Consider the following 115,343-nt stretch of genomic DNA (forward strand, 5'->3'; position numbering starts at 1 on the left):
TGTTCAGCGAGGCCGCTATCTTACCGCGACCGTTTTTGTTGTCAAGTGCTTGTTTTCTAAGTCACTTTTCAACTTACCAAGACCGCATTCGTTCACTCAGTGAGGGTTGCGTTTCCGTCTCAGCGGCGGCGCATTCTACGCTGTTCGATCCGATTGTCAATCACCGTTTTAAACGTTGTTGCAATGGATCGTTGCGTGCCCGTTAAGAGCCATGCACCATTCAGTGGAGGCGGATTATAATTGCGGGATCGAAGATAGCAACAACGGCAAACACCTACCGCAGACAACAATGACTCACTCATGGATAATGGAAGCCACTTCGAAAGGGGGGGGGGGAAAAGCATGATTCAGACCTTTCCTTCCTTGGACAAAGCTTTTAGAAATGAACGACGGAAAACTCTGATGTCTTTGCGAAAAGCTTTCATTTGTTCACGACTGGCTGGTAGAGGAGGCATCAGACCATTAAGGATCACAGCAAACACCAGGGGCTTTCCATCGGGCTGGAATACATAGCCAGCCACACTGCTGACGCCACTCATATAACCGGTTTTGAACCACATTTCCTTACGATCACGAGCGCTCAGCCAGGGACTTTTTTCCCCCCATCGTGACCAACCAAACATCAGCACATCAACCAGGGTCGACGCACTGATAAAGTTGTATCGGGAAAGCCCGGAACCGTCTACCAACCTGCTGGTTCGAAAACCAACGCCTTTGCCTCCCAGAACTTCCCGCGCTGTTTCAATACCTGAGGCATAAGATCCCGGCTTGCCAGAGGTTTCGTAACCTACTGTTTTCAGAATGCTGTCAGAGTACAGGTTGTCAGAATTCTTTAACACCGGTTTGAGTAGCTGCGGTAAAAACTCGGATCTATGTTCTGCCAGAACAAAAGGCAAATCCATCCCGGGACGACCCACAATGACTCTGCCTTTTAATTCGACACCCTTTTTTTGCAGCCGATCTTTCACATACCGCTTAACCGTTCTCTCTACATTGTTCACAGAAAAAGCGAGGCGAACAGGCGATGATTTGGGGCTGATACAGCCCTGTAGACGGTACTCCTTATCCCTTGAGGGGCGAACTTCAAGACGGCAATTTTCTTCAGAATGGGTGCGTACCTGATTATCAATGGCCAGAAACCAGTCTGGCTGATCGTATTGGATGGACGTTCTGGAACCTTCTTTTTTGCCTGGTTTCAGCCAGCCGTAGAAACAGTTCCGGTCCAGAATCATGGCGGCTGCCGGTGCTGCAAAACAGATGTTCAGATCATCCCAGCTGACGCCACCAGCGCGGTCATAGCCTGTAAAGACAGCTCCATCCAGCCAGAGGTCTCCATGAATAGATTTGACCCCCCGCTTTTTCAGCTGGCCAACAAGCTCATCCAGATGTTTCCGTCTCAAAGAAGGATCACCACTGAACACAAGAGCTACGGGCCCATTAACAATACCTTTTCGGATAGGTCGGTCGCGGGTTACGAGCTGGGTAGTGTATTGAAATTTATCGCCCAGAACCTCATAAGCCAGTGTGGCCGTCACTACTTTCAGAACGCTGGCAGGCACCAGATTGTGATGAGCCCCCTGTTCAAAAACAACCCGGCCACTGGCAGGGTCTTTGACCTGAATGGAGTGAACACTACCCGGTGGTAACCCCCCTACCAGTTTCTGCAACTCTTTAACCAGCTGCGGTGAAGCCTGAGCACTGTGAAATGAAAAAATAAAAAAAACTGTTAGCAGGCATGACAGAAATCTCAACATGATGACCTCAATTTCCTGGCAACCTCAGAGGACCTTCGCAAAGATGCATACACAAACGATATAAAACTTACGTACTACATTTTGTTCTGAAGCAATCCCACACTTTTACTCAATGTCACTTCAACGATCGACACTGGACATCTCATCATTTAAGTTAACGCTATTACTCAGAAAATTAGAAGCAAGTTCTTGTAACAAATAACCGTTAAAAAAGCCGCTTTTATCCTCCAACCTCAATTGGCAACAGAATTCATGACAGTTAGATAAAAAAAGCATTATGCTATCCGTACGGGTTATCCAAAGAGACTGATGACCTGGCAGCCTACCGGCTAATGGTTTTTCCGGCAGGTTAAGAATCCATCAAAGCAGAGCGGCTTATGATTGATCCTATGGTGCTCTGCGACGTAGAAATGACCCAGAGAACTCATTAGTTAACGGCAGGCCTTAGTGAAAAAGCTTAAACTTTCAACCAGTCAACTCATTGCGAAACAGCCGGTCAAAGAACTTGGGTTCAAGTCCACCGACGATCTTGAGAAATATGCGGGTATCCTCGGCCAGGAAAGAGCAACCAGTGCCATTCAATTCGGCGTAGCCATGCACCGAACGGGCTACAACATCTATGTGATGGGAGAGTCCGGTACAGGCAGGATGTCCTATCTGAGAAAATATCTGGAATCTGAAGCCAAGCGCCAGACGCCACCTGACGACTGGGTTTATATCAATAACTTCGACAACCCTCGTGAACCAAAGATTTTGATGCTTCCGGCGGGAGCGGGCGAGCCTTTGCAGAAAGATTTTGATCAGTTTGTTGACAGTCTCATGCTGACCTTTCCGGCAGCGTTTGAAAACCCGACCTATCAACAAAAGAAAAGTGTTATCGAGCGCGATTTCAACCGAAGCTATGACCACGCCATTGATCAGATTGAACAGGAAGCCCTGAAACGGAACATTGCCTTGTTTCGCGAAGCGGGTTCCCTGAGCTTTACCCCTATGCATGAGGGTAAGGCGATGGACGAAACCGAATTTGCCCAGCTCCCGGATAAAAAACGGTCCAAATTCAATAAAGACATCAGTGAACTGGAGTCGATACTGAATGACTCGCTGGTTGAACTTCCTCAATGGAAACGGGAATCCAACGAGAAGCTACAGAAGCTAAATCAGGAAACCATTGATCAGGCCCTGGAGCCTCTGCTCAAGCCATTGAAAAAGGATTACAACAATGAGAAGTCGGTACTGGAATATCTGGAGGCGGTTAAGAATCACCTCCACCGCACCGTTATTGATATTCTTGCTGATGACCGCAATATGGAGTCCAAGGATGACTCAACCAAACGACAATCACTGGTTGAACTCTATGCACCTAACCTGCTGATTGGCCACTCTGCCAGCGGTGCTGCACCCGTCGTGTATGAGTCTCACCCCAACTACAAAAACCTGTTTGGTCGTATTGAATACGCCAGCGAGATGGGTGCCCTGGTGACCAATTACCGACAGATTTGCCCTGGTTCTCTGCATAAAGCCAATGGTGGCTACTTGTTGCTGGACGCAAACAAGTTGCTGGAAGAACCTTTTGTCTGGGAAGCGCTGAAGAGAGCCCTGAAACAGAAAGAGCTGACCATCGAATCTCCATACTCAGAAATGGGACTACTCAACACCATTACCCTGAATCCGGAGTCCATCCCTCTCAACGTCAAGATCATACTTGTCGGTTCCAGAGATATTTATTATCTGCTGCAACAGCTTGATCCGGATTTCCATGAAATTTTCAGAGTTCTGGTCGATTTTGATGACCGGATTAAACGAGACAGGGAATCGGTATACGCTTTTGCCCAACTGTTAAAAAACCGGGCAGATGATGAAAACTACCCGGCCCTGACGGCTGCGGCCGTTGCCCGTCTCGTTGAACACAGCTCGAGAATGGCTGAACACCAGGGTGAGATGTCTGCCAAAATCGGCGATCTGTTCGACCTGCTGGCAGAAGCAGACTTCATTCGTCGTATGAGCCGCAGCCGCAAGATCAACAACGAACATATTGACCGGGCCCTGACCGCCAAGTCTGAGCGCACCGGACGTGTCAGCCAGCAGATTCTCGACGAGATGATTGAAGGCAGTATCCTGATCGATACCGAAGGAGAAAAGATCGGTAAGATCAATGGGCTCACTGTCATGTCTATCGGGGATACCAGCTTTGGTTCTGCAGCCAGAATTACGGCAGCCGTCTACCCGGGATCCCAGGGGATTGTCGATATTGAACGGGAAGTCTCTCTGGGTCAGGCCATTCACTCAAAGGGGGTTATGATCCTGACTGGCTATCTGGGCAGCAAATACGCCCAGAAATTCCCTCTGGCTATCTCAGCCAGTCTGACCATGGAGCAATCCTACGGTTATATTGATGGTGACAGTGCCACCCTGGCTGAACTTTGCTGCCTGGTGTCCGCTCTGACCAATACGCCTATCAAACAGGGTTTTGCCGTCACCGGCTCCATGAACCAGCATGGGGAAGTTCAGGCAATTGGCGGTGTTAATGAAAAGATTGAGGGCTTCTTTGATCTTTGTAACGCCCGTGGCCTGACAGGTGAGCAGGGCGTCATTATCCCTGCCACCAACCTCCGAAACCTGATGCTCCACCAGAAAGTGGTCGATGCTGTAAAAGCAGGCAATTTCAGTGTTTATGCAGTCAACCATGCTGACGAAGCCATGGAGCTTCTGACCGGTTGCAAGCCTGGCACACTGAACAGTCGTGGTCAGTACACAAAAGACTCCATCAATTACAAAGTTCTGGAGCGCCTGAAAGAAATTTCTGAACTCTCCAAGGAAGGCAGCTGACACCAATCGCGCTTGACCGACTGTAGCCGGTCAAGCGCGTTGACGGGGTGTCTGTTTTTTTAACCGAGCTTACATCCCCGTCTTCAAAGTACGGGGTTTTACGCTTATTCGATAATCATCGTGCCTTATCTTCCAACTTGCGCATAATTTGAATGGATAGGTTTATTTACTGCGTCTAGGCTTCTCTTCTAAAATTTTTTTGGGAGTCCAGAACATGATAAGTCAGCAGCGTTTTTTGACCCGGTTCATCGCCCCGGTATTCCTGTTACAAACTCTGATTCAACAACTCGAAGCGTCGACTCAATCTTCAACGACCCCCTCTTCTCAGTCCCTTCCGACAGTATCTTGCGACTCTCTGCTTGACCCCAGGACGCATTCAAAGCATTCGACGGTGGTTCAGCAACGGCTAAGAATGGATTCAGAACTTGTTAACAAGCGACAGTGTATAATTCTCAGCACCAATCCTGCAGAAAATTTAAATGAGTTGATAGAACGGATACCTGAGAACACTGTTATACTGCTCTCCTCCGAAGTGGTCATGCCAACAACACCCTCTCCATCGGTTAGCTCTTTACATACAACAACGCCTGCGCCTGTTGTAACTCCGGGTGAGTACTTTGTTAACAGTGCAATACGTTTGAAAAACGGTCAGGACATTATTGGAGCAGCCGAAAATGGTTTTGAGATCATGATCAAAGATCGGCCAGGATATGAAGACAAATATGTGGTCAGGATCGGAACCACTGACAACTTCCAGGCTGATGAAACAAAAAACAGCAATATAAAACACGTTAATTTTCAGCCAGACCGAGAGAATAACCACCCCTCAATTGACTCCATTGTTTTTGCAGAGTGCTATAACCGGAAACTGATTTTAGAAGGGAACATTTTCCATCTTCCCATCCGTGCCGCAGTTGTCCTTGACTGCAGAAAATCTCTGGATGCGTCTGCCAATGGTGAGATCCGGGGTCCGGGCTTGCAGTTCTCTGTCAACCTGATCACAGGTGAAAAATACAACACGATTAACAACCACTATTTCCCACATTTAATTCCGGATCATGGGATATTTATTAATCTTCCCGAGATCAGGAACCAGTCAGAGCAATTAGTTGTCAAGTCGAACAGTTTCACTGGCAATATGGCAGAGGCAGGTGAGTTTAGAATAGCTCCTGGAAGCAGCATGGATATTATCAGCAACGAAGTCAACATTTCCAATGCCGGCTTCACTCGTCGCGACCCCGCTCGCAAAGGTGGTTTTGTTCTTACCGGAGATATCGAAGGTTCCGAAATAATCGAAGCGGGACTTCCACGTTTTTACATGATTGAAAATCATATCAGTGTAACATGGACAGCTATAACCATTTGGGGAGGGCTTGAACTGAACCTGATTTGTAACCACCTGCAAGCAGTCAATCCATGGTGGCAACCCCTGAAACCATTCAGCCTGAAAGCGGTTCACAAATCACTGGAAGATCTTAGCGAACAAAAACTGGCAGAACATAAAGTACGTGAACTGTGCGAAAGACCTCTGAGTTCCAGCATTCTCATGTCAACCCCCACACCTCATACAAACAACCCGATGGTGAATACCTGGACTGCTACCAACGGTTCCTCTGCCTGCAGAGGACTGTTCAACCTTGAAGGCGAGCTATTCTTTGACACCGAAATCTGCCAGCCAGTCGCCCCACCCTATGATTCCGGAGCAAGCTCAAACCCCGGTACAAAAATAGCCCAGGATAAAAGCGCACTCAATAGTTCATCTGCGAGAGCCACTGCTGTTATCTTTGCTTTCAATGCTACTGCTATCTTTGTTTTGGATGCTGTTATTATCGTTACTTTGGATTTTGCGGTCTGTCTGACCGGAATCTTGGCTCTGTAACCTGAATTCAATCGTCTCTGCGATTTCAGAGCAGGGGCGATGGAGTCTGGACTGCGTCAGTATAGAAAACAGCAAGCTACTTATACCTATTCTTTAGTGCACCACGCCCAAACCCGACAAGTGGCATTTCTCTATCCATGTGCGCTTTCGTCATAAAACCGTAATATATGTGGCTTACTCTGCGTTGATTAACACTGTTTTAGAGAGGCGTTGATTCGATACATTACCTCCGGAGTTTTTCAAGATAGTTGTCCCGAAAACTGAATTTTAGGCTGCCTTTTTCTCGTTAATTCTTGCTTCAGACAACCGCTCAGGATTCAGTGCAACCGCACCTACAGGCTCCCAGTTTCTGATAACTCCTGACCAGCGCGTTGGATTAGCTTCTCGCGCTTTGGTATACACCTGTTTCCGGTGATTCAGGATTTCCTGATCTCTTTTCTCATGCCGTTGCGCAGGTGTCACAAAGCGGATTGAGCTATGGCGGTGTTCATTGTTATAAAAGCGCTCAAACTTCAGCATCCACTGTCGACTGTGTTCTAACGTCAGAAAACCTTGAGATGGCCACTGAGGACAGTACTTCACCGTTTTAAAGATCGATTCTGCAAATGCGTTATCATTACTCACCCTTGGGCGACTATGAGAGGGAATAATGCCCAATTCCTCAAGCTTGGCCTTAAAGGTACTCGACGTCATTGGAGCCCCATTGTCTGAGTGCAGTACAAGCGGTGTTTTAGTGCATTTTTCAGCCACCATTGTCCGGTTAATCAGTTCACTGGCTAACTCACCAGACTCACGGCTATGAATCTCCCAACCAACAATCTTACGACTGTAAACGTCCAGTATCAGGTAGAGGTACCAGAACTGGCCGCGTACCCTGGAAGGTATGTAACTGATGTCCCAACACCAGACCTGGTTAGGGCCAGTAGCAACATAGGTTGTCGGCTTGTTGCTTTTCGATCGCTTTCTTGAACGACCGCGGTGGTGCAACTGACCATACTTTTTCAACACACGGTAAAAGCTAGATTCAGAAGCAACGTATACTCCCTTGTCTGCAAGGGCTGGCACGATCTGCGATGGTGGCAGGCTCGCATACTCATCTTCATTACTGATAGTCAGAATACGTTGCTCCTCTTCCTCAGTCAGTTTGTTAGAGGGTACCGGGCGCAAGGCATCCGGGCGTTTGTCCGTTAACACTGCACCATTGTCATCGCGCCAGCGATTCAGTGTTTTCAGGGATATTTCCAATTGTTCAGCAGCCTTCCAGCGAGAAGCGCCGTTTGCTATAGCCTCATCAAACCATGTCAGCAGTTGGCGGCGCTTATCGACAGGTGTCAGTTGTCCTCGCTGTCTATCCCGTAGAAGGCATCGAGCTTTTTTGATAGCACCAGCAGGGCTGCAGCTTCTGCCAACGCCTTGTCTTTACGGCGAAGCTCTTTTTCAAGGCTCTGATTGCGCTTACGCTCTTGTTTTAATTGCTTGCTTTCCTGGTCTGCACGCTGAGAAGCCTGAACAGCACCTGAAATACAAGCGTGCTTCCACTCCTTGACTTGTTGAGGATAAAGCCCTTTTTTACGGCAGTATTCACTTAACTCTGTTTCTGACAAAGCAGCGGTTTCGACGACCACGGCAAACTTGCTTTCAGCAGACCATTGTTCTGATTTTTGTTCGTTCCCTGGCACAGGTAATCCTTTGTCCCGTAGTTTTTTACGCCAATTATACAGGGTTTGTTCGCTGATACCTTCCTCTCTGGCAACATCCGGCACAGAGCGATTGTGTGGTGGTAACAGTTTTTTCAAAACAGCTGATTTACGTTCCTCTGAAAAACGAGGCATATTCAACGTCCATCGCCCACTGTCTAGCTTTTATTGGTTAATCAGTGAGCGGGACAACTATCCTGACACAGCGGGCCTCTCTCAAAGAATTGTCGCAAAACACCTTATATGCTTAAAAAGACATTGATTGCCCTGGCTGGTCTGACCGTTTCAGCGTCAGCAGCCTGGTCCTTTCTGCAGCCTGAGCCCACGGTTAGCCTGGCTGAAAATGATAAAAGACTGTTTGATCTACAGGTTCACTGGGTTCAAGGTAATGTCGTTGCACTGGTCAGACACGCTGAACGCTGTGATCGCTCTGACAACCTGTGTCTTGATGGGGAAACCGGTATCACCGTTCCCGGCAAGGCAGAGGCTATTGCCGTCGGGCAGAAATTTAATCACTTACCCGAGCAAACAACCATCGTCTACAACAGCCCTGTCAAACGAACCCACCAGACTGCTGACCTGATGTTTGGTGAGGAAGCGACCATTACTCAAAACTGGCTTCGTGAAGGCTGTAAAGAGAACCTTTATAGCGATATTTTCAAATACAAGGAAGAAGGCAAAAACCTGATTCTGGTGACCCATAGCACCTGTATCGACAAGTTAGGTGAAGCCCAGAACGATGATCTCGTGGTCATGGACATACACGACAAGTCTACATACAACGCAACCATCTTCCTTGCGGTCAATAAAGAAGAAAAAAATGCCCACACCCTGGGTTATCTTTTTGCCAATGAATGGGACGAGGCATTTAACGAAAGTTAAGGCATGAATTCTGCCGGACTTCAACAAGTCCGGCGCCATTCTATCGATATCTGGCCGCAGTGATAAACTCGCCAAAGGTCTCACACCAAACGACAACAGTATTGTATGAATTGATATTGATATTCGAGGGGACAGTTACAATAAATTTTTTCATAGCTTTTACCGTGTCAATCGCTCAATCAGAACAGCATGCTCAGGGAAGCTATTCAACAGCTGCTCAGCTGAAGGCATTTCAAAGTCCGCAAAGTCAAAGCCCGGAGCAACGGTACAACCAGAAAGAACGTACGAAGAAGGATCACTTACCTCTACCGCAAAAAAACAGCCTGCAGGTACCATAAACTGTGGAACTTCGCCATCCAGAATGGTGCGTCCGAGCCTTGCAGTGGAATAGCTTCCTTCCGGACCAATAATATGGATAATCAATGATGCACCGTCATAGAAATGCCAGACTTCATCTTGCTGAATTCGATGAAACGCGGAAAAATCCTTACCCTCCAACAAATAATAAATAGCCGTCGAAAAGTTTCGTTCTCCTGAAAACCGATCCGGCAGACTACCATGGGCTAATACTTCATCAGAGCGATAAGTTTCCCGAAAAAAGCCGCCTTCCGGATGAGGCTCAAGCGACAGCGCTTCAATCCAGCCGTTCGCATCCTTCAATGTATGCACCTCCCTTTGATGGAAAGCTTTATAGTGAGTCAACCAGAACAATTCGTAAAGTCAAAGCGCTTTCACTTTTCAGAGGCTGCGCCGCACGACTGCATGGATGCAGGAGCTAGAGCAACGCAGGAGCAGTTGCCGACGACTGCATGGATGCAGGAGCTAGAGCAACACAGGAGCAGTTGCCGCGTAGGGCAGTCTATTCCCGGTCAGCCTCCTGAAACACCAGGCAGAGGCTTAGTTAAAGACAGAATTTGAATTAATCAGGGAAAGTTTAACTGCGCTCACCCCCCTTGCTGCAAGCGCTATGTTTTCCAACAGCCTGCAAAAATAATAAAAAAGTGCTAGGTTTCAGGGGTAGTTTTCGAAGTCACTAAACCTGAATCACATGAAAAATCACAGAGCAACTTTAATATGTCGAATTATTTTTATTATTTCTGTTTTTTATTCATATAATGCCAATGCATCACTCAACAGTGCGGTCAATAGCTTAATCTCCCTTATTGACGAGATAAGATTAAAACAACATCAATTAAATCAGTCAGACACACCTATTTCTTCTGATTTAGAGTTAAATAACAATATTGCATTAATGAGGATATATCACGCATCATTACTTGCCAGACAGAAGCCAGGCACAGCGTCTTCAAAAGACATCTTTATAGAAGAAACAAAAAAACAAATTTTTCGCCCCCTCCCTGATGCTTATGCTCAATTTATCATGCAAGTTTTAACTGGGCTAATGTCGTCTGGTGAAGGGGGGAGTTACTTTACATTTCATGGGCATAAAGAAAAATATTGTATTCCGCAATCTGAACTTTTTTGTGAAATAGACAGGTTCAATGACGAAGAAATCTCCGAAAAAACGAAAGAACACTTATCAAAAATTTACGAATCATTAAAAAATGATCAGGTTTTTTTAACAACATGCACTAATTTTGATTTAGAAAGTGAGTATAAAACAACTATTGAATTAATAAGTACAGCATTACATTAACATTTAAAATTCAACAAAATATAAGTATCACCTCTAGGGCGGATTCAAGAGAGAAGAAAAAACCATCATGTTACTGAATAGGTTAATCTGATAAATGAGAGCCACTGATTTTGACAGTTGTTAATGAAATACAACTCAGCCACCAGCTGGCTCTCATATCATTTTTACGATCGAGCCGTCGTTACTTACAGTGGCCGAAAATAGTGCACATTGAGTATTCAGTAGTCAAGTTGGATGATTTAGGTGTTGTTGATTTATTTACCAGGTTAACTTCATCTTGATCAACTTCGTCTTCATTGTCTTCGGCCGGATCAATTTCGTACAACCAGATTTTTCCATCAACTCCGGCGACCGCCAATAATTCACCATCAGGACTGAAGCTGGCGCTATTGACAGTAGATTTTGGTTCATTAATAGAATGTGCCAGAGACCAACCCGATTTATTTTTCGAAAAAATCTTAATATTTTCAGAGGCTTTACGGTTAGTTCCACCGACTGCCAGCAAAGATCCGTCATTATTGAATGTCATACTGGTTACGTAATCAACGCCACTGTATACAGAACTCTGATTGAAAAAACTGTTGCCAAAGCAGGGTAAGTATTTATCCGACACCATAAAGGGATTGGCGCGCTTCTCTTGAACCAGCTGATCCAGATCTTCTTTTTTACAAGCTCTATCATCCAGAAACTTGATTTCACTACCACTGGATGAGAATGCCATCATAGAACCGTCTGGACTCGAAGCGAAACCTTGATGATAACGTCTACGTCTTTCCAACTTGGAAGATTTCACAACTTCACTGGAAGAAAATGAATCTTTTGAATGAAAAACCTTTATATCAAATAAGCTCTTGACCGCCAGTGTATTATTGTCGGAAATAAACCTTATATCAACTGGTCGAATATTATTAATTGTACCTAAGTGCAGAAAATCACTCTTTAAACTGAACACGTTAATATCTCTTTCGTCTCCAACTGCAAATAAAGTTCCGTCGGGACTGAAAGCAAAAGATGGATAGAGGTAGTTATTATCACCAAGTTCATGCACATGCTTGAGTATAAAACCCTTATGGACATCATAAAATCTGATAGCCTTATCGTTCGTCGATACCGCCAACAGCGAACCATCGGGGCTAAACACGGCTTTGACTTTACGTACAGTTTCATCAGATGGAAGACGAATAAACAAAGGAACTAATATATCCATCTGTAGTAGTTGTACATGGGCGGAATTGACACTATGATCATGTTTGCACGATACTCCAGCTGCCAGCAAGGAAGCGTCATGATTCCATGAAGTTGAGTGCACCTTACACTTGGAGCTTTGTTCCTCAAAGGGACTCCTGAGCTCAACGGGAGGAATCGCGTTCATTTCAAGGGCCAATTCAATATCCACTTTTTTTGGTGATTCCTGCGCTGGAGTGTCAGCATTAAGTCCGGTAATAGCGACGCAGGACAGTCCAGCCAGCACTGAACAGTTAATCATTTTTTTCCAATAAGCCTTCATAAATAAGTTTCTCCATTCAGTTTTGATACAAAAGTCCATTTAATTAGGATTGCTTAATTATTTGACCAAGAAACTACAGCTAAGTTCCTTCATTTTCCGAATAATTTTTGCAAGAAACACCATCCAGCCACCAGCTGGATGGTGTTTTCATTTTTCACGATCGAGCCGTTGTTAATGACAGCGCCCGAAAATAGTGCACATTGAGTATTCAGTAACTAAGTTGGATGGTTCAGGTGTTGTGGATTTATTGACCAGGTTAACTTCTTCTTGGTTAACTTCGTCCGAATTGTCTTCGACCGGATTAATTTCGTATAACCAGATTTTTCCCTCAACACCGGCTACCGCCATCAACTCACCGTCAGGACTGAAGCTGACGCTATTAACTGTTGATTTTGGATCTTTGATAGAATGTTCTATGGACCACCCATATCCCTGTTTCGATAAAACACTAACATATCCAGAGCCATCATTAATGTCGCTTCCACCTACGACCAAAAGAGACCCATCATTATTGAATGCCATACTGGTTGTGAAACTAGTATCCAGGTAGACAATATCCTGATTGAACATACTGTTGCCGGAACAGGGTGAATATTCTTCAGATATCATAGGAGTGAAAGACGTTTGATACGGATCTCCTGGTTGACAAGTTCTATTATCTATAAACCTGATTCCACCGAAAGCAGTTGGGGTTGCCAATAAATAACCATCTGGGCTCGAAGCGAAACCTCGATAAAACCTTCGTTTTTTCATTTTGGAAGTTTTCACAACTTCACTGGTTGCAAATTCATCGTTTGAATGAAAAGTTTTTATCTCAGAGAAAGTCTTGACAGCCAGTATGTTTTTATCGGAAGTAAACATCATTTCAACTGGCTCAATGTCATTAATCGTACCTGTGTGCAGAAAATCACCCTTCAAACTGTACACTTTTACATCATGACTGCCTGCAACCGCAAATAATGAACCGTCGGAGTTGAAAGAAAAAGGTGGATTCGGGCGAAAATTATCATCAAGCTCATGCACATGCTTGAGTATAAAACCTTTATGGGCATCATAAAATCTGATGACCTTCTCGTTCGTCGATACCGCCAACAATGAACCATCGGGGCTAAACACGGCATTGACTTTATCAAAATTTTCACCAGATGGAATACGAATATATAAACGAATCAATGTATCCTTCTGTAATAGTTGTACATGAGCGGTATTCGAAATATGCTGATGTTTGCACGATACTCCAGCTGCCAGCCAGGAAGCGTCATGATTCCATGAAGTTGAGTGCACCTTACACTTGGAGCTCTGACCATCATAGGGATTCACGAACTCAACGGGAGGATTCGCGTTCATTTCAAGAGCCAATTCAATATCCACTTTTTTTGGTGGTTCCTGCGCAGACGTGTCAGCATTAAGTCCGGTAATAGCGACGCAGGACAGTCCAGCCAGCACTGAACAGTTAATCATTTTTCTCCAATAAGCCTTCATAATAAGTTTCTCCATTTCGTTTTAATAAAAAAATCCATTTAATCAGGATTTCTAAATTATTTGACCAAGAAACCACAGGTAAGTTCCTTCATTTTCCGAATAATTTTTATTAGAAATTCAAGAATATTGACCATGTAATACGTTTTCTTAAGGTAGACATTAAGCCCCACCCACAGCACAAAGACCTAATCTTGTACGCCCTGAACAACCATCTCGTGCAGGGTGTTCACGTTTCGCATTATCTGCCCAGAAGTTGAGCAGCTTCCTTGTATGTGAGAGCAGAGACTTTCCTGCATTCATAAGGGATAAAATGACATTACCAAACAGTCGGGTTCCACTTTTCATCGCCTTATGCGTCGAGATTTCTTCAATGGCTCCACTTTCATAGAGGTTCGCCTGTGCAGCATGGGCAAGATACCTTTTCAACGTCACAACCACGAAGGACATCAGAATCAGGCTAAACACCAGTGTCGCTGATTTAGTGTTAAAACGATGCCACCCTGAATAGGACTTGATCTCTTTGAAGATAAGCTCTATTTGCCATCGTAGACGATAGGCCTGAAGTACTTCATTCAGGGTGAACTCAACCCGGTTAAGGTTGCTTACAACGAATACCCATTTCAGTTTCCTGTCATTCCAGCGGACAACCAAACGATATGGCCAGGCTTTGAATCCTGGCCATTCTACATCCAGGTCGAGGCATTGATCTTTAGGGAAGCCAGACAACACTTCCTTAAGTTTTTTCCCTTTGTAGCGATTCAGATTTTTGCCATCCTCCCGTACTGCGCTGAGTATCGTCGGGTTGATACTCTGAGGTGCCTTGCAGATAAAAGAACCTTCCCGATCATCAATGGCAGCAAAGCGTTCCAACTCAAAATAACCGGCATCGATCAGCATCAGGATATTAGCCATGGAGGTTGGCAGTGGTGGCAGACAGTCTCTTTCTGAACGGGTATCTTCAGTGAGCTGCACGCGCACCAGATTGTTGGTAAGAAGATCCATTGTCGTATGAAGTTCTACAGCAGCAGGACTGACCGTTGAGAACCTGCCGGGAAATGTTTCCTTTAGGGCATTGTAGACAGCCTGCGATGAGCCGTCATGAATCAGAATGTGCTCGAACTCTGAAAATGGACTGTCCTCATCAAACGCCATGACTTTGCGGGTAAAGACTTCCAGACACTGCACCCATAGCCAGAGGACAAGAGCAGGCATCGCGTCTTTTTTAGCTTGATTTGCCCAGGAACGATAGGAGACATTCAGCCCCGTCAACTCATTAAATTTACGGTGGAGATCGGCTTGAGTATCGCAGTTTCCATCACCAGCAAGGGCATCAATCAGTGAAAGGATAAAGTCCAAGGGGCGGATATCTCGCTGTCGTATAGTAAAACCAAGCTGTTCCGCCATACTGAGAAGTTCAGACCGGTCGAAACACGTCAGCAGTTTTTTTGAACTAGTCTACTATTTGCGATACTCATCTTGTTCAGCCTTGATACTTTTCGCGAAGCTTTATTTTGGCTGTTCAAGGTGAGTTCTGCCGCTGGAAATGAAGCTTTTTTGAGCTTAATGTCTACCCTAAGAATACGTTTTAACAGGAATTAAAAATCCAGAAGGATTACAACCGATTGCTTACAGTACTTACAGGCCATTTTGGCTCATGGTTTCGTGACAGGACAGTGATTGACGCATCCCTGCCAACAACGAATCAAGATGGAATCAGAAATCGGGATTCAGGGCCTGAAATCGCGAATTTGGAAAATTCTGTCAATGCTGCCTAGAATTTCAGGGTGTCTGAATACACTGAATACAGGAGTCTCTGATGCGCAAAAATCTAACGTTATTGAGCTTAAGACAGGGTAAATTTGCCATCGGAACCTGGCTACAAATGAACAGTTTTCATGCAGCCCGGTTGCTCGCTGCCCAAGGCTTCTTCCACTGGCTGCTGCTTGACTTGGAACACACTCCCTACGACTATCCCACCGCTGCCATTATCATGTCGACCATTTCTGATATCAGTGACGGGCGTATTACCCCTCTTGTCAGAGTACCGGTTGGCTCCATTGAACATATTAAAAGCGCTCTGGATTGTGGTGCACAGGGCATTATCGTGCCAATGATAAATACCGCTGATGACGTTAAACGAGCAGTCGCCTATGCCCGCTTTCCTCCTGATGGCGAAAGAGGTGGAGGTGGCTTGGCCCCACACCTGGGTTTTGGCGTCAATCGCCCACAATATCTGAGTGCAGCCAACCAGGAGATTCTTGTCGGAATCCAGATAGAAACGAAAGAATCCATAGATAACCTCGACGAAATATTAGATGTGCCTGGTGTAGACCTTTTTTTCATCGGTCCAAATGACTTACACATGTCCCTTGGATTACCCGCCAGGTTCTGGAGTGATGAGCCCACTTTTGTCAGTGCTACCGAGAAAGTCATCAAGGGTTGTAAGAAACGCAATATCCCGGTGGGAACGTTATGCCGTGAAGCATCCCAGGTCAAAGAACGGATGCAGGATGGGTTGACATTTCTGGGCATGGGCAGTGATGCCCATTTCATGTTAACGTTTGCCGGTCAACAATATGGCCAGCTAAATAACCTGGAAGAACCAGCGGAGACCTGGTGTAACAGTGTTAACCTTTGAGCCTGACCCCATGCTTACCTGTCGCACGCTACATGCTCCTGACAAACAGGATGTTGTCATAATCGGTGCTGGTCCCGTTGGACTATTGGCGGCAAAATTTTTGGGTGAGTTGGGTTTTTTTGTACATGTACTGGAAAAGCATATCAACACCGAAACGACTAACAATTGCAGAACCATCAATTTGTCAATTTCACCAAGAGGTCTCAAAGCACTGAGAGCAGCAGGGCTGGAAACGGAATTCAAAGATATTGCGTTACCGATGGACAGTCGAGCCACTCATCGGAAAGGCAGACCCATAAGTTTGACAAAATACGGAAAAAATTCCTGGTTCAACTATTCAGTAGAAAGAAGTCGATTGCATAAATTATTATTAAAATCAGCCAAAGAGACTCGCAATGTATCAATATGTTTAAATAGTGAGTGCATCAATATTGATAATTCACAAAAAAAGAATAAAGTGACTTATATTCAGGCTGGCAGGAAAAATACCCTTGAAGCTGATGCCGTCATCGGTGCAGATGGTGCAAAATCCATAACTCGTAGTTTGATGGCAAAAAGAAACTCTTTTAAATACCAATTTTCATTAATAGATTCTACTTATAAAGAAATCACCATCAAAGAAAAAAACAATTCCTGGGCCATTGATCCAGGCGCCATCCACATTTGGCCTCGCAAAGACTTCTTTATGATTGCGCTTCCCAATTTAAACCACTCTTTCAGAGCTAATTTATTTCTACCCTCAATGGGGAAAATCAGTTTTTCATCCCTCGATTCAGCCAAAAAGATTGAAGATTTTTTAAAAGCACAGTTTCCTGACATTTACCCATTCATCAAAGAATCCGGGAGCGAGTTATTGGAGAAACAGCAAGGGTATGTGTTTAAAGCAGAGTGTGACCGTTATGTTTTTAGAAATAACATTTTATTGATCGGTGATGCTGCACATGCCATCGTTCCTTTTATGGGCCAAGGAGTTAATCTTGGCTTTGAAGACTGCCAATTCTTATTTGATACTCTGAAAAAATACCGCAATAACCTCGATCATACATTTCAAAAGTTTAACGATGACCGACAGCCTGAAGGATTTGCTGCCAGTGTACTCTCGGAACGTAACTACCAAGAGCTGACTGACACAAGAACCTCCCCATTTAACCTGACCGTAAAAGCAGTCATACCAATTCTCAGAAGGCTGTTTCCATCACTGATCCCCCCGCCAGCCATTACCATGATTAATTTCTTCGATCTCTCATATAGCGAAGTGTTAAAAAAAATCAACCAACGTCGTTTCTTTTAGCGACTATTTCTGAGAAGCCCGTCCGCACGGTATGACTGCTAAAACAGGGGAAGATCACAAACTACTGTCTTAAAAAGAGTTCAGGACTTCATTCTCACAGGAATTCTTTTGCTTCCCCAGTCTCCGGGCAGCTCTTCAAAAACACCTGCCAGCTTTTCACCACAGCGATGGCAGCAACCCGACTTCAGGTTCCAGACCCCCATCTGATACCAATCTCGCTCAATCAACAATTGCCCGCAGTTATGACACCAGGTACTCCCCCCCTGACTGTCGTGTACATTGCCGGTATAGGCATAACGAATGCCTTTTTTGATTGCGATATTTCTTGCTCTGGTAAGGGTATCAGCGGGTGTGCGGGTGTGCTCCATCATTTTCCAGTCAGGATGAAATGCGGTGAAATGTACAGGCACATCAACCCCCAGATGTTCAACGATCCATTCACACATACTGTTAAGCTCATGATCAGAATCATTCTCCCCGGGAATCAGCAGAGTGGTTATTTCAAACCACACCTTTGTCTCATGCTTTAGATACCTCAGAGTTTCCAGCACGGGCTGCAAAGACCCGCCACAAATCATTTTATAGAAAGACTCAGTGAATGCTTTCAGGTCAATATTGGCCGCATCCATACATTGAAAGAAGGCTTCTCTGGGGGCTTCGCAGATATAACCGGCACTGACGGCGACAGAGCGAATGCCCTGCTCACGAGCGGCAAGCGCAACATCTCTGGCATACTCCAGAAAAATAACCGGGTCATTGTAGGTAAACGCCAGACTTCTGCAGCCCGTTGCCAACGCAGCCTGAGCCAGCTGCAAGGGCATGGCCTGATCAGCCAGAGTATCCATTTCCCTGGACTTGCTCATATCCCAGTTCTGGCAGAACTTGCAGGCAAGATTGCAACCTGCTGTGCCAAATGACAACACCGGAGTGCCAGGTAAAAAGTGGTTCAGTGGCTTCTTTTCTATGGGGTCGATGCAAAAACCGCTGGAGCGTCCGTAACTGGTCAACACAATCTGATCCTGATGCCGGGCTCTGACAAAGCAAAGGCCCTGCTGGCCTTCTCTTAACTTGCAGGCTCTGGGGCAAACATCACACTGAATTCGACCATCTTCGAGACTGTGCCAGTACTCAGTGGGAAAATAGTCAGGTGGAGATTGACGAATTCCATTCATCATCACAGTGCCTCGCTCGGTTCGCTGACTATAATTATAGGGCCGTTCATCCGGGGGGTAAGCTCAATGAATATTCGACAACCCGCTGTGTCTGGTGTTTTCTATCCCGACCAGCCAGAACTGCTGAAAACCGTTGTCAATAATCTGATGTCCGAAGCCACTGAGAGAGAACTGTCGCCTAAAGTCCTGATCGTACCTCATGCCGGATACGTCTACTCCGGAGCTGTTGCCGCATCCGGCTACAAACAGTTGAAGACCTACCGCAGCAAGATTAAAAGAGTGGTATTGCTGGGTCCTTCTCATCAGGTTGCGTTTGAAGGGATAGCCCTTCCGGACTGTGAAGCCTACTCAACCCCCATGGGAGATATTCCGCTGGATACCGATACAATCAAAAGTCTGAGTCGGTTCAATCAGGTACATACTCTGGATGCAGCTCATGCCAATGAGCACAGTCTGGAAGTCCAGTGCCCCTTTCTGCAGAGCACCCTGGACAATTTCAAGCTTATTCCCCTGGTTGTGGGTGATGCCTCACCCTTCGCCGTTGCCGAGGTTATAGACTTTCTCTGGGGCGGCGATGAAACCCTGATTGTCATCAGCTCAGACCTCAGTCACTATCTCAGCTACGAAGAAGCCAACCAGCGTGACAGTCTGACGACCAAAGCCATAGAACAAATGAGCGGATGCCTGACCGGAGGACAGGCCTGTGGCAGCTATCCTCTCAATGGTATGCTGAAAATAGCCCAGCGCAGGGGCATGGAAGTCGTGACTCTGGATGTCCGCAACTCCGGCGATACGGCCGGTGATAAAAAACGGGTCGTCGGATATGGAGCCTATGTTATCCAGTAAAAATTACTCGAGTCGATATTACCAGCTGTACACCTGTTTACTGCTCAAAAGACTGGCCATGGCATGAAAGGATCAACCCGGATGGATCTGAATCTCACAGAACTGGATAAAAAAAACCTGTTACGTCTGGCCAGACACACCATTGCTAAAATCTGTGTTGACGGTGAACCCCCCAAACTTGATTTAACTGAGTTTCCAACAACATTGCAGGCCCATCTTGCTTCATTTGTGACGCTTCAAAAGTTTGGCGAACTCAGAGGCTGTATCGGCACACTGATTCCTCAAAAACCCCTGATAGAAGACATCGCACACAATGCTTTCGCCAGTGCGTTCAGGGATCAGCGTTTCTTTCCTGTAACCGAAGATGAACTGGCCGATCTGCGTATTGAAATATCTATCCTGACGCCCATGACGGCTATGAAAATTGAGACTGAAGAAGATCTACTGGCGCAGTTACGCCCGGGAATTGATGGCCTGTTGATCCAGGGGGATCATCACAAGGCCACTTTCCTTCCCCAGGTATGGGAACAACTGACCGAACCTGATCAGTTTCTCCTTCACCTCAAACACAAAGCCGGACTTCAACCTCATGAGTGGCCCGCAGATATGAAGTGTTTTTCTTATCAATGTCTCAAATTCAAGGAAGATTAAATCAATAAAAAGAGGATCATAATCACCTGAGTAAAGCGAAAATATTGAGGCCATTCCTGCCTCTATCAAAAGAAAAATCACCGTCGCTCTTCAATAACCACCAGTGAATTTGCTTCCATCTCAACCCAGCCCCGGGTAAGCAAGGCTTCCCTGGAAAAAGGTGATTCCGAACCAGTATCCAAAAGGCGGGTCCAGTACTTATGGGGTTCGACCTGAGGCAAAGTCACTTTTCTGGACTGCGCTTCATTATTGATCAAAATGTAGAGGTTTTTTTCATCCTCAGAGTTGATCACTGAACTCAGCTTGATACAGAGACAACCCCCACCCAGTTCTCCCAGTTGTGCTTCCGTCAGCTTACTGCCATCCGGCGAATACCAGGCCGTAGCTTTACGACCACCGGCACCACCCAGCAGGAAGTGAGTCTTACGAAAGGATATCAGCTGCCGGACAAATGACTGTAAAACAGCACCATCATCTTCACTGTCCTGCCTCCAGCTCCAGTCCAGCCAGGATAAAGGTGAGTCCTGACAGTAGGCATTATTATTTCCCTGCTGGCTGTTACCGAACTCATCTCCGGCCATCAGCATTGGCGTTCCCCGGGAAAGCATGAGTGTTGCCAGCATGTTTTTTCGAGTTCTCAACCTTTTCGCTTTGATATGACGATCTTCCGTTTCTCCCTCGACGCCATAATTCCGCGAAAAGTTGTGCTGGTCGCCATCCCTGTTCTCCTCACCATTGGCATCATTATGGCGCTCCTCGAAGGAGCAGAGGTCGTTGAGGGTAAAGCCATCGTGGCTGCAAATGTAGTTAATACTGGCTAATGGACGACGTTTACCAAATACATCTTCAGAACCGGTTATCCGCCAGCCCATCTCTGCCAGCCTTCCCCCATCGCCACGCCAATAAGCTCGTGCACTGTCCCTGAAACGATCACTCCACTCCTGCCAGGCCTGTGGAAATCCGGACAGTCGATAACCTTCGGGGCCAATATCCCAGGGTTCTGCAATTAATTTAGTGCGGGAAATAACCGGGTCTTGATGTACAGCGCGGAAAAAGGCGCTGTCATAGCGGAACACTCGATGCTGTCTGGCAAGTGCAGGAGCCAGGTCAAAACGGAAACCATCAACCTGATATTCTTCTGCCCAAAGACGCAACGCATCCATGGTCAGCTTCAGGGTCTGGGGACTGTCAAAATTCAAAGTGTTGCCACAGCCCGTGTAGTTGACGGCAGACAGACGACCATTATGATTGTCCATCAGATAGTAATCACGTTCCGCCAGGCCACGCATACTCAAGCTGGGACCACCATGGCCTGATTCACAGGTGTGGTTGTAAACCACATCCATAATAACCTCGATACCCGCCCTGTGCAGCTCACGAATCATAGTTTTCATTTCAGTGACCGGGTCCCTGATCGCCAGCGAAGGTTCCGGAGCCATCATACAGAGAGGGTTATATCCCCAGTAATTCCTGAGCCCCATATTTTCAAGGCGTTCTTCACTAACCAGAGAGGTCACCGGAAGCAACTCAATGGCGGTGATTCCCAGCCTTTTGAAGTAGTCAATCACACTGGGATGGCATAGCCCCAGGTAAGTGCCTCTCAATGCTTCCGGTACGTCCGGATGCTGCTGTGTAAACCCTTTTACATGCAGTTCATAAACGATACTGTCGGCTCTGGAAATAGCGGGCTTCTTAACAGACTGCCAGTCGAAAGTCTGTTCTCTCACAACACTTCGTGGCATCAAGGCGGCACTGTCCAGCTCACTCTTGAGCCACTGTTCGGCACTGTTTGCCGATGAAAAACGCTTTATCCTGTAAGTATTGTCTTCAGAGGGAGCATGCCACTGGTAGTCAAATAACGCTTCTGACCACTGGACCTTTCCCCGCACTTCGCGGCTATAAGGGTCCATCAATAGTTTGTGACTGTTAAACCGGGGAGAAATAGAAGGCGACCAGGCTCCTTCGGCACGAAAGCCATAACGCTGACCGACCTCAATACCTTTTACCAAAAGATGCCACACCCCCTGATCAGAAGGCATCATTGCCAGCCTTTCTTCCTCATCATTCTGGCTGAACAGGCAAAGGTAGAGTTGACTGGCATCAGGGGCATAAACGGCAAAGTTAACACCTGTTGCTTCATGGTCGGCTGTTGGCAGGAAATCATCATTAACCCTTGTTGCCCCTTGCAGCTCGGGACACCCCGCAGAAACAGAAATATCTGTCATCACAATCGTTTTTTTCACTCACGGCTGTTGTCGTTAAAAGTTATGGTCCTGTGAAATGGGAAGAGCGCGAGAATCCGGAGCAAGAAACAGGGTCGACAAAGGAGGTAGTGTGACCAAAAGAGAGTGATCATAACCGTGGGTGTGAAAATGCTCGGTATAAAGTACCTTGCTGTTAGCAACGCCACTGCCACCAAAGCTCTGTGCATCGGAATTCAATATTTCTTTCCAGACACCCTCGATGGGTACTCCAATCCTGTAATCTTTCCTTACTTCCGGTGTCATATTGGCCACGACTATAACCGGAGAACCTGAAAAGCTTTTTCGAATAAATACAAATACACTCTGCTGCTGATCGTCAGCCACCACCCAGGCAAAACCATTCTGGTCATAATCGGACTTATACAGCACAGGATAAGACTTATACAGGTGATTTAATGTTTTAACCAGAAGACTGAGCCCCTGACTGTAATGGTTTTTATTGAGCAATGCCCAATCCAGCTGGCCATCATGATCCCACTCCCGGGTACTGCCGATCTCAGAACCCATAAACAGCAACTTCTTACCGGGATGCCCGAACATAAAGCCCAGACAGGCACGCAAGTTAGCGTACTTTTGCCACTCATCTCCCGGCATTTTTCCCAGCAGACTGCCCTTACCATGCACCACTTCATCATGAGACAGCGCCAGAATAAAATGTTCGCTGTAGTGGTAGGTCATGCTCTGCATCATTTCCCAATGATGATGGTATCGATAAATGGGGTCACGGGCCATATAGCCGAGGGTGTCGTGCATCCACCCCATATTCCATTTGTAGCCAAAGCCCAGCCCTCCGTCGTAGGTAGGCATGGAAACCTTGGGCCAACTGGTAGATTCTTCAGCAATCGATATCTGATCCGGGTAGTGCAGATAGAGTGTTTCGTTCAATTCCTTCAGGAACTGCACCGCTTCAATATGCTCGTTTCCACCCATGCAATTAGGCTCCCACTCCCCTTCGCTTCTGGAATAGTCGAGGTAGAGCATAGAAGCCACCGCATCCACCCGCACACCATCCAGATGAAAACGATCCAGCCAGTACATGGCATTGCTGATCAAAAAATCCTTTACCTCCGGTTTTCCATAGTCGTAGATATGAGATTGCCAATCGGGATGCCAACCTCTTTTGGGATCAGCATATTCATACAGGGCTGTTCCATCAAAATGACCCAGACCGTGGGGGTCAGAGGGAAAATGAGCAGGTACCCAGTCCAGAATGACACCAATACCAGACTGATGGCAGGCATCAATAAAGGCTTTAAAATCATCCGGATTGCCAAAGCGGCTGGTAGGGGCGAACAGTCCCACGGGTTGATAGCCCCAGGAGCCTGTAAATGGGTGTTCCATAAGGGGCATCAGTTCAATATGGGTAAACTCCATCTCGACAACGTAGGGAATTAACTGCTCTGCCAGCGCCTTGTAAGTGAGACTTTTACCCTGTTCCTGGCGCCAGGACCCCAGGTGTACTTCATAAATACTGACCGGCCTGTCCAGACAGGAGTGATGCTTCCAGTGACAGTCTTCCCACTCATAGTTCAGGTGATCGTAAACAATGGAAGCGTTGCCGGGTGGTTGCTCGGCATAATAGCCATAAGGATCGGCCTTGTGAGGCAGTAGATCCCCTTGCTGGCTGCGAATTTCATATTTGTAGAGATCACCCGCCTTCACATTCGGGAGAAAGAGACACCAGATCCCGTCGTCCGAGCTGGCCATGGGGTGAACTCTGCCGTCCCAGCCATTAAAACTGCCCACCAGACTGACGCTTCTCGCATGAGGTGCGTAGACCCTGAAGATCACCCCTTCTATGGAAACTTTCTCCTCAGGGTGCAACGAAACCAGATGCGCGCCCATATAACGATAGTTTCGATAAGGCTCACGGTGAACATGACTCAGGGTGTAAGACTGAAACTGGTAGGGGTCCATTAATGTATACGACTGATGATCTTTATTTGTGATCACCAGTTGATACAGAAAAACCGAACCGTATTCTGGCGGTACCAGCTCGAACAATCCCGGAGCAATCTGAACCATTTCACCTATGGTTTCGCCGGAAGTAAAGGCGATGACACTGACAGCACTGGCATCGGGCCTCCAGACCCTAAGCAACAGGCCGCCGCCTTCAGGACGCTCATGAAACCCCAGAATATTAAACGGCTCGGCACAGTGACAATTCAGCAGTTGATCGACCAGCGCTTCGACAGAATCAGGCATACAGGGAACGGCTTCTGTTTATTCAGTCTGAGGTATTATAGGAGCCCACTCAAAAATCGACAGGCTCCTGAAAAAAATGCTCTAAAGCAGCGAATCACTATAAGAAGTGGCTCATTCAGGAGTGACCCGCTGCTTTCAGCTCAGGCCATATTCCAGATGATCTTGCTGTAATCCTGAATAGACCGGTCGGATGAAAACTTGCCCATTGAGGCCGAGTTGATGATGGCCTTTCGCCACCAGAGTTCCGGCTTTTTCCAGGTTTCAACAATGCGATCATGGGCATCACTGTAGGCCTGATAATCCGCCAGTGTCAGGAAGTAGTCTCCCTTGTTCAGCAGGGCTTCAACCAGAGGCCGGAAGGCATCCGGCTCTTCGGGAGAAAGATCTCCGGAATCCAGCCAGTCAATGACACTGCGCAGCTCTTCACAACGGTTGTAGACATCCCGGGGGTTATAGCCACGGTGACGAAGCTCTGACACCTGTTCAACCGTCAGACCAAAAATAAAGATATTATCGTCGCCTACCTCTTCGGCAATCTCGACGTTGGCGCCATCAAGAGTACCCACAGTCAAGGCACCGTTGAGAGCAAACTTCATGTTGCCCGTACCGGACGCTTCAAATCCGGCCGTAGAGATCTGCTCGGAAACATCCGCAGCAGGGATAATTTTTTCCGCCAGACTGACTCGATAATTAGGCAGGAAAGCCACCTTCAGCTTATCTTTGATACGACGATCATTATTCACTCGTTCAGCCACCCGGTTGATGGCATGAACAATGGTTTTGGCCACTTTGTAGCCAGGCGCTGCCTTGGCACCAAAAATAAAGACCCGCCGGGGTACATCCAGATCCGGGTTATCCAGAAGTCGGCGATACAGCGCCATGATGTGAAGCAGGTTCATTTGCTGACGCTTGTATTCGTGGAGACGTTTGATCTGGACGTCAAAAATGGCATCAGGGCTTACATCAACATCACAGAGTTCCCTGATAACTGCTGCCAGATGCTTTTTATTGTCATGTTTGATAGCCGCAAAGCGTTTCTGGAATGCCGGATCATCGGCATGAGCCTTCAAAGCATCAAGTTTGTAAAGGTCTTTTCGCCAGTCGCTTCCAACAGTCTCGTCGATCAGGACTGCCAATGCCGGATTGCAATAGTCCAGCCAGCGCCTTGGAGTAACACCATTGGTCACATTGACAATTTTATCAGGCCACATTTTATGAAATTCGGGGAACAGTTTTTCCTGAACCAGTCTTGAGTGCAGGGCAGCCACTCCGTTGACTTTGTGGCTACCAACAACCGACAGGAATGCCATACGAACCATCTGATCATCCCCCGGACGATCCGGCTCTTCGATAATGGACAGGCGACGTTTCATAGCGTCATCGCCCGGCCAGACTGCCTCTACTTCAGAATGCAGAAAGTGGTAGTTAATCATATGAATGATCTGCATATGGCGGGGCAGTACTCTGATAATCAAACTCTGAGGCCACTTTTCCAGCGCTTCTGGCAACAAAGTGTGGTTGGTGTAGGTAAACACCTCACGAGTGATTTCCAGCGCCCTGTTGAATGCAAAACCTTCCTCATCCATGAGGAAGCGCATGAATTCAGCCACAGCGATGGCAGGATGGGTATCGTTCAGCTGAATGGCGACCTTGTCGGCAATAGGTTCGAGGCTTTCACTGTTTTCACGCTTGTAACGTTGGATCAGATCAGCCAGTGAACAGGCGACGAAGAAGTACTGCTGAATGAAGCGCAGCTCTTTTCCCGCAGGATGATTATCGTTGGGATAGAGCACCTGACTGATGTTTTCGGCGCTGATTTCCTGTGAACGGGAATCCTCATAGCGGCCAGCATCAAAGCTGTTCAGATCAAAACCCTGAGCGGCACGACTTTCCCAAAGACGCAGAGTGTTAACAGTCTCTGTGCCATAACCGGTGACAGGCACATCCCAGGGCATACCTAAAATTTCCTGAGTATCTTCCCAGATCGCTTTACCAGCATGTTCTCTCACGGTGCCATAGAGTTTGACGCGCTGCTTGCGCTTGGCTCTCTCAATACCCCATGGGAAACTCTCCTCACGCCAGGCGTCAGGCGTTTCCACCTGTTTGCCTCCGGCAAAGCTCTGACGAAAGAGACCAAATCGATAGTTAATGCCGTAACCCATGGCAGGCATATCAAGGGTGGTCATGGAATCCAGAAAGCAGGCAGCCAGTCTTCCCAGACCGCCATTGCCCAGTGACGGATCAGACTCATACTCAAGAATATCAACCAGAGATATTCCCAGGCTGGCCATGGCTTGTTCTGTCTGCCTGAAGATTCCCAGATTGTGAAGATTGTTACCCAAAAGGCGGCCAATCAGGAATTCCAGCGACAGGTAATAAATGCGCCGGGCTTTGCCTTCACGCTCTCTCTTGCGTGTTGCGCGGATACGTTGCAGACCCATCTCACGAACCACCAGGCTCAGGGCTTCCCAATACTCTGCGGGCCCGGACTCTTCAGACTCAACACCCAGTGATTGTTGAAGATGTTCGACCACCCGCCGGGCAATCTCTTCACTGCCCAAAACGGGCATTGCATCATTTTGCCCAGCCTTGTTTGCACTCATGTTTTTCCACCTGCACTATCAACCATGAAAAACTTTTGGCCATGAGAGGCATTCAATCGTTGCCTACAATCAGGGCTGTTTACTTAACCAAACGTGATGGCATGACCTGTGGATAATTATAATTCTGATTTCAGGTCATTTCGGTTTAGTTGTCATTAATTCCTGCTCAGTCGCACGATGAAAAGACATTACGCCCTGTGTACGATTTCAACATTTATACGACAAAAATTGTTTAATAATGATACCTTCATTTATTCGTTTAAACTCAGATGCCAAGCCAACCGATCCATAAACGAGGTGATTCTGTGCGATTTGGCATTGATGTGGGTGGCACCAAAACAGAGATTGTGGTGCTTTCCGATAGCGGGGAAATGATTCATCGGGAGCGACAAGCTACCCCAAATAATTACCCTGACTTTCTCGATAGCATTCAGGTATTAATCCGCGTCACTGAAAGACAGTATGGACCTGCCAGCCATATCGGTCTCTGCCTGCCGGGCGCTGTCAGTCCTGATACAGGTCGCATGAAAAATGCCAACACCCTCTACCTGATCGATCAGACTGTTGCGGAAGACCTTGAGCAGCGATTGGGTAGAGCCGTGAAGCTGGCCAACGATGCCGACTCCTTTGCCCTGTCAGAAGCAACCGATGGGGCGGCAGCGGGGGCCAGAAGCTGTTTTGGCGTCATTATCGGGACAGGCTGTGGTGGCGGACTGGTGTATAACGGCCAGCTTGTTCAGGGACCCAACGCCATTGCCGGAGAGTGGGGACACAATCCTCTGCCCTATTACCATAACCACACCGACGGTCCGGATCAGAACTGCTACTGCGGCCGCAAGAACTGTATTGAAACCTTTGTATCCGGCACAGGAATGGCCAAACGTTTCCGTGAAGCTCATGGCTTCAGCGCCCGTGAAATTCCTGATGCAAAATCAGTGATGGCAAGAGTTCAAAATGCTGATCAACCGGCTATTGAGCATTTCAATCATTATGTGGATGCATTGGCCCGTGCGCTTGCCGGTGTCATCAACATTTTTGATCCGGAGGTCATTGTCCTCGGTGGAGGTATGTCGAACATCAAGGCACTGTATACCGAACTTCCGGGAGCTGTCGCAAAGTATGTTTTCTCCGATCAGCTGAATAGCCGGATCGCACCCGCCAAGCACGGTGATTCATCCGGTGTCAGGGGCGCTGCCTGGCTTTAAATTAAATAGTTGACATCCTCAGACAGTGGGAACGGAACTTTATTACCAGTTAGTGACTCTAAGACTCAGGACTCACCTACAGGGAAGTGGGCAAATAATAACTTTTAAAGGGCTATAACCATGAATGTAACTCAGGGAGTGAGAAGCTGTTCGCACTTTAGCTATCAACATCAACCAGATTTTGACACCCAGTCAGAATCAGATTTTGAATCAGATTTTGAATCAGATTTTGAATCAGATTTTGATGAATCAGATTTTGACACCCAGTCAGCAACAGCCTCTGGCCAGTGGAAAGTCTGCGAGTCAACCAGCAGGCTGCTGCCCGGTCCTGCCAGGGAGTCTGAGCGACAAAAGCTACTGCTGGCCGCTGAGAGTGGACGCCTGGGGCTTCGGCGAATTGATATATTTAAAGAAGAAAAATACCTTTCTGGTAAGAAAGCACCAAGGCCCTGCACCCTCGCCCTGCCGGGGGCAATGATGCCCACCCAGCGCGTGTCAGAAAATCATGGCGAATGGATGGTAGGCATTGTTGATCCACAATGCCTGTATGTCTACAAACGTAACGCATGGACCAGCAGGCTGCTGGAGCCTGGCTTTACTCCGGAAGGACTGCAAGTAAAACTCCTGCCTGATCTACAATCTGCCCTTGATAGACGTCTTGAGCGTGGCGAACAAGTTATCTGGAGAGTTTATCCCCGTTTCACCTCGGGACATCTGCAAGCAGATGGAACGTTCAGTTTGCCAAAATTCAAACCGGGCCAATGTACCCGCTCAAAGGATTTCCCGGAACTGGTGCTCACCCACTACAGAAGAGAAGACATCAAATGCTTCTGTGTTTATAACGATGCACAGAAAAATATTTCCGATATCCTCCGGGACAAGCGCGAGTGTGAAGAGGAATTGGAGCTTGACCCCTTGCCTCTGGTTGTTTATTGCCACCGCACAGGTTCTGTTCAGGTCTATTTTGAAGATGAGCTGGATAATATGCTCCTGGCCGGGAATGAGCGCTCACTGAAAGATTTTGCGATCTTTCACAAGTTATTCCCAGACACTTTCAGAGCCCTGTTGAATCTGCTGCCAATGTCTTTGCGGGCAAAGACATTGGGTTCGAAATTAACCTTTACACCTGGTCTTAAGGACAAATTGGAACAGGCCATCGAATTACTGACTGATCCCTGTTCATACAGTTATGAGAAGCTTCTGGAACTAAAACAAAGTGGCTTACCCATTCACAAGCATTTTATTTATGGAGACGAGTATGTATCTTTGCTTGACCTGTTGCTGCTTACCGAAATGGGCAGAAACGGTGAGCCAGAGCATGAGCAAACCCGGGAACATGAAAAAGAAGCCTGTCGCTTACTGCAACTGCTTCTGCAAAGTGGAGCAAGGCTGGAGAGCGCCATCCCCTACATTAAAAGCATGAACGATTGCACATCTCAGGTAATACCAGCGAGTGCAATGAATTATATCGTGGCTGCCTTTGATCCATTTGCTTTTCTGACCCTGAAACATCTCGAGAGAATACCTTTAATCGGTTGCCCAGGGAACGTCGTTGAATTTAACCGGATCTGTCAGGGGCTCAGTCAAGAACAAATACAGCAACATATGATGAGGGTATTGGATGTGAGTCTTGATCCTCCATCCCTTGACTTAATCAAATCCCACTTGCTGGCCCTCTTTCATTACGGTGCTTGGCTGGACGAAATGACTCTGGATTGCCATCAACTATTTCTGGACCAATATTGCCATCGCAAAAAGAAGATTGCTGATAATTTTACTGTGGCTGATTTTATCCCGTGGGTTAAAAAACTCTGGGACGAAAGGAACACCTATCCTTTATTCCGGAATTGGCCAGAACATCTGGAGCAGGCTGAGAAGGAGATCAAGGATCTGAAAAAATCTCTCAACCTGAACGACTCTGGCCCATCCGGGCCATTGGCAGACGAACCACCATCGGCATTAAAGTTTATCGAGGATGCGTTCAGCACAGCGCCGGTCTTGCCAGATCTTGTCGGCGATAATGAAAAAACCATCCTGAAGGTATTGCAGCATTACTACCGCCGTCCGGGACCAGAACGGGTGATCAAGAGCCTGCGCAAACCAACCTTGCCAACCCTGTGGAAACCACTGCACAGTTGCAGTCATGTCCTGCGGGCCAGAAATAATGGACACTGGTATATGGAATTGCTGGAGAAATTTCAGCAGTGTTCCCTGAAAGAACAAGAAAAAGAACTCCTGTCGCTGGCGATTATCTACCATGATGCGGCTGCCGAAGATGTCGACAAATCAGCTGAAGAAACACGTTCAGCTGAATATTTCAAACGGGACCTGACCGGATACTACCCTGAAGCGCTGCTGGCTGATATGGCCGAGGCAATGATCAGCAAGGAAAACGATGTTCAGGGTAAGGACGAGCAGAACCTGTCTGTGTCAGTGCGCTGGTATCTGCGCATATTACGCTTTGCGGATCGCACGGACGTTATCCGTGGTTGCGGGGTTGGGGCTGATTTTCCCGGATTAACGGTGACTCCAACCCGGGGTTTTAACGCTGGACTTCTTGACTTACCAACGCTGCTGACTGAAGAGTTTACCTCCGAGCCTGACAACAAGAGTGAATTCCAACGTCATCTGGAAGCCGCCATGCATGGTGCGGCTGATCTGGCGCGGGTAACCGGGCGACTTAACGATAAGCGCAACAAAGATTACACCAAAGTCTACGGTCTGATTGGCAATGGCCCAAAAATCTCTGGGAACTTCGAGTGGACCACTGAGCCAGTAAAGAGAATGAACCAGTTTATTGACGACAATGTCCGCCGCAAAATAGCTCGGGAGGCCGGAATCATTGTCTGTTCAGATGCTGACCACCGGGCCCGGGCCTGCAAGACTGATCAGGACAAAGGGATTACTTACGGTATTCATAACAGCTGGTATGACCTGAGGCAGGTAGAGCTTCCGGCCGGCATGACGCTGCTGGAAAAAATGCAATACGAACATGACCCGTCGCTGCTGAGCCCGGCAACTCAGCAAGCATTGGAACAAGAGGTGCAGCGGCTCAGGAGGGAAGGGATACGGATGAATCCGGGCACCATGAAGCGGGAAACACTGCTTTCGCGGAAAGCCCAGTCAGTGCTGGAAGACCGGGGCATTACCGTGGTCAGCTATAAGCGTCCCTACTTCAACAACGAGGGCAACCCGGAAGAATGGGAAATGCTGGTGCCAAAGAAGATGCCAAAGCCTGATGCCCAGAGCAAACCAACAGTGGGTGGCCGATAGCACGAATGGTATAAGAACCTGATGGAACTTTTCACCGGCCAGTGGCTCTGGAGATGAAGGAAGAAAAAAGATAGACCCCCATAGAGAAGTGGGTAAGTAATAAGTTTTTTTACAGGAGTATTATTATGAATGTTGCCCAAGGAACGGGAACCTCTGCAAGCCTGAGCCTTCCCCCTCAACCAAAGTTTGTTACCCGTTCGGTAACGGCCTCTGGCCAATGGCAAGTCTGCGAGTCAACCAGCAAGCTGCTGCCCCCTCCTTCCAGGGAGTCTGTGCGACAAGAGCTACTGCTGGCCGCTGAGAGCGGACGTCTGGCGCTTCGACGAATTACGTCCAGAGAAGAAAAATACCTTTCTGGCAAGGGAGCACCAAGGCCCTGCACCCTCGCCCTGCCGGGGGCAATGATGCCCACCCAGCGCGTGCCAGAAGATCGTGGCGAATGGATGGTAGGCATTGTTAATCCACAATGCCTGTATGTCTATAAACGTAACGCAGCGACCTGCAGGCTGCAGGAACCTGGCTATACTCCGGAAGATCTGCGCGTAAAACTACTGCCTGATCTACAATCTGCCCTCGATAGACGTCTTGAGCGTGGCGAACAGGTCATCTGGAGAGTTTATCCTCGTTTCACCTCGGGACATCTGCAAGCAGATGGAACGTTCAGTCTGCCAAAATTCAAACCGGGTCTATGTACCCGCTCAAATGATTTCCCGGAACTGGTGCTCACCCACTACAACAGAGAAGACATCAAATGTTTCTGTGTTTATAACGATGCACAGATAAATATTTCCGATATCCTCAGGGACAAGCGTCAGTGTGAAAAGTTATTGAAGCTTGACCCCTTGCCTCTGCTTGTTTATTGCCACCGTACTGGTTCTGTTCAGGTCTATTTTGAAGATGAGCTGGACAGTTGGGACCTGGCCCGGAATGAGCGCTCACTGGATAATTTTGCGCTCTCAAACAACTTATACCCGGACACTTTCAGAGCCCTGTTGAATCTGCTGCCAATGTCTTTGCGGGCAAAGACACTAAGTTCGAAATCAATCTCCTCAACTGATCTTAAGCACAAATTGCAACAGGCCATCGAATTGGTGAATGATCCCTGTTTATACAGTTATGAGAAGCTTCTGGAACTAAAACAAAGTGGCTTATCTATTCACAAGCGTTTTATTTATGGAGGAGAGTATACATCTTTGCTTGACCTGTTGCTGTTTTCGGAATTGAGCAGAAACTTTGAGCCGGAGCATGAGCAAACCCCGGAACATGAAAAAGAAGCTCGTCGTTTACTTCATCTACTTCTGCAGAGCGGGGCAAGGCTGGGGAGCATCATTCCCTCCATTAAAAGCATGGACGATTGCTCATCAGGGGTAATCCCGGCGTACGCAATGAACTATATCGTGGCTGCCTTTGGTCCATTTGATTTTCTGACCCTGAAACATCTCGAGAGAATACCTTTAATCGGTTGCCCGGGAAACGTCGTTGAATTTAACCGGATCTGTCAGGGGCTCAGTCAAGAGCAAATACAGCAACGTATGATAAAGTTATTGGATGTTAGTTTTGATCCTCCACCCCTCGACATGATCAAATCCCACTTGCTGGCCCTCTTTCATTACGGTGCTTGCCTGGACGAAGTGAATCTGGATTCCCTTGAAGTATTTCTGGACAAATATTGCAATAGCAGTATGGAGATTACTGATAATTTTACCGTGGCTGATTTTATCCCGTGGGTTAAAAAACTCTGGGACGAAAGGAACAGCTATCCTTTATTCCGGAATTGGCCAGAACATCTGGAGCAGGCTGAGAAGGAGATCAGGGATCTGAAACAATCTCTCAGCCTGAACGACTCTGGCCCATCCAGCCCATTGGCAAGTTCATTGCCAATCGAAACACCATCGGAATTAAAGTTTATCGAGGATGCGTTCAGCACAGCGCCAGTCTTGCCTGATGTTGTTGGCGATAATGAAAAAACCATCCTGAAGGTATTGCAGCATTACTACCGCCGTCCGGGACCAGAACGGGTGATCCAGAGCCTTTATAAACAAACCATGCCAACCGTGTGGAAACCACTGCACAGTTGCAGTCATGTCCTGCGGGCCAGAAATAATGGACACTGGTATATGGAATTGCTGGAGAAATTTCAGCAGTGTTCCCTGAAAGAACAAGAAAAAGAACTCCTGTCGCTGGCGATTATCTACCATGACGCAGCTGCCGAAGATGTCAACAAATCAGCTGAAGAAACACGTTCAGCTGAATATTTCAAACGGGACCTGGCCAGATACTACCCTGAAGCGCTGCTGGCTGATATGGCCGAGGCAATGATCAGCAAGGAAAACGATGTTCAGGGTCAAGACGAGCAGAACCTGTCTGTGTCAGTGCGTTGGTATCTGCGCATATTACGCTTTGCGGATCGCATGGACGTTATCCGTGGTTGCGGGGTTGAGGCTGATTTTCCCCAATTAACGGCGTCTCAAATCTGGGGTTTTGACGCTGGACGTCTTGACCTACCAACGCAGCTGACTGAAGAGTTTACCTCCGAGCCTGACAACAAGAGTGAATTCCAACGTCATCTGGAAGCCGCCATGCATGGTGCGGCTGATCTGGCGCGGATAACCGGGCGACTTCACGATCAGCGCAACAAAGATTACACCAAAGTCTACGGTCTGATTGGCAATGGCTCAAAAATCTCTGAAAACTTCGAATGGACCACAGAGCCAGTCAAAAGAATGAACCAGCTTATTGACGACAATGTCCGTCGCAAAATAGCTCAGGAGGCTGGAATCATTGTCTGTTCAGATGCTGACCACCGGGCCTGCAAGGCTGATCAGGACAAAGGGATTACTTATGGTATCCATAACAGCTGGTATGACCTGAGGCAGGTAGAGCTCCCGGCCGGCATGACGCTGCTGGAAAAGATGCAATACGAACATGACCCGTCGCTGCTGAGCCCGGCAACTCAGCAAGCATTGGAACAAGAGGTGCAGCGGCTCAGGAGGGAAGGGATACGGATGAATCCGGGCACCATGAAGCGGGAAACACTGCTTTCGCGGAAAGCCCAGTCAGTGCTGGAAGACCGGGGCATTACCGTGGTCAGCTATAAGCGTCCCTACTTCAACAACGAGGGCAACCCGGAAGAATGGGAAATGCTGGTGCCAAAGAAGATGCCAAAGCCTGATGCCCAGAGCAAACCAACAGGGGTGGCCGATAGCACCAATGGTATAAGAACCTGATGGAACTTTTCGCCAGCCAGTGACTCCAAATAACGTAAGCACCCCTTATGGAAGTAGATAAGTAGTTTGTTTTACAGGAGTATTACCATGGATGCTGCCCAAGGAACAGGAACCTCTGCAAGCCTGTATCTTCCCCCTCAATCAAAGTCTGACACCCAGTCGGTTAAGGCCTCTGGCCAATGGACAGTCTGCGAATCCACCAGCAGGCTGCAACCCGATCCTTCCAGGGAGTCTGAGCGACAACAGCTACTGTTGGCCGCTGAGAGTGGACGCCTGGCGTTTCGGCGAATTAATTTGTTTGAAGAAGCACAATATTTTTCAGGCAAGAGAACACCAAGACCTTTCACCCTCGCCCTGCCAGGGAGAATGATGCCCACCCAGCCTGTGCCAGAAGGTTATGGCAAATGGATGGTAGGCATTGTTGATCCACAATGCCTGTATGTCTACAAACGTAATGCAGGGACCAGATCGCTGATGATGAAAGTGCCTGGTGTCACTCCGGAAAAAATGCTGGCAAAAATGCTGCCTGATCTGCAATCACTGCTCGATAAACGTTTCGAGCGTGGCAATCAAGTCTTCTGGAAAATTTATCCTCCTTATTTCACTTCGGGACATCTGCTGCCAGACGGGACGTTCAGTTTGCCAAAATTGAAATCTGGCCCTTATAACACCCATGATGATTTCCCGGAGCTGCTGCTCACTCACTACAGCAAAGAAGACATCAAATGCTTTTGTGTTTACAACGATGCCCAGAAAAATATTTACAATATCCTATGTGACAAGCGTCGGTGTGAAGAGGAATTGAAGCTTGGACCCTTGCCTCTGGTGGTTTATTGCCACCGCACAGGTTCTGTACAGGTCTATTTTGGTGATGAGCTGGAGAGTTCACGGATGTACATGAATGAGCGTTCTCTGAATGATTTTGCGCTCTCACAGGGCATAAGCTCAAACCATTTCAGAGCCATGTTGAATCTGCTGCCAATGTCATTGCGGGCAGAGGCACTGAGTTCGGAATCAATCTTCTCACCAGGCCCGGATGCCAGGCACAGACTGCAAGAGGCCATCAAGCTGGTCAGTAATCCCTGTCACTACAGTTATCAGAGGCTTCTGGAATTGAAACAAAGTGGCTTGTCAATTCACCAGTCTTTTTCTCATGAAGGACGTGTTCAATCTTTACTTGGAATGTTACTGGTTTCCGAATTGATCAGAGACAGTCAGCCAAAGCACGAGCAAACCCGGAAACAGGCGGACGAAGCCTGCCGCTTATGTCAGCTGCTTCTGCAAAGCGGTGCAAGGCTGGAAAAGAATTTTCGACCCATTTTCAATATGGATGATGGCTTACACCCATTAATACCACCGAGCATAATGAACTATGTTTTGGCTGCCTTTGCTCCATTTGATTTTCTGACCCTGAATCATCTCCGGAGACTACCTTTAACCGGTTGCCCGGGAAACGTCATTGAATTTGACCGAGTCTGCCGGGAATGCACCCAACTGCAGCGGCAAAGCTTTCTGGAACAGCTAATAATACACCATGTGGTTGGCTTTGATCCTCCTACTCTCAACACCCTCCAGTCCCTCTTACTGGCCCTGTTCCATTACGGAGCTTCTCTGGACAATGACGTTCTGAATCGCGTTAAAGTCTATCATGCGAGCAGATATGGTAATGGTAAGAAGATTATTGAAGATTTATCTCTGAATGGTTATATCAAATGGCTTAAAAACCTTCGGGATCAACGGGAAACATATCCTTTCTACCAAAATTGGCCAGAGCATGTCCGGCAGGCTCAGCGGGAAGTTGAGGACCTGAAAAAATCTCTCGGCCTGAACGATACCGGCGCATCGGCAACACCATTGGCAGCGCAGGTACCAACGGCATTAAAGTTTGTGGTGGAGGCGTTCAGCAGACCGCCAGTCCTGCCTGACAATGTCGGCGATAATGAAAAAACCATCCTGAAGGTATTGCAGCATTATTACCGCCGTCCAGGACCGGAACGGGTGATCCAGAGCCTTGCCATGCAAAACATGCCAACAGTATGGAAACCTCAGCACAGCTGCAGTCACGTCCTGCGGGCCAGAAATAATGGTCACTGGTATATGGAATTGCTGGAGAAATTTCAACAATGCTCCTTGCGCCCGGACGAAAAAGAACTCCTGTCGCTGGCGATTATCTACCATGATGCGGCTGCCGAAGATGTCGACAAATCAGTGGAAGAAACAAGTTCAGCCAAGTATTTCAAACGGGACCTGGCCAGACGCTACCCTGAACAGCTTCTGAATGATATGGCCGAGGCAATGATCAACAAGGAAAACGATGTCAAGGGTAAAGACGAGCAGAACCTCTCTGTGTCAGTGCGTTGGTATCTGCGCATCTTACGCTTTGCGGATCGAATGGACGTTATCCGTGGTTGCGGGGTTGGGGCTGATTTTCCCGGATTAACGGTGACTCGAACCCGGGGTTTTGATGCCAGTCGTCTTGACTTACCATTGCAGCTGACCAGGGAGTTTAGCTCCGAGCCTGACAACAAGAGTGAATTCCAACGCCATCTGGAAGCCGCCATGCACGGTGCGGCTGATCTGGCGCGGGTAACCGGGCAACTTCTGGATTGGCGCAAAAAAAACTACACCCAAGTCTACGGTCTGAGCAACAATGGCTCAAAGATCTCTGAAAACTTTGAATGGACCACTGAGCCAGTGCAGAGAATGAACCAGTTTATTGACGACAATGTCCGCCGCAAAATAGCCCGGGAGGCCGGAATCATTATCTGTTCAGATCCTGACCACAAAGCCTGCAAGGCTGATCAGAACAAAGGGATTACTTATGGTATCCATAACAGCGGGTATGACCTGGGGCAGGTAAAGCTTCCAGCCGGAATGACGCTGCTGGAAAAGATGCAATACGAACATGACCCGTCACTGCTGAGCCTGACAACACGACAGGCATTGGAAAAAGAAGTAGAGCGTCTGAGGAGCGAAGGTATACGGATGAATCCGGGCACCTTAAAGCAGAAAACACTGGCTTCGGAGGAAGCCCGAAAAGTGCTGAAGGATCGGAGTATTGCCGTGATCAGCGAGAAGCGTCCCTACTTTTTTACCAACAAAGACGACCTTAGAGAACCGGAAATGCTGGTGCCAAAGAAGATGCCAAAGCCTGATGCCCGGAGCAAACCAGCAGGGGTGGGCCGACAAAAATCCTTTGATCTGCTGTAAAAATGCAAGGGTCTCCCAGATCAAACAACCAACGACAAAAAAAGGACTAAAACTAGTGTAGTGCGACCTAATTAACAGTACATAAAGACTCCTAACGGTCTACTATGGATGTTATTCCAACCACTGCCTGTTTTTACTATGCGAGTTGCCACAGAGATAATACTTGATGCTTCTGAAGAAATACGACTCAGAAAGATTACTTCATCAAATACTTGCCCTCTTCGCTTGGCCCGCCGTGCCCAGATTGTTCTTCTCTCTGCAGAAGGAAAAAGCAATCTTGAGATTGCGCAAATACTGAAGATCGGTCGTCATCAGGTCAGCCGCTGGCGTGACCGATATGCTCAGGAAGGCTTCTCCGGGATTGAACAGGATCGAGCTCGCAGTGGCCGTAAAAAGAAGATTGATGCTGCTGAGATTGTGAGTCTGACCACAAACACCCTTCCGGAAAATGCCACTCACTGGAGCACCCGAACTATGGCTGCTGTTAGCGGTATCAGTGAGAGAAGTGTTCGCCGGATATGGCATGCATATGGCCTCAAGCCTCACCTGGAAAAGACATTCAAGGTGTCCCGAGACCCGAAATTTGTGGAGAAGCTTGAAGATATTGTCGGACTCTATCTGTCTCCTCCTGAACATGCGTTGGTGCTGTGCTGTGATGAAAAAAGTCAGGTTCAGGCACTCGATCGAACACAGCCTGGCTTACCGTTGAAGAAAGGGCGTGCCGCAACAATGACTCATGATTATAAACGACATGGTACAACCACTCTCTTTGCAGCACTGAATGTACTTGATGGTGCTGTCATCGGTCAGTGCCAGCAGCGTCATACCCATGTGGAATGGTTGAAGTTTCTTAAACAGATAAATAGGGAAACGGCAAAAGACAAAGAGCTGCACCTGATTTGCGACAACTATGCGACTCACAAACACCCGAAGGTGCGAGAATGGCTGGAAAAACATCCTCGTTTTCATATGCACTTTACGCCAACGTCAGCATCATGGTTAAACATGGTTGAGAGATTTTTTCGGGATCTCACGAGTCAGCGTTTACGCCGTGGTGTGTTTGTCAGTGTGCCACAGCTAGTCAGTGCGATTGATGAATATATTGAAAAGCATAATCAAAATCCAAAGCCGTTTATCTGGACTGCTAAGGCAAATGATATCTTAGAAAAAGTCGTTCGGGCTAATCGCCGGTTAAGTTGCAAAAAGAACGACGCACTACACTAGTAACTTCAGGGGTTACTGAGATGTTTAGTTATATGCAGAAACCACACCTCGAAATTTTCCGATTATAATTTTGAGTTATAAATAATTCCCAGCAAACTTGCCTGGTAGCTCAGCTCATTTCCAGTGCGGGATGCTTAGAGCAGCTTTCCCTTTTCGTTGTATTTCAGTCCCAGTTATGACGTCCGGAAATCTGCTTTCCGGCAGAAAGTGAAAAGCTGGTTAATAGGGCAGGAACTTCCCAAGGGGGGTTGTTGTCTAACTAAATAGGATAACTTGATAACGGAGTATTTTTATGAACCCTACAAGCACTGCAAACAATGTTGGCTCTTCTGTATTTCATGCGAAATTGGACGAATTTATTAAATCACACCCACGCTATGAACCCAGCTTTCTGCAAAGCCTCAGGAATACATTGGTTAAGGATGCTGAAGTGCTTTCGAAAGCGCTTTTGAGCAGAAATATAAAAGGTGAAGAAAATATTAAAAGGTTTTTGGATAATGATCCTGATGCCCCTTATTTTGGAACCCTCTCGATGTTTTATGAAAAAGCGTTAATTGCAATATCACAATAACAAGTTCTTGTTAAAAACTATTATTGAGGGCAGTAAGAACCTGACGGAAATTTTCGCAGCAGCCTGTCGGACTTAAGACTGTCCTACACGGCAACTGCTCCTGCGTTGCTCTAGCTCCTGCATCCATGCAGTCGTGCGGTTGCAATAAATTGGTCTAAAAATCTCTGTTTCTTCGTCAAATAGCTCGCTATTCTCCTCAGAAACAGAGATTTTTATCCTCAATTTCTTGCAATCCTCGCTACGGACGCTTAAGTCCGACAGGCTGCTAGCCATTTACTCTAAAAAAGGAAGACCTCCATAAGTAAGTGGGTAAATGATAAGTTTTACAGGAATATTACTATGAATCCAGTCCAACAAGGCAAAGGAGCCTCTGCGGGCCTGTACTCACCCCCTCAATCAAAGTCTGACACCCAGTCGGTAAAGGCCTCTGGCCAATGGACAGTCTGCGAATCCACTAGCAGGCTGCTGCCCGATCCTTCCAGGGAATCTGAGCGACATAAGCTATTGCTGGCCGCTGAAAGTGGACGCCTGGCGTTCCGGCGAATTAAATTGACTGAAGAAGACAATTACTTTTCAGTTCAGGGGGCACCAAGACCCTTCACTCTCGCCCTGCCGGGGGAAATGATGCCCAATGAGGCCATGCCAGAAGGGTTAGGTCAATGTATGGTAGGCATTGTTGATCCAGAATGCCTGTATGTCTATAAACGTGATGCAGAGACCAGATACCTCCAGTACGGCAAATCTCCGGAACAACTGTTAATAAAACTACTACCTCACCTGCAATCATTGCTCGATGTACGTCTTGAGCGTTGCAATCAGATCATTTGGAAAATTTACCCTCATCGTTTCACCTCAGGCCATCTGCAAGCGGATGGGACATTCAGTTTACCAAAATTGAAACTCGACGATGGCACCCGCTTATTTGACTTCCCGGAACTGTTGCTCAACAAATACAGTAAAAAAGACATCAAATGCTTTTGCGTATATAAGGATGCACAGATAAATATTTCCGACATCCTGAAGGACAAGCACCAGTGTGAAAAGGTATTGAAGACCGGACCTTTGCCTCTGGTTGTTTATTGCCACCGCACAGGTTCTGTACAGGTCTATTTTGCTGATGAGCTGGACAGTCCATATCTGACCAGGAATGAGCGATCTCTGGATGATTTAGCGTTTTCACAGGGCTTGGCTCCAGACCATTTCAGAGACATCTTGAATCTGCTGCCAATGTCTTTGCGGGCAAAGGCACTGAGTTCGGAATCAACCGTCTCAGTTGATCCGGATGTCATACACAAACAACAACAGGCCATCGAGCTGGTAAGTGATCCCTTTGTTTACAGTTATGAGAAGCTTCTGGAGTTAAAACAAAGTGGCTTGCCAATTCACCAGTGTTTTTTTCATAAAGGAAAAGTTCAATCTTTACTTGGCATGCTGCTGGATTCCGAAGTGTCCAGAAACGACCAGCCAGAACACGAGCAGACCCTGAAACAGGAGGACGAAGCCCGGCGCTTATGTCAGTTGCTTCTGCGCAGCGGTGCAAGGCTGGAGGAGTATTTTTATCGCATTAAGAACATGGATGGTCCCCGCGTACCTGTAATCCCGGCTGGAATATTCGATTGTTTTGTGGCTACCTCTGCTCCATTTGAGTTCCTGACTCTGGAACATCTCAAGTGGTACCCTTTGACCGGCTGTCCGGGAAGCGTCGTTGAATTTGACCGTATCTGTCGCGGTCTCAGTAAACGGCAGCAGCAGGATTGCCTGAGAAGGGTATTAAAATATGTGGTAACTCTCTGGAATATAACCCTCAAACATATTCAGCTCAGCTTATTGGCCCTGTTTCATTACCAGATTTCCGTGGACAAAAACGTTCTGGATAGTCTTGAATCCTATCTCGATAGGTATTGCGAAGAAGATGAAAATATCATTGATGATTTTCCCGTGGCTGATTATGTCAAATGGGTCAAAAAACTATGGGAGCAACGGGAAACATATCCTTTCTACCAGAATTGGCCAAAGCGTGTCCGGCAGGCTCAGCAGGACATCAAAGATCTGAGACAATCTCTCGGTCTGGACGATTCTCACAATCTGGCAACGCCATTGGCAACCGAAACACCAGCGGCATTAAAGTTTGTGGTGGACGCCTTCGGCACAGCGCCAGTCCTGCCTGATCTTGTCGGCGATAATGAAAAAACCATCCTGAAGGTATTGCAACATTATTACCGCCGTCCGGGACCGGAACGGGTGATCCAGAGCCTTGGCATGCAAACCATGCCAACCGTGTGGAAACCACTGCACAGTTGCAGTCATGTCCTGCGGGCCAGAAATAATGGGCTCTGGTATATGGAATTGCTGGAGAAATTTCAGCAGTGCTCCCTGAAAGAACAAGAAAAAGAACTCCTGTCGCTGGCGATTATCTACCATGACGCGGCTGCCGAAGATGTCGACAAATCAGCGGAAGAATCAAGCTCAGCTGATTATTTCAAACGGGATCTGGCCGGACACTACCCTGAAAAGCTGCTGGCTGATATGGCAAAGGCGATAGTCAGCAAAGAAAACGATGTTAAGGGTAAAGAGGAGCAGAACCTGCCTGACGCTGTGCGCTGGTATCTGCGCATATTACGCTTTGCAGATCGAATGGATGTTATCCGTGGTTGCGGGGTTGGTGCTGATTTTCCCGGATTAACGGTGACTCGACCTCTGGGTTTTGACGCTACACGTCTTGACTTACCATCACATCTGACCAGTGAGTTTAGCTCCTGGTCTTGCAACAAGAGTGAATTCCAACGACATCTGGAAGCCGCCATGCATGGTGCGGCTGATCTGGCGCGGATAACCGGGCAACTTCTTGATCAGCGCAAAAAAAACCACACCCAAGTCTACGGTCTGGACGACAATGGCGCAAAGATCTCTGAAAACTTTGAATGGACAACTGAGCCAGTAAAGAGAATGGACCAGTTTATTGACGACAATGTCCGGCGCAAAATCGCTCAGGCGGCCGGGATTATTGTCTGTTCAGACCCCAACCACCAAGCCTGCAAGGCGGATCAGAACAAAGGGATCACTTATGGTGTTCATAACAGCTGGTATGACCTGGGGCAGGTAAAGCTTCCGGCCGGAATGACGCTGCTGGAAAAGATGCAGTACGAACATGACCCTTCGCTGCTCAGCCAGACAACACAACAGGCCATAGCACAAGAGGTGCAGCGACTGAAGAGCGAAGGTATACGGATGAACCCGGGCACCTTGACCCAGGAAACGCTGTATTCGGAGGAAGCCCAAAAAGTGCTGAGGGAGCGCGGTATTATCGTGGTCAGCGAGAAGCGTCCCTACTTTAACAACGATGGCTTCCCGAGAAAACGGAAAATGCTGGTGCCAAAAAAGATAGCCAAGCTTGATTGAGAACACGCCAGCAGGTTGGCATGAACAATCCTTTGATCTTGCTATAAAGTCCATGCCGCTTCGGGTAATAGGACCTTGCCGGAACTTTTTCCCAGTTAATCACTCTAACTATCGGGGCCATTCGCAATGAGCCGGTCCCGGGTGATTTAATGAACAGGAGTTCAATATGGCAGCAAAGCCGGTATACGCTCCTCATTTCGGCTAAGGGAAGATGAACCTGACAATAGGGAGAAAAAAAAGGAAATACCAAAAAAGTATGGAAGGCATCAAAAACAGACAAAGGTTTCTGAAAGAATAATCTCATCGAGTTCCGAAACTGATAGTCATTCGTCAAAAAAGACCGGTTTTAAATCTGAAAGCTACAGTTTTTCAGGGTTAACATCTTACTCTGAGACTGGTTGCCGTTCGTCAACAAAAACTGTTTACGGATCTGATCGCAGTTATTGCTCAGAGTCTGAGGCTGAATCTGATAGCCGTTCGTCAGGGTCAGATAACTCATACAAAACTTATGAATCTGTTGAAATGAGTGACAGAGCTCAGTTACTTGAGAGGTACAATCGTCTATTAATTGCCCCCAACTTATCCGATTTTAAAATACAAGGAATACCAAGCAGAGATGAGTTCAGGAAAAAATATAAAAAGCTGTTATTAAGAATACACCCAGACAAAGCAGGGAAGGATAACGAGGAATTATTTAAAACAATTTTTCCTATTTGTGAAGAAATTATGAAAAAATTAAAATAACCTGATACCAAACAATTACTTCAGAAAAGCAAAAGAAGAAGAAACAAGGACAACCATAAATTTGATTGACCATCCACCCGGAAACCCAGTCAAGAGCAACGACAACAATTCATTAAAGAGGTACTATGTGAATTCATACTCTCCCCCCTCGATCATGGAACTTTTTTCCAGCCAGTCACTCTAAAAGCGCAGAAATCACCTTTACGAAAGTGGTAAATATTAATTTTGGATATTTCGAATGAATGTTACTCACGGAACGGGAACCTCTGCAAACCTTTACCCTTCCACACAATCAAAGTCTGACACCCAGTCGGTAACGGCCTCTGGCCAATGGACAGTCTGCGAATCGACCAGCAGGCTGCTACCTGGTCCTTCCAGGGAGTCTGAGCGACAAGAGCTACTGCAGGCCGCTGAGACTGGACGCCTGGCGTTTCGGCGAATCAGATTGAATATAGAAAACGATTACTTCTCGGGTCAGAGGGCACCAAGGCCCTTCACAATCGCCCTGCCGGGGGGAATGATGCCCACTAGGCCCATGCCAAAAGCAGATTTTGGTAAATGGATGGTAGGCATTGTTGATCCACAATGCCTGTATGTCTATAAATGTGATGCATTTACTGGACGTGTGCTGATAGAGCCCGGCGTCACTCCGGAAACACTGCGTGCAAAACTATTGCCTGATCTGCAATCATCGCTCAATAGACGTCTTGAGCATGGCAATCAGGTCATCTGGAGAGTTTATCCTCATCGTTTTACCTCAGGACATCTGCAAGAGGATGGAACGTTCAGTTTACCAAAATTGAAATCCGACAATGACACCCCTTTACTCGACTACCCGGAACTGGTGCTCACCCAATATGACAAAAAAGACATCAAATGCTTCTGTGCATACAAAGATGCACAGATAAATATTGCCGAGATCCTGGGGGACAAGCGTCAGTGTGAAAAGGTATTGAAGATTAAATCCCCCCTGCCTCTGGTTATATATTGCTATCGCACAGGTTCTGTTGAGGTTTATTTTGATGATGAGCTGAACAATAAACACCTGGCCAGGAATGAAGATTCTCTGGATTATTTTGCGATTTCACAGGGCATAGCCCCGGAAAATTTCAGAGCCATGTTGAATCTACTGCCAATGTCTTTGCGGACAGAGGCACTGAGTTCGGAATTAACCGTCTCTCCAGATGCCAGTCACAAATTACAACAGGCCATCAAACTGGTCACTAATCCTCGTTTTTACAGTTACGAGGAGCTTCTGAAATTAAAACAGAGTGGCTTGGCAATTCACCAGCCTTTTTTTCAGGAAGGAGATTTTGAATCTTTGCTTGAAATGCTCCTGACTCAGGAAATGATCAGAAACGAAAACACTGTTCTGGAAATGATCAGAAACGAAAACTCTGTTCAGGAGCAATCTCAGCAACAGGAAGAAACAGCCTACCGAATGTTTCGGCTGATTTTGCAAAGTGGGGCAAGTTTGCCGAAAAAGTGGTGCCTGGATTTCATTTACCGAATGGACAGATTTGACCATTATATAATGCCACCGGGCATAATGAATTGTATGCTGGTTGCCTTTAGACCCATTCAATTCCTGACTCTGCTCCATCTCAGGAAGATCGCTTTGTCCACCTGTCCGGGAGCCCTTGTTGAATTTGACCGCATTTGCCAGGGGCTTAGTCAACAGCAACGGCAGGACGCTCTGGAACAGATATTGCGGCAACATTTGAACGATTGTTACCGCCCCACTCTCGACACCGTCGAGTCTCAGTTGCTAGCCCTGTTTTGCTTCGGAGCTTCCCTGAACAAAAACTTTCTGAACTCTTTTCAATCCTATTTGCGTAAGGAATATCCTGAAGGTAAGAAAGTTATTGCTGATTTTTCTGCGGATGATTACATCACATGGCTTAAAAAACTGTGGGATCAACGAGCAACACATTCTTTGTACCAGAATTGGCCAGAGCGTGTCCGGCAGGCTGAGCGGGACATCAAGGACCTGCAACAATCTCTCGATCAGGTCGATTCTGGCCCATCGGCAACAGCATTGTCAGCTCAGGCACCGGCGGCATTAAAGTTTGTGGTGGACGCCTTCAGCAAGCCGCCGACCCTGCCAGATAATGTCGGCGACAATGAAAAAACCATCCTGAAGGTATTGCTGCATTATTATCGCCGTCCGGGACCGGAACGAGTGGTTCAGAGCCTTGGCAGACAGTCTATGCCAGCAGTGTGGAAACCCCTGCACAGTTGCAGTCATGTCCTGCGAGCCAGGAATAATGGGCACTGGTATATGGAATTGCTGAAGAAATTTCAGCAGTGTTCTCTGGGCAAAGAAGAAAAAGAACTCCTGTCTCTGGCGATTATCTACCATGACGCTGCTGCCGAAGATGTTGACAAATCAGTGGAAGAAACAAAGTCAGCCGAGTACTTCAAACGGGACCTGACCGGGCACTACCCCAAACAGCTGCTGGAGAATATAGTGCTGGCAATGGTCAGCAAGGAAAACGATGTCGAGGGTAAGGATGAACAGAACCTGCCTGACTCTGTGCGCTGGTATCTGCGCATATTACGCTTTGCAGATCGAATGGACTTTATCCGTTGCCGTGGGATTGGGGCTGATTTTCCCGGATTAACGGTGACTCGAACCCTGGGTTTTGACGCTACACGTCTTGACCTGCCAGCGCAGCTGACTCGAGATTTTACCGCCGAGCCTGACAACAAGACTGAATTCCAGCGTCATCTCGAAGCCGCCATGCACGGTGCGGCTGATCTGGCGCGGGTAACCGGGCAACTTCAGGATTATCGCAAAAAAAACTACACCAAAGTCTATGGCCTGAACGACAGTGGCTCCAATATCTCTGAAAACTTTGAATGGACAACCGAGCCTTTGCAGAGAATGAACCAGTTTATTGACGACAATGTCCGCCGCAAAATGGCTCAGCAGGCCGGCATTATTGTCTGCTCAGACCCCAGCCACAAAGCCTGCAAGGCGGATCAGAAAAAAGGGATCACTCGTGGTATTCATAACAGCTGGTATGATCTCAGGCAGGTGACGATTCCTGCCGGAATGACGCTGCTGGAAAAGATGCAGTACGAACATGACCCGTCACTGCTGAGCCCGGCAACACAAAAAGCATTAGCGAAAGAGCTGCAACGGCTGAGGAGCGAAGGTATTCGGATGAATCCGGGCACCTTGACACAAAAAACACTGACTTCGGAGGAAGCCCGAAAGGTGTTGGAACGGCGGGGTATTGCTGTGGTCAGCGAGAAGCGTCCCTACTTTACCAACCAAGGTTTCCCGAAAGAACGGGAAATGCTGGTGCCTGAGAAGAGAGCAAAGCTTGATGCCCAGCAAAATGCGCCAGAAGGGTGGACGTGCTCAGTCCTTTGATCTCGCTATGAAGTCAAAGTGGAACTTTTTGCCAGCCAGTTGGAACTTTTTGCCAGCCAGTGACTCCAAAAAAAGGTAGCCCCACAGGAAAGCAGGTAAGTAATAAGTTTTACAGGAGTATTACCATGAATGTTGCCCAGGGAACGGGAACCAGCACAAACCCTTACCCTCCCACGCAATCAAAGTCTGACACCCAGTCGGTAACGGCCTCTGGCCAATGGTCAGTCTGCGAATCGACCAGAAGGCTGCTACCCGGTCCTTCCAGGGAGTCTAAGCGACAAGAGCTACTACGGGCCGCAGAGACTGGACGCCTGGCGCTCCGGGCAATTGATTTGTATAAAGAAAAAGAATACTTTTCGGGTAAGGGGGCACCAAGGCCTTTCACTCTCGCCCTGCCGGGGGGAATGATGCCCACCAGGCCCATGCAAAAAACGGATTTTGGTGAATCGATGATAGGCATTGTTGATCCAAAATGCCTGTATGCCTATAAATATGATGCAGCTACTTCACGTTTGCTGATAGATTCAAGCGCCACTCCGGAAACGCTGCGAGCAAAACTACTGCCTGATCTGCAATCATCACTTCTTAGACGTCTTGAGCATGGCCATCAAGTCCTCTGGAGAGCTTATCCTCATCGTTTCACCTCGGGACATCTGCAAGAGGATGGAACGTTCAGTTTACCAAAATTGAAAATCGGCAATGTCACCCCTTTACTCGACTACCCGGAACTGGTGCTCACCCAATATGGCAAAGAAGACATAAAATGCTTCTGTGCATACAACGATACACAGACAAATATTGCCGAGATTCTGCGTGACAAGCGTCTGTGTGAAAAGGAATTGGAACTTGACCCGCTGCCTCTGGTTGTTTACTGCTGCCGCACAGGTTCTGTTCAGGTCTACTTTGATGATGAGCTGGATAATAAACACCTGGCCAGGAATGAGGATTTTCTGGATTATTTTGCGATTTCACAGGGCATAGCGCCGGAAAATTTCAGAGATATGTTGAATCTGCTGCCAATGTCTTTGCGGACAAAGGCACTGAGTCTGGAATTAACCGTCTCACCAGATGCCAAGCACAAATTGCAACAGGCGATCACGCTGGTGCAAAATCCTCGTTGTTATAGTTACGAGGGGCTTCTGAAATTAAAACAGGGTGGCTTACCCATTCACCAGCCTTTTTTTCATAAAGGACGTTTTCAATCTTTGCTTGAAATGCTCCTGACTCAGGAAATGTTCAGAAACGAACAAACTGATCAGGAGCAAACTCAGAAACAGGAGGAAACAGCCTACCGAATGTTTCAGCTGATTTTGCAAAGTGGGGCAAGTCTGCCGAAAAAGTGGTGCTTGAGCTTCATTTACCGGATGGATGACTCTCTCTCTTGTACAATGCCACCGGGCATAATGAATTGTATGCTGGTTGCCTTTAGACCATTTCAATTCCTGACTCTGCTTCATCTCAGGAGGATCACCTTGACCGCCTGTCCGGGAGCCGTTATTGAATTTGACCGTATTTGCCGGGGGCTAAGCCAACCGCAACGCCAGGACACTCTGGAACAGTTATTACGGCAATATCTGAATGATCGTATTCTCCCTTCTCTCGACACCATCCAGTCTCTCTTGCTGGCCCTGTTTCACTTCGGAGCTTCTCTGGACAAAAACGTTCTGAAATCTTTTGAATCCTATGTGCAGAAGGAATATCCCAAAGGTAATGGAGTAATTGCGGGTATTTCTCAGGATGATTATATCAACTGGCTTGAAAAACTATGGGATCAGCGAGAAACACATGCTTTGTACCAGAATTGGCCAGAGCATGTTCAACAGGCTCATCGGGACATAGAGAATCTGAAACAATCACTCGGTCTGGGCGATTCTGGTACATCGACAACACCCATGGCGGCCACGGCACCAGCGGCATTAGAGTTTGTGGTAGAAGCCTTCAGCAAGCCGCCGGTCCTGCCAGATAATGTCGGCGACAATGAAAAAACCATCCTGAAGGTATTGCAGCATTATTACCGCCGACCGGGACCGGAGCGGGTGATCCAGAGTCTGGGCAGACAGACCATGCCAGCAGTGTGGAAACCCCTGCACAGTTGCAGTCATGTCCTGCGGGCCAGAAATAATGGGCACTGGTATATGGAATTGCTGAAGAAATTTCAGCAGTGTTCCCTGAGCAAAGAAGAAAAAGAACTCCTGTCTCTAGCAATTATCTACCATGATGCAGCTGCCGAAGATGTCGACAAATCAGCGGAAGAAACAAGGTCAGCCGAGTACTTCAAACGGGATCTGACCGGGCATTACCCTGAACAGCTGCTGGCTGATATGGCAATGGCGATGATCAGCAAAGAAAACGATGTCAATGGTAAAGATGAACAGAACCTGCCTGACCCTGTGCGCTGGTATCTGCGCATATTGCGCTTTGCGGATCGAATGGACGTTATCCGTTGTTTTGGGGTTGCGCCTTATTTTCCCGGTTTAACAATGACTCGACCTCCGGGTTTTGACGCTACACGTCTTGACTTACCAGCGCAGCTGACTAAAGAGTTCAGCTCCGAGCCTGACAGCAAGAGTGAATTCCAACGTCATCTGGAAGCTGCCATGCACGGTGCGGCTGATCTGGCGCGGGTAACCGGGCAACTTCAGGATTATCGCAGAAAAAACTACACCAAAGTCTATGGCCTGAACGACAGTGGCTCCAATATCTCTGAAAACTTTGAATGGACAACCGAGCCTTTGCAGAGAATGAACCAGTTTATTGACGACAATGTCCGACGCAAAATGGCACAGGAAGCTGGCATTATTGTCTGTTCAGATCCCAGCCACAAAGCCTGCAAAGCTAATCAGAAAAAAGGGATCATTCGTGGTATTCACAACAGCTGGCATGATCTGGGACAGGTTGAGATTCCAGCCGGAATGACGCTACTGGAAAAGATGCAGTACGAACATGACCCGTCGCTGCTGAGTCCGGCAACACAACAGGCGTTGAAGAACGAGATACAGCGGCTCAAGAGCGAAGGGATACGAATGAATCTGGGCACCTTGACTCAAAAAACACTGGCTTCCAAGAAAGCCCGAAAAGTGCTGAAAAAGCGTGGTATTACCGTGGTCAGCGAGAAGCGTCCCTACTTCAGCAACGAGGGCTTCCCGAGAGAACCGGAAATACTGGTGCCAAAGCTTAATGCTCAGCAGAATGCGCCAGCGGGGCGTGCATGTGCAATCCTTTGATCCCTCTATTGAAATTCGTCTACGGGCGGTGGCTCCCTGGCGAGCAAATTATGACACCCATTCGGCAACTGCCTCCGGCCAATGGACAGTCTGCGAATCAACCAGCAAGCTGCTACCCTGCCACCCCAGAGAGTCAGAGCGACAAGAGCTACTGTGGGCCGCTAAGAGTGGGCTTCTGGCGTTCCGACGAATTGAGTTGACTAAAGAAGACCATTACTTTTCGGGCAAAGGAGTACCAAGACCCTTTACCCTCGCCCTGCCAGGGGGAATGGTGCCTACCGAGCCCGTGCCGGAGAGGTATGGTAAATGGATGGTAGGCATTGTTGATCCACAATACCTCTTCCTCTATAAACGTAACGCATCCACGAGACGGATTTTGGCAGAGCCTGACGTAACTCCGGATACTCTGAGAGTGAAATTACTGCCTGATCTGCAATCGTTGCTCGGTAGACTTGTTGAGCATGCTGATCAAGCCTTCTGGAGAACTTATCCTCACCGTTTCACCTCAGGACATCTGCTGCCCGACGGGACGTTCAGTTTACCCAAATTGAAACCCGACGATGTCGCCCGCTCACTTGATTACCCGGAACTGGTGCTCAGCAGCTACGGCAAAGAAGACATCAAATGCTTCTGTGTATACAAGGATGCAGGGATGAATATTGCTGATGTCCTGCAGGACAAGCGTCAGTGTGAAAAGGAATTAAAGCTTAAATCCTTGCCTCTGACTGTTTATTGCCATCACACAGGTTCTGTCGAGGTCTGTTTTGATGATGAGCTGGACAGTAAACAATTGGCCAGGAATGAGCAGTCTCTTAATGATTTTGCATTTTCACAGGGCATAGCCCCGGAACATTTCAGAGCCCTGTTAAATCTGCTGCCAATGTCTTTGCGGGCAGAGGCACTGAGTTCGGAATTAAGCGTCCCACCGAACCTGGTGCACAAAATGCAACAAGCCATCAAGCTGGTGAGTCATCCTCGTTCTTACAATTATGAGGGGCTTTTGAAATTAAAAGAAAGTGGCTTGCCAATTCACCTGGATTTTTTTTACGAAGGAAAGGTTCGATCTTTACTTGACATCTTGCTGGTTTCCGAAAGGTCCAGAAACGATGGGTCTGGTGAGGAGCAAACCGAACAGGAGAGAGAAGCTTGTCACTTACTTCAGCTGCTTCTGCAAAGCGGGGCAAGACTGGGGACTGCTATTTCAAGCATTCACGCCATGGCGGATGACATGCAAACGGTCATACCAGCGAGCACAATGAATTATATGGTGGCTGCCTTTGCTCCATTTGATTGTCTGACCCTGAAACATCTGCGCAGAATATCTTTAATCCATTGCCCGGGAAGCGTCGTTGAATTTCACCGAATCTGTCGGGCTCAAACTCAAAAGCAACTTCAGAAATGCATGAAAGAGGTATTCTATGATGTCTGTTTACACTCTCGCCCCCTAGAAATTATCAGGACCCGCTTACTAGCCCTCTTTCATTATACTGACCTGGACTTGGAGACTCTGTATAGAGTTAAACGAACGCTGGACTGCTATTACCCCGACGGCAAGAAAGTTATTGATGATTTTTCCGTGGCGGATTATATCCAATGGGTTGAAAAACTATGGAAGCAAAGGGAAACGCATCCTTTCTACCAGAATTGGCCAAATCATGTCCGGCAGGCTGAGCAGGACATCGCGGACCTGAAACAATCTCTCGGTCTGAACGACTCTCAAAAGCTTGCGACACAATTGGCAGCCAAAAAACCAGAGGGATTAGCGTTTGTGGTGAGCGCATTCAGCGCACCGCCAGTCCTGTCTGATGATGTCGGCGATAATGAAAAAACCATCCTGAAGGTATTGCAACATTATTACCGTCGGCCGGGACCGGAACGGGTAATCCAGAGCCTTGGCAGACAGAGCATGCCAACAGTCTGGAAACCGAAGCACAGCTGCAGTCACGTCCTGCGGGCCAGAAATAACGGGCACTGGTATATGGAATTGCTGAAGAAATTTCAGCAGCGTTCTCTGAGTCCGGATGAAAAAGAACTCCTGTCTCTGGCAATTATCTACCACGATGCGGCTGCCGAGGATGTCCCAAAATCAGTGGAGGAATCAAGGTCAGCTTCTTATTTCAGACGGGACCTGGCCGGGCATTACCCTGAACAGCTGCTGAATAATATAGCCATGGCGATGATCAAAAAGGAAAACGATGTCAATGCTGGCGATGAGCAGAACCTGTCTGAGTCTGTGCGCTGGTACCTGCGCATATTACGCTTTGCGGATCGAATGGACGTTATCCGTGGTTGCGGGGTTGGGACCGACTTTCCCGGATTAACAGTGGCTCAACCTCAGGGTTTTGACGCTACACGTCTTGACTTACCACCACAGCTGACTGGAGATTTTACTTCCAAGCCTGACGACAAGCCTGAATTCCAACGTCATCTCGAAGCCGCCATGCACGGCGCGGCTGATCTGGTGCGAATAACCGGGCAACTTCCAGATCAGCGCAACAAAAACTACACCGAAATCTATGGTCTGAACGACAATGGCTCCAGGATCTCTGAAAACTTTGAATGGACAACTGAGCCAGTGCAGAGAATGAACCAGTTTATTGACGACAACGTCCGGCGCAAAATGGCTCAGGAGGCCGGCATTATTGTCTGTTCAGACCCCAGCCACAAAGCCTGCAAGGCTGATCAAAACAAAGGGATCACTTATGGCCTTCATAACAGCTGGTATGATCTTGGGCAGGTGGCGATTCCAGCCGGAATGACGCTGCTGGAAAAAATGCAGTACGAACATGACCCGTCGCTGCTGAGCCCGGCAACACAACAGGCAATAGAGCAAGAGGTGCAACGGCTGAAGAGCGAAGGTATACGGATGAATACGGGCACCTTGACGCAGGAAACGCTGTTTTCGGAGAAAGCCCGGACAGTACTGAAACAGCGAGGTATTGTCGTGGTCAGCGAGAAGCGTCCCTACTTTACCAATGATGACCTCCTGAAAGAACGGGAAATACTGGTGCCAAAGAAGATAACCAAGCTTGATGCTCAGGACAAACCAGCAGGAAAAGACCGACAAAATCCTCTGATCTTGCCTTAAAAATTAGCTGGGATGGAACTTTACAGCAGCCAGTTACTCTAAGTACTTCAAAATCCCTGCAAACGAGAGCAGGTAAATAATAATTTTTAAAGGAGTATTACCATGGATGTCGCCCGGACCGCTGCGAACCCGTGCACACCATCTCAACCCGAATCAAACTTTGCCACCCGGTCGGTAACAGCCTCTGGCCAATGGACAGTCTGCGAACCGACCGGCAAACGGCAGCTGCATCATCCCAGGGGGTGTGAACGGCACAAGCTACTGCAGGCTGCCAAGAGTGGACGTCTGGCGCTCAGGCGCATTGATTTGTCCAGAGAGAGAAAATACTTTTCTGACAAGGGAGCACCAAGACCCTTCACCCTCGCCCTTCCGGGGAGGATGATGCCTAACGCGCGCATTGGGAAAGGGTTTGGGAAATGGATGGTAGGCATTGTTGATCCACAATGCCTGTATGCTTATAAACGTAACGCGATTACCAGGAAGCTGATGGTAGAGCCTGACTTAACTCCGGATAAACTGGGAGTAAAACTACTGCCTCATCTACAATCTTTGCTCGATAGACGTCTTGAGCGTGGCGATCAGGTCATCTGGAGAGTTTATCCTCGTTTCACCTCGGGGCATCTGCAAGCGAATGGGACGTTCAGTTTGCCAAAGTTGAAATCTGGTCCATGTACCCGTACAGATGATTTCCCGGAACTGTTACTCGCCCACTACAGGAAGGAAGACATCCAATGCATTTGCGTTTACAAGGATGCAGAGATGAATATATCCGAGATCCTGCTGGACAAGCGTGAGTGTGAGAAGGAGTTGCAGCTTGGATCCTTGCCACTGGTCGTTTATTGCCACCGCACAGGCTCTGTTCAGGTCTATTTTGACGATGAGCTGCACAGTGAACACTTGGCCAGCAATGAGCATTCTCTGAATGATTTTGCGTTTTCACAAGGCATAGCCTTTAAACATTTCAGAGCCCTGTTAAATCTGCTGCCAATGCCTTTGCGGGCGAAAGCACTGAGTTCATCAGAATTAACCATTCCTCCGAATCTTGTGCATAAATTGGAAGAAGCCATCGAGCTGTTGATTAATCCCTCTTGTTACAGTTACCAGCAGCTTCTGGCATTGAAACTCAGTGGTCTGCCTCTTAAGTCCCCCTTTTTTTTCCGTACGGCGGGAATCAGATCTTTGCTTGATCTTCTCCTGCATAGTGAAATATTAAGAAACAATAAGCTTCAGGAACAGCAAATCAGGGAGCAGCAGGAGAAAGAAGCTTACCGGTTATTTCAGCTGCTTTTGCAGAGCGGGACAAGGCTGACTGAATTTGGTGTGGAGCTCATCAGCCGCATGGAATATAAGGATGAATCTGCAATGCCAGCGGGCCTATTCAATTGTCTGGTGGCTGCTTATGCTCCATTTGACTTCCTGAACCTGGAACATCTCAGTCAGTTACCTTTAATCGGTTGCCCGGGGAGCATCGTTGAATTTGACCGAATCTGTCGGGGCAACAGTCAACTGCAAAATCAGGACTGTTTGAAAGAGGTATCACTTTGTACAAAAACCAGGCTGGGTCTGACCCTCGAACATATTCAGTCCCACTTATTGGCCTTGTTTCATTATGAGGCTATCCCGGACGAAGACTTTCTGAATGATCTTGCAGAGGATCTGGAGCTTTACTGCATTGACGGCAATGAGACTATTGGTGATTTGTCTGTGGCTGATTACATCGAATGGCTTGAAAATCTGTGGAAGCAACGGGAAACCTATCCTTTGTATCAGAATTGGCCAAAGCATGTCCTGCAGGCTCAGGAGGACATCAGGAATCTGAAACAATCAATGGGTCTGGACGCTTCTCACAACCAGGCAACACCATTGGCAACCGAAACACCAAAGGCACTAGAGTTTGTGGTGGACGCCTTCAGCAAACCGCCGATTCTGCCTGACAATGTCGGCGATAATGAAACAACCATCCTGAAAGTATTGCAACATTATTACCGCCGTCCCGGACCACAACGAGTCATCAAGAGCCTTGGCAGTCAGACCATGCCAACCATGTGGAAACCAGAGCACAGTTGCAGTCATGTCCTGCGGGCCAGAAATAATGGGCACTGGTATATGGAACTGCTGGAGAAATTTCAGCAGTGTTCCCTGAAACCGGATGAAAAAGAACTCCTGTCTCTGGCCATTATCTATCATGACGCGGCTGCCGAAGATGTTGACAAATCAGTGGAAGAATCAACGTCAGCTGAGTATTTCAAACGGGACCTGACAGAGCACTACCCTGAACAGCTAGTGAAGGATATGGCACTGGCGATGACCAGCAAGGAAAACGATGTCATGGGCGGCGATCAGCAGAACCTGTCTGATTCCGTGCGCTGGTATCTGCGCATACTGCGTTTTGCGGATCGAATGGACGTTATCCGTGGTTGCAAGGTTGGGGCTGATTTTCCCGGATTAACAGTGGCTCGACCTTCGGGATTTGACGCTGGACGTCTTGATATACCATCACAGCTGACCGAACAGTTTACCTCCGATAGTGACAACAAAACTGAATTCCAACGGCATCTGGAAGCCGCTATGCACGGTGCAGCCGATCTGGCCCGGGTAACCGGACTACTCCGGGATTGGCGCAAAAAAAACTACACCGAAGTTTACGGTCTGATTGGCAATGGTTCAAAGATCTCTGAAAACTTTGAATGGACCACTGAGCCAGTGCAGAGAATGAACCAGTTTATTGATGACAATGTCCGGCGCAAAATCGCTCAGGAGGCCGGAATCATTGTCTGTTCAGACCCAAGCCACCAGGCCTGCAAGGCTGATCAAAGTAAAGGGATCACTTATGGCATTCATAACAGCTGGTATGACCTGAGGCAGGTGGCGATTCCGGCCGGAATGACGCTGCTGGAAAAGATGCAGTACGAACATGACCCGTCGCTGCTGAGCCCGGCAACACAACAGGCAATAGAGCAAGAGGTACAACGGCTGAGTAGCGAAGGTATACAGATGAACCTGGGCACCTTGACACAGGAAACACTGCTTTCGGAGGAAGCCCGGGGAGTACTGAAACAGCGAGGCATTACCGTAGTCAGCGAGAAACGCCCCTACTTTACCAATGACGAACTCCCGAAAGAATGGGAAATGCGGGTGCCAGAGAAGATGGCAAAGCTTGATTGAGAGCACGACTGCATGGATGCGCAGTTGCCGTGCAGGGAACTTTTCACCGGCCAGTTACTCCAAGAACGAAAGAATCCCCAAACGAAAGCAGGTAAATAATAAATTTTAAAGGAGTACTACCATGGATGTTGCCCATACCGCTGCGAGTCAGTGTCCACCATCTCAACCCGAATCAAACTTTGACACCCGGTCGGTAACAACCTCTGGCCAATGGACAATCTGCGAAGCGACTGGCAAACGGCTACCGCATCATCCCAGGGAGTGTGAACGACAAAAGCTACTGCGGGCTGCTGAGAGTGGGTGCCTGGCATTTCGGAGCATTACATTGACGAATGAAATAGATTACTTTTCAGGCAAGGGAGCACCAAGACCCTTCACCCTCGCCCTGCCGGGGCGGATGATGCCTACCAGACGTATGTCGAAAGGCCATAGTAACTGGATGGTGGGCATTGTTGATCCAAAATGCCTGTACGTCTATAAACGTGATGCACGGACTGTAAGGCTGACGAGGGAGCATGGTTTTAGTCCGGATACACTGCAAGTAAAACTACTGCCTGATCTGCAATCTCTGCTCAATAGACGTCTTGAGCGTGGCGATCAAATCATCTGGAGAGTTTATCCTCGTTTCACCTCGGGGCATCTGCAAGCGGATGGGACGTTCAGTTTGCCAAAATTGAAACCCCGCGAGAAGTTTTTCTCAATTGATTACCCAGAACTGGTGCTCGCCAAATACGCTAAAGAAGACATCAAATGCTTGTGTGTTTACAAGGATGCGGAGATGAATATATCCGATATCCTGCTGGAAAAGCGTGAGTGTGAAAAGGAATTGCAGCTTAAATCCTTGCCACTGGTCGTTTATTGCCACCAAACAGGTTCTGTTGAGGTCTATTTTGACGATGAGCTGGACAGTAAACACCTGGCCAGAAATGAGCATTCTCTGAATGATTTTGCGTTTTTAAGGGGCGTAGCCTCAGAAAATTTCAGAGCCGTGTTAAATCTGCTGCCAATGTCTTTGCGGGCGGAGGCACTGAGTTCAGAATTAAACATCCCACCGGATCTTGTCCACAATCTGCAAGAAGCCATCAAGCTGCTGAGTAATCCCTGTTGTTACAGTTACGAGCGGCTTCTGGAATTAAAACGTAATGGCTTGCCGGTTGAGCAGCCTTTTTTTTACATTGCGGGTATTAGATCTTTGCTTGATTTTCTCATGCATAGCGAAGTATATAGACACAATGATGTTCAGGAACAGCAAATCAGGAAGCAGCAGGAGGAAGAAGCTTACCGATGTTTTCAGCTGCTCTTGCAGAGCGGGACAAGGCTGACTGAATTTGGTCTGGAACTCATCAGCGATATGGCATCCAGGAATGAATCTGCAATGCCAGTGGGCATATTCAATTGTCTGGTGGCTGCTTATGCTCCATTTGACTTCCTGAACCTGCAACATCTCTGTCGGTTACCTTTAATCAGTTGCTCGGGGAGCATCGTTGAATTTGACCGAATCTGTCGGGGCAACAGTCAACTGCAAAATCAGGCCTGTTTGAACAGGGCATCACTTTATGTGACAACCAGGCTGGCTCCAACCCTCGAAGATATTCAGTCCCACTTATTGGCCTTGTTTCATTATAAGGCTATCCCGGACCAAGACTTTCTGAATGATCTTAAAGACGATCTGGAGTGGCTTTACCCTAAAGGCAAGAAGGTTATTGGTGATTTTTCCCTGGCTGATTACATCGAATGGATTGAAAATCTGTGGGAGCAACGGGAAACCTATCCTCTCTACCGGAATTGGCTAAAGCATGTCCAGCAGGCTCAGGAGGACATCAGCAATCTGAAGCAGTCACTCGCTCTGGACGCTTCTCACGACCAGACAACAGCATTGGCAACCGAAAGAACCAAGGCATTACAGTTTGTGGTGGACGCCTTCGGCAAAGCGCCGGTCCTGCCTGAAAATGTCGGCGATAATGAGGCAACCATCGTGAAAGTATTGCAACATTATTACCGCCGTCCGGGACCGGAAAGAGTCATCAAGAGCCTTACACAGATCATGCCAGCAGTATGGAAACCAATGCACAGTTGCAGCCATGTCCTGAGAGCCAGGAATAATGGGCACTGGTATATGGAATTGCTGGAGAAATTTCAGCAGTGTTCCCTGAAACCGGATGAAAAAGAACTCCTGTCTCTGGCCATTATCTACCATGACGCGGCTGCCGAAGATGTTGACAAATCAATGGAAGAATCAGCGTCAGCTGATTACTTCAAACGGGACCTGACAGGGCACTACCCTGAACAGCTACTGAAGGATATGGCACTGGCGATGACCAGCAAGGAAAACGATGTCATGGGCGTCGATCAGCAAAACCTGTCTGAGTCCGTGCGCTGGTATCTGCGCATATTACGCTTTGCGGATCGAATGGACGTTATCCGTGGTTGCGGGGTTGGGACTGATTTCCCCGGATTAACGGTGGCTCGACCTTCGGGATTTGACGCCAGACGTCTTGACATACCATCGCAGCTGACCGAACAGTTTACTTCCGACACTGACAACAAAACTGAATTCCAACGGCATCTGGAAGCCGCCATGCACGGTGCGGCTGATCTGGCGCAGGTAACCGGACCACTGCGAGATCAGCGCAAAAAAAACTACTCCCACGTCTACGGTCTGATTGGCAATGGTTCAGAGATCTCTGAAAACTTTGAATGGACAACTGAGCCAGTGCAGAGAATGAACCGGTATATTGACGACAATGTTCGGCGCAAAATCGCTCAGGAGGCCGGCATTATTGTCTGTTCAGACGGCAAACACCGAACCTGCAAGGCGGATCAAAACAATGGGATCACTTATGGTATTCATAACAGCTGGTATGATCTCCAGCAGGTAGCGATTCCGGCCGGAATGACGCTGTTGGAAAAGATGCAGTATGAACATGACCCGTCGCTGCTGAGTCCGGCAACACAACAGGCAATAGAGCAAGAGGTGCAGCGGCTGAGGAGCGAAGGTATACGGATGAATACGGGCACCTTGACGCAGAAAACACTGCTTTCGAAGAAAGCCCGAAGAGTACTGAAACAGCGAGGTATTGCCGTGGTCAGCGAGAAGCGTCCCTACCTTAACAACGATGGCTTCCGGAAAGAATGGAAAATGCTGGTGCCAAAGAAGAAAGCGAAGCTTGATGCTCAGCAGGAAAAGACCGATAAAATCCTTTGATCTTTCTATGATAATGCCACTATGAACATGGAACTTTTCGCCAGCCAGTGACTCTAAATTACTGTAAGCCCCCATATGGAAGTAGGTAGGTAACTTGTTTTACAGGAGTATTACCATGGATGTTGCCCACGGAACGGGGACTTCTGCGAGCCCGTACCCTTCCCCTCAATCAAAGTTTGACACCCCGTCGGTAAAAGCCTCGGGCCAATGGGCATTGCGCAAATCGACCAGCAAGCTGCTACCCAATGATCGCCGGGAGTCTGCTCGACAAGAGCTACTTCACGCTGCTGAGAGTGGACGCCTGGCGTTTCGCCGAATTGAATTGACTGAAGAAAAAAATAACTTTTCAGGTAAGGGGGCACCAAGGCCCTTCACCCTCGCCCTGCCGGGGAAGATGGCGCCCACTGGGACCGTATCAGAAAGATGCGGTAGATGGATGGTAGGCATTGTTAATCCTCAATGCCTGCATATCTACAAACGTGATGCTAACACCCAGCATCTGGCGTGGGGCACTGGCCCAAATCAACTGGGTGTAAAGCAACTGCCTGATCTGCAATCATTGCACGATAGACTTCTTGAGCGTGCTGATAAGATTGTCTGGGGAGTTTATCCTCGTTTCACCTCGGGACATCTGCAAGCGGACGGAACGTTCAGTTTACCAAAATTGAAACTCGGCGATGGCACCTTCTCAGCTGATTACCCGGAACTGGTGCTCACCAAATATGGCAAAGAAGACATCAAATGCTTTTGTGTATACAACGATGCCCAGATAAATATTGCCGATATCCTGCTGGACAAGCATCAATGTGAAAAGGAATTTCAGCTTGACCCCCTGCCCCTGGTTGTTTATTGCCACCGCACTGGTTCTGTACAGGTCTATTTTGATGACGAGCTGAACAGTATAAACCTGAACACGAATGAGCATGCTCTGAATGATTTTGCGTTTTCACAGGGCTTAGCCCCAGACCATTTCAGAGATATGTTGAATCTGCTGCCAATGTTGCTGCGGGCAAAAGCACTGAGTTCGGAGTTAACCGTCTCATCGGATGTAAAGCATAAACTGCAACAGGCCATCAAATTAGTCAGTGATCCCTGTCATTACAGTTATGAAAAGCTTCTGGAATTAAAACAAAGTGGCTTGCCGATTCACCAGCGTTTTTTCCATGAAGGATTTGTTGATTCTTTGCTTGACCTGTTGCTGTTTTCCGAAATAGACAGAAACCGTGAGCCAGAGCATGAGCAAACCCGGAAACAGGAGGAAGAAGCTTGTCGCTTACTTCACCTGCTTCTGCAGAGCGGGGCAAAGCTGGGAACTGCTGCTTCCGAAATTGACAACATGAACAATAGCTCAGAACCGTTAATGCCAGTGGGCGTAATGAATTATCTGGTGGCTGCTTTTGCTCCATTTGATTTTCTGACCCTGGAACATCTCAGCAGAATACCTTTAACCGGTTGCCCGGGAATCGTCGTTGAATTTGACCGAATCTGTCAGGGTTACAGTCCAGGGCAACTAAAGCAGTGTATGAAAGAGGTATTATCTGATGTGTTTGTCGACTCTATATCGCTCGACATGATCAAGTCACGCTTGCTGGCCCTTTTTCATTATGACGTTTGCCCGGACGAAGAGATTCTGCTTGATCTTAAAGACATTCTGAAATGGTATTACCCGGACGACAGGAAAGTTATTGGTAACTTTTCCATGACTGATTATATCCAATGGATCAAAAACCTGTGGCTGCAACGGGAAACACATACTTTCTACCAGAATTGGCCAGAGCATGTCCGGCAGGCTCAGCGGGAGATCAGGGACCTCAGACAATCGCTCGGTCTGGACGATTCTGGCGCATCGGCAACAGCATTGGCAGCTCAGATACCAGCGGCATTAAAGTTTGTGGTGGACGCCTTCAGCACACCACCAGTCCTGCCAGATAATGTCGGCGATAATGAAAAAACCATCCTGAAGATATTGCAGCACTATTACCGCCGTCCTGGACCGGAACGGGTGATCCAGTGCCTGGTCAGACCAACAATGCCAGCAGTATGGAAGCCGCAGCACAGCTGCAGTCATGTCCTGCGGGCCAGGAATAATGGGCACTGGTATATGGAATTGCTGGAGAAATTTCAGCTGTGCTCCCTGAGCCCGGATGAAAAAGAACTCTTGTCTCTGGCGCTTATCTACCATGATGCGGCTGCCGAAGATGTCGACAAATCAGCGGAGGAATCAAAGTCAGCTGAGTATTTCAGGCGGGACCTGGCCGGACGCTATTCTGTGCAGTTGCTGGATGATATGGAACAGGTGATGACCAGCAAGGAAAACGATGTTAAGGGTAAAGACCAGCAGAACCTGCCTGACCCTTTGCGCTGGTATCTGCGCATATTACGCTTTGCGGATCGAATGGACGTCATTCGTGGTTGCGGGGTTGACACTGATTTTCCCGGATTAACGGCGACTCGACCTTTGGGGTTTGACGCCAGACGTCTTGACATACCTTCGCAGCTGACCAGTCAGTTTACCTCCGGGTCTGGTAACAAAACTGAATTCCAACGTCACCTGGAAGCTGCCATGCACGGTGCGGCTGATCTGGCGCGGGTAACCGGGCGACTTCGGGATCAGCGCAAAAAAAACTACACCGAAGTCTACGGTCTGAACGACAATGGCTCAAAGATCTCTGAAAACTTTGAATGGACAACTGAGCCAGTGCAGAGAATGAACCAGTTTATTGACGACAATGTCCGGCGCAAAATAGCTCAGCTGGCCGGTATTATTGTCTGTTCAGACCCCAGCCACCAGGCCTGCAAGGCGGATCAGAACAAAGGTGTCACTTATGGCATTCATAACAGCTGGTATGATCTTCGGCAGGTAGAGCTTCCGACTGGAATGACGCTGCTGGAAAAGATGCAGTACGAACATGACCCGTCGCTGCTGAGCCCGGCCACACAACAGGCAATAGAGCAAGAAGTGCAGCGGCTGAAAAGCGAAGGTATACGGATGAATACGGGCACCTTGACCCAGGAAACGCTGGATTCGGAGGAAGCCCGGGAAGTGCTGAGCAAGCGTGGTATTGCCGTGTTCAGCGAGCAGCGTCCCTACTTTACCAACGATGGCTTCCCGAAAGAACGGAAAATGCTGGTGCCAGAGAAGAAATAAGACCGGAACTTTTTCCCGGTTAATCACTCTAATGATGAACGTATCCACCCTCAGGGAATTGGAGAATAACAACAATTATTGGAGTGACATCATGAATACTTTAAGTGGTATAAATTGTTTTTCCTGCCTGCGCCCGCAGCCAAACCCTCACACACAGTCAGTAGCGGCATCTGGCCAATGGACAACCACCGAACCAACCAAACGTCTACCCCCGCCTTCCAGAGAAGATGAGCGACAAGCACTGCTGGAGGCTGCAAAGTCTGGTCGCCTGGCGGTTCGGCAAATTGAATTAGCTGAAGAAGCCAGTTACCTGGATAGCAATAGCACACCAAGAACCTTTACCCTTGCCCAACAGGGGATGCCCTGCTCGAGCCGGACAGCTGAGCAGAAATGGACGGTAGGCATCGTCGATCCAAACTGCCTGTACGTCTACAAAAAAAATGCCGCCAGCAAGTGGCTGGAATATGGCGCAGCTACGGATAAACCGGGCGAAAAACTACTGTCTGATCTGCAATCATTGGCTGAAAAATCTGATGAGATAAGGGAACAAACCTGGTGGAATGTTTATCCTCCTTTTACCTCAGGACATCTGGAGCCGGACGGGATGTTCAGTTTACCAAAACTGAATGAGTACAAATATGATGCCTCTATGCCTACTTCACAATATTTTCGTCACCCCGCGCGTTCAGAAATCGTAGTCACCCACTATGGAAAAGGAGACATCAAATGCTTTTTTGTTGTCGGTGATACCTTTAAAAATATTTCGGATATCCTGCAGGAAAAAAGGCAGTGTGAACAGGCACTGAAAATTGAACCACTGCCACTGGTTGTTTTTGACCACCACACCGGGTCTGCAGAGGTCTGTTTTGATGATGAACTTGACTTTGAACATCTGGCCCTGGTTGAGCATTCTCTGGATATTTTCAGGTCTTTCCGGAATATTGGCTTTAACACTCTCAAGGACATTATGAATTTGTTGCCAATGCGTACGCAAACAGAAGCACTGAGGTCAGGATTTACCATCCCGCCGGGTGATCAACATAAGTGGCAACAGGCCATCGAGCTGGTGAGTGATCCCTGTTCTTTCAGTTGCCAGAGACTTTCGGCTTTAAAAGAGAGCGGCTTACCCATTCACCGCTGTTTCTGTCATGAAGGAACGGTTACTTCTTTGCTTGATATGCTTCTGATTTCAGAGCTGAAAAGATTCAATAACGAGCCCCGGGAACAGAGCGTTCCGGCCCAGGAGGACGAAGCTCTGCAAGTACTTAAGCTGCTTTTGAAGAGCGGGGCAATACCGACTGCACGTGGCTTGTCCATTATCAAAACGATGGGATCAAATGGTCAACTTTTCCTGCCACCGGCCCAATTCGATTGTATGGCGGCTGCCTTTGCTCCATTCAGGTTCCTTACCTTGCAAAACCTTTGGAATATACCATTGACCAGTTGTTGGGGAGGCATCGTTGAATTTAACCGAATCTGCAAGAAATACGATCATCAGCAATTGCAAAGTCGCCTGAGAGAGGGGTTATCTCGTGAGCGACTTTTTCAGAAACCAACCCTTGATACCCTGGAGTCCCACTTACTGGCCCTGTTTCATTTCGGGGCTGTCCTGGACGATAAGGTTCTGGATGCGGTTAAACGCGATCTGGCGCATTGCAATGACAACATGAGGGTTATTGATAATTTATCCGTGGCTGGTTTCATCGAATGGGTTCAAGGTCTTTGGTGGGAACGCAACACCCACAGTCTTTACCGTAATTGGGAAACACATTTCACCGAGGCCCGTGAGCAACTTGCGAAACTGAAACAATCCCTGGATCTGCCGAACAATCGCCACGCATCGTTAAAACCGATGTTACAGTTTTTGGTGGATGCCTTTAGCAAACCGCCGGTCTTGCCGGATAATGTCGGCGATAATGAAGACACCATCCAGAAGGTGTTACAGCATTATTACCGTCGCCCGGGACCGGAGCGGGTGATTGCCAGCCTGGGCTACTTCTTCCCGGATACGTGGAAACATAACTCCTGCAGTCATGCGCTTCGGGCCAGGAATAATGGGCTCTGGTATATGGAATTGCTGGAGAAATATCAGGCATATTCTTTTACTCCACAAGAAAAAAGTCTTCTGCCGCTGGCCATTATTTATCAAGGGGCCGCTTGTGAAGATGTCGAAAGATCGGCGGAAAAAACAAAGTCAGCTGATTACTTCAAACGGGACCTGACCGGGCACTACCCTGAATCGCTGTTGAATGACATGGCACTGGCGATAGTCAACATGAAAAACAAGGCCGGTGATAAAGCTGAGCAGAACCTGTCTGAATCCGTAAGCTGTTATCTACACGTATTACGCTTTGCTGTTCTTATGGACAAAATTCGCTCTAAAGGGGTTAGCCCTAATTTTCCGGGATTGACGATGGCTCAACGTCGGATTCCTGATGCTTCAGACCTTGACCTGCCACCGCATTTGGCTACCGATTCTGCCAGCGAGCAAGACTTCAAAACTGAATTCCAACGGCATCTGGAAGCCGCTATGCACGGTGCGGCTGACCTGGTGCAGGTGCAAACCAAGCACCCATGGGAGCCGACTTTAGACAAGCGTGAAAATCCTTACATCCAAGTCTACGGCCTGGTTCCTGATGGCAAAAAAATCACTAAGCAATTTGATCTGACAGCGGAGCCCGTGCAGAGAATGAACCGGTTTATTGATGATAATGTTCGCCGCAAAATTGCCAAACAGGCCGGAATTATTACCTGTTCAGACCCCAGTCACCAAACCTGCAAGGCGGATCAGAACAAAGGAATCACTTATGGTATTCATAACAGCTGGTACGATCTCAGTCAGGTGAGGGTTCCGGCCGCAATGACGCTGCTGGAAAAGATGCAGTTCGAACATGACCCGTCGCTGCTGAGCCCGGCAACACTTCAGGCAATAGAGGAGGAGGTGCAGCGGCTGAAGAGCGAAGGTATTCGGATGAATACGGGCACCTTGACCCGGGAAACGCTGGATTCGGAGGAAGCCCAAAAAGTGCTGAAGGATCGGGGTATTGCCGTGATCAGCGAGAAGCGTCCCTACTTTAGCGACGATGGCTTTACGCAAGAACCGGAAATACTGGTGCCAAAGAAGATAGCAAAGCCTGATTGAGAGCATGTCGGCAGGTTGGCATGGACAATCCGTTGACCACACTATGAGTGAATACCGCTTCGGGCAATAAGATCCTGACGGAACTTTTTTACCAACCAGTCACTCTAATAATAAGTATCGGCCCTCAGGGAAGAGGGAAATAATAACGATTATTGGAGCATCATCATGAATATTTTCAGAGGCATAAAACTCCCCTCCTGGTTCTGTCATCAACCAAACCCTAACACCCAGTCGGTGACAGCCTCTGGCCAATGGACAACCACCGAGCCGACCAAACAGTTACCCGGGCCTTCCAGAGAAATTGAGCGTCAGGCACTGCGTCAGGCGGCGGAGAGTGGGCGTCTGGCGATCAGGCAAATTGAACCCGCCGAAGTAGCCAGTTACTTTAATGACAATGGCACACCAAGATCCTATACCCTTGCCTTGCAGGGGATGCCCCACGGGGACCTGAGAGGTCGATGGATGGTAGGCATCGTCGACCCGGATTGCCTGTATGTCTACAAACAAAATCCAGACACCTGGCCGCTGAAACAAGGCGCAGAGGCGGATAAACTGAACGTAAAACTTCTGTCTGATCTGCAATCATTGGCTGAAAAAGATAAAGAGATACAAGAACAAGCAGGTTGGGAGGTATATAAACGCTTTACCTCGGGACATCTGGGGGCGGACGGAAGGTTCAGTTTACCAAAACTGAAGCCCGGCAAATACGATAGCCACAAACCTGGTACATTATGTCGCGGTGACTCCGTACCCCCTCCGCAACTGCTGGTCACCAACGATGGAAAAGCAGACATCAAATGCTTTTTTGTTGTGAGTGATGTCCCTGGAAATATTTCGGATATTCTGCAGAAAAAGCGTGAGTGTGAACGGGCATTGAGCCTGCCGCCCCTGCCACTGGTTGTTTTTTGCTGCAAAACCGGGTCTGCAGAGGTCTGTTATGATGATGAACTTGACTCTGAACATCTGGCCCTGATTGAGCGCTCTCTGGATTGTTTTGATCCTTCCAGGAAATCTTTATCCAAAATCATGGACAGAATGAAATTATTGCCAATGCATTTGCAAGCAGAGGCACTGAGGTCAGGATTTTCCATCCCGCCGGATGATCAACATAAATGGCAACAGGCCATCGAGCTGGTAAGTAATCCCTGTCCACACAGTGCCCGGAAACTTCTGGCGTTAAAAGAGAGAGGCTTGCCCATTCACCGCTGTTTTTTTCATGATGGAAAAATGACTTCTTTGCTTGATCTTTTCCTGACCTCTGTAGTAGTCAAATACAATGTGCATGACCGGGCATCGGAATTCCGGGTTGATGAAGTTGCCCCATTACTTCGGCTGCTTTTGAAGAGCGGGGCCATAATGACTGCATGGGGCTGGCACCTTTTCAAACAGATGGGAGATTGTGATCAACTTTATATGCCACCGGACATGTTCAATTATATGGTGGCTGCCTTTGGTCCATTCAAGTTCCTTACCTTGCGAAACCTTTGGAATATACCATTGACCAGTTGTCCCGGAGGCATTGTCGAATTTGACCGAGTCTGCCAGAAGCTCAATGATCAGCAACGGCAGAACTGCCTGAAAGAGGGATTATCTTTTCTCCGGCTTTATCAGAAGAAAACAACCCTGGATACCCTGGAGCCCTTCCTGATAGCCTTGTTTCATTTCGGCGCTGTCCCGGACGAAGACGTTTTGGATTCTATTGGAAGCGATCTGAAGCTGTATGGCGGTGAAACGCTTATTGGTAATTTATCCGTGGCTGGTTACATCGAATGGATTAAAACACTCTGGAATGAACGGAATACTCACCCCCTCTTCCGGAACTGGCCAGCACATGTCAAGGAGGCCAATCAGCAACTCGAGGAACTGAAACAATCCCTCGATCTGCCGGTCGATCGCTTCGCATCGGTGAAACCGGCGTTACAGTTTATGGTGGATGCATTCAGCAAACCGCCAGTCTTGCCAGATAATGTTGGCGATAATGAAGACACAATCCTCAAGGTTTTACGGCATTATTACCGTCGCCCCGGACCGGAGCGGGTGTTGGCCAATCTGGACGAACTCTTTCAAAAAACGTGGAAAGAGGAACACCCTTGCAGTCATGCTCTGCGGGTCAGGAATAATGGGCTCTGGTACATGGAATTGCTGGAAAGATGTCAGGTTCACTCTTTTAATCCAGTCGAAAAAAGTCTCCTGCCACTGGCCATTATTTATCAGGGTGCCGCAGCTGAAGATGTCGACAAATCGGAAGAAAAAACCAGGTCAGCTGGTTACTTCAAACAGGACCTGGCCGGGCATTTCCCTGAAAAGCTACTGGATGAGGTCGCCCTGGCGATAGTCAATATGGAAAACGATATCGGTGGTACAGCGGATCAGAACCTGACTGAAACCGTGCGCTGGTATCTGCGCATATTACGCTTTGCCGTTCATATGGACTTTATTCGCTATATCGTTGAGCCTGAATTTCCCGGGTTGGCGACTCAGCCTCAGTTTTTCAACCCTTCCGACCTTGACCTGCCGCACCCGTGGGCCAGGGATTTTACCAGCAAGCCTGACCACAAAACTGAATTCCAACGGCATCTGGAAGCCGCCATGCACGGTGCGGCTGACCTGGTGCAGTTAACAACCACATACCCTGGGGACAGGCGCAAAAATCCCTACACCGAAGTCTACGGACTGGTGCCTGATGGCAAAAAAATCACCCTGCAATTTGACCGGACATCGGAGCCCGTGCAAGGAATGGAGCGGTTTATTGATGATAATGTTCGCCGCAAAATTGCCAGAAAGGCCGGAATTATTACCTGTTCAGACCCCAGTCACCAAACCTGCAAGGCGGATCAGAACAAAGGAATCACTTATGGTATTCATAACAGCTGGTACGATCTGAGGCAGGTGAGGGTTCCGACCGCAATGACGCTGCTGGAAAAGATGCAGTTCGAACATGACCCGTCACTGCTGAGCCCGGCAACACTTCAGGCAATAGAGGAAGAGGTGCAGCGGCTGAAGAGCGAGGGTATTCGGATGAATACGGGCACCTTGACCCAGGAAACGCTGGATTCGGAGAAGGCCCAGGAAGTGCTGGAGGATCGGGGTATTGCCGTGGTCAGCGAGCAGCGTCGCTACTTTGGCGCAGATGGCTTCCCGAAAGAACGAAAAATGCTGGTGCCAAAGAAGATAGTAAAGCCTGATTGAGAGCATGCCGACAGGATGGCATGGACAATCCTTTGACCTCGCTATGGGTGAATACCGCTTCGGGCAATAAGATCCTGACGGAACTTTTTTACCAATCAGTCACTCTAATAATAAGAGTATCGGCTCTCAGGGAAGAGGGAAATAATAACGATTATTGGAGCATCATCATGAATATTTTCAGAGGCATACAACTCTCATCCTGGCTCTATCAAACACCAAACCCTAACACCCAGTCGGTATCAGCCTCTGGCCAATGGACAACCACCGAGCCGACCAAACAGCTACCGGGGCCTTCCAGAGAAATTGAGCGTCAGGCACTGCGCCAGGCGGCGGAGAGTGGGCGTCTGGCGATTCGGAAAATTAAACCAGCCGAAGTAGCCAGTTACCTTAATGGCAATGGCACAGCAAGATTCTATAGCCTTGTTTTGCAGGGGTTGCAATACGGGAACCTGACAGGTCGATGGACGGTAGGCATCGTCGACCCGGATTGCCTGTATGTCTACAAACAAAATCCAGGTACCTGGCCGCTGAAACAAGGCGCAGAGGCGGATAAACTGAAGGTAAAACTTCTGTCTGATCTGCCATCATTGGCTGAAAAAGATAAAGAGATACAAGAACGAGCCGGGTGGGAGGTCTATGAACGTTTTACCTCAGGACATCTGGGGACGGACGGAAGGTTCAGTTTACCAAAACTGAAACCCTTCAAATACAATAGCCACAAATCTGCTACAGCATGTTTCGGAGGCTCCGTACCCTCTGCGCAACTCGTGGTCACCAACGGTGGAAAAGCAGACATCAAATGCTTTTTTGTTGTGAGTGATGTCTCTAATAATATTTCGGATATTCTTCAGAAAAAGCGTGAGTGTGAACAGGCATTGAGCCTGCCCCCCCTGCCACTGGTTGCTTTTTGCTGCGACACCGGGTCTGCAGAGGTCTGTTATGATGATGAACTTGACTCTGAACATCTGGCCCTGATTGAGCGTTCTCTGGATTGTTTTGATCCTTCCGGCGAATCTTTAGCCAAAATCATGAAGGTAATGAATTTATTGCCAATGCATTTGCAAGCAGAGGCACTAAGGTCAGGATTTTCCATCCCGCCTGATGATCAACATAAATGGCAACAGGCCATCGAGCTGGTGAGTAATCCCTGCCCTCACAGTGCCCAGAAACTTCTGGCGTTAAAAGAGAGAGGCTTGCCCATTCACCGCTGTTTTTTTCATGATGAAAAAATGACTTCTTTGCTTGATCTTTTCCTGACCTCTGTAGTAGTCAAATACAATGTGCATGACCGGGCATCGGAATTCCGGGTTGATGAAGTTGCCCCATTACTCAGGCTGCTTTTGAAGAGCGGGGCCATAATGACTGCATGGGGCTGGCACCTTTTCAAACAGATGGGAGATTGTGATCAACTTTATGTGCCACCGGACATGTTCAATTATATGGTGGCTGCCTTTGGTCCATTCAAGTTCCTTACCTTGCGAAACCTTTGGAATATACCATTGACCAGTTGTCCCGGAGGCATTGTCGAATTTGACCGAATCTGCCAGAAGTTCAATGATCAGCAACGGCAGAACTGCCTGAAAGAGGGATTATCTTTTCTCCGGCTTTATCAGAAGAAAACAACCCTGGATACCCTGGAGCCCTTCCTGATAGCCTTGTTTCATTTCGGCGCTGTCCTGGACGAAGACGTTTTGGATTCTATTGGAAGCGATCTGAAGCTGTATGGCGGTGAAACGCTTATTTGTAATTTATCCGTGGCTGGTTACATCGAATGGATTAAAACACTCTGGAATGAACGGAATACTCATCCCCTCTTCCGGAATTGGCCAGCACATGTCGAGAAGGCCAATCAGCAACTCAAGGAACTGAAAGAATCCCTCGATCTGTCGGTCGATCGCTTCGCATCGGTGAAACCGGCGTTACAGTTTATGGTGGATGCATTCAGCAAACCGCCGGTCTTGCCAGATAATGTCGGCGATAATGAAGACACCATCCTGAAGGTGTTACAGCATTATTACCGTCGTCCGGGACCGGAGCGGGTGATGGCCAGCCTGGACAAATTCCTTCCAAAAATGTGGAAAACGAATCACTCTTGCAATCATGCCCTGCGAGCCAGGAATAATGGGCTCTGGTATATGGAATTGCTGGAGCGATGTCAGGTTCACTCTTTTAATCCAGTCGAAAAAAGTCTCTTGCCACTGGCCATTATTTATCAGAATGCCGCAGCTGAAGATGTCGACAAATCGGCGGTAAAAACCAGGTCAGCTGTTTACTTCAAACGGGACCTGACCGGGCACTTCCCTGAAAAGCTGCTGGATGAGGTCGCCCTGGCGATGGTCAATATGAAAAACGATATCGATGGTACAGCGGATCAGAAGCTGTCTGAAACCGTGCGCTGGTATCTGCGTATATTACGCTTTGCTGTTTGTATGGAATTTACTCGCAATATCGTTGAGCCTGAATTTCCCGGGTTGGCGACTCAGCCTCTGTTTTTCAACGCTTCCTATCTTGACTTGCCAGACCAGTGGGCCAGGAATTTTACCATCGAGCCTGACCTCAAAACTGAATTCCAACGGCACCTGGAAGCCGCCATGCACGGTGCGGCTGACCTGGTGCAGATAACAACCACGGACCCTGTGGACCAGCGCAAAAATCCCTACACCGAAGTCTACGGTCTGATGCCTGATGGCAAAAAAATCACCCTGCAATTTGACCGGACAGCGGAGCCCGTGCAAGGAATGGAGCGGTTTATTGATGATAATGTTCGCCGCAAAATTGCCAAACAGGCCGGAATTATTACCTGTTCAGACCCCAGTCACCAAACCTGCAAGGCGGATCAGAACAAAGGAATCACTTATGGCATTCATAACAGCTGGTACGATCTGAGGCAGGTGAGGGTTCCGGCCGCAATGACGCTGCTGGAAAAGATGCAGTTCGAACATGACCCGTCACTGCTGAGCCCGGCAACACTTCAGGCAATAGAGGAAGAGGTGCAGCGGCTGAAGAGCGAGGGTATTCGGATGAATACGGGCACCTTGACCCAGGAAACGCTGGATTCGGAGAAGGCCCAGGAAGTGCTGGAGGATCGGGGTATTGCCGTGATCAGCGAGCAGCGTCGCTACTTTGGCGCAGATGGCTTCCCGAAAGAACGAAAAATGCTGGTGCCAAAGAAGATAGTAAAGCCTGATTGAGAGCATGCCGACAGGATGGCATGGACAATCCTTTGACCTCGCTAAGGGTGAATACCGCTTCGGGCAATAAGATCCTGACGGAACTTTTTACCTGTCAGTCGCTCTAATATGACTATCGACCCTCAAGGAAGGGAAATAATAACGATTATTGGAGCATCATTATGAATACTTTCGGGAACATACAACACCCGGCACAGCCCTGTCATCAACCAAACCTGAACACCCAGTCGGTAACAGCCTCTGGCCAATGGATATCCACCGAGCCGACCAAACAGCTACCCGGGCCTTCCAGAGAAATTGAGCGTCAAGCACTGCGCCAGGCGGCGGAGACTGGGCGTCTGGCGATTCGACAAATTGAACCAGCCGAAGTAGCCAGTTGCTTTAATGACAATGGCACACCAACATCCTTTACCCTTACCTTGCAGGGGATGCAACACGCTAGCCTCAGAGGTCAATGGGTGGTAGGCATTGTCGACCCCGATTGCCTGTATGTCTACAAACAAGATCCAGTTGACTGGCCGCTGAAACAAGGCGCAGAGGCGGATAAACTGGACGTAAAATTACTGTCTGATCTGCCATCATTGGCTGAAAAAGTTAAAGAGATACAAGAACAAGCCGGGTGGGAGGTATATAAACGTTTTACCTCAGGACATCTGGGGGCGGACGGAAGGTTCAGCTTACCGAAACTGAAGCCCGGCAAATACGATAGCCACAGAGCTGGTTCATTGTATTCGTCAGGCTCCGTACCCTGTCCAGAACTCCTGGTCACCAACCATGGAAAAGCAGACATCAAATGCTTTTTTGTTGTGAGTGATGACCGTGGAAATATTTCGGATATTCTGCAGAAAAAGCGTGAGTGTGAACAGGCATTGGGCCTGCCCCCCCTGCCAATGGTTGTTTTTTGCTGCGACACCGGGTCTGCAGAGGTCTGTTATGATGATGAACTTGACTCTGAACATCTGGCCCTGATTGAGCATTCTCTGGATTGTTTTGATCCTTCCGGGAAATCTTTATCCAAAATCATGAACAGAATGAAATTATTGCCAATGCATTTGCAAGCAGAGGCACTGAGGTCAGGATTTTCCATCCCGCCGGATGATCAACATAAATGGCAACAGGCCATCGAGCTGGTGAGTAATCCCTGTCCTGACAGTGGCGAGAAGCTTCTGCAATTGAAAGAGAGTGGTTTGCCCATTCAGCGCTGCTTTTTTTATGAAGGAAAAATGACTTCTTTGCTTGATCTGCTCCTGTTTTCTGAAATAGAAAGATACAATGCCCATGACCGTGCAACGGAATTCCGGGTTGATGAAGTTGACCCATTACTTCGGCTGCTTTTGAAGAGCGGGGCCATACTGACTGCACGGGGCCGGGACCATATCAGACAGATGGGAGGCTGTGCTAAACCTTCTTTGCCACCGTACCTGTTCAATTATATGGTGGCTGCCTTTGGTCCATTTAAGTTTCTTACCTTGCAAAACCTTTGGAATATACTGCCGACCGGTTGTTCGGGAGGCATCGTTGAATTTGACCGAATTTGCAAGAACTACAATGATCTGCAACGGCAGATCTGCCTGATAGAGGTATTATCTCGTAAGCGGTTTTATCAGAATCTAACCCTCGATACCTTAGAGTCCCACCTACTGGCCTTGTTTCGTTACGGGGCTATCCCGGACAAAAAAGTTATAGATTCGTTTAAACGCTATCTGAAGACGTATCGCCATGACGATGCAAAGCTTATTGATAATTTATCCGTGTCTGATTTCATCGAATGGGTTGAAGAACTCTGGAAGAAACGGGAAATCTACGCTCTTTACCAGAATTGGCCAGCACATGTCGAGAAGGCCAATGAGCAACTCAAGGCACTGAAAGAATCCCTCGATCTGCCGGTCGATCGCTTCGCATCGATGACACCGGCGTTACAGTTTATGGTGCAAGCCTTTAGCGAACCGCCGGTCTTGCCAGATAATGTCGGCGATAATGAAGACACCATCCTGAAGGTGTTACAGCATTATTACCGTCGCCCGGGACCGGAGCGGGTAGTGGCCAGCCTAAACAAAATCTTTCAAAAACCATGGAAAAATAATCGCTCTTGCAATCATGCCCTGCGAGCCAGGAATAATGGGCTCTGGTATATGGAATTGCTGGAGCGATGTCAGGTTCACTCTTTTAATCCAGTCGAAAAAAGTCTCCTGCCACTGGCCATTATTTATCAGAATGCCGCAGCTGAAGATGTCGACAAATCGGAAGTAAAAACCAGGTCAGCTGTTTACTTCAAACGGGACCTGACCGGGCATTTCCCTGAACAGCTACTGGATGAGGTCGCCCTGGCGATGGTCAATATGAAAAACGATATTGATGGTATAGCGGATCAGAAGCTGACTGAAACCGTGTGCTGGTATTTGCGTATATTACGCTTTGCCGTTCGTATGGACTTTATTCGCCATATCGTTGAGCCTGAATTTCCCGGGTTGGCGACTCAGCCCCAGTTTTTCAACCCTTCCTATCTTGACTTGCCAGACCAGTGGGCCAGGAATTTTACCAGCGAGCCTGACCACAAGACCGAATTCCAACGGCATCTGGAAGCCGCCATGCTCGGTGCGGCAAACCTGGTGCAGGTAACAACCATGAACCCTGTGGACGCGCGCAAAAATCCCTACACCGAAGTCTACGGTCTGATGCCTGATGGCAAAAAAATCACCCTGCAATTTGACCAGACAGCAGAGCCCGTGCAAGGAATGGACCGATTTATTGATGATAATGTTCGCCGTAAAATTGCCAAAATGGCCGGAATTATTACCTGTTCAGACCCCAATCACAAAGCCTGCAAGTCTGATCAGAACAAAGGGATCACTTATGGCATTCATAACAGCTGGTATGATCTGAGGCAGGTGGCGATTCCGGCCGCAATGACGCTGCTGGAAAAGATGCAGTTCGAACATGACCCGTCACTGCTGAGCCCGGCAACACTTCAGGCAATAGAGGAAGAGGTGCAGCGGCTGAAGAGTGAAGGTATTCGGATGAATACGGGCACCTTGACCCAGGAAACGCTGGATTCGGAGGAAGCCCAAAAAGTGCTGGAGGATCGGGGTATCGCTGTGGTCAGCGAGAAACGTCACTACTTTGCCGCAGATGGATTCCCGAAAGAACGGGAAATGCTGGTGCCAAAGAAGATGGAGAAGCCTGATGCTCAGACTGCGCCAGCAGAGGATAGCCGACAAAATACTTTGATCTCGCTATGAAAATGCAGCTGCGGACTTTAGTGGCACCCTGATGGAACTTTTTGCCGGATAGTTACTCCAAAGACTCTTAGGTTTACCTTCAGGAAATGGTTAAGTAATAAGTCTTACAGGAGTATTGCCATGAATATTACCCATGGAACGGGAACCTCTCAGAGCCTGTGCCCTACAACAAATTTTGACACCCAATCGGTAACGGCTTCTGGCCAATGGACAGTCTGTGAATCGACCAGCAAGCTGCTACCCCCTCATCCCATGGAGTCCGAACGACAACAGCTACTTCGGGCAGCTGAGAGTGGACGCCTGGCGTTTCGGCGCATCAGATTGACTGAAGAAAACGATTACTTCTCGGGCAAGGGAGCACCAAGAGCCTTCACACTCGCCCTGCCGGGAGAGATGATGCCCTCTATGCCCCTGCCAGATGATTGCGGTGAATGGATGGTGGGCATTACTAACCCCCAATGCCTGTTCGTTTACAAGCGTGATGCCACCACCCGGTATCTGGAGTTGGGCGCAGATGCGGATAAACTGGATGTAAAACTACTCTCTGATCGGCAATCATTGTTCGACGGACTCATTGAGCATGCCAATAAGGTTACCTGGGGAGTTTATCCGCGTTTTACCTCGGGACATCTGCAAGCGGACGGAACCTTCAGTTTACCAAAATTGAAAACTGGCAATTATTCCCACCTGGAATGTTACCCTGAACTGGTGCTGACTAATTACCGCAAGAAAGACATCCAATGCTTTTGCGTTTACAACGATTCAAAAACAAATATTTCCGACATCCTGCGGGATAAGTATCTCTGTGAATTTTTATTGCAGATTGACCCCTTGCCTCTGGTTGTTTATTGCCATCGCACAGGTTCTGTACAGGTCTATTTTGCTGATGAGCTGGACAGTCTGTATCTGACCAGGAATGAGCGTTCTCTGGATGATTTTGCGTTTTCACAGGGCCTGGCTCCAGATCATTTCAGAGACATCCTGAATCTGCTGCCCATGTCTTTGCGAGCAAAGGCACTGAGTCCGGAGTCAACCGTCTCAGTTGATCCGGATGTCATACACAAACAGCAACAGGCCATCGAGCTGGTCAGTGATCCCTTTCTTTACAGTTATGAAGAGCTTCTGGAGTTAAAACAAAGTGGCCTGCCAATTCACCAGCGTTTTTTTCATAAAGGAAGAGTTCAATCTTTACTTGGCATGCTGCTGGACTCCGAAATACGCAGAAACGAGCGGCCAGAACACGATCAGATCCGGAAACAGGAGGACGAAGCCCGGCGCTTATGTCAGTTGCTTCTGCGCAGCGGTGCGAGGCTGGATGGGTATGTATATCTCATTGAGCGCATGGAGGGTATCTTTGGACCGGCAATCCCGGCTGGGATATTCAATTGTTTGGTAGCTGCCTCTGCTCCATTTGAGTTCCTGACTCTGGAACATCTCAAATGGTACCCTTTGACCGGCTGCCCGGGTAGCGTCGTTGAATTTGACCGTATCTGCCGTGGTCAGAATAAACTGCAACGGCAGGAATGCCTGACAAGGGTATTAAATTATGTGGTAACTCTGAAGAATAGAACCCTCAAACATATTCAGCTCAGCTTATTGGCCCTGTTTCATTACCAGGTTGCCGTGGACAAAAACGTTCTGGATAGTCTTGAATCCCATCTGGATATGTATCGCCAAGAAGATGAAAATATCATTGATGATTTTTCCGTGGCTGATTATGTCAAATGGGTTGAAAAACTATGGAAGAAACGGGAAACATATCCTTTCTACCAGAATTGGCCAAGGCATGTCCGGCAGGCTCAGCAGGACATCAAAGATCTGAGACAATCTCTCGGTCTGGACGATTCTCACAATCTGGCAACACCATTGGCAACCGAAACACCAGCGGCATTAAAGTTTGTGGTGGACGCCTTCAGCACAGCGCCAGTCCTGCCCGATAATGTCGGCGATAATGAAAAAACCATTCTGAAGGTATTGCAACATTATTACCGCCGTCCGGGACCGGAACGGGTGATCCAGAGACTTGGCATGCAAACCATACCAACCGTGTGGAAACCACTGCACAGCTGCAGTCATGTCCTGCGGGCCAGGAATAATGGGCACTGGTATATGGAATTGCTGGAGAAATTTCAGCAGTGTTCCCTGAAAGAACAAGAAAAAGAACTTCTGTCGCTGGCGATTATCTACCATGATGCGGCTGCCGAAGATGTCGACAAATCAGTTGAAGAAACAAGTTCAGCTGAATATTTCAAACGGGACCTGGCCGGACACTACCCTGAAAAGCTGCTGGCTGATATGGCAATAGCGATAGTCAGCAAAGAAAACGATGTTAAGGGTAAAGAGGAGCAGAACCTGCCTGACTCTGTGCGCTGGTATCTGCGCATATTACGCTTTGCAGATCGCATGGACGTTATCCGTGGTTGCGGGGTCGGGGCTGATTTTCCGGGATTAACAGTGACCCGAACTCTGGGTTTTGACGCTACACGTCTTGACTTACCATCGCAGCTGACCGGTGAGTTTAGCTCCTGGTCTTTCAACAAGAGTGAATTCCAACGCCATCTGGAAGCCGCCATGCACGGTGCGGCTGATCTGGCGCGGGTAACCGGATCACTTCTGGATCAGCGCAAAAAAAACTACACCCAAGCCTACGGTCTCAAAGACAATGGCGCAAAGATCTCTGAAAACTTTGAATGGACAATTGAGCCAGTGCGAAGAATGGACCAGTTAATTGACGACAATGTTCGACGAAAAATAGCTCAGGAGGCCGGAATTATTGTCTGTTCAGACCGGAACCACAAAGCCTGCAGGGCTGATCAGAACAAAGGGATCACTTATGGTATTCATAACAGCGGGTATGATCTGGGGCAGGTGACGATTCCGGCCGGAATGACGCTGCTGGAAAAGATGCAGTACGAACATGATCCGTCGCTGCTGAGCCCGGCAACACTTCAGGCAATAGAGCAAGAGGTGCAGCGGCTTAAGAGCGAAGGTATTCGGATGAATCTCGGCACCTTGACGCAAAAAACGCTGACTTCGGAGCAAGCCCAAAAGGTGCTGAAACAACGGGGTATTGCCGTGGTCAGCGAGAAGCGTCGCTACTTCACCAATGATGAACTCCCGAGAGAACGGGAAATGCTGGTGCCAAAGAAAATAGCGAAGCCTGATGCCCAGAGCGCGTCGGCAGAGTGGGCCTGTAAAATCCTTTGATCTGGCTATGAAAATGCAGCTGCGGACTTTTTTGGGACCCTGATGGAACTTTTTGCCAGATAGTTACTCCAAGGACTCTAAAGTTTACCTTCAGGAAAATAGTTAAGTAATAAGTCTTAAAGGAGTATTGCCATGAATATTGCCCATGGAACGGGAACCTCTCAGAGCCTGTGCCCTCCAACAAAGTTAGACACTCAGTCGCCAACGGCCTCTGGCCAATGGACAGTCTGCGAATCAACCAGCAGGCTGCGACCCCATCATTCCAGAGAGCCTGAGCGACAGAAGCTGAAGGAAGCTGCTGCCAGTGGACGCCTGGCGTTTCGGCGAATTCAATACACCAAAGAAAAAAATTACTTTTCGGGTAAGGGAGCACCAAGACCCTTCTCCCTCGCTCTGCCGGAGAAGATGATGCCCACTGAGCCCATACCAGATGGTTTCGGTAAATGGATGGTAGGCATTGTTAACCCCCAGTGCCTGTATATCTACAAACGCAATGCCGAGACCTTTTATCTGCAGAAGGGCTATGATGCGAATAAATGGTTTGTAAAACAACTGCCTGATCTGCAATCACTGCACGACGCACTTCTTGAGCGCAGCAATAAAGTTGTCTGGGGAGTTTATCCTGGTTTCACCTCGGGACATCTGCAAAAAGACGGAACGTTCAGTTTACCAAAATTGAAATCCGGCGATAAATCTCACCCTCGCAAGTACCCTGAACTGGTACTCACCAACTACCGCATGGAAGACATCAAATGCTTTTGCGTATACAAGGACGCACAAATAAATATTTCCGATATCCTTTGGGACAAGGATCATTGTAAAATTTTACTGGGGCTTGGCCCCTTGCCTCTGGTTGTTTATTGCCACCGCACAGGTTCTGTAGAGGTCTATTTTGATGATGAGCTGGAAAGTCCGCACCTGGCCAGCAATGAGAATTCTCTGAATGATTTTGCCTTCTCACAGGGCTTAGCCCCAGAGCATTTGAGAGCCATGCTGAATTTGCTGCCAATGCCTTTGCGGGCAAAGGCACTGAGTTCGAAATCAACTCTCTCAGCTGATCCAGATACCATGCAGCTACTGCAAGAAGCCATCGAGCTGGTAAATAATCCCTGTCATTACAGTTATAAGAGGCTTCTGGAATTGAAACAAAGTGGCTTGCCAATTCACCAGTTTTTTTCTCATGAAGGAAGGGTTGAATCTTTACTTGGAATGTTACTGGTTTCCGAATTGATCAGAAACGACCGGCCAATGCACAAGCAAATCCAGAAACAGGCGGACGAAGCCTGCCGCTTATGTCGGCTGCTTCTGCAGAGCGGTGCAAGGCTGGAAAAGAATTTTCGACCCATTTTCAATATGGATGATGGCTTACACCCATTAATACCACCGAGCATTATGAACTATATTTTGCCTGCCTTTGCTCCATTTGATTTTCTGACCCTGAATCATCTCCGGAGACTACCTTTAACCGGTTGCCCGGGAAACGTCATTGAATTTGACCGAATCTGCCGGGAAACCACCCAACAGCAGCGGCAAAGCTTTTTGGAACAGTTAATAATACACCATGTGGTTGACTTTAATCCTCCAACTCTCAACACCCTCCAGTCCCTCTTACTGGCCCTGTTCCATTACGAAGCTTCTCTGGACAATGACGTTCTGAATCGCGTTAAAGTCTATCATGCGAGCAGATATGGTAATGGTAAGAAGATTATTGAAGATTTATCTCTGAATGGTTATATCGAATGGCTTGAAAACCTTCGGGATCAACGGGAAAAATATCCTTTCTACCAGAATTGGCCAGAGCATGTCCGGCAGGCTCAGCGGGAAATTGAGGAGCTGAAACAATCGCTCGGCCTGAACGATACCGGCGCATCGGCAACACCATTGACAACCGAAGTACCGGCGGCATTACAGTTTGTGGTGGAAGCGTTCAGTAAACCGCCAGTCCTGCCTGACAATGTCGGCGATAATGAAAAAACCATCCTGAAGGTATTGCAGCATTATTACCGCCGTCCGGGACCAGAGCGGGTGATAGAGAGCCTTTTCAGACAGACCATACCAACCGTGTGGAAACCACTGCACAGTTGCAGTCATGTTCTGCGGGCCAGGAATAATGGGCTCTGGTATATGGAGTTGCTGGAGAAATTTCAGCAACGCTCCTTGCACCCGCAAGAAAAAGAACTCCTTTCTCTGGCGATCATCTACCATGACGCGGCTGCCGAAGATGTCGACAAATCAGTAGAAGAAACGAGTTCAGCTGAATATTTCAAACGGGATCTGGCCGGGTACTATCCTGAACAGCTGCTGGCTGATATGGCAAAGGCGATAGTCAGCAAGGAAAACGATGTCAAGGGTCAAGACGAGCAGAGCCTTTGTGAGCGAGTGCGCTGGTATCTGCGCATATTACGCTTTGCGGACCGAATGGATGTTATCCGTGGTTGCGGAGTTGGGGCTAATTTTCCCGGATTAACGATGACTCGACCTCTGGGTTTTGACGCAAACCGTCTTGACTTACCCTGGCAGCTGACCAAAGAGTTTAGCTCCGAGCCTGACAACAAGAGTGAATTCCAACGTCATCTGGAAGCTGCCATGCACGGTGCGGCTGATCTGGCGCGAATAACCTGGCAACTCCTGGATCGGCGCAGAAAAAACTACACCCAAGTCTACGGTCTGATCGACAATGGCTCAAAGATCTCTGAAAACTTTGAATGGACTACTGAGCCAGTGCAGAGAATGAACCAGTTTATTGATGACAATGTCCGCCGTAAAATCGCTCAGGAGGCCGGAATTATTACCTGTTCAGACCCCAGCCACAAAGCCTGCAGGGCCGATCAGAACAAAGGGATCACTTATGGTATTCATAACAGCGGGTATGATCTGGGGCAGGTGACGATTCCGGCCGGAATGACGCTGCTGGAAAAGATGCAGTACGAACATGACCCGTCGCTGCTAAGCCCGGCCACACAACAGGCAATAGAGCAAGAGGTGCAGCGGCTGAAGAACGAAGGTATTCGGATGAATCCGGGCACCTTGATTCAGGAAACACTGCATTCGGAGGACGCCCGCGAAGTTCTGAAGAAACGGGGTATTGCTGTGGTCAGCGAGAAGCGTCGCTACTTTAACAACAATGGCTTCCCGGGAGAAAAGGAAATGCTGGTGCCAAAGAAGATACTGAAAAGGTAGCACCAGTAAACAGGGGTATACCAGCTCTGCGGCATAAAGCCGGATTCTTCCCCCGCAGTCATTTTAAGTATTATGGCGAGAATCGCTTCCCGGTCCATTCCATTGTGCAATTTGTCCCGTGCATAGGTTTTTGCTATACAACTAGTAAGTACTCAACCATACGAAATCATATTTTCTGACTTATTGTTCAGGCACTCTGACTGCGTTGCAACTCTGGTCACATAGCTTGCTATGCTCCCGTCGTTGCGCCTTGCAGAGCACCTGCCCAATAAGCCAGAAATATTCGATTCCGTATGGCTGAGTACTTAATAGAAAAAACCCATGAAAAGGAATTCGCAGTGCACAGCATTGAAAACAAAAGAGATTTACCTCCCTCACTTCAGTCACTGAATGAAACACCTGACAAGAAGAAGCGAAAAAAAGAACAACCCGTTCCCACGCTTCGACTTACAGGGCCTGAAAGCGTGGCAACCAGAGTTTTGCGACACCCCCTGAAAATTCGATAACTAAAAAATGGATAAAATATGAAACTAAGAGGACCGCTCAGAGCAATTTGGAGTTTTAATGTTACTAATGACACAACAAAATTAGAAGCTGAGCAGAAAAAGTTCAAAGGAAGGAGTGTAGAGCTCAAAAGTCACATTCATCCTGTTAAGTACATTCATCAAGGGCATGTTAATCTCTGTGGTGATGCCTGTGTAGAAATGCTCAGAAGGTTTTATGGTGACGATCCATTATTTGTTACCAGTATAAATCCAGAAAAAGTTGAATCACTTTCTACTAACCCGAGAAGTATATTTAAAGGATTCCCCTTAGAAGAATTTTACGAAGAGTCTATTCGTTCAAATTTCAAATTATCTGAGTTGCAATTTCCTGATTCTTCATACACTAGAGAAGCATTAGTTGAGTCTTTAACTGAACTCATTGCCGAGACACCTATTCTTCTTAGGTATCAAGAAAATCGCTTCTATGGTCATTATGCCCTGTTAATAGGCATTATGGGTGATAAATTAGTCATTCATGATCCTTGGTCCGGAGGTAGTCAAATAGAAACTGTAGACTGGTTACAGTCACTGATTTCAGAAAATGAATTAGAAGCATTTCTTGCACAAAACAAGACGGCTGATGACATACTTCCAACAGGCATCATTACAATAAAAGTTGATTCAGAAGATCCAGAACCTTCAGAGGATTTTGATAGCTTAGTTGCCAGAGTAAAAGAGCGCCTTAACCGTCGACAATGATGTAACTGGTTCCTATGCTGGAGCGGCTATCGCAAAACTCAGGTTCCCAGGCTGTCGTGCCCTTTGGGCCCCAGCGAGGGATCCCGGACTAAGCCCAGCTCCCTGTCTCCAGCATCAGAACGAGATGAAAGCGACTTCCGTTTTTCGCCTCAATTAATTAGCTATCGTCGTATATTTTGATTTAATTCTCAAAAATAATATTAACTTGCTTTTTTAGAAAATTATGAATAAGTACCTGGCCAGAATATGCGAAACCAACTGGTTAGGTACTTAAAACCTTGCCTTGATGAAAAATTCTTCTCCACATCATCATTACCTTCCGATTCTGCCGCTATTATTGAATAAGTTTTTCTTTCATCTCAGACAGCAACCCAATGGGTCTGTCTGTGAAAGCGAATCTTCACTCTCGACCGAACTTTCAAGCCATGTAGGGGAATCATCATTAGGCTGACCGGAGAGGTTCACGTCCGGTTGCGTATGAAGCTTGTCCTACAGAACGCGCCTGCGGTTTATCACTGCGAATGGCCGCTGCGCTTTAACTGAATAGCTAAATTGATCAGGAGCCGTTGACTGATGATCAGATTACTGGGTACTCCGCTTGGCAAAACCATAGCTGCAGCTGCAATCACTCTCGGGACTGCCCTCAGCCCTTTCCAGGCCTTCTCCTTTGAGGATGATGAACTGGTGATCTGGGTAGGCGGTGACAAGGCCTACAATGGTATCCGGGAAGTCGGCAAGGAGTTTGAGGAAGACACCGGCATCAAGATTAAAGTTGAGATTCCGGAAAATATTACCGATCGTTTTCAACAGTCGGCAGCGTCCGGTGGTGGACCAGACATTCTCTTCTGGGCCCATGACCGATACGGTGAATGGGCCCAGAGCGGTCTTCTTTCGCCTGTAAACCCAGCTGCGGATTTCAAAAGCAAGATTGACGATCTGGGCTGGCAGGCGATGACGGTCAGCGGCAAGATCTATGGTTACCCTGTCTCTATGGAGGCTATCAGCCTGATCTACAACAAGGATCTGTTGCCAGAGCCTCCCGGCTCATTTGAGGAAATGTTTCCTCTTAAAGACAAACTGGCCAAACGCAAAGTTACTACCATTATGTGGGATCAGATCCAGCCTTACTTCACTATGCCGATGCTTGCTGCAGATGGCGGCTATGTCTTCAAAAAAACACCGACTGGTTATGATATCAAAGACACCGGAGTCAATAACGCCGGAGCCATGGCCGGTGCCAAAATGCTGACCGAGCTGATTGACAAAGGCGTTATGCCCAGAGGCGTTGATTATGGTGTTATGGAGTCCAGCTTCAACAAGGGCCAGACAGCCATGATGATTACCGGCCCCTGGGCCTGGTCAAACCTGGACAAAACCAAAATCGACGGCAAAGATCTGAATTATGGTGTGGCCGCTTTGCCCAGCGTCAATGGCCAGCGTTCCAAGGCATTTGTTGGCGTCTGGGGAGCCACTTTGAACAGTGCCAGTCCCAATAAAGTCCTGTCTAAAGAGTTTCTTGAAAACTACCTGCTAACAGACGACGGTCTTCGTACTATGAACAGCGATGTTCCGCTGGGTGCTGTGGTCAATAAAAGCTACATGAAGGAACTGGAAAAAGATCCTCGCATCAAGGTTACCTACGAAAATGCCGTCAACGGTTTGCTCATGCCCAATGTACCGGAAATGGGCAAATTCTGGTCAGCCATGGAGTCTGCTCTGATGAACATTACCTCCGGAAGACAGGACTACAAGAATGCGCTCAATGAAGCAGCCAGGCAGATTGTCAACTAGGCTGTCTAGATCCCCTTCTACTTATCTCAATGCAGTGAAATACGACAAGTGATTTCGAGAGTGATTTATGCAGTTTCAAGCCCACCGGATCAGAGTATGTGAGCTAAATCTGCTTCAGGAGTCGACTTTATGGAGGCTGATCAGAAAGCAAAGAGCCCATTGACCTGGTTGGTATGTGGGTTGATTGGCATGATTGATCTTGTGCTGCTCTATGGCGTGGCCCTGATGTACTTTCAGGGAGAGTTTGCTTTTGCCCTGATCATTCTGGTGATTGTCTGCGTCGGCACCTGGGTGTTCATAAGCGCTGATGGCTACAACTACCGATATGTTTTCCCTGCAATTCTGGGTGTATCGATATTTATAGTTTTCCCCCTGATCTATACGGTATATGTCGCATTCACAAATTACAGTTCCAGCCACCTTTTATCCTTGGAGCGCGTAAAAATCCTGCATCTGGGCAAAACCTATAAAACAGAGGGTGAGTCCTATCATTTCAGTGTTTATCAGCAGGGGGCTGATTACCGGGTTCTGTTTATCAGTAACAAGGAGACAGACAAGTACCTTATAAGTCAGCCGTTCAACGAAACCGTCATTCCAGTGCCATTGAAAGCTGACTTTTCACTGGACCTTCCTGAAGGCAATGAGCTCCCCCTCAAGGAGACCATAAAGCTACGGAGTACCCTCAAAAAACTGGACGTAGAACTGCCTGACAAGACTGAGCTAACAATGACCAGCCTGAGAAAATTTGGTCCCATGTCAAAAATTTACCGTGACATTGGTAATGACACTCTGCAGGACACGCGTAATGGCAACCTGCTAAAGCCTGATCATACAACGGGCTATTATATCGAAGTGCCTGAAGGGCAGCCTGATTCAGCGGGCAAGCAGGTAAGACCGGGCTTTGTCGTTTATAACGGCTGGGATAATTTTGTTCGGGTGCTCAAAGATCCTGGTATTCAGGGTCCTTTCTTAAAAATTTTCCTCTGGACCCTGGTATTTGCAGCTCTCTCGGTGCTCTTTACCATGACTGTAGGGTTGCTGATGGCCTGTCTGGTGCAGTGGGAACCCCTGAAAGGTAATAACTTGTACCGGCTGCTGTTAATTCTTCCTTATGCAGTGCCAGCCTTCATTTCTATTTTGATCTTCAGGGGCCTGTTTAATCAGAATTTTGGTGAGATCAATATGCTGCTAAACCTGCTCTTTGGGGTTCAACCCGAATGGTTCAGCAACGAGTATCTGGCAAAAACCATGGTCCTGATCGTTAATACCTGGCTGGGTTATCCTTACATGATGATTCTCGCCATAGGCCTGTTGAAGTCTATTCCAGATACTCTTTATGAAGCTTCAGCAATAGACGGCGCCTCTCCCATCCAGAACTTCTTTAACATCACTTTGCCCATGATCATAAAGCCTCTGACACCGCTGTTGATTGCCAGTTTTGCATTCAACTTCAACAACCTGGTTCTGATTGCACTGCTGACTGACGGTGCTCCCAATATCATTGGTGCCAGCACTCCGGCAGGTGCCACCGACATTCTGGTGAGCTATACCTTCCGGATCGCATTTGGCCAGTACGGGCAGGATTACGGCCTGGCTTCTGCCATAGCCACCTTCATCTTCATCATGGTGGGTATCATAGCCTGGGTGAACCTGAAAGCGACTAAACAGGTACTGGAGTGAACGACTATGATTGTACAGCCAAGAAACCTTAAATGCCGGGTGTGGTCTGCCAGAATCTTTATGATTCTCTTTCTCTGCCTGATCATGTTTCCCTTCCTGATGATTATTTCGGTGTCTTTTCGTTCCGGTAACTTTGCTACCGGCGACCTGATACCCAGTAATCCCAGTCTGGAACACTGGTATCTGGCTTTTGGTATTCCCTGGGAGAATGCCGACGGCTCCATCACCCAGTCTCCCTTCCCTGTTCTCCTCTGGTTATGGAACTCTATCAAAGTAGCGTTTATTTCCACGCTGTTGATCCTGCTACTATCAACCACGGGCGCCTACGCATTCGCCAGACTGAGATTCCGATTCAAGGAATCCATGCTTACTGCCATGATGATTCTGCAAATGTTTCCAGCTGTACTGGCACTGGTTGCCATATACTCCCTGTTTGAGCAGATCGGCAACTATGTTCCCTGGTTAGGTCTGGACACTCTGGGTTCGGTAACTGTCGCCTATCTGGGTGGTCTGGCTCTGCACATCTGGTTAATCAAGGGCTACTTCGAAACCATTGATTCATCCCTCGAAGAAGCTGCAGCGATTGACGGAGCAACGCCCTGGCAGGCATTTCGTTTTGTGTTGCTACCGCTATCAACACCCATTCTGGCGGTGGTTTTTATTCTGGCTTTCATTACCAATATTGCTGAATATCCCGTTGCTTCAGTGCTTTTGCAGAGCATGGATAATCTGACGCTGGCGGTTGGCTCGAGACAATATCTGAATCCACAGAATTATCTCTGGGGCGACTTTGCTGCGGCAGCCGTTCTGTCAGGTCTGCCCATCTCTATTATTTTCCTGTTGTGCCAGCGCTGGATTGTCGGTGGTCTGACTTCAGGTGGTGTCAAAGGCTAGCCTGCCGGGTTCAGCGTATAAAAAACGGAAAACCTTATGGCTGAAGTTAAGCTTGTCAATATTTCCAAAAGCTATGACCAGGGCAAGACCTGGGTTCTCAAGAATATCAACCTGAACATTGCAGAGGGTGAATTCATTGCGTTTATCGGGCCTTCTGGCTGCGGTAAGTCCACTCTGCTTCGAATGGTCTGTGGTCTTGAAGATATCACTGAAGGAGAAATGTACATTGCCGGAGAGCAGGTGAATGACTGGCCACCGAACGAGCGCAGGGTAGGCATGGTCTTCCAGTCATACGCTCTTTATCCACACATGTCGGTGGCCGAAAATATGGCCTTTGGTCTGAAGCTGGCAAGAGCCGATAAATCGTTAATCAAAAGCCGGGTTGAAGAAGCCGCCCGAATTCTCCAACTGGAAGCCCTGCTGGATCGAAAGCCAAAAGCCATGTCCGGAGGTCAACGACAAAGGGTGGCTATCGGCCGCTCCATCGTGCAGCAACCAAGGGTCTTTTTGTTTGATGAGCCGCTGTCCAATCTCGATGTCGCGCTCCGGGTTCAGATGCGGCAGGAAATAGCCCGACTCCACAACCGTCTGCAAACAACGTCTATCTACGTCACCCATGACCAGATTGAAGCCATGACTCTGGCAGACCAGATTGTTGTCCTGAGCCCTCTGGCTCAGGGGGCAAAAACTAACCTGGAGCAGGTTGGCAAGCCATTGGAGCTTTATCACCAACCCGCCAACCTGTTCGTTGCCGGATTTATCGGTTCACCCAAAATGAATTTCTTTGACGGTTTTATTGAAGAGACCGGCAACAGCGAAACCCGAGTCAAATTAACCACCGGTGAAGTACTCCGGACAAATGTTGACTGCCAGGATGCCAAAAAGGGTGACAGGGTCGTGCTGGGCATTCGACCCGAAGATGCTCTGGCAGAAACGGATAATGGCAACGCTGTCGAAGGCAAGGTTGAGACGTTGGAGCGTCTGGGCGCCGAATCTTACATATACATGAGCCACGATACCATTCGTGAAAACTTTATTGTCCGGGTAGAAGACTCAAAAAAACGTGATGCAGGCAGCAAGATGAAAATTGAGCTTCCGGTTCAGTTTTGTCACCTCTTCAACGCTGAGGGCAAGGCTTTTCCTCGTACCCAGGCGCCAGCCCACGACTGATAAGAGAGAGCGTTATGTCTGATCCTGATCTGATTGAACAGCTGGCCGGGTACTATCGCGTTTCTGGAGAATACAGTGACTGGGCGGGTGAGCCTGTCAGCGTCCCCATCGAATACAAATTGCCAATTCTCGCCGCCATGGGATTGAACGTTGAATCTGACGATGCGATAAAACAGGCGATCACAGACTTTGAACAACAGAGGTGGCAGCAACTGTTGCATCCCGTTTCTGTCTTCACACAGGGACAAGCCTATCAGGTCAGTCTGCACCTTGAAGATCAACAGCTGGGTCAGCTGTTCAAAGGCGAAATAATACTGGAAACCGCTGGCCACCACTCACTGAATCTGAATACTGACGATATGCCCATAGAGGAAAGTTGCAATTTTGGGGGTAAAATCTATCATCACCTGACGTTCAAATTACCGGATACTTTGCCCCTTGGTTACCATCCGCTCTCGCTGCAAAGTAACAATACGCAAGACTGTGCACTGATAATTATTGCTCCTGAAACCTGTTACGAACCTGAAGGACTGGGCAGTGGCAATAAGATATGGGGCAGTGCAATCCAACTTTACACACTCCGAACTCGTCATGATTGGGGTATGGGTGACTTTTCAAGCCTGAGTCAGTTGGCGACTCAACTGGCAGAGCAGGGCGCAGATGTTATTGGTCTGAATCCTATTCATGCCCTTTACCCTGCCAACCCTCTTCATGCCAGCCCCTACAGCCCATCAAGTCGAACCTTTATTAATCCCTTGTATATCGATATCACAGCAGTGCCGGACTTCAGGGAATGTGACGAAGCCCGGAAGCGATTTGAAGAGCCAGAGTTCAAAGAACAACTGCAACGGGCAAGAGATCAGGAATACGTAGACTACAGCCTGGTAGCGTGGCTGAAGTTTGGTTTTCTGAACACACTGTTTGAACACTTTTATCAACAGCACCTTAACCCCGAAAGCTCAAGGGGAAAAGCTTTTCTGGATTTTTGCAGAAACCGTGGCCCGGCTCTGGAGCAACATGCCCTCTATGAAGCTATTTATGAGCATTACAAAAAGCTGAACATCAATAACTGGGGATGGCCATGCTGGGAGCCTTTGTTCCAAAACCCGGAATCCAGCGCCGTTCAAGCGTTTGCCAGCGATAACCGAAAACGCATTCAATACTATATGTACTTACAGTGGCTGGCTGAAGATCAGCTGGCCAAAGCCCAGGAAGCGGCCATTGAAGCCGGTATGCTGGTGGGCATCTATCGTGATTTGGCCGTAGGTGTGGACAGTGGCGGCTCTGATGTCTGGAGTCATCGCAGCCTGTATTGTCTGGATGCAGGCGTTGGTGCGCCCCCGGACGGTGTCGCTCCCCAGGGACAGAACTGGGGTTTGCCTCCCTTTAATCCGCAGGTGCTAAGGGCTCAGCAGTACCAGCCCTTTATTGAAATGGTTCAGGCTAATATGAGCCATTGCGGGGCTTTGAGAATTGATCACGTCATGGGGCTACTGAGACTCTGGTGGTGCCCCAAGGGCAAAACCGCTGACTATGGTGCCTATGTCTGTTATCCCCTTGAGGACTTACTCGGCATCATCAAACTGGAGAGCCATCGTCGTCAGTGTCTGGTATTCGGAGAAGACCTCGGGACAGTTCCGCCTGAAATTCAGGCCACTTTGCCACCGGCCCTGTTCTATTCCAACGAAGTGGTTCTTTTTGAATGCCTTGGTGATCATTTTACGCCACCTCTGGACTATAAACCCATGGCTTTGACTTGTATAAGCAACCATGACATCCCCCCTTTGAAGGCCTGGTGGAATTGTCTGGATCTGGATCTGCGTCTGCAACTGGGCATTTATGATCAAAAGCGGACTCAGCTGGAGAAAGAGGCAAGACACAAGGAAAAGCTGGCTTTACTGAAAACACTTTCGAGCATCCATGAGTTTCCTGCAGGCATGAACCCACACGATATTTCCACCATGGGATACTCAAGGGACTTAATGGAAAAAGTGCATTATTACCTGACTAAAACAGCTTCAAAAATCACCGTGGTTCAGCTGGAAGAGGTTTTGCAAATTGACTCCCCGGTGAATATTCCCGGGACCAGCGAAGAGTATCCAAACTGGCGCAGGAAGTTGACCGATACTCTGGAAAATATTTTTGCTGATGAATCCAATCGGTCGTTTTTTAACAACATGACGGTGATTAGAAAGAGCGGTTAAGTTTAACGCCATCAAAGTGCAAAACAGAATGCGGCCGCTTTAATAGGAAACGACAGGCTGCAAGTATTAACTGTTTGTCTGTCGCCTTATAATCAAAAAGCTTATCCACTTCATCCAAGGCAGCTTTGATCTGATCAATGACCTTCAATGCCGCAGCTCCCTGACCGGCCTTCAGGTGCTCGTATATTTGTAATTGATAGTGATACAGGACTTTCCCGCCATAACCGACTCTAACATCAGTTTTAGGGGCATTCAGTTTATCAACGGGCTTACCATACTGTTCAACAAAGTACTCCTCTGTATCCCTGACAATACTGCCCAATTCAGCCCTTGAGACAAGAGCCCATCCAATATCGCATGACTTAAGGCCTTTATTAACAGCATCAACATAATACTGCAGAACTTCTTTTGTAAAAGGGTCCTGTACCGCTTTTGGAAGTGCTGTAGCAGAGACAGCTACAGGAGCAATGGTCGTTGAAGCATAAGCCACCTCTGAACTTTTTATACTGATGGCCAGATGCCCTTTGTTTCCATGAATGGCTACAGGATCTGAAACTGGCGGAGCTACAACACCGTAAGCTCTGGCATATGTCTTGGCCTCATTCATCAAAGTAGTTCTTCCTTTCCTCAGTTCATCGGTGGTGTAGATAAGCATACAAACAGCTTCCTCATTGGAACGTTTGTCATTATCGATGACGAATTGGGCTTCAATACTTTCAGGACTGGTAAACCCGGGCTTTTTGTACTTGATCTGACTTTCAGGTATATGGGCTATGATATTGTGCGACTGATCCAGAAGTGCAACAGCCGGATAGAACAGCTGTTCTTTGTCGCCATCCTTGACCACGTAGCTGTTAATACTCACTTTATGAATACCCGTTGGCGGCAGACTGAAAGCCAGTACCGGAGTCTCTCCGGTGGATTGTTTTAACCTTGAAGTAAAGTCATTAACGACAACGTTAGTCTTTTTTTTATCGCCGGGATAACTGATTGGCTGACAGGTAATATGTTTAACCGAGTTGTACACTTTGCCTTCTGAGCCTGGCTGCCTGACTATCTCTTCGCGGCTATTGAAAAAAGTACAGCCCGTCAGGGTTATCACAGGGACAATAATACACAGCGAAAGAATCTGTTTTTTCCGCACTCCAAACACATCCCGTCGTTTATAAGATCTTCTTAATGCTGCGATAATTTGGCCGCCTGAATTGCCAACTGTTCTGATACCTCTCGACAAAATCATAAACTGTATACCTGAATTCACGATCAACAAAAAATTGCAGCATTTTTTCACTATCAGTAACAGTATTGCCGCACAGGCTCTGGGAGCCTGTCTGCAAACATAGTCGTATTTGTGTCAGACAGGATAAAAAACTCTATTATCTGCTATTTTTTCCTGTTTACTTTGCTGATTGCGAATCTCTGGTCTAGATTTTCTACGGGTATGCCGAAAACATAATTCTCAAAGTCATTCGGTTTATTTACTCAAGCCGCCATGAGTATGTGATGGCTTCAGGATCTTGGGAAACCGCATCTTCATGGCAACAGGCCAGAGCAACTTAGCCAACGGTTAGCTCTGGTCAACTGTCGTACACACACAAGGTAAATAGCAATGATTCAGATACAGAGTACTCTGTCTGCTCTGGGTCGCAGTATTGGGGTTATTTCTCTCGCTTCCCTCCCTGCACTTTCCTGGGCCTTTGAAGAAGTTAACGTTGATTTTCACGGCTATGCCCGCTCTGGCGTAGGTCGTTCAGCAGAAGGAGGAGATCAGGCCTGCTTTAAAGCGGCTGGGGCACCCGCCAAGTACCGCTTGGGTAATGAGTGTGAGACCTATACCGAGCTGAAGTTTGGTGCTGAGTTGTCTAATGATAATAATACCTCGTTCAGGCTGGATACCAATATCGCCTACAAGGTTTACCAAAACAATGACTGGGAAATGCCCGGAATGGGTGACGATTATTATGGCAACAATGAGTTTGCCCTGAGGGAAGTCAACTTACAAGCTAGGAATATCATTGAAGGTATGCCTGAAGCTATGCTCTGGGCCGGCAAGCGCTTTTACCAGAGGCATGATGTTCATATGAATGACTGGTACTACTGGGATGTTTCTGGCCCTGGGGCCGGTATTCAGGATATCGATATTGGCATAGGCAAGTTTGATATTGCTTGGCTAAGACATACACCCACCGTTGAATATTTTGACAGCAGTGGGTCTTACGAAAAGCAAGCTGTTGAAACCGATGTCATAGATCTCAGACTAAAGGATTTGAGACTAATGGATAATCTCAGCCTTGAACTGGGAATTGACTACGGGAAGGGAAATCCTCCTGACAAGTATGAAAACAAGGAGGCCCTTGATAAGGACGGATGGATGCTTACAGCTGAGTTGACTTGGGAGGTTCTGGATGGCTTTAACAAGTTTGCAGTGCAATACGCTAGTGATGGCATGACGGGTCCAGGTGTTGGCTCAACCGGACGAGATATTGTCTCAGCAGAATGGTACAAAGGTAACAAGCTCTTCAGGGTACTTGATCATGGCTCGTTCTCTCTGAGTGACCAGATGGACATCATGTACGTTGCAGCATGGACTCAGGTCGAATACGACGAAGAAGCTCAAAGACTGAGTGGGTTGCCCGATGACCCCCTCTCCTTGCCTGACAAAAGAACTTGGATAACTGCAGGTATCAGACCCATCTGGAAATGGACTGAAATCACTAGTACTGCAATTGAGCTGGGTTGGGACAAAGTAGAAAATGCCTTTTATGATAGCTCTTTAAACGGTGGTAAAGGTCAGGGCTTTGATAGTCAAGTGACCAAATTTACTATAGCTCAGCAGTTCCATCCAAAGTTTGGAGCGTTTGTCAGACCCGTTATCAGAGTGTTTGCCACCTATGCCAAATGGGATGGGATTGAAGACGACTGGAAACTTCCAACAGAGACTGATAAAGACGCCAAGTGCACCGCTACCTACTCTGCAGATGAGTGTTATAGTGCTGCCGGTTTGGGATATTTCGATACAGGCACCTCTGCGACTCAAATCATAAGAACCTTTGGCGCTGAAACCGACGGCTGGACATACGGCGTGCATTTTGAAGCTTGGTGGTAATGGTTTAATCGGTAACTCTTATAACCAAAATAAGGCTGCATTGAGGTGGCCTTATTTTTTCTTGTGTTTAACGCATATCTCCAGCCTTGAATAATAAACTTATACCCGATAACTAAATATAATAACTAAATATAATAAATATAAGACACCCAATAAATATTAAATATAAGACACCCAAATAAGAAATATAACAATAAGACAAAAATATAAAAAAATAAAAATATAAGACACCCATAAAAAATGGCTCTTCAGAATATAAATATAAGACACCCATAAAAAATGGCTCTTCAGGGAAAACAAAAATATCAAAATATAAGACACCCACAAAAAATAAGACATTCAAAAACTCCACCCCCAAAAAGGATCAGAAAATCTATCTTCAACCAGCGTATCAACGAGCCACAAAGCGCCATCCAACGAACAGAAGCTGTTCAAGCCATAATTCAGACAATGCAAATTCATTCCGAGATAAGTCGAAGAGAGATAAAGAGAGGGTCTTTGACGCCTTGACAGACTTCTACGCTAACCTGTCAGGTACAAACGACTGCACGCGTTTAAACCTCGAAGCCACTTTTGTCCGGCTTCAAGTGCATAAGTCTTCATTGCCTCCAGACGACCAACTGCCCGATAAAAACGATTATTCCATTGCATGGTTTTCAACCACTCATCCGGATCAATTTCCAGTCTTTGAAGAATAGGAGGGATATACGACGGGATGGAACCTTTCTTATCTGTCCTGACAATGCGGCCACTCCAGTCAACCAGTTCCAGATAGTCGTGAAGAAGGTAGGGAAGGGCAACCTCCCTATTCTGGCCCTGCAAACAAAAAGGTTTCAGGGTCAACGGCTGTTTTTTAGTCTCAGAATGTGTAACCTGCTCCACGCGTTCCTGAATCGACGTGTAGTCTGACTCTTCCGGTCTTTCTACCTTTCCAGCCCGAATCGGATTCAAGTCAACATAGGTCATGCAAGTCAGTAACGCTGCTTCGTCCAGCAATGCCTGGCTTTTAAAGCGTCCTTCCCAGAAGCGTCCTTTACACTCGTCTTCTTTATTGGCCTCACGAGCAAGATGCTCATTCAGACAGCGCATAAACCAGCTAATATCCGTTAAACGACGCCGGTATTCCTCAGCATATTCATCAATACGAGCCAACTCAGCGCTGCCTGGTTTGTCAGCGGCCAGATGCCTTTGCACCAGGAGCGGACCTCTGAACAAGGTCGTCCAACGATGAAGCACCTCATTCCGTGACCAGCCTCTGGCAGATGACTGATTGATGTGCAAAACCACGTGGTAATGGTTCGACATGACAGCGTAAGCGCAGACTTCTATAGCGAAGACTGAAACCAGTTCCCGAAGTTTATCCACCACCCACTGGCGGCGATGCTCGTAGTTCTTGCCAGTCAGGTGGTTCTCTCCACAGAGGTAAGCCTGACGAACACATCTTGCCATGCAGTGGTAATAGGGCGTTGAGCCGGGGTCAATCAGAGTATTGCGGGCCTGAGCCATGGTCTCACCTGTCTGGGTAAAAAATCAGTGATGGGTGAAAAAGTAGACCAGGTGGATGGTAAAGCAAATTTATGGGTGTCTTATTTTTTTTTTTTTTTTTATCATGCCCATATAGCCTTCCGGGATTCTTGACCTGAAGATGGGCTTGATTGAGCATACCGCACTTGACGCACAATCATATTGTGCATATGTTTACCTTTAATGCACAACAATATTATGCGTAAAGGGCATGTATGTCTGTTGAGTTCAGAGATAAGTGGCTAGAGTCCTTTTATGAAGATGACAGGCAGGACAAACGGATACCAAAGAAGCTTGAATCAGCGCTATTCAGGAAAATACAAATCCTGGATGGAGCTTGCAAAGAATCGGACTTAAGGATACCTCCGGGAAACCGGTTTGAACATTTGACCAACAACCTCAGCGAATGGTGTTCAATCCGGGTCAACAGGCAATACCGCCTGGTATTCAAATGGATTGATGGCGTGGCTGTAGACACGTATCTTGATCCACACATGTATAAGGGATAAGACTATGAGAGCAACCAAGAGAAGACCTGTATCCGTAGGCGACATGTTGAGGATGGAATTCATGGAGCCGATGGAACTGAAGATTATTGATCTGGCTGAAGCCATGGGCGTTCACAGAAATACTGTCAGCAATATTCTGAATGACAGGACGGTGCTGACAGCACCACTGGCCATCAAACTGGCGGCGGCTTTAAGTAATACGCCCGAGTTCTGGCTTAATATCCAGCATGCCTGCGACCTATGGGATACCAGGAACCGGTATAACGAGGAGTCGAAGACTGTGAGACCTGTCACTGCATTCAAAAGACAAACAGCTTGATAAGAGCCACTGAGTATCCGCTGGAGTCGATGGTCCGGCAATCCGGAGCTGCCTTCTATAGCCTTCCAGTATCACCATCAGCAAAGATCGTGCAAGCCGGTACTTTGTGTCCATGCTGTGCGAATTTGAAGCTAAACCAATGCTCATAAGTAAAAAGTCCATTAAAACTTCCCAGCTGCGTTTCCGCTTAAAGCGAATCAAGCTCTTCTGTCACCAGCGGGCCGTGGTGGCCGCAATTGAAAGTCACCATTTCGTAAAAAATGAACTCATGAATGAAATAAGTGTTTAATATCTTTCTGAATGCTTTTCGGAAGCATTGTCAATTCCTGTCCTTTTGAATGTCTATCTACAGCACAAATGCAGCGATATTCAAGAGGGCGAAGACAAAAATGGGCTTTGTGCTTTTCTAACGTATCGTTAAAATAACACTTCAATTTTGGTTTTTTTTCTGTAGGCCCTTCTAATTCATTTTCTTCTAAAACAGGGAGAACTCCATATCTGAAAACGCTTCTAAGAGCTAACTTAGAATACTTTATTGGAGATTTTGACATAGCTAAAAGTAGAGGTTCGCCTTTAACCTTAAGAGACTCAGGTTCAATTCCATTATTTATTATTTGTTCTAATGCAAGCTCTCTGAGCTGTGGAAAGTTATCCCATTTTTTTAAAAAAAGTAGTTCTAGCGCATTGTCACGAACCCTATCTTTTTGATAGCAATCTGCCCCACTCTTAATCAAAAGTTCAATAATAGTTGCCAGCTTTTCAAAAATAACTTTATCCGAAGAATTACTTTTTATTACTTTAATCAATGGGCTCGTTCCTGCATCGTCAGAAACATTAGGGTCCAGCCCTTTGTGCAACAAAGTTTTCCATGCCTTTAAAGAATATAACCCTGGATATCTTGACATCGCTAAAAGTAGAGATTGGAGATCAACCATAATAGAGTCAAGTTCAATTCCATTATTTATTATTTGTTCAAGTGCAGATTCTCTAAGCTTTGTAAAGTAATCCCATTTTTTTGAGCAAAGTAGTTGTAGCGGAGTTTCACCAGAGCCACTTTCTTGATTGCAATCTGCCCCATTCTTAATCAACAGTTCAATAATAGTTGCTAGATTTTCAGAAGAAATCTTATCCAAAGATTTACTTTTTATTACATTAATCAATGGGCTCATTCCTGAATCGTCAGAAACATTAGGGTCTAGCCCTTTGTGCAACAAAGTTTTCCATGCCATTGAAGAATAATAATCTGGATATTTTGACATAGCTAAAAGTAGAGGTTTGCCACAAGCCATAATAGAGTCAGGTTCAATTCCTTTATTTATTGTTTGTTCAAGTGCAATTTCTCTGAGCTTTGGAAAGTCATCCCATTTTTTTGAACAAAGTAGTTGTAACGGAGTTTCACCAGAGCCAATTACTTGATAGCAATCTGCCCCATTATTAATCAACAGTTCAATAATAGTTGCTAGCTTTTGATTAATAACGTCATTCATGGATTCCCTTGTTATCACATAGGTCAACGGGCTTCCTACATCATCAGAAACATTAGGGTTTAGCCCTTTTTGCAACAAAGTTTCCCATGCCATTGTTGAATAATACTCTGGAAATGTTGACATAGTCAAAAGTAGAGGTTTGCCACGAACCATAATAGAGTCAGCTTCAGTTCCATTATTTATTATTTGTTCAAGTGCTAATTCTAAGAGCTGTGGAAAGTCACCCCATCTTTTTGAGCAAAGTAGTAGCAGCGGAGTGTCATCAGCACCATTTTGTGGATTGCAATCAGCCCCTTTCTTAATAAAAAGTTCAATAATAGTTGCTATCTTTTCAGAATGAGCTTTATCCATAAAGTCATCATCTGCCGCCCATATTACATACATCAGTGGACTGATTCCCAGATTATCAGAAATATTAGGATTTATTTTATTCAAAGTTTCTTTCCATACTTCTAAGGAGTATCGATCAGGCTTTATACTCATTGATATAAGGTCTGCTCCTCCAAGCCCACAACCAGGATATTGATACGTCCCAACACTTTGACCAATTGTTCCAAACATGCTGCATTCTTCCTTCTTAAACTCTCAAGTTATAACTTTTGATTGTTTGAATGCTTATTAGTTTCCTGAATAGCCTAACCCTATAGTTACATCAACTGACATATAACTACTCAACCATACGAAATCATATTTTCTGACTCATTGTTCAGGCACTCGCGGCAACTGCTCCTGCGTTGCTCTAGCTCCTGCATCCATGCAGTCGTGATGCGTTGCAACTCTGGTCACATAGCTTGCTATGTTCCCGTCGTTGCGCCTTGCAGAGCACCTGCCCAATAAGCCAGAAATATTCGATTCCGTATGGCTGAGTACTCATGAGCCGTAGCCCCGTCAGGGGCAAATATAAACCCTCTAGAAATGCTGCAGGACAATGAAATTGCTGAATTCCTGGCCGAAGCCTATCTGGACGATGATCCTTCCGTGTTCACTGATCATTTTTTAACCACTTATTTGCAGTTTGTTACTTCCCTGAAGTTTGGGAAACCACCCAAAGGTTAATCCCAGACTTATCCACAGCCTCTGGGGATACTTTTAGAAGACAGCTGACTTTAATAATGACCTGAACGGTTCAAATAGGCCGCCGCTCCGGTTAACCCGGGATTTTCAGACAATATGAGCCATGTTGGTATGCCTGACATGTAGTCTTTCATCTTGTCTCTGTTCTCAAAGGCTTTCCGGAATGTTCCTCTGGCAAACAGCGTTTTCACTCTCGGGATAATGCCACCCGCAATATAGACACCGCCCCTTGCTCCCAGAACCAGTGCAGCATTTCCGGCGGTATTACCCAGAATCTCAAAAAAGTGATCCAGCACTTCGTTAGCGAGAGAATCCTGTTCTTCCAGAGCCTGAACCGTAATATCTGCCGCCCGCAGTTTATCCATCCGACCATCCAGACTCGAGTGCGCTTCATATAGTAATTCCAGACCTGAGCCAGAAAGTATTCTCTCAATCCCCAGCAAGCCCCCAACTTCCTTTCGGATAAATCGCCAGACACTGATATCTCGTTCAGTAGAAGGCGCAAAGTCGGCATTGCCCCCTTCTCCGGGCAAAGCTTGCCAACCCACAGGCGTTTCGATCAATCCACAAAGCCCCAGACCGGTTCCGGGACCAATTACCAGCTTGACGGCATCAGGATCAAAGTCCAGCTCAGGCCCTACAGACATGAGTTCGTTTGCAGGAAGGTGAGGGACCGCCAGAGCCTGTGCGGCAAAATCATTGATCAGCGCCATCACTTCCAACTCAAAGTCTTGTTTGAACTGTTGCTGATCAATTTTCCAGTGGCTGTTGGTGAAACTTACCTTTCCACCCACGACCGGGCCTGCAACAGCAAGACAGGCCCTGGCAATGGTTTTAACCCGCTGATTTTTCAGGTAGAGCCGAACGGCATCTTCCAGATCGGAATAATCAATACTCGACATCATCTGAATGCCTTCCAGCACCAGACTGTCAGGATTCACCAGGGCAAAGCGGGCATTGGTACCACCAATATCCCCCACCAGAGATTGCAATACTTCAGTCATCGGATACATCCAGGCCAACAGGCTTCATGACAAGTGAGGATGTCAGTATTATAATCCTGCGCCCGAACTCCTGACCTGAAAATGCCTGAAAAGCTCCCGGACTCTCTATGACAGTTGCTTCAGAAAACTCAACCAATGGCTATAACGCCCGTTTTGGAGGAAGCCGCAGGCTCTATGGCAACGATGCTGTAGACCGACTGAGACAATCTCATGTCTGCGTCACAGGCATTGGCGGAGTCGGCTCATGGGCAGCAGAGGCTCTGGCCAGAAGCGGAGTAGGGACTATTACTCTGATCGATCTGGATGATGTCTGTGTCACTAACATCAATCGTCAGCTTCATGCCACCACTGAAACCATTGGCCAGTCCAAATGTGAAGTGATGGCCAGCCGCATTCAGTCCATAAATCCGGACTGCCAGTGCCATGTTATTGAAAACTTTGTAACGACCGAAAATGTATCTGAACTGATCAGTCCGGACTTTGATTATGTGCTGGATGCCATAGACAGTTTCAGAATCAAGGCCGCCCTGATTCATCACTGCAAGAGAAACAAGATTCCTGTCATCACAACCGGTGGGGCCGGTGGTCAGGTCGATCCTACTCTCATACAGATTGCCGATCTCACCAAAACCTGGCACGACCCCCTGGCAAAAAAAGTCAGAAACCATCTGAGAGATTTCCACGGCTTTACTAAAAACAGCAAACGGAAGTTTGCTGTCGATTGTGTCTTTTCTTCAGAACAGGCCGTTTATCCTCAGCCCGATGGCACAGTGTGTCAGCAGAAGCCTTCTGATATGGGTTCCACAAAAATGGATTGTGCCAGTGGTTTTGGCGCCACCACTGTTGTGACGGCTACGTTTGGCTTTGTGGCTGTGTCTCGAATCATTAAAAAAATCATCGACAAGAAAACTTAAGAACCTGGTCAGGTGCTTAATTGCCCCCCCAGTTTATATCATCTTTCATTTCTTCCGGAAGTTGGTTGTCTCGGGCTTTGTCCAGAGCTGTGCGCATTTTCTGCGAGTCTTCATCACTCAGTTTTTCGGTGCCTTCCTGAATTACATCTTCGGTACCTTCTTCAACCGGTGCAAACATATCTTCAATCCGCTTTTCCATTTCCTCGTTCAAAAACAGAATTTCAATTCTACGATTTGAGCTGGATTCAGGGTTTTCAGGGTCGCGCAGTACCCGGTCAGCCATACCCAACACCATCATAATCCGGGACTCCTCCAGTCCTCCGAAAACCAGTGTTCTTCTGGCAACCTGAGCCCGGGCTGATGACAGTTCCCAGTTTGAATAATTATTCCTCTGAAAGCCTGAGCTGTCGGTATGCCCGCTGATCATGAGGCTGAAAGAAAGTTTGTTCAAAATAGGGGCCAGCTCAAGCATTAAATCCTGAAAAAATGGCTGCAGTCTTGCGCTCCCCTTTTCAAACATATTCTTCTTGTTATTATCCAGAATGACAATGCGTAAGCCTTCCGGTGTTTTCTCCAGATCAATGTAGTCCTCATATCTTCCAGCTGATTTACTGCCGCCCACCAATTTTTGTAATTCATCGGACAGCTTGTCGAAAATCAGCGTATTATTCAGGGTTTTGTCCATATCCTCAGCAATAACCTCAGTCTCTTCCCTGCCTCGATTGTTTGCCCCTGGTCTGGGAATATCCACCAAAGTATTCATTCCCCCAAAATTAATGGGCTTGGAACTGCTTGGATGGCGGAATGAGCCCGGATCTTCAAAATAGGTGGCAATGGCTTTCTTCTGTTCCTTATCCGTGGCACTCATGATCCAAAGCAACAGAAACAAAGCCATCATGGCAATGGCAAAATCAGCAAAGGCTACTTTCCATGAACCGCCATGATGCCCGTCACCATGACCGCCATGCTTCTTTTTAATGACGATAACATGATCTTTACTCATTGGCCGTCCAGCAACTCTTCCAGTTCACCGAAAGTAGGTCGTTTGTCCGAAAAAAGCATTTTCCTGCCTGAATCCACTGAAACAACAGGAGGAAATCCGGACTTGTTACTGCCAAGACCCACCCTGATGCAATGAAATGCTCTTATCTCCTGATCGATTGAGTGGCCAATGGCCGTTGCGCAGGGTCCTACTAATCCGTAGGCCATAAATATTCCAAGGAAAGTACCTGTCAGAGCCGCAGCAATCAATCGGCCCAGTTGATCCATTGGGCCATCTATCGCACCCATAGTAATAACGATACCCAGTACTGCCGCGAGAATACCAAAGCCCGGCAATGCATCAGAAATCAGCTGCAGAGCATCCGCTGGACGCATCATTTCTGACTCCATGGATTCAATTTCTTCCTCAATAATGGTTTCGTATTCGTGGGGTTCAATGCCGTCTACCAGTGACAGCCTGAGGTTTTCACTAATGAAGTTATAGATATGAGGGGTCTTCATAATCAGAGGAAATTTGGAAAAAACATCACTGTTTTCAGGGTTTTCTATATGCTCTTCAAGCGCCTTGGTCCCTCCCTTTTTTTTCGCCATATTGAATAACGTATACAGAAGAGAGAGCAGCTCGTCATAATATTCACGATTAAAGCCTGAGTTATTGACGGTATAAACCAAATGTCGTCCAGCCGCTTTAACAACATTCGTTGGGTTGGCAATCATGAACGCCCCCACCGCGCCACCACCAATCATCACTATTTCTGCTGGCTGCCAGATAGCCGCCATTTCACCACCCGCAGCCATAAAGCCACCAAAGATGCAGCCTAGCTGGATAAGTAGCCCCAAGATTTTCATAATGCTATTCCCTGTTCCATTCTTCCAGCAGCGAGCGCAGTCGTAGAACAGCCTGACGGTGTAACTGACAAATACGGGCCTCCGTCAGATCCAGAGCTTCTCCAATTTCTTTCATATTCAGTTCATGAACGTAATAGAGATTCATCAAATGTTGCTCTCGTTCCGGTAGCTCCTTTAAAGCATTTGCCAGGGCCTTGCTGCGCTCTCCCCCCATGGCAACCACTTCTATAGAGTCATCCTGATTAACCTCTATGATTCTGCTGTCAGCCTCACCCTGCATCAGCCCGTCCAGACTCAGCAGGTTGTCGGAATTACTGCTCTGCAACATGCGATGGTATCGCTCAAGGCTGACGCCAAGCTCTTCTGCAATTTCTGACTCGGCCGGAGCCCGTCCCAGCTTTGTATTAAGTGCCTGAATTGCCTTCCTGATCTTCTGTCCGTGTTCCCGATCTGTTCTGCTGCGCCAGTCCCACTGTCGTAACTCATCAATCACTGCGCCTCGAATCCGGGTTTTGGCAAACTGTTCAAAGGGGACTTTGCGGCCCGGATCATAACGACTGGCAGCATCCAGAAGACCCATCATCCCGGCTTGCAAGAGATCATCCCGGGAAATGTTGCTACCCAGACTACTGGCCAGATGCAGCACAATCTTTTTGACCAGGGAAAGGTGCTGTTTAACCAGAACATCCCGCTGATTTCCTGCCTGTTGGCGGTAAGCGTCAAGTCCTTTTTGCTGCATGTCTGCCACTAAGTTGCTACTGGATCACAAGATCCGTAATCAGACAGTCTTCCACTCTTGCTCCCACCCTCTCTTTGTCGAGCAATGCATTGACTCTTGCCAACGTTTCAGCACGGATAATCTCTGTAACTCCCCCGGCTTTAACCTCTTCAAACGAGAGAGAGCCCAGGTAGTTGATGACTTCATTACGAATAAGAGGCCGGTAGGCTTCCAGTGTTGCGATCACGGTTTCATCCCGAACCATCAATGACTGTTTTATCTGCATATATCGAGGTCGGACATCACTTTTGAGAGTGATAATAAATGGCTCAAGCACCATAAAACTGGGAGGTGCCAATGCTGTAACTTGCGGTTGCGGCTGCTGTTGCTGTTCCTGTTGCTGCGGAGGATTCATCATTGTCATGGCCACAAAAGCGCCACCACCTGCCAACAAGAGGACCAGAAGAATAATGATGATAATTAATAACTTGCCGTGGCCTGAGTTTTTGTTTTCAGAGTCACTGCTTTCTTTTTCATCTGCCATGAGTCCAGAAACTCCTTTTCCTATGATCTGTTAAACGAAATGATCCAATAATCTGCCGCCATGAATCCTGAATTGTTCCTGGGCACTCTGATAACCATTTGATTCATGACAACCATCGGCGGTGGGCAGATATTCTGAAGATTGTCCCGACGTATCAGCGTCTTTCTGGCTACCCACATCCACCGACATTTGCCCCAGAGTCAGTGACTCACTATTAAGAGCTTCCCGCAGGCGATCTCCGTGAAGCAACAGCAAGTCTCTGGCAGCTGGTGTTGCCGTTATCGCCTGAAGGCTGACCGCGTCTCTGTCAACGCTAACGGTCAGCGTTACCCGACCCAATTCCGGTGGGTCTAACCGAAACTCCATTTTCTGCTCACCCTGCTTAATCATTTGCACCACTGTCTGCCCGAAGGGTCGCTGAGCTACTTCAGGTTGCAGGAAAGGTTGCTTAACTGTGGCTGACTGGGCTACTGATGATGGCTCAGTCATCTGAATGGAAACAGACTGTTGGGAGGTTTGAGGCGACTGATTAACGACGGCCTGAATTGATTCGGTTGGCTGTATCAATGCAGGAGCTGTTTTTAAGGAAGCTTTCCGTTCCATTTCGAAATTGAACAGAGACAGCGGAGCTGGAATTTCTTTTAATCCATGGTGATTTTTTATCTCCGGCGCTTTGGCTTCTGTCTGGATCTGATCCGGTTTTAAAGTGATTTCCGGCTTGAGTTTTCCTGTCTGGTGATCGACTTCCTCTACCAGATTAACATCCGTTAATGGTCTTTGAGCCTGAGACACCTTCTGAGTCTTAACCGGAGTCAGAGAGACCTCTGATTCCTGTGGTCGAACAGGCAGGCGGAGTTTTTCAGATTTTCCGGGCATTGACAGATTTAAATCAGGCCGTTCAGTAACCCCTACTGTTAAAGAGGTACTTTTTATTTCTACGGCGGACTGTTCAGGTTTTGCTTCTCTGGTCAGTATCGGTAAGCTGGTGACGGGAATATGCTTTGTCAGCTCTGAAACTTCAGGGTTTGCCAAGGGTAAATCTGTTTTTGCCTGCCCATCAACAGGTATCAACCCTGCAGCCAGAAGCTCCGGAGAGACTAACTCTGTGGATGCAGATTCTATTAAGGAAAACTGTTGAAGAACCGTTTCAAATGTCAACTCAGAAGAAGTAGTAACTGCCTGAGCAGCCGCCATGACCTGCGGTTGAGCACCATCAACCAATGGCGCTGAACTCGATAGAGATAACAACGAAAAAACTGGCAGAGCCTGGTTTTCCATTCAAACCGCTCCGTTACTGAATAGTGGCAATCGCAGCTTGAGGAAGGGAAATATGGGCCCAGGCTTCCTGTATTTCTTTTAGCAGCCCCATAACTTCACTGATAGCAGTCAAATCATTTTTTGCATTGGCTTCAGTTAAACGTCTGATGCAATAGAGATATAACGATTGGAGATTTCCGGCCAAGTCACCACCTCTTTCAAAATCCAGAGACTGTTCCAGCACCAGCAGAATTTCGATAGACAGGGAGAGGCGATCAGACTTGTTGGTCAGATCCTTTCGCTCAATGTGGTGGCTTGCTTTAGCCAGATTGTCCATCAGTTTGGTAAACAACACACCCACCAGCTGAACAGAATCAGACGCTTCTACACCCGCTTTTTCCTGTTGTTGATAAGCACCCAGACCTTTTTTCTTCATGACCCTCTCCATGATCAGGAATTATTGTTATTCAGACTATTCAGACTGCTGGTGATCCAGTCACTGGTTCCACTCAGTGAGGCCAGAATACTTTCCATCGCCAGGAACTGATTCTGGTAATAGCTGCGGGTCCGCTCCAGTCTCAGCTCCAGTGCCGCACGATCATCTTCAATATCACTCAAGCCCTCTTCAATCCTGTCCTCCCGACTGTCAAGCGTTCCGCTACTTTCAAGGTGGGGAGTGAGAACGGCTGCCATTTGATTCATTAAGCCATCTTCACCAGCCAGCACCTGCGCCAATTCATCAAAGTTGTTAATCAGGGCGTCATCCAGACTATCGTTATCCAGGGTTATTGAGCCGTCTTCGGTAGTTGTCAGACCCAATTGCCCGAGTGTTCTGAATGTGTCACCGTCTTCACCATATAAAGAACTGATGACACTTCTCAACTGACCCTCAATAGCCCGGGTCTGGCTATCACCATTGAGAGGCCCCGCTGAAACACCGTTGAAATCTGTGAGAGTATCAAGGGTAGACTTAACGTTGTTCCAGGCATCCACAAACTCCTGCATGGACTCTTTCAGGCTGTCTTTGTCTACGGAGATATTCACGGTGACCGGATCTGTGCTGACGGCTTTCAGATTGAGCGTGACGCCATCAATAAGGTTTTCCAGTTGGTTATCTTCGGAAGTAATAGTGATTGCAGAGGCTCCTGCACCAAACCGGATACTGGCATCCACTGCCACCTGTAAATCGGTAAAGGAACCCAGGGTTGCTGAGCCACCGGAAAGGCCACTGAAGTCACTGGTTATGGTGTTTGCTGCTCCGGATTTCTCACTGGTCAGCATCAGACGCTGCTGACCGTTTTCATTAATAATCGCTGCCTGAACCCCGGTGTTATCGGCTGCGCTGTTTATAGCATCGCGTAAATTAGTCAGGCTTTCTGAACCCGGTTCGACCGTAACGGAGAAGCTTTCACCGTTAACCGAGAGATTGACCGTTCCGGAGCCAATAGTGGCATCTGAAGCGATAGCTGCGGATACAGTCTGGTGGCGAGTCGCCAGCTGATCCACATAAAACTGATAACTGCCTTCCCCAGCGCTGCTGGAAGCGGTTGCGCTCAGAACGGACTCATTACTGACACTGACGGCTCTGGGGCTGAATTTACTGATGCTGTTCAGGCTTTCTACCTGAGTATTAAAATCATTCAGTGCAGACTTTAGCGTCCCGACGGCAGACAGTTCTACATTAAAGGCCTCCTCTCTGCGGGCATAACGGTTTTCACTGGGAGCACGCTCGGCCTCCACCAAAGTGTCAACAATGGAGTTAACATCCAGCCCTGAATAGATGCCACTTAAACTGAACATAATCAGCCTCTGATTAATGCCTGCTTTTATTCAGTCGGCACCGCTTTGAGAAACATAACCGAATAACAGACAGCTCATAAAAAATGGGAGCTCACTGGCTCCCACAAAGACCATCAGCATTACAGCTGACTGAATTTTACCTCTCCAGCGATTAACGCAGCAGAGACAGAATGTTCTGAGGAATCGCGTTAGCCTGAGCCAGCACGGCAGTACCGGCCTGTTGCATAACCTGATACTTACTCAGATTCGCTGTTTCTGAAGCAAAATCAGTATCCACGATACGGCTTCTGGAAGCACTCAGGTTTTCACGGATATTGGCAAGGTTATTGACGGTAGTGGTCAGTCGGTTTTGGGATGCACCCAGACTGGCTCGAACAGCATCGTAAGCAGCAATATCTACATCCAATGCACCCACTGCTGTTTGAGCGGTAGCGGCATCGGTAAAGGTAACAGCCGTCAGCGCAACGGCAGTAAAGTTGAGGTCTATGTTGTTGGTGGTAGCATCGGTATAGTCAACTGCGATTTCGACAGTACCTGCGCCAAGAACGGTTGTCCCGTTAAACTCAGTCGTTGCGGCAATACGGCCAATCTCAGCCAGTTGAGCATCATATTCGGCTTGCAGGGCGGTAACATCAGCAGACTCATAGGTACCACTTGATGCCTGCAAAGCCAGATCCCTCATACGCAGCAAAGAGTTAGTGATCTCGCTCATAGCACCTTCAGCAGTCTGGGCCATGGAGATGCCATCGTTGGCATTACGGATAGCGACACCAAGTCCACCAATTTGTGCAGCCATTTTATTCGCAATCTGCAAACCGGCAGCATCATCCTTAGCACTGTTAATACGCATACCAGAAGACAGACGCTGCATGGCGGTCTGAAGACCTGCCTCAGTCTTACTCAGATTACGCTGAGCATTCTGAGAGAAGATATTGGTATTTACGGTCATTGCCATTTTACTAATTCCCTATTCATGGTTTTAATCGCTTGATTACTTCAACGTACTGCCTGTTGATAAGTACCACTCGGGAAGACTTCTGGATTTATTAAATAGACTTGCCATTCTTTTAAGTCGTTTTTAAAGTAAAAAAATGTTTTTATATATCTATTGCGAATTCATTTTAGAAAACTATGCTCGAAGCTAATTTCTTCGGGTTGCAGTCTGTTTTGCAAAGTTGCGAAACAACCTGAACTATTCAGAGGAAACCCCATGACACCGGAAGTTGTGGCAGACCTTTTTCGTGATGCGCTGACCCTCATTGTTCTGATGGTGTCGGTGATTGTGTTGCCCGGACTGCTGGTGGGTCTTGTGGTCAGCACATTGCAGGCTGCGACTCAAATCAATGAACAAACCCTCAGTTTCCTGCCCCGTCTGCTGGCGACACTGGTCACTATAGGCATGACGGGCCCCTGGCTGATTCAGGAATTTATGGATCTGTTTCTCCGGCTGTATGAATTTATTCCAGAGATGCTGGCCTGATGGGAACCTATACCTTCTCTGAGTTGGTGGGCTGGATTGGTCAGTATCTCTGGCCATTTTTTCGTATCGGAGCCCTCTTCCTGGCAATGCCCATTATCAGCAGTCAGGTAGTGGCACCCAGAATCCGGGTAATTCTGGCGATGGCCATCACTATTATTGTGGCCCCCATGCTGCCTGCGGTACCCGCAGTAGAGCCACTGTCGGGTGAAGCCCTTCTGATCACTGCACAACAGCTGGCTGTCGGGCTTTTGATGGCGATGGTACTGCAAATCTATTTCGCCATTTTCACCTCCGCCGGGCAAATGCTCTCCTTGCAGATGGGTCTGGGTATGGCGGTCATGTTTGATCCGATGAACGGCGCCCAGATTCCGGTAATCAGCCAGGTATTCCAACTGCTGAGCTTTCTGATGTTTCTGGCATTTGATGGGCATCTGGTCGTCATTTCTATTGTTGTGGAGAGCTTTAATACCATTCCCATTGCGCCCTTTTCTATTCGCCAACTGGATATTGACCGGCTTCCTGCCATGGGCGGCTGGATGTTTGCCAGCGCACTACTGATGGTTCTTCCCGCCATTGTTGCATTATTAATTGTCACTTTTACCTTTGGTGTAATGAACCGCTCGGCGCCGCAATTCAATATTTTCAGTCTGGGCTTTCCTCTGACCATGCTGGCAGGCATTTTTATTCTGATGCTGATCAGTTCCACCCTGAACGGTGTCTTCACACGATTTACCCGGACTGTTCTGGACATTCTACGATCACTGGTTCTTTAGGAATTTTCAGATGGCAGAAGAATCACAGACTGGCGAACGCTCAGAAGAACCCTCCGAACGAAAACTTCAGAAGAGCCGTGACGAAGGCCAGGTTCCCCGATCCCGGGAACTGGTCACCTTTGCTTTGCTGGCTTCAACCCTGGTTGCTTTATGGCTCAGTGGTGGATTAATTCGCGACCAGCTGTTTCAGGTTATGTACAAAAGCTTCAGGTTTGAAAAAGACGTATTGCGGCAGGAAAGCTGGCTGACGGATCACCTGATCGTCAGCATTACTCAGGGGTTCTCCGGCCTGCTGCCCTTTATGCTGATTGTCATTCTGGCCTCAATAGCCGCTTCAGCGGCTTTAGGAGGCTGGATATTCTCAAATAAACAGATACGACCCAAGGCTGAGCGCATCAGTTTTCTCAAAGGCATTAAACGCATGTTTTCTGCCAACTCCATGATTGAGTTGTTAAAGTCCATTGCCAAAATCTCGCTGCTGGCTTTTTCTCTCTGGCTCATTAATCAATGGTTCTTTCGGGATGTGCTCTGGCTCAACCGGCTGCCGATATTTCAAGCGGTTTCAGAGGGTCTCAGCCACCTTACCATGGCCATCACCATTCTGGTCAGTGCCCTGCTGTTGATCTGTTTTATTGATGTACCTTTCCAAAGATGGAACCACATGAAAAAACTGCGCATGACACACAAGGAAATGCGTGATGAAATGAAAGAGTCTGAAGGTCAGCCAGAGCTTCGTTCAAGACTGCGGGAGAAGCAACAGGAAATTGCGGGTCGCAGAATGATGCAGGCCGTTCCTTCGGCGGATGTCATTATCACCAACCCAACTCACTTTGCAGTAGCTCTGAAATATGATCTGGACAAGGCCAGAGCGCCCTATGTCGTAGCAAAAGGCGTTGACAGAGTAGCCCTGCGTATCTGCGCTGTGGCACGGGAATACAATAAGCCGGTGGTACAGTCACCCACGTTAACCCGGGTGATTTATCATACGACACAGTTAAATCAGGAAATTGCCGACGACCTGTTTTTGGCCGTTGCCCAGGTTTTGGCTTACGTCCATCATCTGAATGACTTTCAGGCCGGACGCAGAAGCAAGGCACCCGATTTACCAACACCGGAAGTCCCCAGCGCCTTCCGGGAAAAATGGGATAAGAAGAGACAATGATCAAGGAAGCTCAACGTCTGCTATACATGATGTCGCCCAAAAGCGGCAACCTGAATATCGGGATTCCGCTGATCGTTCTGATGACGCTCGGTATGGTTACACTGCCGATGCCGCCTTTTATGCTGGATGTATTCTTTACCTTCAACATCGCACTGTCTCTGCTCATCCTGTTAGTTAGCATTTACACACTTCGACCTCTTGAATTTGCGGTATTTCCAACCATCCTGCTGGTTTCCACTTTGTTGCGCCTTGCCCTGAACGTGGCATCAACCCGGGTGGTTCTTCTGAATGGACATACTGGCAATGGCGCTGCCGGAAAGGTGATTCAATCCTTTGGTGAGGTTGTTATTGGCAACAGTTACGTTGTCGGTCTGGTGGTGTTCTTTATTCTGGTAATTATCAACTTTGTCGTGGTCACCAAGGGTGCTGGTCGCATTTCTGAGGTGACCGCCCGCTTCACTCTCGATGCCCTGCCAGGCAAGCAGATGTCCATTGATGCAGACCTCAATGCCGGCGTTATTGACCAGCAGGAAGCGCACGACCGCCGGGAAAGTGTACGCCGGGAGGCAGACTTCTACGGCTCAATGGATGGTGCCAGCAAGTTTGTCCGGGGTGATGCTGTAGCCGGTCTGCTTATTCTTGCCATTAATATCATTGGTGGAATGCTGATAGGCACCATTGGTCAGGGGTTATCCGCCGGGGAAGCCTTTGCTGCTTATTCTCTTCTGACGATTGGTGATGGTTTGGTGGCCCAGATTCCTTCGCTGCTGCTCTCCACCTCTGCGGCTATCATGGTAACCCGAGTTTCTGAATCTGCAGATGTAGGGCATCAGGTTTCCGAACAGATGTTCTCTTCTCCGAAAGCTTTGGGCCTCACTGCCATGATTTTAATGGTGATAGGCATTGTTCCCGGTATGCCCCACGTACCCTTTCTCAGTCTGGGACTGATCGTGGCGTTTCTGGCCTGGTGGACCACCAACAAACATCAGAAGGATGAACCCGAATCCAGCCACTCTGCAGCCAATACAGAAGGTGTCAGTGAGTCATCACCTTGGTCCTGGGGAGATATTCCGCCTGTGGATACCCTGGGGCTTGAACTGGGTTATAAACTCATTCCTCTGGCAGATGAAAATCAGGGCGCACAGTTACTCACTCAACTGAAAGGCATTCGCAAAACCCAATCCCGGGAGCTGGGCTTTCTGATTCCCAGCGTGCATGTGAAAGATAACCTGAATCTGAAACCTGATAGCTACAATATACTGCTCAAGGGTGTCATTGTTGCCGAAGGACAGATTGAGCCCATGCGTTTATTGGCGATCAATCCCGGTGAAGTATTTGGTGAGATAAATGGTATTGCGACTTCAGAGCCTGCTTACGGACTGGAAGCACTCTGGATTGAAACCTCAGAGCGGGAACATGCTGTCGGACTGGGCTACACGGTAGTCGACGCTGCTACGGTTATCGCTACACACCTTAATAAAATTATTGATGAACACGCCAGTGAGCTGCTTGGGCATGATGAAGTAGTGCAACTGCTGGATAAGCTGACTCACTACTCCCCCAAACTGGCTGAAGATCTTATTCCCAAGAAGCTGTCCATGAGTGTGTTTTCCCGAATACTCAGAGATTTGCTGACCGAAGATGTCTCTGTCAGCGATATTCAAACCATTGCCAGCACCTTACTGGAGTCGTCTGAACGGATTACAGAACCACACCTGCTGACCTCTGAAGTTCGAATTGCCCTGCGTCGCAGCATTATCCAGAACCTGGTGGGCAACACCTCTGAAATACCGGTTGTCACCATGAGCTCAGAGCTGGAGCAGGTCATTATGCAAAGTTACCAGCAAGCCCGTCAGAGTAACGAGTTCTCCCCTGACACACTGCCACTTGAACCCCGAATTGCGGAGCAACTTCAGGTTCAAATGCCAGAAGTCTCTGCCAACCTTGCTGCTGAAGGAAAAGTGCCTGTTATGCTGGTCAATGCATCATTGCGCCCGGCCATGGCCAGATATGCTCGTCTGTGTACCGAGGGTATGCATGTATTGTCGTTTAATGAAATCCCTGAAAATAAAGAAGTCATAGTGGTTGGCAAGATTGGCTGATTGTCTTTATCAGTTAATAGCGGTATGTTTTTTAATAACAAGAATTATCTGGTCATAAGCCAGTTATATGGAATTTCCCATGGAACGGAAATCTTTATCAAACAATACCGAATCCAGCCTGTCGGGTGAAACAAAGACTCGCCGGGTTCATCCGCCTTCAAAATTCAAGGATCTGACGACTTATGATCTGACTAACCCGGATTATAAGATTCACGACCTTTTGCCGACACTTGAATTGATCTACCGGCGTTTTTCCCAATTATTTCGTCACAGTCTCACTGCTGTTTTTCGTCGCCCGGTAGATATTCATTTTGAATCGGTCGATTCCCTGGCAATCGGTGATTATCTGCATCAGGAAAATATACCTGATGTACAGTATATCTACCGTTCAACAACACTGAAGTGCGCTGGCTTCATGGCCCTGGAGACACCGCTTTTATATTCTCTTGTAGACATCTTTTTCAGTGGTACCGGTGAGTTTAACGAAAACCATCAAGAGGAACTGACCAACGCCGAAATTCGTATCATGGAACGCCTGCTAAAATCTGCAGCGGATGACCAGACCGAAGCCTGGAGCAGTATTCTTTCTTTCAAGATACGCCTTGCTGAAAATCACAACCGCCCCATATCCACCGTTTTTCGCTCAGATACCGAGATTATTCTCCTCAGCCGCTTCACTATTTCCCTTGGCTCCACAGAAAGTCCATTTCATATCATCATGCCTTATCAGGCTCTGGAACCGGTCAGAGAAAAGCTGCAGGCCTTTAAATTTACAGAACAGGATCCCACCTGGCAACGCAACATGATGGCCGGGGTTATGCAGGCTCCTCTGGAAGTCTCTGCCCGATTGTGCGAGTTGAAACTGAGCCTTCGCGATGTGCTGAGACTGAAAACGGGACAGATCATTCAGGCAGATATTCCCAGCAGTGTCACTGTCAAGTTGGCAGGCATTCCAGCCTACCGTGCTGACGTCTGCACTGTGAATAATATGCTGGCCATGAAAATTCTTGACTCTCTGTATCTAGACCAGAAAGAGTAGAGATCCACCAGCCCGAGGAAATATCATCCATGAGTAATGAAGAAAATGAAAACGAGCAGGAAATAGCTCCGTCACAGCCTGCAGGTGATAGTGTCAGTCTTCAGGACAGTCTGGAATCAGAAACCACCTCCAGAGAGCTACTGGAAGATACCAATAACCCGCCGCAGTCAGTCAGTGATCTGGGCATGATTCTTGACATTCCGGTGACACTGTCTCTGGAACTGGGCAGCACCGAAATTAACATTGGTGAACTAATGCACCTTAATAAAGGCTCAATTGTCGAGCTGGAGAAAGAAGCCTCCGAGCCTTTGGAAGTGAAAGTCAATGGTACTCTGGTCGCCTACGCCGAAGTTGTGGTGATCAACGATAAGTATGGGATTCGTTTGCTGGATGTCATCAGCGAATCAGAACGTCTGAAAAATCTGGCCTGACCCATGACTATGAGGTTGCTGATCTATGTCGGCCTGACATTTCTCCTTACTCCGTCACTCAGCTGGGGGCAGGAAGGCTTTCCATTAATGACTGTCACCAGTAATGGTGATTCTCAGGAATACAGTGCCAGTCTTCAGATTCTGATTCTGATGACAGCACTGAGTTTTATTCCTGCTGCGCTGCTGATGATGACGTCCTTTACCCGGATTATTATTGTTCTGGCCATTCTGCGTCAGGCTCTGGGATTACAACAGACTCCCCCAACTCAGGTTTTGCTTGGCATATCGCTGGCACTGACCCTGATTATAATGCAACCATTATTTGGGCTTGTTTACAGCCAGGCGGTTGAACCTTATCTGGATGAGCAGTTGACAATGATAGAGGCTTTAAAAAAGGCAGAAGTTCCTGTCAAAGATTTTATGCTGCGCCAGACCAGAGATACGGATCTGGAATTGTTTTATCAAATTGCCGATATAACGCCACCGATCGATGTTGCTGAAACGCCTTTCTCCATCGCTATTCCTGCTTTTGTTACCAGTGAATTAAAAACTGCTTTTCAGATTGGCTTTGTTATATACATACCCTTTCTGGTGATTGATCTGGTAGTGGCCAGTGTTCTCATGGCCATGGGTATGATTATGCTGTCGCCCCAGATGATTTCGCTGCCTTTCAAATTGATGCTGTTTGTTCTGGTAGAC

The 115,343-nt window shown here is 47.7% G+C and carries 68 protein-coding genes (1 of these 68 running past the window's edge); 45 read left to right on the forward strand and 23 right to left on the reverse strand.

Going from position 1 to position 115,343, the window contains the following annotated elements:
• Positions 1-347 precede the first annotated feature (347 nt).
• A complete protein-coding gene (gene dacB / locus ACOMHB_RS21130) occupies positions 348-1,754 on the reverse strand; it encodes a D-alanyl-D-alanine carboxypeptidase/D-alanyl-D-alanine endopeptidase (RefSeq protein ID WP_422135078.1) in 1,407 nt (468 codons plus the stop codon).
• Between the two features lie 447 nt (positions 1,755-2,201).
• Between dacB and ACOMHB_RS21135 the strand changes: the two genes are divergently transcribed.
• A complete protein-coding gene (locus tag ACOMHB_RS21135) occupies positions 2,202-4,580 on the forward strand; it encodes a Lon protease family protein (protein WP_448218082.1) in 2,379 nt (792 codons plus the stop codon).
• Positions 4,581-4,794: 214 nt separating this feature from the next.
• Positions 4,795-6,459 (forward strand): hypothetical protein, encoded by a 1,665-nt coding sequence (locus tag ACOMHB_RS21140; RefSeq protein ID WP_448218083.1) that lies wholly within the window; start codon positions 4,795-4,797, stop codon positions 6,457-6,459.
• Positions 6,460-6,726: 267 nt separating this feature from the next.
• On the opposite strand, the gene ACOMHB_RS21145 is transcribed toward ACOMHB_RS21140, so the two are convergent.
• Positions 6,727-8,291 (reverse strand): IS3 family transposase gene (locus ACOMHB_RS21145; RefSeq protein WP_448215008.1). Its coding sequence is split into 2 segments (ribosomal slippage): positions 6,727-7,838 and positions 7,838-8,291, totalling 1,566 coding nucleotides; the frame shifts between segments, so codons are not numbered across the junction.
• A 108-nt stretch (positions 8,292-8,399) separates the two neighbouring features.
• Between ACOMHB_RS21145 and ACOMHB_RS21150 the strand changes: the two genes are divergently transcribed.
• A complete protein-coding gene (locus tag ACOMHB_RS21150; RefSeq protein ID WP_422138762.1) occupies positions 8,400-9,038 on the forward strand; it encodes a histidine phosphatase family protein in 639 nt (212 codons plus the stop codon).
• Between the two features lie 40 nt (positions 9,039-9,078).
• Here the strand turns inward: ACOMHB_RS21150 and ACOMHB_RS21155 are convergent, their stop codons facing one another.
• Together ACOMHB_RS21155 and ACOMHB_RS21160 are read right to left on the reverse strand one after the other, a co-directional pair.
• Positions 9,079-9,192: a DM13 domain-containing protein gene (locus tag ACOMHB_RS21155; protein WP_448218084.1), complete on the reverse strand. Its 114-nt coding sequence runs from the start codon at positions 9,190-9,192 to the stop codon at positions 9,079-9,081.
• Positions 9,193-9,197: 5 nt separating this feature from the next.
• Positions 9,198-9,698 carry a cupin domain-containing protein gene (locus ACOMHB_RS21160; protein ID WP_448218085.1) on the reverse strand — a complete coding sequence of 167 codons (501 nt, stop codon included), beginning with the start codon at positions 9,696-9,698 and terminating at the stop codon, positions 9,198-9,200.
• A 388-nt stretch (positions 9,699-10,086) separates the two neighbouring features.
• Here ACOMHB_RS21160 and ACOMHB_RS21165 point away from each other — a divergent pair, with 388 nt between their 5' ends.
• The gene (locus tag ACOMHB_RS21165) at positions 10,087-10,695 is read left to right on the forward strand and encodes a hypothetical protein (RefSeq protein WP_448218086.1); all 609 of its coding nucleotides are present in this window, start codon (positions 10,087-10,089) and stop codon (positions 10,693-10,695) included.
• A 181-nt stretch (positions 10,696-10,876) separates the two neighbouring features.
• Here the strand turns inward: ACOMHB_RS21165 and ACOMHB_RS21170 are convergent, their stop codons facing one another.
• From ACOMHB_RS21170 to ACOMHB_RS21180, 3 genes are all read right to left on the reverse strand, one after another.
• Complete coding sequence (locus ACOMHB_RS21170) at positions 10,877-12,202, reverse strand: WD40 repeat domain-containing protein (RefSeq protein WP_448218087.1); 1,326 nt, start codon at positions 12,200-12,202, stop codon at positions 10,877-10,879.
• Positions 12,203-12,373: 171 nt separating this feature from the next.
• Entirely contained in the window at positions 12,374-13,684 is a 1,311-nt protein-coding gene (locus ACOMHB_RS21175) for a WD40 repeat domain-containing protein (RefSeq protein WP_448218088.1), read from the reverse strand.
• A 159-nt stretch (positions 13,685-13,843) separates the two neighbouring features.
• Entirely contained in the window at positions 13,844-15,124 is a 1,281-nt protein-coding gene (locus ACOMHB_RS21180; protein ID WP_448218596.1) for an IS4 family transposase, read from the reverse strand.
• 376 nt (positions 15,125-15,500) lie between these two features.
• On the opposite strand from ACOMHB_RS21180, the gene ACOMHB_RS21185 reads away from it, so the two are divergent.
• Both ACOMHB_RS21185 and ACOMHB_RS21190 read left to right on the forward strand, forming a co-directional pair.
• Positions 15,501-16,322 carry an HpcH/HpaI aldolase family protein gene (locus ACOMHB_RS21185; RefSeq protein ID WP_448218089.1) on the forward strand — a complete coding sequence of 274 codons (822 nt, stop codon included), beginning with the start codon at positions 15,501-15,503 and terminating at the stop codon, positions 16,320-16,322.
• Entirely contained in the window at positions 16,309-17,613 is a 1,305-nt protein-coding gene (locus ACOMHB_RS21190) for an FAD-dependent oxidoreductase (RefSeq protein ID WP_448218090.1), read from the forward strand. Before ACOMHB_RS21185 ends, ACOMHB_RS21190 begins: the two co-directional genes overlap by 14 nt.
• A gap of 80 nt (positions 17,614-17,693) precedes the next feature.
• Here ACOMHB_RS21190 and amrS read toward each other — a convergent pair whose 3' ends face one another.
• The gene (amrS, locus tag ACOMHB_RS21195; protein WP_448218091.1) at positions 17,694-18,788 is read right to left on the reverse strand and encodes an AmmeMemoRadiSam system radical SAM enzyme; all 1,095 of its coding nucleotides are present in this window, start codon (positions 18,786-18,788) and stop codon (positions 17,694-17,696) included.
• Positions 18,789-18,851: 63 nt separating this feature from the next.
• Here amrS and amrB point away from each other — a divergent pair, with 63 nt between their 5' ends.
• Together amrB and amrA are read left to right on the forward strand one after the other, a co-directional pair.
• A complete protein-coding gene (gene amrB, locus ACOMHB_RS21200; protein WP_422138769.1) occupies positions 18,852-19,631 on the forward strand; it encodes an AmmeMemoRadiSam system protein B in 780 nt (259 codons plus the stop codon).
• A 63-nt stretch (positions 19,632-19,694) separates the two neighbouring features.
• Entirely contained in the window at positions 19,695-20,282 is a 588-nt protein-coding gene (gene amrA / locus ACOMHB_RS21205) for an AmmeMemoRadiSam system protein A (RefSeq protein ID WP_448218092.1), read from the forward strand.
• A 77-nt stretch (positions 20,283-20,359) separates the two neighbouring features.
• Here the strand turns inward: amrA and glgX are convergent, their stop codons facing one another.
• The 3 genes from glgX to ACOMHB_RS21220 all read right to left on the reverse strand — a co-directional run bounded on the left by glgX (position 20,360) and on the right by ACOMHB_RS21220 (position 27,354).
• On the reverse strand, positions 20,360-22,525 hold the full coding sequence (glgX, locus tag ACOMHB_RS21210; protein ID WP_448218093.1) for a glycogen debranching protein GlgX: 2,166 nt from the start codon (positions 22,523-22,525) through the stop codon (positions 20,360-20,362).
• Positions 22,526-22,540: 15 nt separating this feature from the next.
• Positions 22,541-24,751, reverse strand: a complete 2,211-nt coding sequence (glgB, locus tag ACOMHB_RS21215) for a 1,4-alpha-glucan branching protein GlgB (protein ID WP_448218094.1) — start codon at positions 24,749-24,751, stop codon at positions 22,541-22,543.
• Positions 24,752-24,891: 140 nt separating this feature from the next.
• Complete coding sequence (locus ACOMHB_RS21220; protein WP_448218095.1) at positions 24,892-27,354, reverse strand: glycogen/starch/alpha-glucan phosphorylase; 2,463 nt, start codon at positions 27,352-27,354, stop codon at positions 24,892-24,894.
• 305 nt (positions 27,355-27,659) lie between these two features.
• Here ACOMHB_RS21220 and ACOMHB_RS21225 point away from each other — a divergent pair, with 305 nt between their 5' ends.
• The 26 genes from ACOMHB_RS21225 to malQ all read left to right on the forward strand — a co-directional run bounded on the left by ACOMHB_RS21225 (position 27,660) and on the right by malQ (position 91,550).
• A complete protein-coding gene (locus ACOMHB_RS21225) occupies positions 27,660-28,559 on the forward strand; it encodes an ROK family protein (protein ID WP_448218096.1) in 900 nt (299 codons plus the stop codon).
• 120 nt (positions 28,560-28,679) lie between these two features.
• A complete protein-coding gene (locus ACOMHB_RS21230; RefSeq protein WP_448218097.1) occupies positions 28,680-31,832 on the forward strand; it encodes a hypothetical protein in 3,153 nt (1,050 codons plus the stop codon).
• A 125-nt stretch (positions 31,833-31,957) separates the two neighbouring features.
• A complete protein-coding gene (locus tag ACOMHB_RS21235; protein ID WP_448218098.1) occupies positions 31,958-35,059 on the forward strand; it encodes a hypothetical protein in 3,102 nt (1,033 codons plus the stop codon).
• A gap of 87 nt (positions 35,060-35,146) precedes the next feature.
• Positions 35,147-38,269 (forward strand): hypothetical protein, encoded by a 3,123-nt coding sequence (locus ACOMHB_RS21240; RefSeq protein ID WP_448218099.1) that lies wholly within the window; start codon positions 35,147-35,149, stop codon positions 38,267-38,269.
• A gap of 138 nt (positions 38,270-38,407) precedes the next feature.
• A complete protein-coding gene (locus ACOMHB_RS21245) occupies positions 38,408-39,493 on the forward strand; it encodes an IS630 family transposase (RefSeq protein ID WP_448218589.1) in 1,086 nt (361 codons plus the stop codon).
• Between the two features lie 292 nt (positions 39,494-39,785).
• On the forward strand, positions 39,786-40,064 hold the full coding sequence (locus ACOMHB_RS21250) for a hypothetical protein (protein ID WP_448218100.1): 279 nt from the start codon (positions 39,786-39,788) through the stop codon (positions 40,062-40,064).
• Between the two features lie 339 nt (positions 40,065-40,403).
• Positions 40,404-43,463, forward strand: a complete 3,060-nt coding sequence (locus tag ACOMHB_RS21255; protein WP_448218101.1) for a hypothetical protein — start codon at positions 40,404-40,406, stop codon at positions 43,461-43,463.
• 522 nt (positions 43,464-43,985) lie between these two features.
• Positions 43,986-44,207, forward strand: coding sequence for a hypothetical protein (locus tag ACOMHB_RS21260; RefSeq protein ID WP_448218102.1), 222 nt, complete (start codon positions 43,986-43,988; stop codon positions 44,205-44,207).
• Positions 44,208-44,445: 238 nt separating this feature from the next.
• Positions 44,446-47,589, forward strand: coding sequence for a hypothetical protein (locus ACOMHB_RS21265; RefSeq protein ID WP_448218103.1), 3,144 nt, complete (start codon positions 44,446-44,448; stop codon positions 47,587-47,589).
• A 125-nt stretch (positions 47,590-47,714) separates the two neighbouring features.
• Entirely contained in the window at positions 47,715-50,813 is a 3,099-nt protein-coding gene (locus tag ACOMHB_RS21270) for a SidE phosphodiesterase domain-containing protein (RefSeq protein ID WP_448218104.1), read from the forward strand.
• Complete coding sequence (locus ACOMHB_RS21275; RefSeq protein WP_448218105.1) at positions 50,767-53,901, forward strand: hypothetical protein; 3,135 nt, start codon at positions 50,767-50,769, stop codon at positions 53,899-53,901. The genes ACOMHB_RS21270 and ACOMHB_RS21275 overlap by 47 nt, the downstream gene beginning before the upstream one ends.
• Before the next feature lie 102 nt (positions 53,902-54,003).
• Positions 54,004-57,066 (forward strand): hypothetical protein, encoded by a 3,063-nt coding sequence (locus tag ACOMHB_RS21280; protein ID WP_448218106.1) that lies wholly within the window; start codon positions 54,004-54,006, stop codon positions 57,064-57,066.
• A gap of 121 nt (positions 57,067-57,187) precedes the next feature.
• A complete protein-coding gene (locus tag ACOMHB_RS21285) occupies positions 57,188-60,271 on the forward strand; it encodes a hypothetical protein (protein ID WP_448218107.1) in 3,084 nt (1,027 codons plus the stop codon).
• 115 nt (positions 60,272-60,386) lie between these two features.
• Positions 60,387-63,419 (forward strand): hypothetical protein, encoded by a 3,033-nt coding sequence (locus ACOMHB_RS21290; RefSeq protein WP_448218108.1) that lies wholly within the window; start codon positions 60,387-60,389, stop codon positions 63,417-63,419.
• 91 nt (positions 63,420-63,510) lie between these two features.
• A complete protein-coding gene (locus tag ACOMHB_RS21295) occupies positions 63,511-66,561 on the forward strand; it encodes a hypothetical protein (RefSeq protein WP_448218109.1) in 3,051 nt (1,016 codons plus the stop codon).
• 165 nt (positions 66,562-66,726) lie between these two features.
• Positions 66,727-69,750 carry a hypothetical protein gene (locus ACOMHB_RS21300; protein ID WP_448218110.1) on the forward strand — a complete coding sequence of 1,008 codons (3,024 nt, stop codon included), beginning with the start codon at positions 66,727-66,729 and terminating at the stop codon, positions 69,748-69,750.
• A gap of 167 nt (positions 69,751-69,917) precedes the next feature.
• Complete coding sequence (locus tag ACOMHB_RS21305) at positions 69,918-72,941, forward strand: hypothetical protein (RefSeq protein ID WP_448218111.1); 3,024 nt, start codon at positions 69,918-69,920, stop codon at positions 72,939-72,941.
• A gap of 161 nt (positions 72,942-73,102) precedes the next feature.
• Positions 73,103-76,180 (forward strand): hypothetical protein, encoded by a 3,078-nt coding sequence (locus ACOMHB_RS21310; protein WP_448218112.1) that lies wholly within the window; start codon positions 73,103-73,105, stop codon positions 76,178-76,180.
• Positions 76,181-76,300: 120 nt separating this feature from the next.
• On the forward strand, positions 76,301-79,387 hold the full coding sequence (locus tag ACOMHB_RS21315; RefSeq protein WP_448218113.1) for a hypothetical protein: 3,087 nt from the start codon (positions 76,301-76,303) through the stop codon (positions 79,385-79,387).
• A gap of 132 nt (positions 79,388-79,519) precedes the next feature.
• Positions 79,520-82,567 carry a hypothetical protein gene (locus ACOMHB_RS21320; protein WP_448218114.1) on the forward strand — a complete coding sequence of 1,016 codons (3,048 nt, stop codon included), beginning with the start codon at positions 79,520-79,522 and terminating at the stop codon, positions 82,565-82,567.
• A 524-nt stretch (positions 82,568-83,091) separates the two neighbouring features.
• Positions 83,092-83,811, forward strand: a complete 720-nt coding sequence (locus tag ACOMHB_RS21325) for a C39 family peptidase (RefSeq protein ID WP_448218115.1) — start codon at positions 83,092-83,094, stop codon at positions 83,809-83,811.
• A 573-nt stretch (positions 83,812-84,384) separates the two neighbouring features.
• On the forward strand, positions 84,385-85,602 hold the full coding sequence (gene malE / locus ACOMHB_RS21330) for a maltose/maltodextrin ABC transporter substrate-binding protein MalE (protein WP_448218116.1): 1,218 nt from the start codon (positions 84,385-84,387) through the stop codon (positions 85,600-85,602).
• Between the two features lie 129 nt (positions 85,603-85,731).
• Positions 85,732-87,282: a maltose ABC transporter permease MalF gene (gene malF, locus ACOMHB_RS21335; RefSeq protein WP_448218117.1), complete on the forward strand. Its 1,551-nt coding sequence runs from the start codon at positions 85,732-85,734 to the stop codon at positions 87,280-87,282.
• A gap of 6 nt (positions 87,283-87,288) precedes the next feature.
• Entirely contained in the window at positions 87,289-88,176 is an 888-nt protein-coding gene (gene malG / locus ACOMHB_RS21340; RefSeq protein WP_448218118.1) for a maltose ABC transporter permease MalG, read from the forward strand.
• A 36-nt stretch (positions 88,177-88,212) separates the two neighbouring features.
• Positions 88,213-89,346: an ABC transporter ATP-binding protein gene (locus ACOMHB_RS21345; protein WP_422135128.1), complete on the forward strand. Its 1,134-nt coding sequence runs from the start codon at positions 88,213-88,215 to the stop codon at positions 89,344-89,346.
• Positions 89,347-89,360: 14 nt separating this feature from the next.
• Positions 89,361-91,550 carry a 4-alpha-glucanotransferase gene (gene malQ / locus ACOMHB_RS21350; protein WP_448218119.1) on the forward strand — a complete coding sequence of 730 codons (2,190 nt, stop codon included), beginning with the start codon at positions 89,361-89,363 and terminating at the stop codon, positions 91,548-91,550.
• Here malQ and ACOMHB_RS21355 read toward each other — a convergent pair.
• On the reverse strand, positions 91,534-92,790 hold the full coding sequence (locus tag ACOMHB_RS21355; RefSeq protein WP_448218120.1) for a MalM family protein: 1,257 nt from the start codon (positions 92,788-92,790) through the stop codon (positions 91,534-91,536). The genes malQ and ACOMHB_RS21355 overlap by 17 nt on opposite strands.
• Before the next feature lie 369 nt (positions 92,791-93,159).
• On the opposite strand from ACOMHB_RS21355, the gene lamB reads away from it, so the two are divergent.
• A complete protein-coding gene (gene lamB, locus ACOMHB_RS21360; protein WP_448218121.1) occupies positions 93,160-94,656 on the forward strand; it encodes a maltoporin LamB in 1,497 nt (498 codons plus the stop codon).
• 522 nt (positions 94,657-95,178) lie between these two features.
• Here lamB and ACOMHB_RS21365 read toward each other — a convergent pair.
• Positions 95,179-96,162 carry a transposase gene (locus ACOMHB_RS21365; protein ID WP_448218122.1) on the reverse strand — a complete coding sequence of 328 codons (984 nt, stop codon included), beginning with the start codon at positions 96,160-96,162 and terminating at the stop codon, positions 95,179-95,181.
• A 233-nt stretch (positions 96,163-96,395) separates the two neighbouring features.
• Here ACOMHB_RS21365 and ACOMHB_RS21370 point away from each other — a divergent pair, with 233 nt between their 5' ends.
• A complete protein-coding gene (locus tag ACOMHB_RS21370; protein WP_448218123.1) occupies positions 96,396-96,689 on the forward strand; it encodes a type II toxin-antitoxin system RelE/ParE family toxin in 294 nt (97 codons plus the stop codon).
• A 4-nt stretch (positions 96,690-96,693) separates the two neighbouring features.
• Positions 96,694-97,008, forward strand: a complete 315-nt coding sequence (locus ACOMHB_RS21375; protein WP_448218124.1) for a HigA family addiction module antitoxin — start codon at positions 96,694-96,696, stop codon at positions 97,006-97,008.
• Between the two features lie 266 nt (positions 97,009-97,274).
• Here the strand turns inward: ACOMHB_RS21375 and ACOMHB_RS21380 are convergent, their stop codons facing one another.
• Both ACOMHB_RS21380 and glk read right to left on the reverse strand, forming a co-directional pair.
• The gene (locus tag ACOMHB_RS21380) at positions 97,275-99,056 is read right to left on the reverse strand and encodes an ankyrin repeat domain-containing protein (protein WP_448218125.1); all 1,782 of its coding nucleotides are present in this window, start codon (positions 99,054-99,056) and stop codon (positions 97,275-97,277) included.
• Between the two features lie 545 nt (positions 99,057-99,601).
• The gene (gene glk / locus ACOMHB_RS21385) at positions 99,602-100,573 is read right to left on the reverse strand and encodes a glucokinase (RefSeq protein WP_448218126.1); all 972 of its coding nucleotides are present in this window, start codon (positions 100,571-100,573) and stop codon (positions 99,602-99,604) included.
• Between the two features lie 107 nt (positions 100,574-100,680).
• On the opposite strand from glk, the gene tcdA reads away from it, so the two are divergent.
• The gene (gene tcdA, locus ACOMHB_RS21390) at positions 100,681-101,487 is read left to right on the forward strand and encodes a tRNA cyclic N6-threonylcarbamoyladenosine(37) synthase TcdA (protein WP_448218127.1); all 807 of its coding nucleotides are present in this window, start codon (positions 100,681-100,683) and stop codon (positions 101,485-101,487) included.
• A 16-nt stretch (positions 101,488-101,503) separates the two neighbouring features.
• On the opposite strand, the gene ACOMHB_RS21395 is transcribed toward tcdA, so the two are convergent.
• The 8 genes from ACOMHB_RS21395 to ACOMHB_RS21430 all read right to left on the reverse strand — a co-directional run bounded on the left by ACOMHB_RS21395 (position 101,504) and on the right by ACOMHB_RS21430 (position 108,612).
• Positions 101,504-102,490: a flagellar motor protein MotB gene (locus tag ACOMHB_RS21395; protein WP_448218128.1), complete on the reverse strand. Its 987-nt coding sequence runs from the start codon at positions 102,488-102,490 to the stop codon at positions 101,504-101,506.
• Positions 102,487-103,338 carry a flagellar motor stator protein MotA gene (gene motA, locus ACOMHB_RS21400; protein WP_448218129.1) on the reverse strand — a complete coding sequence of 284 codons (852 nt, stop codon included), beginning with the start codon at positions 103,336-103,338 and terminating at the stop codon, positions 102,487-102,489. Before motA ends, ACOMHB_RS21395 begins: the two co-directional genes overlap by 4 nt.
• A 4-nt stretch (positions 103,339-103,342) precedes the next feature.
• The gene (fliA, locus tag ACOMHB_RS21405) at positions 103,343-104,077 is read right to left on the reverse strand and encodes an RNA polymerase sigma factor FliA (protein ID WP_448218130.1); all 735 of its coding nucleotides are present in this window, start codon (positions 104,075-104,077) and stop codon (positions 103,343-103,345) included.
• A gap of 16 nt (positions 104,078-104,093) precedes the next feature.
• Positions 104,094-104,600, reverse strand: a complete 507-nt coding sequence (locus tag ACOMHB_RS21410; RefSeq protein ID WP_448218131.1) for a flagellar basal body-associated FliL family protein — start codon at positions 104,598-104,600, stop codon at positions 104,094-104,096.
• A 30-nt stretch (positions 104,601-104,630) separates the two neighbouring features.
• Positions 104,631-105,878 (reverse strand): flagellar hook-length control protein FliK, encoded by a 1,248-nt coding sequence (locus ACOMHB_RS21415; protein ID WP_448218132.1) that lies wholly within the window; start codon positions 105,876-105,878, stop codon positions 104,631-104,633.
• A gap of 13 nt (positions 105,879-105,891) precedes the next feature.
• Positions 105,892-106,293, reverse strand: coding sequence for a flagellar export chaperone FliS (gene fliS, locus ACOMHB_RS21420; protein ID WP_422135141.1), 402 nt, complete (start codon positions 106,291-106,293; stop codon positions 105,892-105,894).
• A 14-nt stretch (positions 106,294-106,307) separates the two neighbouring features.
• The gene (fliD, locus tag ACOMHB_RS21425) at positions 106,308-107,657 is read right to left on the reverse strand and encodes a flagellar filament capping protein FliD (protein WP_448218133.1); all 1,350 of its coding nucleotides are present in this window, start codon (positions 107,655-107,657) and stop codon (positions 106,308-106,310) included.
• Positions 107,658-107,808: 151 nt separating this feature from the next.
• On the reverse strand, positions 107,809-108,612 hold the full coding sequence (locus tag ACOMHB_RS21430) for a flagellin N-terminal helical domain-containing protein (RefSeq protein WP_448218134.1): 804 nt from the start codon (positions 108,610-108,612) through the stop codon (positions 107,809-107,811).
• Positions 108,613-108,867: 255 nt separating this feature from the next.
• Between ACOMHB_RS21430 and ACOMHB_RS21435 the strand changes: the two genes are divergently transcribed.
• From ACOMHB_RS21435 to fliP, 7 genes are all read left to right on the forward strand, one after another.
• Complete coding sequence (locus tag ACOMHB_RS21435; RefSeq protein WP_317145259.1) at positions 108,868-109,137, forward strand: flagellar biosynthetic protein FliQ; 270 nt, start codon at positions 108,868-108,870, stop codon at positions 109,135-109,137.
• On the forward strand, positions 109,137-109,910 hold the full coding sequence (gene fliR / locus ACOMHB_RS21440; RefSeq protein ID WP_448218135.1) for a flagellar biosynthetic protein FliR: 774 nt from the start codon (positions 109,137-109,139) through the stop codon (positions 109,908-109,910). Before ACOMHB_RS21435 ends, fliR begins: the two co-directional genes overlap by 1 nt.
• 10 nt (positions 109,911-109,920) lie before the next feature.
• Positions 109,921-111,072 carry a flagellar biosynthesis protein FlhB gene (flhB, locus tag ACOMHB_RS21445; RefSeq protein ID WP_422412729.1) on the forward strand — a complete coding sequence of 384 codons (1,152 nt, stop codon included), beginning with the start codon at positions 109,921-109,923 and terminating at the stop codon, positions 111,070-111,072.
• Positions 111,069-113,174: a flagellar biosynthesis protein FlhA gene (gene flhA / locus ACOMHB_RS21450; RefSeq protein ID WP_448218136.1), complete on the forward strand. Its 2,106-nt coding sequence runs from the start codon at positions 111,069-111,071 to the stop codon at positions 113,172-113,174. Before flhB ends, flhA begins: the two co-directional genes overlap by 4 nt.
• 79 nt (positions 113,175-113,253) lie before the next feature.
• Positions 113,254-114,213, forward strand: a complete 960-nt coding sequence (locus ACOMHB_RS21455; protein ID WP_448218137.1) for a flagellar motor switch protein FliM — start codon at positions 113,254-113,256, stop codon at positions 114,211-114,213.
• Positions 114,214-114,242: 29 nt separating this feature from the next.
• Positions 114,243-114,644, forward strand: a complete 402-nt coding sequence (gene fliN / locus ACOMHB_RS21460; protein WP_448218138.1) for a flagellar motor switch protein FliN — start codon at positions 114,243-114,245, stop codon at positions 114,642-114,644.
• 9 nt (positions 114,645-114,653) lie between these two features.
• A protein-coding gene (gene fliP, locus ACOMHB_RS21465; protein WP_448218661.1) for a flagellar type III secretion system pore protein FliP crosses the window boundary here: on the forward strand, positions 114,654-115,343 show its 5' portion. It continues 45 nt past the right edge of the window; 690 of the gene's 735 nt are visible here — the first part of the coding sequence; it begins with the start codon at positions 114,654-114,656; its stop codon lies off the right edge, out of view.

This window comes from Endozoicomonas sp. 2B-B (assembly GCF_053470045.1).

Coding starts and splice junctions, on each gene's coding strand:
- dacB (WP_422135078.1), bottom strand. CDS start 1,754: ATGTTGAGATTTCTGTCATGCCTGCTAACAGTTTTTTTTATTTTTTCA.
- malQ (WP_448218119.1), top strand. CDS start 89,361: ATGTCTGATCCTGATCTGATTGAACAGCTGGCCGGGTACTATCGCGTT.
- ACOMHB_RS21175 (WP_448218088.1), bottom strand. CDS start 13,684: ATGAAGGCTTATTGGAGAAAAATGATTAACTGTTCAGTGCTGGCTGGA.
- ACOMHB_RS21235 (WP_448218098.1), top strand. CDS start 31,958: ATGAATGTTGCCCAAGGAACGGGAACCTCTGCAAGCCTGAGCCTTCCC.
- ACOMHB_RS21435 (WP_317145259.1), top strand. CDS start 108,868: ATGACACCGGAAGTTGTGGCAGACCTTTTTCGTGATGCGCTGACCCTC.
- lamB (WP_448218121.1), top strand. CDS start 93,160: ATGATTCAGATACAGAGTACTCTGTCTGCTCTGGGTCGCAGTATTGGG.
- ACOMHB_RS21320 (WP_448218114.1), top strand. CDS start 79,520: ATGAATATTGCCCATGGAACGGGAACCTCTCAGAGCCTGTGCCCTCCA.
- ACOMHB_RS21310 (WP_448218112.1), top strand. CDS start 73,103: ATGAATACTTTCGGGAACATACAACACCCGGCACAGCCCTGTCATCAA.
- amrS (WP_448218091.1), bottom strand. CDS start 18,788: ATGATGAATGGAATTCGTCAATCTCCACCTGACTATTTTCCCACTGAG.
- ACOMHB_RS21370 (WP_448218123.1), top strand. CDS start 96,396: ATGTCTGTTGAGTTCAGAGATAAGTGGCTAGAGTCCTTTTATGAAGAT.
- ACOMHB_RS21355 (WP_448218120.1), bottom strand. CDS start 92,790: ATGATTTTGTCGAGAGGTATCAGAACAGTTGGCAATTCAGGCGGCCAA.
- ACOMHB_RS21315 (WP_448218113.1), top strand. CDS start 76,301: ATGAATATTACCCATGGAACGGGAACCTCTCAGAGCCTGTGCCCTACA.
- ACOMHB_RS21150 (WP_422138762.1), top strand. CDS start 8,400: ATGCTTAAAAAGACATTGATTGCCCTGGCTGGTCTGACCGTTTCAGCG.
- ACOMHB_RS21380 (WP_448218125.1), bottom strand. CDS start 99,056: ATGTTTGGAACAATTGGTCAAAGTGTTGGGACGTATCAATATCCTGGT.
- fliS (WP_422135141.1), bottom strand. CDS start 106,293: ATGAAGAAAAAAGGTCTGGGTGCTTATCAACAACAGGAAAAAGCGGGT.
- ACOMHB_RS21140 (WP_448218083.1), top strand. CDS start 4,795: ATGATAAGTCAGCAGCGTTTTTTGACCCGGTTCATCGCCCCGGTATTC.
- ACOMHB_RS21245 (WP_448218589.1), top strand. CDS start 38,408: ATGCGAGTTGCCACAGAGATAATACTTGATGCTTCTGAAGAAATACGA.
- ACOMHB_RS21430 (WP_448218134.1), bottom strand. CDS start 108,612: ATGGCAATGACCGTAAATACCAATATCTTCTCTCAGAATGCTCAGCGT.
- ACOMHB_RS21280 (WP_448218106.1), top strand. CDS start 54,004: ATGGATGTCGCCCGGACCGCTGCGAACCCGTGCACACCATCTCAACCC.
- malE (WP_448218116.1), top strand. CDS start 84,385: ATGATCAGATTACTGGGTACTCCGCTTGGCAAAACCATAGCTGCAGCT.
- fliN (WP_448218138.1), top strand. CDS start 114,243: ATGAGTAATGAAGAAAATGAAAACGAGCAGGAAATAGCTCCGTCACAG.
- ACOMHB_RS21375 (WP_448218124.1), top strand. CDS start 96,694: ATGAGAGCAACCAAGAGAAGACCTGTATCCGTAGGCGACATGTTGAGG.
- ACOMHB_RS21300 (WP_448218110.1), top strand. CDS start 66,727: ATGAATATTTTCAGAGGCATAAAACTCCCCTCCTGGTTCTGTCATCAA.
- ACOMHB_RS21230 (WP_448218097.1), top strand. CDS start 28,680: ATGAATGTAACTCAGGGAGTGAGAAGCTGTTCGCACTTTAGCTATCAA.
- ACOMHB_RS21250 (WP_448218100.1), top strand. CDS start 39,786: ATGAACCCTACAAGCACTGCAAACAATGTTGGCTCTTCTGTATTTCAT.
- ACOMHB_RS21240 (WP_448218099.1), top strand. CDS start 35,147: ATGGATGCTGCCCAAGGAACAGGAACCTCTGCAAGCCTGTATCTTCCC.
- ACOMHB_RS21365 (WP_448218122.1), bottom strand. CDS start 96,162: ATGGCTCAGGCCCGCAATACTCTGATTGACCCCGGCTCAACGCCCTAT.
- tcdA (WP_448218127.1), top strand. CDS start 100,681: ATGACAGTTGCTTCAGAAAACTCAACCAATGGCTATAACGCCCGTTTT.
- malF (WP_448218117.1), top strand. CDS start 85,732: ATGGAGGCTGATCAGAAAGCAAAGAGCCCATTGACCTGGTTGGTATGT.
- glk (WP_448218126.1), bottom strand. CDS start 100,573: ATGACTGAAGTATTGCAATCTCTGGTGGGGGATATTGGTGGTACCAAT.
- ACOMHB_RS21290 (WP_448218108.1), top strand. CDS start 60,387: ATGGATGTTGCCCACGGAACGGGGACTTCTGCGAGCCCGTACCCTTCC.
- ACOMHB_RS21275 (WP_448218105.1), top strand. CDS start 50,767: ATGCTCAGCAGAATGCGCCAGCGGGGCGTGCATGTGCAATCCTTTGAT.
- amrB (WP_422138769.1), top strand. CDS start 18,852: ATGAATATTCGACAACCCGCTGTGTCTGGTGTTTTCTATCCCGACCAG.
- ACOMHB_RS21270 (WP_448218104.1), top strand. CDS start 47,715: ATGAATGTTGCCCAGGGAACGGGAACCAGCACAAACCCTTACCCTCCC.
- ACOMHB_RS21155 (WP_448218084.1), bottom strand. CDS start 9,192: ATGAAAAAATTTATTGTAACTGTCCCCTCGAATATCAATATCAATTCA.
- ACOMHB_RS21255 (WP_448218101.1), top strand. CDS start 40,404: ATGAATCCAGTCCAACAAGGCAAAGGAGCCTCTGCGGGCCTGTACTCA.
- flhA (WP_448218136.1), top strand. CDS start 111,069: ATGATCAAGGAAGCTCAACGTCTGCTATACATGATGTCGCCCAAAAGC.
- ACOMHB_RS21305 (WP_448218111.1), top strand. CDS start 69,918: ATGAATATTTTCAGAGGCATACAACTCTCATCCTGGCTCTATCAAACA.
- ACOMHB_RS21165 (WP_448218086.1), top strand. CDS start 10,087: ATGAAAAATCACAGAGCAACTTTAATATGTCGAATTATTTTTATTATT.
- amrA (WP_448218092.1), top strand. CDS start 19,695: ATGAAAGGATCAACCCGGATGGATCTGAATCTCACAGAACTGGATAAA.
- ACOMHB_RS21185 (WP_448218089.1), top strand. CDS start 15,501: ATGCGCAAAAATCTAACGTTATTGAGCTTAAGACAGGGTAAATTTGCC.
- ACOMHB_RS21285 (WP_448218107.1), top strand. CDS start 57,188: ATGGATGTTGCCCATACCGCTGCGAGTCAGTGTCCACCATCTCAACCC.
- ACOMHB_RS21410 (WP_448218131.1), bottom strand. CDS start 104,600: ATGGCAGATGAAAAAGAAAGCAGTGACTCTGAAAACAAAAACTCAGGC.
- ACOMHB_RS21295 (WP_448218109.1), top strand. CDS start 63,511: ATGAATACTTTAAGTGGTATAAATTGTTTTTCCTGCCTGCGCCCGCAG.
- glgB (WP_448218094.1), bottom strand. CDS start 24,751: ATGCCTGATTCTGTCGAAGCGCTGGTCGATCAACTGCTGAATTGTCAC.
- fliD (WP_448218133.1), bottom strand. CDS start 107,657: ATGTTCAGTTTAAGTGGCATCTATTCAGGGCTGGATGTTAACTCCATT.
- fliR (WP_448218135.1), top strand. CDS start 109,137: ATGGGAACCTATACCTTCTCTGAGTTGGTGGGCTGGATTGGTCAGTAT.
- ACOMHB_RS21265 (WP_448218103.1), top strand. CDS start 44,446: ATGAATGTTACTCACGGAACGGGAACCTCTGCAAACCTTTACCCTTCC.
- ACOMHB_RS21345 (WP_422135128.1), top strand. CDS start 88,213: ATGGCTGAAGTTAAGCTTGTCAATATTTCCAAAAGCTATGACCAGGGC.
- ACOMHB_RS21260 (WP_448218102.1), top strand. CDS start 43,986: ATGAGTGACAGAGCTCAGTTACTTGAGAGGTACAATCGTCTATTAATT.
- ACOMHB_RS21170 (WP_448218087.1), bottom strand. CDS start 12,202: ATGAAGGCTTATTGGAAAAAAATGATTAACTGTTCAGTGCTGGCTGGA.
- ACOMHB_RS21220 (WP_448218095.1), bottom strand. CDS start 27,354: ATGAGTGCAAACAAGGCTGGGCAAAATGATGCAATGCCCGTTTTGGGC.
- ACOMHB_RS21395 (WP_448218128.1), bottom strand. CDS start 102,490: ATGAGTAAAGATCATGTTATCGTCATTAAAAAGAAGCATGGCGGTCAT.
- fliA (WP_448218130.1), bottom strand. CDS start 104,077: ATGCAGCAAAAAGGACTTGACGCTTACCGCCAACAGGCAGGAAATCAG.
- ACOMHB_RS21325 (WP_448218115.1), top strand. CDS start 83,092: ATGAAACTAAGAGGACCGCTCAGAGCAATTTGGAGTTTTAATGTTACT.
- malG (WP_448218118.1), top strand. CDS start 87,289: ATGATTGTACAGCCAAGAAACCTTAAATGCCGGGTGTGGTCTGCCAGA.
- ACOMHB_RS21415 (WP_448218132.1), bottom strand. CDS start 105,878: ATGGAAAACCAGGCTCTGCCAGTTTTTTCGTTGTTATCTCTATCGAGT.
- motA (WP_448218129.1), bottom strand. CDS start 103,338: ATGAAAATCTTGGGGCTACTTATCCAGCTAGGCTGCATCTTTGGTGGC.
- ACOMHB_RS21455 (WP_448218137.1), top strand. CDS start 113,254: ATGGAACGGAAATCTTTATCAAACAATACCGAATCCAGCCTGTCGGGT.
- flhB (WP_422412729.1), top strand. CDS start 109,921: ATGGCAGAAGAATCACAGACTGGCGAACGCTCAGAAGAACCCTCCGAA.